General features: G+C 48.7%; 91 protein-coding genes and 6 pseudogenes (2 of these 97 only partly in view). 39 read left to right on the top strand and 58 right to left on the bottom strand.

From position 1 onward, the window contains the following. The 8 genes from S7335_RS22190 to S7335_RS22155 form a co-directional block, all read right to left on the bottom strand. Positions 1-3,472: the 5' portion of a hypothetical protein gene (locus S7335_RS22190; protein ID WP_006458065.1), read on the bottom strand. 1,598 nt of this gene lie to the left of the window's left edge; only the first 3,472 of its 5,070 coding nucleotides appear in the window; it begins with the start codon at positions 3,470-3,472; the stop codon falls past the left edge of the window. Between the two features lie 3 nt (positions 3,473-3,475). Next, the gene (locus S7335_RS22185) at positions 3,476-4,018 is read right to left on the bottom strand and encodes a phage tail protein (RefSeq protein WP_006457789.1); all 543 of its coding nucleotides are present in this window, start codon (positions 4,016-4,018) and stop codon (positions 3,476-3,478) included. A gap of 70 nt (positions 4,019-4,088) precedes the next feature. Continuing rightward, positions 4,089-4,379 carry a hypothetical protein gene (locus tag S7335_RS22180; protein ID WP_157620639.1) on the bottom strand — a complete coding sequence of 97 codons (291 nt, stop codon included), beginning with the start codon at positions 4,377-4,379 and terminating at the stop codon, positions 4,089-4,091. Positions 4,380-4,415: 36 nt separating this feature from the next. Further along, positions 4,416-4,802 (bottom strand): hypothetical protein, encoded by a 387-nt coding sequence (locus S7335_RS28580; RefSeq protein WP_227500094.1) that lies wholly within the window; start codon positions 4,800-4,802, stop codon positions 4,416-4,418. 99 nt (positions 4,803-4,901) lie between these two features. Next, positions 4,902-5,387 carry a phage tail protein gene (locus S7335_RS22170; protein ID WP_006457890.1) on the bottom strand — a complete coding sequence of 162 codons (486 nt, stop codon included), beginning with the start codon at positions 5,385-5,387 and terminating at the stop codon, positions 4,902-4,904. Between the two features lie 5 nt (positions 5,388-5,392). Beyond that, complete coding sequence (locus tag S7335_RS22165) at positions 5,393-5,875, bottom strand: phage tail protein (RefSeq protein WP_006458218.1); 483 nt, start codon at positions 5,873-5,875, stop codon at positions 5,393-5,395. A 47-nt stretch (positions 5,876-5,922) separates the two neighbouring features. Continuing rightward, positions 5,923-6,417, bottom strand: coding sequence for a phage tail protein (locus tag S7335_RS22160; RefSeq protein WP_006458314.1), 495 nt, complete (start codon positions 6,415-6,417; stop codon positions 5,923-5,925). Between the two features lie 115 nt (positions 6,418-6,532). Then, the gene (locus tag S7335_RS22155; protein WP_006457961.1) at positions 6,533-8,245 is read right to left on the bottom strand and encodes a phage tail sheath C-terminal domain-containing protein; all 1,713 of its coding nucleotides are present in this window, start codon (positions 8,243-8,245) and stop codon (positions 6,533-6,535) included. 926 nt (positions 8,246-9,171) lie between these two features. Between S7335_RS22155 and S7335_RS22150 the strand changes: the two genes are divergently transcribed. After that, the gene (locus S7335_RS22150; protein ID WP_050766036.1) at positions 9,172-9,462 is read left to right on the top strand and encodes a hypothetical protein; all 291 of its coding nucleotides are present in this window, start codon (positions 9,172-9,174) and stop codon (positions 9,460-9,462) included. An 18-nt stretch (positions 9,463-9,480) separates the two neighbouring features. Here the strand turns inward: S7335_RS22150 and S7335_RS22145 are convergent, their stop codons facing one another. The 4 genes from S7335_RS22145 to S7335_RS22130 all read right to left on the bottom strand — a co-directional run bounded on the left by S7335_RS22145 (position 9,481) and on the right by S7335_RS22130 (position 12,958). After that, on the bottom strand, positions 9,481-10,941 hold the full coding sequence (locus tag S7335_RS22145; RefSeq protein WP_006458377.1) for an ATP-binding protein: 1,461 nt from the start codon (positions 10,939-10,941) through the stop codon (positions 9,481-9,483). 77 nt (positions 10,942-11,018) lie between these two features. Beyond that, positions 11,019-11,579, bottom strand: a complete 561-nt coding sequence (locus S7335_RS22140) for a Uma2 family endonuclease (protein WP_006457759.1) — start codon at positions 11,577-11,579, stop codon at positions 11,019-11,021. A gap of 112 nt (positions 11,580-11,691) precedes the next feature. Continuing rightward, positions 11,692-12,219, bottom strand: coding sequence for a DUF4157 domain-containing protein (locus S7335_RS22135; RefSeq protein ID WP_006458300.1), 528 nt, complete (start codon positions 12,217-12,219; stop codon positions 11,692-11,694). Positions 12,220-12,484: 265 nt separating this feature from the next. Further along, positions 12,485-12,958, bottom strand: a complete 474-nt coding sequence (locus tag S7335_RS22130) for a hypothetical protein (protein WP_038019478.1) — start codon at positions 12,956-12,958, stop codon at positions 12,485-12,487. Positions 12,959-13,139: 181 nt separating this feature from the next. Here S7335_RS22130 and S7335_RS22125 point away from each other — a divergent pair, with 181 nt between their 5' ends. Further along, complete coding sequence (locus S7335_RS22125) at positions 13,140-13,961, top strand: reverse transcriptase/maturase family protein (RefSeq protein WP_038019476.1); 822 nt, start codon at positions 13,140-13,142, stop codon at positions 13,959-13,961. A gap of 26 nt (positions 13,962-13,987) precedes the next feature. Beyond that, the gene (locus tag S7335_RS28110; RefSeq protein ID WP_157620637.1) at positions 13,988-14,149 is read left to right on the top strand and encodes a hypothetical protein; all 162 of its coding nucleotides are present in this window, start codon (positions 13,988-13,990) and stop codon (positions 14,147-14,149) included. A 102-nt stretch (positions 14,150-14,251) separates the two neighbouring features. Here the strand turns inward: S7335_RS28110 and S7335_RS22120 are convergent, their stop codons facing one another. From S7335_RS22120 to S7335_RS22105, 5 genes are all read right to left on the bottom strand, one after another. After that, complete coding sequence (locus tag S7335_RS22120; RefSeq protein WP_157620635.1) at positions 14,252-15,205, bottom strand: hypothetical protein; 954 nt, start codon at positions 15,203-15,205, stop codon at positions 14,252-14,254. A 380-nt stretch (positions 15,206-15,585) separates the two neighbouring features. Beyond that, entirely contained in the window at positions 15,586-17,784 is a 2,199-nt protein-coding gene (locus S7335_RS22115; protein WP_006458332.1) for an ATP-binding protein, read from the bottom strand. Continuing rightward, a complete protein-coding gene (locus tag S7335_RS22110) occupies positions 17,781-19,028 on the bottom strand; it encodes a DUF4255 domain-containing protein (RefSeq protein WP_038019473.1) in 1,248 nt (415 codons plus the stop codon). The genes S7335_RS22115 and S7335_RS22110 overlap by 4 nt, the downstream gene beginning before the upstream one ends. Before the next feature lie 222 nt (positions 19,029-19,250). Then, positions 19,251-19,481, bottom strand: coding sequence for a hypothetical protein (locus tag S7335_RS28105; protein ID WP_157620633.1), 231 nt, complete (start codon positions 19,479-19,481; stop codon positions 19,251-19,253). 163 nt (positions 19,482-19,644) lie between these two features. Then, a complete protein-coding gene (locus S7335_RS22105; RefSeq protein ID WP_006458208.1) occupies positions 19,645-19,854 on the bottom strand; it encodes a Nif11-like leader peptide family natural product precursor in 210 nt (69 codons plus the stop codon). 862 nt (positions 19,855-20,716) lie between these two features. Between S7335_RS22105 and S7335_RS22100 the strand changes: the two genes are divergently transcribed. From S7335_RS22100 to S7335_RS22065, 8 genes are all read left to right on the top strand, one after another. Next, complete coding sequence (locus S7335_RS22100) at positions 20,717-21,064, top strand: GPW/gp25 family protein (protein WP_050766035.1); 348 nt, start codon at positions 20,717-20,719, stop codon at positions 21,062-21,064. A 114-nt stretch (positions 21,065-21,178) separates the two neighbouring features. Continuing rightward, positions 21,179-23,404 carry a putative baseplate assembly protein gene (locus S7335_RS22095; RefSeq protein ID WP_006458067.1) on the top strand — a complete coding sequence of 742 codons (2,226 nt, stop codon included), beginning with the start codon at positions 21,179-21,181 and terminating at the stop codon, positions 23,402-23,404. 11 nt (positions 23,405-23,415) lie between these two features. Then, positions 23,416-24,489, top strand: coding sequence for a phage tail protein (locus S7335_RS22090; protein ID WP_006458123.1), 1,074 nt, complete (start codon positions 23,416-23,418; stop codon positions 24,487-24,489). Positions 24,490-24,548: 59 nt separating this feature from the next. Next, positions 24,549-25,823 (top strand): hypothetical protein, encoded by a 1,275-nt coding sequence (locus tag S7335_RS22085; RefSeq protein WP_157620631.1) that lies wholly within the window; start codon positions 24,549-24,551, stop codon positions 25,821-25,823. A gap of 82 nt (positions 25,824-25,905) precedes the next feature. Further along, complete coding sequence (locus S7335_RS22080) at positions 25,906-28,116, top strand: hypothetical protein (RefSeq protein ID WP_006458071.1); 2,211 nt, start codon at positions 25,906-25,908, stop codon at positions 28,114-28,116. A gap of 110 nt (positions 28,117-28,226) precedes the next feature. Further along, positions 28,227-30,812 carry a hypothetical protein gene (locus S7335_RS22075; protein WP_006458336.1) on the top strand — a complete coding sequence of 862 codons (2,586 nt, stop codon included), beginning with the start codon at positions 28,227-28,229 and terminating at the stop codon, positions 30,810-30,812. A 100-nt stretch (positions 30,813-30,912) separates the two neighbouring features. After that, positions 30,913-32,382: a cache domain-containing protein gene (locus S7335_RS22070; protein ID WP_006458035.1), complete on the top strand. Its 1,470-nt coding sequence runs from the start codon at positions 30,913-30,915 to the stop codon at positions 32,380-32,382. A 12-nt stretch (positions 32,383-32,394) separates the two neighbouring features. Continuing rightward, entirely contained in the window at positions 32,395-34,110 is a 1,716-nt protein-coding gene (locus S7335_RS22065) for a tetratricopeptide repeat protein (RefSeq protein WP_006458307.1), read from the top strand. Between the two features lie 88 nt (positions 34,111-34,198). On the opposite strand, the gene S7335_RS22060 is transcribed toward S7335_RS22065, so the two are convergent. Continuing rightward, the gene (locus tag S7335_RS22060; protein WP_006458200.1) at positions 34,199-35,461 is read right to left on the bottom strand and encodes a hypothetical protein; all 1,263 of its coding nucleotides are present in this window, start codon (positions 35,459-35,461) and stop codon (positions 34,199-34,201) included. A 536-nt stretch (positions 35,462-35,997) separates the two neighbouring features. On the opposite strand from S7335_RS22060, the gene S7335_RS22055 reads away from it, so the two are divergent. Then, a complete protein-coding gene (locus S7335_RS22055; protein WP_157620629.1) occupies positions 35,998-38,316 on the top strand; it encodes a hypothetical protein in 2,319 nt (772 codons plus the stop codon). A gap of 206 nt (positions 38,317-38,522) precedes the next feature. Here S7335_RS22055 and S7335_RS22050 read toward each other — a convergent pair whose 3' ends face one another. Both S7335_RS22050 and S7335_RS22045 read right to left on the bottom strand, forming a co-directional pair. Next, entirely contained in the window at positions 38,523-38,966 is a 444-nt protein-coding gene (locus tag S7335_RS22050; RefSeq protein ID WP_006457921.1) for a DDE-type integrase/transposase/recombinase, read from the bottom strand. A 41-nt stretch (positions 38,967-39,007) separates the two neighbouring features. Continuing rightward, complete coding sequence (locus S7335_RS22045; RefSeq protein WP_006457764.1) at positions 39,008-39,757, bottom strand: IS6 family transposase; 750 nt, start codon at positions 39,755-39,757, stop codon at positions 39,008-39,010. 12 nt (positions 39,758-39,769) lie between these two features. Between S7335_RS22045 and S7335_RS28575 the strand changes: the two genes are divergently transcribed. Next, positions 39,770-39,967 (top strand): hypothetical protein, encoded by a 198-nt coding sequence (locus S7335_RS28575; RefSeq protein WP_198011489.1) that lies wholly within the window; start codon positions 39,770-39,772, stop codon positions 39,965-39,967. A gap of 186 nt (positions 39,968-40,153) precedes the next feature. On the opposite strand, the gene S7335_RS22040 is transcribed toward S7335_RS28575, so the two are convergent. Next, positions 40,154-40,867 (bottom strand): hypothetical protein, encoded by a 714-nt coding sequence (locus tag S7335_RS22040; RefSeq protein WP_006457987.1) that lies wholly within the window; start codon positions 40,865-40,867, stop codon positions 40,154-40,156. Between the two features lie 380 nt (positions 40,868-41,247). Then, positions 41,248-42,009, bottom strand: a complete 762-nt coding sequence (locus S7335_RS26405; RefSeq protein WP_006458292.1) for an alpha/beta fold hydrolase — start codon at positions 42,007-42,009, stop codon at positions 41,248-41,250. A gap of 389 nt (positions 42,010-42,398) precedes the next feature. On the opposite strand from S7335_RS26405, the gene S7335_RS22030 reads away from it, so the two are divergent. Continuing rightward, positions 42,399-42,731 carry a hypothetical protein gene (locus tag S7335_RS22030; RefSeq protein WP_038019463.1) on the top strand — a complete coding sequence of 111 codons (333 nt, stop codon included), beginning with the start codon at positions 42,399-42,401 and terminating at the stop codon, positions 42,729-42,731. 249 nt (positions 42,732-42,980) lie between these two features. On the opposite strand, the gene S7335_RS22025 is transcribed toward S7335_RS22030, so the two are convergent. After that, the gene (locus S7335_RS22025) at positions 42,981-43,229 is read right to left on the bottom strand and encodes a hypothetical protein (protein WP_157620627.1); all 249 of its coding nucleotides are present in this window, start codon (positions 43,227-43,229) and stop codon (positions 42,981-42,983) included. 137 nt (positions 43,230-43,366) lie between these two features. On the opposite strand from S7335_RS22025, the gene S7335_RS29305 reads away from it, so the two are divergent. The 3 genes from S7335_RS29305 to S7335_RS22015 all read left to right on the top strand — a co-directional run bounded on the left by S7335_RS29305 (position 43,367) and on the right by S7335_RS22015 (position 46,793). After that, complete coding sequence (locus S7335_RS29305) at positions 43,367-43,498, top strand: hypothetical protein (protein ID WP_255346494.1); 132 nt, start codon at positions 43,367-43,369, stop codon at positions 43,496-43,498. After that, positions 43,491-43,817: a tetratricopeptide repeat protein gene (locus S7335_RS22020; RefSeq protein WP_006458407.1), complete on the top strand. Its 327-nt coding sequence runs from the start codon at positions 43,491-43,493 to the stop codon at positions 43,815-43,817. The genes S7335_RS29305 and S7335_RS22020 overlap by 8 nt, the downstream gene beginning before the upstream one ends. Before the next feature lie 201 nt (positions 43,818-44,018). Next, a complete protein-coding gene (locus tag S7335_RS22015; protein WP_006457794.1) occupies positions 44,019-46,793 on the top strand; it encodes a helicase-related protein in 2,775 nt (924 codons plus the stop codon). Between the two features lie 472 nt (positions 46,794-47,265). Here S7335_RS22015 and S7335_RS22010 read toward each other — a convergent pair whose 3' ends face one another. The 3 genes from S7335_RS22010 to S7335_RS22000 form a co-directional block, all read right to left on the bottom strand. Beyond that, entirely contained in the window at positions 47,266-47,934 is a 669-nt protein-coding gene (locus S7335_RS22010; protein WP_038019460.1) for a hypothetical protein, read from the bottom strand. Positions 47,935-48,747: 813 nt separating this feature from the next. Further along, complete coding sequence (locus tag S7335_RS22005; protein WP_006458453.1) at positions 48,748-49,164, bottom strand: type II toxin-antitoxin system VapC family toxin; 417 nt, start codon at positions 49,162-49,164, stop codon at positions 48,748-48,750. After that, positions 49,164-49,424, bottom strand: a complete 261-nt coding sequence (locus S7335_RS22000) for a type II toxin-antitoxin system Phd/YefM family antitoxin (protein ID WP_006457806.1) — start codon at positions 49,422-49,424, stop codon at positions 49,164-49,166. Before S7335_RS22000 ends, S7335_RS22005 begins: the two co-directional genes overlap by 1 nt. A gap of 341 nt (positions 49,425-49,765) precedes the next feature. Here S7335_RS22000 and S7335_RS21995 point away from each other — a divergent pair, with 341 nt between their 5' ends. Next, a complete protein-coding gene (locus S7335_RS21995; RefSeq protein WP_006458132.1) occupies positions 49,766-50,014 on the top strand; it encodes a hypothetical protein in 249 nt (82 codons plus the stop codon). 267 nt (positions 50,015-50,281) lie between these two features. Here the strand turns inward: S7335_RS21995 and S7335_RS21990 are convergent, their stop codons facing one another. Continuing rightward, positions 50,282-50,578 (bottom strand): hypothetical protein, encoded by a 297-nt coding sequence (locus tag S7335_RS21990; RefSeq protein ID WP_227500093.1) that lies wholly within the window; start codon positions 50,576-50,578, stop codon positions 50,282-50,284. 123 nt (positions 50,579-50,701) lie between these two features. Between S7335_RS21990 and S7335_RS21985 the strand changes: the two genes are divergently transcribed. Then, complete coding sequence (locus tag S7335_RS21985; RefSeq protein WP_006457772.1) at positions 50,702-51,637, top strand: HNH endonuclease; 936 nt, start codon at positions 50,702-50,704, stop codon at positions 51,635-51,637. A gap of 544 nt (positions 51,638-52,181) precedes the next feature. On the opposite strand, the gene S7335_RS21980 is transcribed toward S7335_RS21985, so the two are convergent. The 6 genes and pseudogenes from S7335_RS21980 to S7335_RS21965 all read right to left on the bottom strand — a co-directional run bounded on the left by S7335_RS21980 (position 52,182) and on the right by S7335_RS21965 (position 54,986). After that, a complete protein-coding gene (locus S7335_RS21980; protein ID WP_006457948.1) occupies positions 52,182-53,063 on the bottom strand; it encodes an RNA polymerase sigma-70 factor in 882 nt (293 codons plus the stop codon). Positions 53,064-53,066: 3 nt separating this feature from the next. Further along, entirely contained in the window at positions 53,067-53,408 is a 342-nt protein-coding gene (locus tag S7335_RS29020; protein ID WP_006458351.1) for an FMN-dependent NADH-azoreductase, read from the bottom strand. A gap of 44 nt (positions 53,409-53,452) precedes the next feature. Beyond that, positions 53,453-53,698: a hypothetical protein gene (locus tag S7335_RS29015; RefSeq protein ID WP_006458095.1), complete on the bottom strand. Its 246-nt coding sequence runs from the start codon at positions 53,696-53,698 to the stop codon at positions 53,453-53,455. Between the two features lie 105 nt (positions 53,699-53,803). Beyond that, entirely contained in the window at positions 53,804-54,031 is a 228-nt protein-coding gene (locus S7335_RS29300) for a helix-turn-helix domain-containing protein (RefSeq protein ID WP_369791695.1), read from the bottom strand. After that, positions 54,005-54,342, bottom strand: a pseudogene (locus S7335_RS29600) (recombinase family protein); the annotation flags it as partial. The gene S7335_RS29300 and the pseudogene S7335_RS29600, both read right to left, overlap by 27 nt. 281 nt (positions 54,343-54,623) lie before the next feature. Continuing rightward, positions 54,624-54,986: a helix-turn-helix domain-containing protein gene (locus tag S7335_RS21965; protein ID WP_006457955.1), complete on the bottom strand. Its 363-nt coding sequence runs from the start codon at positions 54,984-54,986 to the stop codon at positions 54,624-54,626. 129 nt (positions 54,987-55,115) lie between these two features. Here S7335_RS21965 and S7335_RS21960 point away from each other — a divergent pair, with 129 nt between their 5' ends. Next, complete coding sequence (locus S7335_RS21960; RefSeq protein ID WP_006457819.1) at positions 55,116-56,003, top strand: NAD-dependent epimerase/dehydratase family protein; 888 nt, start codon at positions 55,116-55,118, stop codon at positions 56,001-56,003. A 444-nt stretch (positions 56,004-56,447) separates the two neighbouring features. Here S7335_RS21960 and S7335_RS28570 read toward each other — a convergent pair whose 3' ends face one another. Beyond that, positions 56,448-58,235, bottom strand: coding sequence for a VCBS repeat-containing protein (locus S7335_RS28570; RefSeq protein WP_006458379.1), 1,788 nt, complete (start codon positions 58,233-58,235; stop codon positions 56,448-56,450). A gap of 1,200 nt (positions 58,236-59,435) precedes the next feature. On the opposite strand from S7335_RS28570, the gene S7335_RS21950 reads away from it, so the two are divergent. Then, the gene (locus S7335_RS21950) at positions 59,436-60,137 is read left to right on the top strand and encodes an IS6 family transposase (RefSeq protein ID WP_006458158.1); all 702 of its coding nucleotides are present in this window, start codon (positions 59,436-59,438) and stop codon (positions 60,135-60,137) included. Between the two features lie 384 nt (positions 60,138-60,521). Here the strand turns inward: S7335_RS21950 and S7335_RS21945 are convergent, their stop codons facing one another. The 4 genes from S7335_RS21945 to S7335_RS27100 are packed head-to-tail and all read right to left on the bottom strand — an operon-like array spanning position 60,522 to position 71,985. Continuing rightward, positions 60,522-62,825 (bottom strand): CHAT domain-containing protein, encoded by a 2,304-nt coding sequence (locus S7335_RS21945; protein WP_006458447.1) that lies wholly within the window; start codon positions 62,823-62,825, stop codon positions 60,522-60,524. A 1-nt stretch (position 62,826) separates the two neighbouring features. After that, positions 62,827-66,834: a filamentous hemagglutinin N-terminal domain-containing protein gene (locus S7335_RS21940; RefSeq protein WP_006458003.1), complete on the bottom strand. Its 4,008-nt coding sequence runs from the start codon at positions 66,832-66,834 to the stop codon at positions 62,827-62,829. Then, on the bottom strand, positions 66,834-67,535 hold the full coding sequence (locus S7335_RS21935; RefSeq protein WP_006457826.1) for a pentapeptide repeat-containing protein: 702 nt from the start codon (positions 67,533-67,535) through the stop codon (positions 66,834-66,836). The genes S7335_RS21940 and S7335_RS21935 overlap by 1 nt, the downstream gene beginning before the upstream one ends. 43 nt (positions 67,536-67,578) lie before the next feature. Next, the gene (locus S7335_RS27100; RefSeq protein WP_006458277.1) at positions 67,579-71,985 is read right to left on the bottom strand and encodes a nitric oxide synthase oxygenase; all 4,407 of its coding nucleotides are present in this window, start codon (positions 71,983-71,985) and stop codon (positions 67,579-67,581) included. Positions 71,986-72,389: 404 nt separating this feature from the next. On the opposite strand from S7335_RS27100, the gene S7335_RS21925 reads away from it, so the two are divergent. From S7335_RS21925 to S7335_RS21890, 10 genes are all read left to right on the top strand, one after another. Continuing rightward, complete coding sequence (locus tag S7335_RS21925) at positions 72,390-73,802, top strand: hypothetical protein (protein ID WP_227500091.1); 1,413 nt, start codon at positions 72,390-72,392, stop codon at positions 73,800-73,802. Positions 73,803-73,884: 82 nt separating this feature from the next. Next, positions 73,885-74,013 (top strand): hypothetical protein, encoded by a 129-nt coding sequence (locus S7335_RS29290; RefSeq protein WP_006458163.1) that lies wholly within the window; start codon positions 73,885-73,887, stop codon positions 74,011-74,013. A 32-nt stretch (positions 74,014-74,045) separates the two neighbouring features. After that, positions 74,046-74,210 (top strand): hypothetical protein, encoded by a 165-nt coding sequence (locus tag S7335_RS28095; protein WP_157620625.1) that lies wholly within the window; start codon positions 74,046-74,048, stop codon positions 74,208-74,210. Beyond that, complete coding sequence (locus S7335_RS21920) at positions 74,207-75,313, top strand: TRAP transporter substrate-binding protein (protein WP_006457918.1); 1,107 nt, start codon at positions 74,207-74,209, stop codon at positions 75,311-75,313. Before S7335_RS28095 ends, S7335_RS21920 begins: the two co-directional genes overlap by 4 nt. A gap of 3 nt (positions 75,314-75,316) precedes the next feature. Further along, the gene (locus S7335_RS21915) at positions 75,317-76,495 is read left to right on the top strand and encodes a TRAP transporter substrate-binding protein (RefSeq protein ID WP_006458350.1); all 1,179 of its coding nucleotides are present in this window, start codon (positions 75,317-75,319) and stop codon (positions 76,493-76,495) included. Positions 76,496-76,520: 25 nt separating this feature from the next. Next, positions 76,521-78,605 carry a SpoIIE family protein phosphatase gene (locus tag S7335_RS21910; RefSeq protein WP_006457991.1) on the top strand — a complete coding sequence of 695 codons (2,085 nt, stop codon included), beginning with the start codon at positions 76,521-76,523 and terminating at the stop codon, positions 78,603-78,605. A gap of 34 nt (positions 78,606-78,639) precedes the next feature. Next, the gene (locus S7335_RS21905; protein WP_006458126.1) at positions 78,640-80,763 is read left to right on the top strand and encodes a SpoIIE family protein phosphatase; all 2,124 of its coding nucleotides are present in this window, start codon (positions 78,640-78,642) and stop codon (positions 80,761-80,763) included. A gap of 41 nt (positions 80,764-80,804) precedes the next feature. Next, positions 80,805-81,407 carry a DUF6272 family protein gene (locus S7335_RS21900; protein ID WP_006458216.1) on the top strand — a complete coding sequence of 201 codons (603 nt, stop codon included), beginning with the start codon at positions 80,805-80,807 and terminating at the stop codon, positions 81,405-81,407. 95 nt (positions 81,408-81,502) lie between these two features. Further along, entirely contained in the window at positions 81,503-81,856 is a 354-nt protein-coding gene (locus S7335_RS21895) for a hypothetical protein (protein ID WP_006458080.1), read from the top strand. A gap of 9 nt (positions 81,857-81,865) precedes the next feature. Then, a complete protein-coding gene (locus S7335_RS21890; protein WP_006458133.1) occupies positions 81,866-83,497 on the top strand; it encodes a mechanosensitive ion channel family protein in 1,632 nt (543 codons plus the stop codon). A 119-nt stretch (positions 83,498-83,616) separates the two neighbouring features. Here the strand turns inward: S7335_RS21890 and S7335_RS21885 are convergent, their stop codons facing one another. The 6 genes from S7335_RS21885 to S7335_RS21860 form a co-directional block, all read right to left on the bottom strand. After that, positions 83,617-84,474, bottom strand: a complete 858-nt coding sequence (locus S7335_RS21885; protein ID WP_006458014.1) for an alpha/beta fold hydrolase — start codon at positions 84,472-84,474, stop codon at positions 83,617-83,619. A gap of 94 nt (positions 84,475-84,568) precedes the next feature. Next, positions 84,569-86,029: a cytochrome P450 gene (locus S7335_RS21880; RefSeq protein WP_006458446.1), complete on the bottom strand. Its 1,461-nt coding sequence runs from the start codon at positions 86,027-86,029 to the stop codon at positions 84,569-84,571. 88 nt (positions 86,030-86,117) lie between these two features. Beyond that, positions 86,118-88,364 (bottom strand): lipoxygenase family protein, encoded by a 2,247-nt coding sequence (locus S7335_RS26395; RefSeq protein ID WP_006458210.1) that lies wholly within the window; start codon positions 88,362-88,364, stop codon positions 86,118-86,120. A gap of 464 nt (positions 88,365-88,828) precedes the next feature. Continuing rightward, positions 88,829-89,911 (bottom strand): substrate-binding domain-containing protein, encoded by a 1,083-nt coding sequence (locus S7335_RS21870; protein WP_006457904.1) that lies wholly within the window; start codon positions 89,909-89,911, stop codon positions 88,829-88,831. Between the two features lie 70 nt (positions 89,912-89,981). Then, on the bottom strand, positions 89,982-91,457 hold the full coding sequence (locus tag S7335_RS21865; protein WP_006458136.1) for a mechanosensitive ion channel family protein: 1,476 nt from the start codon (positions 91,455-91,457) through the stop codon (positions 89,982-89,984). A gap of 4 nt (positions 91,458-91,461) precedes the next feature. Then, on the bottom strand, positions 91,462-94,092 hold the full coding sequence (locus S7335_RS21860; protein ID WP_006458143.1) for an adenylate/guanylate cyclase domain-containing protein: 2,631 nt from the start codon (positions 94,090-94,092) through the stop codon (positions 91,462-91,464). A 276-nt stretch (positions 94,093-94,368) separates the two neighbouring features. Here S7335_RS21860 and S7335_RS21855 point away from each other — a divergent pair, with 276 nt between their 5' ends. Further along, positions 94,369-94,674, top strand: coding sequence for a hypothetical protein (locus S7335_RS21855; protein ID WP_006458115.1), 306 nt, complete (start codon positions 94,369-94,371; stop codon positions 94,672-94,674). 434 nt (positions 94,675-95,108) lie between these two features. Here S7335_RS21855 and S7335_RS21850 read toward each other — a convergent pair whose 3' ends face one another. Next, positions 95,109-98,495 carry a peptidoglycan-binding protein gene (locus S7335_RS21850; RefSeq protein ID WP_006458402.1) on the bottom strand — a complete coding sequence of 1,129 codons (3,387 nt, stop codon included), beginning with the start codon at positions 98,493-98,495 and terminating at the stop codon, positions 95,109-95,111. A 557-nt stretch (positions 98,496-99,052) separates the two neighbouring features. On the opposite strand from S7335_RS21850, the gene S7335_RS28090 reads away from it, so the two are divergent. The 6 genes and pseudogenes from S7335_RS28090 (at position 99,053) to S7335_RS29595 (ending at position 103,734) form a co-directional block, all read left to right on the top strand. After that, on the top strand, positions 99,053-99,208 hold the full coding sequence (locus S7335_RS28090; protein WP_006458176.1) for a hypothetical protein: 156 nt from the start codon (positions 99,053-99,055) through the stop codon (positions 99,206-99,208). A gap of 18 nt (positions 99,209-99,226) precedes the next feature. After that, a pseudogene (locus S7335_RS27095) lies at positions 99,227-99,514 on the top strand (IS1 family transposase); the annotation flags it as partial. A 324-nt stretch (positions 99,515-99,838) separates the two neighbouring features. Continuing rightward, the gene (locus S7335_RS21845) at positions 99,839-100,594 is read left to right on the top strand and encodes an HAD family phosphatase (protein ID WP_006457984.1); all 756 of its coding nucleotides are present in this window, start codon (positions 99,839-99,841) and stop codon (positions 100,592-100,594) included. Between the two features lie 48 nt (positions 100,595-100,642). After that, positions 100,643-103,033, top strand: a complete 2,391-nt coding sequence (locus tag S7335_RS21840) for a glycoside hydrolase family 65 protein (protein ID WP_006458145.1) — start codon at positions 100,643-100,645, stop codon at positions 103,031-103,033. 213 nt (positions 103,034-103,246) lie between these two features. Next, positions 103,247-103,372: pseudogene (locus tag S7335_RS27085) on the top strand (transposase); the annotation flags it as partial. Positions 103,373-103,500: 128 nt separating this feature from the next. Further along, complete coding sequence (locus S7335_RS29595; protein ID WP_227500104.1) at positions 103,501-103,734, top strand: type II toxin-antitoxin system PemK/MazF family toxin; 234 nt, start codon at positions 103,501-103,503, stop codon at positions 103,732-103,734. 73 nt (positions 103,735-103,807) lie between these two features. On the opposite strand, the gene S7335_RS21830 is transcribed toward S7335_RS29595, so the two are convergent. The 7 genes and pseudogenes from S7335_RS21830 to S7335_RS21800 all read right to left on the bottom strand — a co-directional run bounded on the left by S7335_RS21830 (position 103,808) and on the right by S7335_RS21800 (position 110,592). Continuing rightward, positions 103,808-105,310, bottom strand: a complete 1,503-nt coding sequence (locus S7335_RS21830; RefSeq protein WP_006457798.1) for an efflux RND transporter periplasmic adaptor subunit — start codon at positions 105,308-105,310, stop codon at positions 103,808-103,810. 35 nt (positions 105,311-105,345) lie between these two features. Next, entirely contained in the window at positions 105,346-107,754 is a 2,409-nt protein-coding gene (locus tag S7335_RS21825) for an ABC transporter permease (RefSeq protein ID WP_006457832.1), read from the bottom strand. Between the two features lie 4 nt (positions 107,755-107,758). After that, positions 107,759-108,505, bottom strand: a complete 747-nt coding sequence (locus S7335_RS21820; RefSeq protein WP_006458061.1) for an ABC transporter ATP-binding protein — start codon at positions 108,503-108,505, stop codon at positions 107,759-107,761. Between the two features lie 321 nt (positions 108,506-108,826). Beyond that, positions 108,827-109,006 (bottom strand): annotated as a pseudogene (locus S7335_RS21815) (ISKra4 family transposase); the annotation flags it as partial. 60 nt (positions 109,007-109,066) lie between these two features. Further along, positions 109,067-109,776: pseudogene (locus tag S7335_RS21810) on the bottom strand (IS6 family transposase). Between the two features lie 43 nt (positions 109,777-109,819). Next, complete coding sequence (locus tag S7335_RS21805) at positions 109,820-110,074, bottom strand: hypothetical protein (RefSeq protein WP_157620623.1); 255 nt, start codon at positions 110,072-110,074, stop codon at positions 109,820-109,822. Positions 110,075-110,364: 290 nt separating this feature from the next. Next, entirely contained in the window at positions 110,365-110,592 is a 228-nt protein-coding gene (locus S7335_RS21800) for a hypothetical protein (protein WP_038019440.1), read from the bottom strand. On the opposite strand from S7335_RS21800, the gene S7335_RS21795 reads away from it, so the two are divergent. Beyond that, on the top strand, positions 110,576-111,037 hold the full coding sequence (locus tag S7335_RS21795) for a hypothetical protein (protein ID WP_006458183.1): 462 nt from the start codon (positions 110,576-110,578) through the stop codon (positions 111,035-111,037). The genes S7335_RS21800 and S7335_RS21795 overlap by 17 nt on opposite strands. A 328-nt stretch (positions 111,038-111,365) precedes the next feature. Here the strand turns inward: S7335_RS21795 and S7335_RS21790 are convergent. The 6 genes and pseudogenes from S7335_RS21790 to S7335_RS26390 form a co-directional block, all read right to left on the bottom strand. Then, positions 111,366-112,474 (bottom strand): annotated as a pseudogene (locus S7335_RS21790) (ISKra4 family transposase). A 52-nt stretch (positions 112,475-112,526) separates the two neighbouring features. Beyond that, positions 112,527-112,649, bottom strand: coding sequence for an AAA family ATPase (locus S7335_RS29590; protein WP_157620621.1), 123 nt, complete (start codon positions 112,647-112,649; stop codon positions 112,527-112,529). 292 nt (positions 112,650-112,941) lie between these two features. Continuing rightward, positions 112,942-113,259, bottom strand: a complete 318-nt coding sequence (locus S7335_RS21780; RefSeq protein ID WP_006458030.1) for a hypothetical protein — start codon at positions 113,257-113,259, stop codon at positions 112,942-112,944. Between the two features lie 18 nt (positions 113,260-113,277). After that, entirely contained in the window at positions 113,278-113,676 is a 399-nt protein-coding gene (locus tag S7335_RS21775; protein WP_006458363.1) for a hypothetical protein, read from the bottom strand. Positions 113,677-114,044: 368 nt separating this feature from the next. After that, positions 114,045-114,272, bottom strand: a complete 228-nt coding sequence (locus S7335_RS21770) for a hypothetical protein (protein WP_006458390.1) — start codon at positions 114,270-114,272, stop codon at positions 114,045-114,047. Positions 114,273-114,559: 287 nt separating this feature from the next. Beyond that, on the bottom strand, positions 114,560-115,343 hold the 3' portion of the coding sequence (locus S7335_RS26390; RefSeq protein WP_006458240.1) for a sensor histidine kinase KdpD. 446 nt of this gene lie beyond the right edge of the window; only the last 784 of its 1,230 coding nucleotides appear in the window; its start codon lies off the right edge, out of view; it ends in the stop codon at positions 114,560-114,562.

The raw sequence follows: 115,343 nt of genomic DNA, 5'->3' as shown, positions 1-115,343 counted from the left end.
CAGTGGTCTGACCAGACTCAATGAATACTTGATTTGATAACTTCTCCCTGTTCTGGTTTCCCTTATTCTGACTGCCCTCATGATGATTGTGTTCATTTGGAAGAGGGCCCGGTAATTGTGGCGTCCGTTGAATGGGTGTATTGGCAGAATTATTGGGTGCTTCGCTTACTTTATTGGTTAGCGAAACCGGTGGAGGCGTGAGGGGGTAAGCAAATTGTACTAATTCTACAGGTGAGATATTAGGGCTTTGGGCAAGGGGTGAAATTTCCTCAGCAGTAGTCGATTGATTGGGATACTGGGCGGCGTGATGGCTCGAGGCTGTAACTGAGGCTTGGGAGAATGGTGTAACTGGGGTAATAAACTCAGGGGACTGAGGTGCTCGCTGAATCGGTTCTGTATCTAAGGTTTGCGGGGGAGGGAGCATCGGAGTAATTGACTCCGATGGAGAAGCTGCGGAGGGTTGCTCTGCCGTTGGCTGTAGAGGTCGTGGGTCAGGTTCTGTTGACTCTATGGGAGTGAGTTGTAATGGGGTGACCTCCCCAGTTTCCTTCATGGCCTGAATGGTGGCTGTCTGGTGGGGCTCAAAAAACTGATTGGTCAGATTGGCTGTGCGCTGAACAATAGTAGGGGCGTCTGTTTGAAGGGATTGTTGGTTTTTCAGGTTTGGTCCGGAGAGGGTAACCCCAGGCGAATTTAGTATTTTGGTTTGCTCAGAAGAGGCTGAGGATGGAGGTGTACCTGACTGGTTGCTAGATTGACTCTGAGAATCGATACCTGTGTTGATCTGGTTTGTATTCTCTTCGATTGAAACCGATAGCTGTGTTACTGACTGAGCTGTTTCTACAGAAAGCTGTTGAGGTGTCTCAGACTGTTGGATAGAGGCTTCGGAACGTTGAATGATTGCTTCAGCGCCGGGCATATCGCCATTGGATAATTGATCACGTGACACCTGATAGCTAGTGGGACTCGCCCGTTGAATGGATGGTTGATTGGTTGGAGATAAAGCTGATGCTGCTTGCTCGCTGGCTATCCTGTCATTCTTACCCAGAGGATGAGTCCCTGGAGAATGACTTGCAAGGGATATATCGTCAGCGGCCAAAGAGTGGACCTCGGATGCTGACGGGTGGAAACTGTGATGTTGTGGTTGGCTCGCTATGGGAGATGCAATATCTTCGGAAGTATTAGAACTATTTGCTGAGCGCTGGCTCGCTTCTAAAGATGGATGTGTAGAAGTGTCTGTAATAGTGGCTTCTAACTCAGAATCTAAGGATTGACGGACTAGTTGAGTCTTAGGTGAGCTAGACTCCACAACTGGTGGTATAGGCGCTTGGGCCTTACGTTGTACAGATTCAGCAGACGGTGTTGCTGAGGGTAAAACCGTACCTGATGGTTCTAGCAGTTTAGCGGTGGCGGGATTTTGGTGGCTCGGCTGTTGAGATTCACTCTGGAAGCTAGAGACATCAGACTGGGAGGGGGCCTCTATGGCCAATTGACTTACTGGGACTGATGGAGAAACATGTGCCGCTTTTGGTGATGGCGAGTGTTGAATCGGTTTGAAGGGTCCCAAAGCTTGATTTCCCTGGGGGCTCTTTGATGATTGTGGTGGGGTGCCAGATGGAGCGCCCAAGTTCTTGTCTAAGGGGGTATTATTCAGTCTCTGAATCGGTTCAGAAGCTTCTACTGGACTAGATGTTTGGGTATTAGGCTCTTTAATAGGGTTAGCTGTGTTATTGGGTTGTTCCTGATTTGTAGAGAGCTGAGCTGGGCTGACGGGGGGCTGGGAAACGTCAGGCTTTTGTTGGCCGATGGAAGAAGGAGCTGGGGCTGCTTCTGATGCTAGAGGAGAGATATCAGTTGAGTTATTAAAGCTGGTAGCAGTAGCGTCTATTAATGATGACGTTGGAATAGGCTTAGAAACAGTTTGATGGACATTGCTTGTCTCATCATCCGACTTAGCAACAGCCGGTTGACCGATCTGTTGGCTGTCGGTTGACAGTGCATTTTTACGTTGAATCAATGGAGGCGGTGCAGGATTTGGCCCTGTTTCCAATGCTGGAGGAAATGCACTAGTTAATTGAGCTTCCTTGTTAGGGGTCGCTATGTTATCAGGTCGGCTCTGATTGGTAGAAAGTTGGCTGACTGAGGATGGCGGAATGTCAGTTTTTTGTTGGATGATAGAAACATGAGCAGGCTGTGCCGCCGATGCTGGAGGAGATAAGTCAGTTGAGTTCTTTGAGGGGGCAGCGTCTATTAATGACGACGTCGGACTAGGCTTAGAAACAGTTTGATGGACATTGCTTGCCTCATCAACCGACCTAGCAACAGACGGTTGGCCGATAGGTTGGCTGTCGATTGACGGTGCATTTTTGCGTTGAATCGATGGAGCAGGCTTGTTTCCTGTTCCCAATGTTGGTGGGGGTGTGCTCGTGGATTGCTCGCCTATGGATGGGGGGGCTGTGTCATCGGATCGGTCCTGATTGGTAGAAAGCTGAGCTGGACTGGATGAGGACTGGGAAACGTCAGGTTTTTGTTGGATAACGCTAGGCGGATCAAGCGCTGTTTCTGATGCTGGAAGGGATATCTCAGTTGAGCTCTTTGAGCTGGTGGCAGCAGTGTCCATAAATGACGAAAGGGGACCAGGACTGGCAACAGTTTGATGGGGAGCGTTCACCTTATCTGCTGATCCAAACACAGAGGGATGGTCCGTTTTTTTGCCATCAACTGATGGTGCATGTTGACGTTGAATAGCAGCAGTGGGATTCGGCGCTGCTGCGCTCTCTATTTGTTTGACAGGTTGTTTAGCGGGTTCAACAGGTGCAACGGGCTCAATGGATTTGACTGGTTGAATAGTTGGCGGCGAGAGTGATTCCGGCTGACTGGTTGTTGGAAATGTCTCTACTGAAGCAGGGATTCCATTTGCAGGGACTTGGTTCGTTGGAACTTCGTTTGTGGTGGCGAAGGCTGCTGTTGGGGGCTGCTGTTGGGGTGCTCCCATGAAGTAACTCTGTAGGTTAGCCCGAAATGATTTGGGTTGAGTTACGCTGCCTTCAGTCCCTGAGTTGGGCCCTGATTTGAGCAGGGGGGATAGGGAGGCTTGGGCGAGGTTCAGGAATGCTGAGTCAGGTTTAGTGATGCGCTTAACCACTGAATCTGCTGGTATATTTGCCGTTATCTCTGTCGCTATCTCTGGTCTTGACTGATGTGATGCCAATTGGGCCGTAGTTGTCCCACTGTTGGTCCTACTGTTGGTTCCACTGTTGCCCTGCTCGCCTTGATTGGCTGAACGTGTTTCCCCTGGTTCTATCGTGGGAAAGCCAGGGGAAAAGCCAGAGGGAAAGCCGTGAGGATAAAAGGTCTTGAGATCTAGAAATGATAGTGACGGCGTGCCCAGGTGGCAGTGTTGTCCCCATCCAATTGCACCTAAGGGACGTGATAAACCTAATGGGGAGCGATGGCCCAGCTGCTTTGCCATAGGTTAGTTGCTCACAAAAAAGCCAGTTTTGGAACGATTGTCCAGTATGATCGCGCCGCCGCCGCCATTGCCAAAGGTGACATTTAGGCCTTCATAGGCTAAGGTAAGTTCCTCAATGGCCACAGTACTACCATCGGCTTGAAGCGATGGTGCCTGCCAACCGATAGGAACCGCACCGATCAAGGTCCAACATTGTTGAATGTTTCCAGCTTGGTTAAAGACCAAAATGTTAATGTTTCGGCGATGTTCTTTAATTCCTGTTCCTTCGTCTCGTGGTGCAAACAAGGCGCTGAGCCAATCCCAAAATACTTGATTGCCACTGAGACCCCGTTTAAGAGTGACGTCTGAAAAGTCTGGCTTGCCTAATAGAATGCGTTGTTGATCGTTTAAGCCACCTTCTTCCACGGTCTCTTTTTTAACTTGCACGCCTAACCCAGTACATTCTGTAAAAGAGGCGGTGATCTTGCTTTCGATTTCAACGTAGAAGCGATTAGTGGTTACGTAGTCTGCAACACTTGATACGGCAGATTGGTTGCCGTTCGCCATTCTGATCACCTCCTGTCGATCATTAATTTTGATGGTGGTTTACTCTGTTTAAACGCTATTAGCATAGATGCTAATAGCGTTTGCTATGGCGATGGGCGCGTTCATGCTGAGATCGCACATCCTCAGAGAGCAACTGATAAATCCGATCGCAAAATAGTTGCATGGCCATGGGGTCATGGGCTAGCCTAACGGCCACCTTTGCCATCATTCGCCTAACTGCTAACGGCTGATGGCTTTGTAAAATAGCGGGCGCAACAAAACCGACTGGATTGGCCACCGAGCTAAAGGGGGGAAGAAAGGTCGCATTTTCAGCCCCGGTCATGGGATTTTCTCGGCTGTGACTTCGGCTGTGACTGTTCATGGGTGAACCTTTTCTCTAGGTTATTAGACGATGATTTTAGTCTTCAAGGCGATTAATTTTGCGGTAGAAATTTTGTAAGTAATTAAGATCCCCGGCAAACATATTTTCAATCACCACCGGACTCACCTCTGGTAAAGTCCCTAGGGATAAAATTACCTGGGCCAGAATAATCACCGTGGCATAGGCTGGATTTGCCTGTACCCGTGGATCGGACATGGGGGAAATTTCATCGACTGTGCGGGCCAACCGCATGATGCCCTGACGATGAGATTGACCCATGGCATCCATATAACCAATGGGCAACTCAAAGCTAAACTCTGTTTGTGTCCCAGATTGGAAGGGGCTCTGCGCCTCGACATCTTCTAAGGATGAACTTGTGATGGACGAGGCTGGAGCCTGGGGTTCTGACGATGATGGAACCACAGGTTCTATAGGTTTGAGGGAAGGGCGTGCCTTGGGGGGGGCTAACCCAAGATCGTTTCCTAATTGAATCGCTGTCATAACCTACCTTTCCTTATAAAGTTAAACTTTTAACCGTTTGAGGGATTCCACCGCAATTTCGACTTCTTCTATATTGTGTTCGGCACCATTAACATCCAGATCAGAGATTTTATAGGTGACGGGCCAAGCCCCTGTGAATTCAAATCGAAATTGTTCTTTTCCGGATTGGCCATAGAGACACAATGCGCCATTACGCCGCTGATCGTTCCAGTTTCCCATGCTAATAGTATCCATCCAATCCCAAAAGGCTGTGGAAATGGTGAGACCGCGCTTCAGGGTAATGTTGGTATAAGAACTGTTACCTGGAATTTTGGATTGCACCACATGGCCACTACTGCGACCATCTTTACCCCAAACTTGGGGTGTTACTTCAGAAATTTCGATCACATCTTGTGACCGCTGAAATCCAGAACATTCCATAAAGTAACCATCGGTGGAATCAACGCTACCGTCTAGTCTTAGTTCTAAGTAGAATCGGGCTTTTGTTAAAATTTCAGGAAAGACCATCCGCCTTATGCAACTCGAACAACTTGAGTAAAAAAGAGTTCTAAAGTATCTTCAGCTAAGCTACCGCCACTATCAACCGCTAAGCTACCGATTTGTTTTTTAGTGCCAGGAAATAAGTCGGTAAAGTTATATCGCATTGCCTCCTTTGCATTAGGATTATAAATCACCAGGGAACCTGTTTTACGGCTATCCATGGCCTTAGAGGCCCCGCCAGAGAAAGCATCTGGGTGACAATCGTTGTACCAGTCGGATAACTTCTGGTGATCGCTTTCATTCCCAGCTACATAGGTCAAGGTGATGGTACTGTTGTATTTCACGTTCCCAATCGTTGCCTGGGTTTGGGTTTTGGCATCTTTAGTCACACCAATGGCCGCGTCTCCTCCAGCGACCTCCATTTCAATTTCTGGGCCACTACAGGTTTTCAATGCTAATGATGTCACGCCATCAATTTCAAAGTAAAACTTTGAATTGGTAAGATATTGAACCATTTTTTCTCTTGCTAAATTACTGGACCTAAATTACGGGCTCTCAATTACTAGGTACGGTTAAATTTTTCGCAGGTAATGGTGTAGGTTTCTTCGATGTAAGCATCGGCTGTGACATCGAGATCGGCACACTTATATTTGGATGGCCAAGCCTCCGCAAACTGCCACTTAGCAACTTCTTCACCATCCGTGTTATAGGCGGTAATACTGCCGTCGACTTTGTTGTCGGTCCAGGTACTTTTACCGCCATTCGAGGCTGGCAAACATTTTTCAAACCACTCATAGAGCTTTTTGCTGGTGCTATCACTGTCACCACTGGCAATACAAACACAGTCAAAGGTGAACAGTCCTTCAAAACCGGCTGAATTGACTTGCCAAACTGTTTTACCGCCTTTGGTGGTACCTACAGCTTGTTGTCCGCCCTGAACCTTGGGGGAATAGTCGGGGATGTTAACACTCTTGAATACGGATTTTTCGCCTTCACAGACCCCTGCTAATTCTAGGTAAAAACTACTGGGGGCAATTGGCTTAGTTAGCTCAGCCATGATATGACTCTTTACTCCTTGGTCATAGACGAGATGGATTCAGGTGGCTACCGATAGAACAGAACTCTGTTTTATTACTAGCCAATAAGACTATATAAACATTGTCGATTAAACACTATTGATTAGGTGCCCACTGGCTAATTCGGAAAATAACGAATTCTGCTGGACGTACGGGGCATACGCCAATTTCGACGTAGAGGCGTCCTAACTTGATGGTTTCTTCGGTGTTGAGTTCGGCATCGCACTTGACATAAAACGACTCTGACGGAGAGCTACCAAATAACGCCCCATCACGCCATAGTCTTTCTAAAAAGTTACTAGCTGTGCGACTCACCCGCGCCCATAGGTCTGAATCGTTGGGTTCAAAAACAACCCACTGGGTGCCCATTTCGATGGACTTTTCAATGTAGCTTAAGAGCCTGCGGACGCTGATATAGCGCCACTGCACATTGTCAGGCTCGACTAAGGTGCGAGCCCCCCAAACTTTGAGACCCCGGTTGTAGCTAGCAAAGTTTCGGATACAGTTGATGCCCAATGGATTGAGTAACTCTTGCTCCCGCATGTTTGTCTCATAGGCTAACCCAATCACCCCGCGCGGTGTTTCATTGGCGGGTGCTTTGAAGACACCACGGTCTTGGTCCGTACGACACCAAATCCCCATCATGTGCCCTGAAGGTGGGACTAACTTTGGTTTTCCGCCGTCACGGGGATTGGGCACCTTAACCCAGGGATAATAGGTAGCTCCAAACATGGAGCGACGGTTAAACAACTTTAGCCACGTGGCGACATCTGCCGGGCGTTGCCGACTTGGAGCGACTGGCTCCATGCCTTTACTAGGTTTTATGGGGGGCGGATCAATCACGGCCATGCGGTAGGCTGGACCTGGAAATGAGTTTTCACACATGCTGAGCATCATTTCCATGACCCCATGGACTTGGTCTAGGTTAATTAGCCGGTTTTCGTAGGCCAATAACAGATCAGGGCAAGCTACCATCGCGACTTCATCAATTTCATAAAGTCCTTGAATGCCTGTGCGCTCATCTCGATTGCCTTGTAGGTCACGATTGAAGCGATCTGGAGAGCTTACATATGGCGGTGGAGAAATTTCATAGACACCATTGGCCGGACGCCGTGAAAGGGCTTGTCCTACCTGGGAGGTATCTTCGAAGTTGAGCACGGGTGAGTCTTCGAGAGCAGTAACAGCATAGTCGGCGATTGTTGTTTCTACCTCTGAATTCATGGTGAGGTGCTCATAAGTCTGGAGAGTCTCACTCCCACTTTTCACCTCAATGGTGAAATATTCACCATTATTGAGTGGTGGTTCGGCATTTTCATCGGCATCGTCGGACAATGGCTTGGGTTCGCTATTTTTAACGACAACCGTCAGGCGGCCACTGCTGGCGGGGAGGGCTAATGAGGCACCTTCGGATGCTTCTGAGTCCTTGAGATAACAGGATATGGAGGGCTTGCCATTGGAGGTGGGCATTTTCGTAGCTGTTTCAGCGGCGGTGGGTTGTGGTGAACCGGGTAGCTGGGTGCCGATGCTAACGACCCAGCAGCGCCCGCCGCCATTCATAAACCAGCCTTGTACTGCAAAGGGTAAATAAGCCCCAAAGTCGGTGAATCCGTCGGAGCCAGGTTTAGCGAAAAATTCGAGATACTGCCCCCAGGTGGTAATCATCATGGGTTCAAACAGTTCGGCATCGCTCCGAACATCTTCTGTAAACCCCACAAACCCGGCGACACTCAGGCTAACGCCATCGATCGGACGACTGCCCCGGTCTACTTCTTCAACGTAAACACCTGGTGCAAAGTAGTCTAAAGCCATGCTGGTGATTCTCCTTTCGGATGTATTGTTGTGGCTTCTATCGCAACATCAAAAACTCAGTTGACGGAAGGCACTGTTACTTTAGTTAGTAGTATTGCTTCAATCAAAACGTTCGCGAACAGTAACTATAGTTAACGGGTCAACAACGTTTTAGAAGATTGCCATGAGCTAACCTCCTAAACAACAAACTAGGTCTTTTATAAAAAGCTAAGCGAAATAACTCCGGTTATGCAGGCCTTTTAGATCTGATAGAATAGACCGTTAGTCGGGCTATCAAGCCCTCAAAAGGCTTTCCCAATTATTGTTTCACTTAGAATACGAGTATCTTCTCAAAGTCTTCTAAAAGACGAAAGCTTAGAGATAGGATCACTTGCAATTGGGAGCCGAGCGGCTCCTAATTGCATTTAGCATTTAATTTATACCATCTTTTTCCAGTTAACGATACTTCTCTGTTTCTGGCGCTATAAATTCATAACGCTTTACAAAATACCGCGAATTTCAATTTCCCCATGGGAATAATGAGGATTCCATCTTGCCAAAAGAAATAACGGATTTGAAATGGGGGTATTAGTAATTTCTCGCGAAGCAGCTGAGCAACGAACTTTTTGGTAACAAAAGAAATATATTTTTCTTTATGAGTTGTTGTTGCTGAGAGGCCTTTGTTCTGCTGTGTATTGGTGTGCCTTAGGTATGGCAGGCACTGCTCTCTTTAGATAAGGTCTGTGGCGATAAGATGGAGCTAGGCACGTCAGAGGGCTAGGCCTGAAGGGTAAAATCGGATACATGTAACAACTTTGTGGTGTTGCGGAGGGGGTTCAGTAGATGGCGCGTTAACGAGAGTGTCGCAGGTCCGTGCGTAATGCCTCATTCGCTCCGCATTAAATTTGGTTACTATATTTCCTAGCGTCGTTATTTTATAGTTCTCTATGAATCATGATGGTGACCAATCGAATGAGCAAAATGATCAGTCGTCTGGTGAGTTCAATTCACCAGGGTTAGATACTCTCAAAAATAGAATGAATTTGGAACTGGATACCATTAGTGCGAACCAACTGTACGCACTGGCGACTGAGGCTATGGAAAAGAAATTAATTTCAGCGCATGGGTATCGAAGTGGGCAGTATGAGCTGCTGTGTCAGGGCGAATTTATCTTACTCTCGCCACAGGAAGCGCTTCAGTACCTTCAGAGGCTTGTGGAACAAGCTACTGATTCTTAATGAGTGCCTTTTCACCTTCTATTTGCCATATGAGTCAAACCATAGCGGTTGTTCTACAGGGCGATGACTATTTCCTTTGGTGATTGTTGGTAGGCTATCTCGAAAGGTGTTTCTTGCTCTTCGACTGAGATTGCCTTCTTTTTGTAGCTCGCGCTGAATACCGTTGAGCACATCGTCTTTGCAGACTTTTTGTGGTTTACGGCTAACAGCTTTAATACAGGCGTAGTGCAGGATATTAATAATATTGCCGCCTGTTAGCTCGTGCTCATTGGCTAAACCTTTAAAGTCTACATCCTTAGCCACTTGGAAGGGCTTGTTCATAAAGGTATCTAGCCATAGTCGCAATCGTTGCTCGGCATTGGGTTTAGGAAACCGGATCATGGATTGAAACCGGCGGGCAAAGGCATTGTCTAAGTGGGACTGTAAATTTGTAGCTAGAATAACAAGACCAGAATAGTCTTCAATCCGTTGTAACAGATACGAAACCTGTTGGTTGGCAGCTCGGTCATTAGATGTTTGGGACTCTATGCGTTTACCAAATAGGGAGTCGGCTTCGTCAAAAAATAAGATCCAATCGTGATACTGTGCCTGATCAAACAGCATGGCCAGGTTCTTTTCGGTTTCTCCGATGTATTTTGACAGGACTTTTGATAGCTCGACTCGGAAAACGGGTAAACCTGCTTTTTTTCCAAGTAAACAGGCCGTTAGGGTTTTGCCGGTACCCGGAGGACCATAGAAAAGACTGCGATAGCCTGGCTTGACTCGCTGTTTTAGCTGCCAGTGTTCCATCAGGAGGTCCTTGTTTTGAATCCAGGTGAGAATATGGTCAATCTCCTGGCGGGTGGCAGGATCGAGCACAAGATCATCCCAGACTAATGCGGTAGTGATTTCTTGGGCTGGGAATTCGTTACTAAAGCTGGGGGTGTAGGGCTTTCCTGTGATGAGCAGTTGGCGATATTCAGGGCTTAGGTTAATGGCGGCAGATAGAGGGGGTTCGTTGAAGTGTTGATAGTCGAGAGTGAGGATGCCCAGGGTGAATAGGATATGCTTAGGCTGGAAAATGCTGTCGTATCGGATGCGGGCGGAGAGGTTGTCACCGGCGAGTAAAAATATGGCCGTTTCACAGGTAGGGAGAAAACCGCTGTGAGAATTGCCGGTGAGGCCACCGAATTCGGTATAGCCGCGATCGAGGTTTTGGTTATGGATAAAAAATGTGTCGAGGAGGTAGGGCTTGAGGTGGGGGATCAGGCACAGGCAGAGGACTAGGCGTTCTGATGGCTGTAGTTGCAGGTGATGCACAATTGTGGCGTAGGGTGCATCGGTTTGGGACAGCTTCGGTGGTGGGATCAGTGCAAGCAGATTGTCTGGTGGTGGTTCGCCTTCAAAATATAGTTTGATGCGATGTTCTAAGAAGGTGTTGAACCAGGTGAGTTCGCGATCAATGCAGGTTGCATTTTGAGACAATTGAGCTGGGTTCATGCCGTCACCGGTTAAGGGGCATTGGGTACGGGAGCCTTATATGAACTGTTGAATTATATCGATCTCGTGATCAATCGTTACCCCATTTTTAACCAGGAAAATATCTGAGGAACGGTAAGGGTTAATTCCACCTTAGGCAAAACAGGAAGGTGCTGTTCAGGTTGCCATAAAATAGGCTGTTGCTTTGATTGAAATACTAGAATGCTACGGTCATCAGGATCAATAAACCAACCCAGATGACTGCCATGCTCTAAACAATGAAGGATATTTCCTAATACCTTATTGGGTCGTTGGTCTGGAGAAAGAATTTCGATTGTCCAATCAGGAGGTAGGTCAAAGCTATCGGGGACTTCGTCGGTTGACGTAAACGGAATCCGGTCGCAACCAAAAACTGCTACATCTGGAACAATGGATCGCCCACCAAAGCTACATCTCAATTCTGGGAAAGCGTAGGCTAGTTTAGATTCCTCTGCGACTTGATTGATAGTGGCACAAAGCTTTCCTTGTAGGCGGCTATGGCGTCCCTTTGGCATCGGCTTTTGAATAATTTTTCCATCAATATATTCACTGGCAGGTTTGGTTTCTGGTAGCTGCAGAAATTCCTGTAATGTCAGTGATTTGGAAGCCGCTTGTACCATAAGGATCACCAGGAAATGACCGATGATTCATTGTAGCCAAAACCATGCGAAAAAGGTTGTGGGGCATTGTAAAGGGAAGCTGTGCTATCTAGAAGCTACTTTACTATCACAATTATCCGCGAGCGGCTTTTGCTCCCATGCGATCAGCTTCTCGTTCTAGGGCGACATCATCGTTGATGTCTACACCGTGAGCTTGCATAGTGGGTTTCACTCGTCCTTGCATTTGTTGTACGATGTGCCAGCTTTCGTGGGGGAGATGTTTTTCTTGGCCAGGGGCGAGGTGGATAGACTGTCCTTGAGCGTAGGCATGGGCGTTGAGTTGGGCTGGTTTGGGGGAGTTATAGCGGACGCGGACGTTGGAGAGATCGTAGCCGGAGAGGTTTTCTAGACCAGACTTTAGACGATCGGGCATGCCGGTGCGGTTTTCGTTTGTTTGATCAGCGCTTTGTCGTTGAACAGCGGTGTCTTGCTCTGATGCTACTTTGTCTAGCATGGCATCCACGTCGTAGTACATTGCGGCCTGCCGCTGCATCGGAGTCGAGCTAACATCTTGCTGTTGCCACGCGGGCAGCCAATAGTTATCTGCTTCGGATTTCGTTTGAGTCTGCTTGTCTCGTTTACGCTGTGTGGATTCAAACATGGGTCCGGATCTCCTCAAACATATTGCCTATGGCATCGCGCGGGTCAAAAGCGGCTGATAACAGATAATTCTATCGGAATCGTAACAAGAAAAATGTAATACACAAATCATCGCAGATGGTGATGGAAACCGGTAGGGTATGTTAGCGAAGCGTAACGCACCTTTTTTATTTGTACGGTCCTGGCAGAAAGTTTTATTTGGGTATGGAAATAATTGATCGTGTGGCGGTATGGGATGGAATCTGTGCGACGAGGCCAGGCTAGGCTTAACGGCCTACCAGCTCGCTAATGTTATTACGAATAAAGCTCTGCACTGCTGAAGGAAGAGCTGAAAATTTATTACTCGTACCTTTTCTTCCTTTCATATCTTTGGGTGCAACAGCGTCTTCAATCACGCCTGCTCGCCAAGTAAAGAAATAATGTTTTTTAGGATTGTAATCTTCGCTCGTGACGTGGTAGACATCGCCCTCGCCTAATGCCCAGTTAATGTGCCATTTACCATCTCTTTCCCATGATGTGTATCCGCGTGTTAGATCAACTGTCGTTCCATCAACGTCTTTCTTTATTCTTTGAATTACGTTTTGTTGATTTTTGAGATATGTTTCCTGAGCCTCGCGTGATGTCATAGGGGGTAGCAAAGCAGGAAGCTTACTTACTATATTCTTGCCTTGTTCGCCTATCTTTTTCTTTTGTGATATTGCTCTGCTTTTCTTTTCCAGCCCGCATTTTCGTATATACATATCACAAACCTTCTGTGCTTTCTGTATTTTGATCTCTTAGTGCTATGGGGTGCTTTGATTCTTACTATGTCTTGGTTATCAATTCTTCTTTGAGCATTTACGTAGTGTCGTTCTCCAAAGCATTATATCAATTGGAAGTGTTGCGACGCGGAACAACCGATGTGGGGGTTCTTTTAAGGGTATGTCAGGGTTGATTGGGCGAATTGCGTCAGATGAGGTGATTGATCGGGCCTATGCGTGGTTAAGCAATGCCCGCAAGGATTATCACCACAATAATGATGATGTGTGGCAGGTGCGGCGGTGGTGGACTCAAAAGAAACCGATCTTGCAGGCGCAGTTGCTGGCAGGGACGTATCGATTTCAGGAGCAGCGATTGATTCGGGGGAAGGAACGCATCGTTGAGTTGTGGTGTGCGATGGATGCGTTGGTGTTGAAAGCGATGGCGATTGTGTTGGGAGAGGTGTTGCGGCCGCATTTGTCGGAGCGGGTATTTCATCTGGCAGGGAGTGGAGGGATGAAGGCGGCGGTGCGGGAGGTAGCACGGAATGTCGCTAAGAATGTGTTTGTGTTTCGGACGGATGTGAAGGGATATTACGCCTGTATTGATCAGGGGATATTGTATGGGCAGGTGGCGGGGTATGTGGATGATGAAAAGGTTTTGGGGTTGGTGGGGCAGTATTTGGCGCGGTTTGTGTCGGATGGGGGGGAGTATGTGGATATTTCCCAGGGGATCTCCTTGGGGTGTCCGTTGTCGCCGTTGATGGGGGCGCTTTATTTGAAGCCGTTGGATGATGCGATGGCGAAATTGGGGTGCTTTTATGTGCGGTTTATGGATGATTGGGTGGTTTTGTCGCGGACGCGGTGGAGGTTGCGGCGGGCGATTCGGGTGGTGAATGGGGTGATGAATGTGCTCCGGGTGGTGAAGCATCCGGAGAAGACGTTTATTGGTCGGGTCGCGCGGGGGTTTGAGTTTTTGGGGTATTGGTTTTCGGGCGAAGGTTAAGGATTGCGCGGAAATCGGTTGCGCGGATGGTGGAGAAGGTGAATCGGCTTTATGAGCAAGGTGCGGATTTGGGGCGCATTGATTTTTATCTTTGCCATTGGCGACGGTGGGTGCGGAGTGGGGTGGGGGATTTGGTGATGCAATTCTGTACGCTGACGGGGAAATCGGTCGTGGGGCCGATTGGGTGAGCATGGCCGCCACTTCGCTCTTGTGTGCGGAGGCGGCGTCCTTCAGGTCGAGATTGATGTGGTCTACTGCTTTCGTAAACCGTGCACGTATTCGGCCGTGGGTCACTTCGGGTCTGTCGTCCATTTTTCGCCAGCGCGTCGGCCTTTTGTCGCCGCGAAACTGTAATGCGGATTCGCTCTGTTGAATACTTCCGTCATCCTGTCTGCTCTCTCCACTTTCGTCGCCGTCGCCTTTAGCTCCTTGAGATATCCCCTTATCGTCCGCTTTGCGTCACATGCCATCACACATGCCGCAAATAACTCGTATTCGTCCTCCGGCTCTGTCTCCCCCGTCGCCATCCCAATTAGTGCCTTGACGTACTCTTCGGGGGGCCGGTCCCCACGTCTCGCCTCTAGTCCCTGTCCTATCTCATCCCAGTCCAGGACCGTCCCTCTTCGCCTAATCACGCCTCCCTCTTCGTCCACTAGCACTGCCACTACGTCCGCCCGGCCTCTGTCTTCGAATAATATGCTATTGCCGCGCATCCTTAGTAAGAACCTGAAGGCCTTTTCTTTGTAACTCTTCCTCTCCTCCCAGAACGCTCGGATCAATATGCAGGCTTTTCGCATTCCCGTTACCACTGGTATGCCTTCGGTCGCTTCCGTTCCCCTTCCCCCCAGCTTCGTCTGCTCCGCCTCTTCCATTTCCGTGCTTAACGCTAGTTCTCTGGCCTTTTGTGAGTCTTCCTGCTCTAGGGGTTCCGTCCCCGTGGGGAACGTTCCTTCCTTTTTCATATCATTCGGTAGTCGGAGTATCTGGCGCTGTTTTCTTCTCGTTCTTCCTTTTCCTGTGACTCTCTTCTGCCTTCTTCCTGGCTTCATCCACGCTTCGTGGAACGCCCTCCGTTTCGCGACGTCAATTGTGATGTCGTCAATATATGCTTGCGCGTCTTCTTTGCTCACCCTCCCACCCTTCATTCCGGCCCGGTCCCGGACCCACTGCCTATCATATTTCTTTAACCATTGCCACGCATTATGGGCCAGCCGTTGCACCACCTCCGGCTTTTGGCTCTGCACGGTATTGTTCCCCCGTTCCGTCCTTTCCTTCCTTCCCTGCTTCCCTCCCGCCGACAGTGCGCCGGGCTCGGGACTCGCACCTCGCCGACACCGAGCCGCGGCTCGTGCCTCCGCCACTCTAGCTCTGGTGCCCCCCGCTGCCCTGCGCTCGCCTGCGCCTCTCGGGCCTCGTCGCGCCCATCCTCCAGCGCTCTCCCGTACTTTGCCATGTTCCTTGCACGGCGCCGCCGCCCTTTTTCTTGCGCGCTGGCGCGTCTCCTTCTCCGTTCCCATTACCCTTCCTCCTCTTTCTACACTCTTCTCTGTCCCTTAGCCGCTTGGGCACTCCACCCCCGCTTCTCGTCTTCCGCCTGCGCTCACACGTTGCCCGCCACGCCCTCTCAGCGCTCCCAGCTCTGTGCGCGTGCGTTCGCCTGCCTCCCTGTGATTTGTTCTGCATTGACACCGCCAGTCGGTCGCCGTTGCCAGCCACTTGTGCTCTCCCACGCTTCCTCTGCCCTCGCCTCTGCTTCGTTCTTAAATTCGACATCGTGTACTGGCCGCCCCTGCTTCCTATACTCGTCCCTCATCGCCTCCAACATCGAGTTCATCGTTATCCCCCCCCCGTTCGCTACCGACATAAATGCCGCATTTATCGCCACCGATTGGATTGTCCCGCCCGTGACATTAAAGCGCCCTAGCCGTTTATCATCGAGCGCCTCGTGCGTCATCCCCTCCGGAAACACCTTCCGCCACATTTCCTGCCGTTTCTCTTTCGTCGGAAACGGAAACTCCACCAAAAACCTCAACCTTCTCAAAAACGCATTATCCAACGCCCCCCGCAAATTCGTCGCCAACACCGCCACCCCCCGATACGCTTCAATCCTCTGCAACAAATAATTAATCTCCACATTCGCATACCGATCATGACTATCCTTCACCTCACTCCGCTTCCCAAACAACGCATCCGCCTCATCAAAAAACAAAATCGCCCCACCTTCCTCCGCAGCATCAAACAACCTGCGCAAATTCTTCTCCGTCTCGCCAATGTACTTACTCACCACCGACGACAAATCAATTCTATAGAGGTGTAAATTCAACTCATTCGCAATCACCTCCGCCGCCATCGTCTTCCCCGTCCCACTCGGCCCCGCAAACATCGCACTCACCCCCAGCCCCCGATTCATCCGCTCCCGAAAGCCCCAGTCATCGTAAACCTTCGATCGCAACCGCACCTGATCTACAATCTGCCGTAGTACACCCATCGCCTCGTCGGGGAGTACCAGCTGATCCCAGGTCGCTTTCACATCAATTCGCTGCGCCAGCGATTCCAAACGAGGGCGAGTACGGTTGAGACAGGCATTCCAAAGAATAGGGAAAGGGGGAAGGGGAAAGAGGGAAGGGGGGACGCTGCCAGATCTATCTTCCCTTTTTCCTTTTCCCTTTTTCCCTTTTTCCTCCATCTCGTTACTTGCTATTTTTAACGCGTTACTTTCTTCCTCTTCCTTGTGAATTTTTACTTTCGCATTCTGAATTCCTATCTCCTCTATCTCAGATAAATTCAAACAAAACTGACAACTTAAAACCGCCGCCTGCGCTGCCTCTTCCTTACCCAACACCTCTATCCAAGCCTCTCGCTGTTCCAGTGGCGTCGGTTTCGCCACCTCTCTCGTAATCGCCTGCCGATGGGACGGCAACCGCACCTCCCGACTGTCCACAAACACCAACCCACTACACTGACTCAAAAACCGCCGCAACGACACCTTACTTTGCGCCTCCGCCTCCAGCTCCTGAGTATCAATAAACAACCCCACCCGCGACAAATACGTCTCCCGCTCCCATAGCCGCAGAAACTGAGAAAAGTCACTATTCCCCGTCGGAATCAACTCCCCCATCAATCCGTATAGCTGCGCCCCAAACTGACCCGCCACCACCTGAGCTACCAAAGACTTCGTTTCCTCACTAGTCCCCAACAACTGCACAATCGGCAATGCCCCCTTCGCACGCGCCAACGACTCACACAACTCCGACACAACTACTTGCTGCGACTCCGAAATCCTCAGCTTCTCCTGTCCTGCCCCCATTAAAGGCATCAACAGTGATTCCAGTCGATGATCCAACCGACCCGAACCCATAATATGATTTACGATCCGCTCATCCGCCTTCAGCATCGTCTGCGGTAACGGCTGCGGCTGAGCCCCATGGAGTTCCACCAATCGCCAATAGCGTAACGGCGCATCCACCGTCATCACATCCCACCGCACCTCTTCAAATAACTGAAACCCCAACGCAAACGTGGGAAACGCCCAACCCCGGTCCCCCTGCGCCCGATCGCATAGCTCCGGCAACAGCGGGTCCACCTCCATCGCCACGCACAACAACAAAATCTCTTTTTCCAGCTCAGAGAGATTAAACCGATAGCTCACATCAATCGCCGCTGGTGGTGGCTCCACCCCCGCTGCTTCGGTAATCGCCGCTTCCGCCTCAGCAATCATCTCAGCCGTCACCGCCTCATCGCCTACCAACCGACGCAACCGCAGCCGCAAGCCCTGGCAAACCGCTAACAAATAAGCCCGATTATTCTCTTCCCAGCTACTCATGGCACCGTAATCCTCACCTGCTGCAACGGGTCAATCCGTAGGGGTACCGCTGCCATATCCACCGGCATACTATCCACCCCATCCACCCGTAGCCGCACCGGATACACCCCCGGCGTCATCTCACGAATCCGAAACGTCAGACGAGATGCCCCCGGCTGATCATCCGGAGTAGACATCTCATACACCGCAATGGTGCGCGCTCCCCAAATCAACATCACCCGCTGCTCCTCACGCACCGCAGGCACACAAGTCAACGACAGACTCAAATTCCCCGCAGCTTCCTCCAGCGGTTCCAACGCTGAAATAATCGGAGCGATCGCCAGCGGATACTCATTGCTCACCCGCATCGAACCCGAGGCGTGTAACACCCCCACCGCCACCGTCCAAAATCCTGCTATCCAAGGATAATCATTAGAACCATCAGCAGGGGGTAAAACAACCTCCACCGCTGTGCCCGTAGGAGTCCCTTGAGGAGCCAAATCAATCGACTCATCCAACAACAGATGACGCAACTGAACGGTTACCCGCTCACCCGCCAAATGCTCAGCGCGAATCAACATCCGATCACCCAGACGAGCACTGGGTTGGCGATTGGGCAACGTTACCCCCGTAATCATCGGCGGTAACCCCGATACAACAAAAGGAGCACCATCCACACCACTACGAGTCAACACCGGCATCGCTGTACTTTCTCGACTGCCAGTGTCAATCATAATCACCGAAACTTTGTAGACCACACTGGGTCGATAGGGTTGTTGTAGCACCTGCCACACCTTCGATATTTCATCAAAGTCAAGTGCTACAGGCGTAATTTGTATCGTTTCAATTTGGCGATGTAAGTCACTCTCGGGCAGTTCTCTCGCCGTCGCCATCTCAATTTCTGTCGAATTCAGAACAAGCCCATCCGCCAAAAACTGAATCACCCGCCCTAATAAAAGATGACTTTTTGCCTCACTCCCATTTTCCCCATAGGCCGCCACCAGATAATACAGATCTACTGCAACAGATGTTTTATGCGGTGTCCTGATTTTTCCACGGGGATGGAGCGACTGTTGATGTCCGAGTTCTAGTTTGGGCATCGCATGATACATCAACAGATTAATCCGGTTGCTATCACTATTAGCCTGAGATTTTTCCAACGTCAGCGCCGTGACAGTGGCACTATCAATAACACTGCGAATCCCTTGGTTAATCAGGGACTGCAATGTAGTAGTGACCGCAGCAATGGCCAACGAGTTACTCATAACAAAACAGAATACATAAAAAGGTATACGCAGCGAGTTCTCACAGCTCAGCCCAACTCAGGTCAAATTGTTAGCAACTGCGAAGTCCGCTCACTTCACACTTCATCTCTTCATAAAAAAGATGCGTATTGAAATTAGTTTTTGATTCTGAAGCCAAAAGGGGTAGACAAAAACAATCTACCGAGCATATTAAACGTATAAGTCCAAGAGACTTAAAAACGGCTATATGCCTAAGTTACCGACCCACCCCGTCGCTGCGCCCCATCCCTGTCTTGGTGGACATTTCCTAGCGCCGCAAAGCGACGCGGGCTTCCAACGCTCTACTGGGAGGGGATTTACTTCAGGATAGGGACATAAAGGCTGCTGGACCGCCTTTAGATAGACAGCCGGGACAAATCTCCTCTTGGAAGGAGTGCCCGCAGGGCGAGGTGGGTCTCGATGAGTACGCCACACAGCAAAACCCCTCCGTGCAGTTCCCTTTACTAAGGGTAACCAAATGCTCGGCGTTGCTAAAGAGACTTAGATGCTCGGATTTGAGCCCAAGCGCTGAAGAAGACTCGGGTGTTTTACACAACAGTTTTTATAAGCATTGCATACTCAATACCTATCAACGGCTTCAAATCCCCGGAATCTCAGAGACCTTACACTCCAACTCTTCCACTGAAAATCGCATCATATCTCGCCATTCATTCAGCGAAAAAACAAACCCTCGTTGATTCGCCATAGTCACAAAAGATTCTATATTGGGAGCCGTATTAAGCACATCTCGCAAACCAGGATTTGCCTGAGCCTCACGATACAACTTCATTACTTGTTCTTTAGCCATGATTTTAGCGACTCCTGTAAATACATAAAGAGACTAGTCAATATTGAGATTAGTCAACGCCAAGCTAGGACAGCTAATTAAATGATTGAGGGAAAAGATATGTAGGCAATATTGTTAGCAAGGTTTTCTGATGAGACGATCAATATAAAGCTGTCAAATACCCGATCCAGCCCATTCTAAAAATCATCAACAGAAAATGCACCTTCCCTGTAATGCATCTTAACCTTAACCACAAAGGCTTAAACCTTGATCAAAAAATTTAAAGTGCACAAAATAGATTGTTCCTTCGATAAACTACCACCTCTTGAATAGATCGAGTTCGGTCCAGAAAATTTATCCATGAAATACTTTTATGGATATTATTCTTCGACTTAGAGATTGTTCAGAGAACACTTTGAATCATATTTTATACCGTTATACTTCAGTAATTAGAACAACAGAATGAGGATTTAAGGCATTTCCCCAATAGGGATAGTGCTCTTTTATACTCGTAATATCTCCTTATAAATCAATTTCTTCCTCGAAGATGTTTGCTTGTCGTTGATAATGCTTACCTTTTGTGACGCTTTCTTCTCAAGGAGAGATCATTCGCTACCATCAATATTATTGAGTGATGTTCACTCATATACAATGTATCTACCGATACAAAATTGACTGAACTTGACTATCGTTGGCGATAGTCAAGTTGGCATCCGCATTTCTATCATTTTTCTCATCCATCTATCCTTTCTAGTTTTAAGGGGCTGCGAACGAACAGTTTGCAGGCATAATTACTGTGCAACCACAATCCTTAACGACAACTCAGAAACAATCTCAGGAAAAACACAAGCAATTAGGTGAAGGCTGGAGTTTTCCTGTGCGAATGACCGTGCAAGGCGGATTCCAGCGAAGTAACAAGTACCGAAATCTTGATGAATCAATTGTTATCATCCTAGGCACACGGTTGGGAGAACGGGTCTATCGTCCCGAATTCGGCTCGCGGCTACATGAACTCGTCTTCGCACCCTTAAACGATGAAACAATGTTGCTCGCCCAAATTTATGCCCGTGAAGCGTTGCAACAATGGGAGCCTCGCATCACTGTTGAAGCCGTCGCCGCAACCCCTCTGCCGGATGCCGCGAGTCTTCGCATTGCGGTTAATTACCGTATCCGAGGAACCCACCATCGGCGCAGCTTAGTTTATCCGTTTTATCTCACACCGTCTGCTTGAGCCCGCTTTTCGCTACCACTTTTGTTGCTGAACGCTTTTATATTTTGCACATTTCAGTTTTGCACAAGCTTTTAGTGCTGAACAAATACAATGCCTCACAATAGGGTCTAACCCATGGAATTTGACTTTTTGTCTAGGCTTCCAAACTCTAATTTAGACGACCGTCAGTTTAAAGATTTGGTCGAAGAATGTTTGTTGCGCATTCCCCGGTATTGTCCTGAATGGACCAACCATAACCCCAGCGATCCTGGCATCACCCTGGTGGAATTGTTCGGCTGGCTCACCGATCAAATGATGATGCGGTTTAACCAAGTGCCGCGTCGTAATTATGTGGCATTTTTAGAGCTGCTTGGTATCCGGTTACAGCCACCGGCTCCGGCCCACACCGCCCTGACCTTTTATCTATCGGCCAGTTTGCCCGACCCCTACACCATTCCTGCTGCGGTAGAAGTCGCCACTGAACGCACCGAAACAGAAGAGGCGATTGTGTTTAGTACGGACCAAGCCCTTACCATTGGGATTCCTCATATTATTCATCTGCTGACAGCAGAGACGACAGAGCATCAGCCTGGTGCCCTGCGTGATCGATTGTCTGTGCGGTGGACTCGTCGCCCTGATGGGCAATGGACCGGTGCAGAACAGGAGATCTTTGAGGCCACGCCTCAGCCTGGTAATTGTTTTTATCTGGTGCTCGATCCAGAACAATCGTTAGAAGGGAATGTGATTGCGCTACATTTCGCCGGTGAAACGGCCACCCCCACCGGCATTCGACCAGAAGCGCCCCCCAGGCGATGGGAGGCCTGGAATGGTCAAACCTGGGTATCGGATGTGCTGATGCAAGAAAGTGATGATGACACCCACGGGTTTAGTTTTTATGATTCTGGCAGTAACAGCGATATTCAGCAGGGGGAGGTTGTTTTACATTTGCCCCCCCGCTTTCCCATCACCGAATTTGCCAGCTATCGAGGCCGCTGGGTTCGGTGTGTGTGTACAGAGACAACGCTGGGGGCACCGTATACTCGTTCCCCTCGGTTGCTCAGTGTGGCGGCTCGCTCTCTAGGGGGAACGGTGGCCGCTCGCCAATGTTCCACCATTCACAATGAATTGCTAGGAGAGAGTAACGGTCAGGCAGGCCAGACCTTCCAATTGCACAGTACGCCCATCTTGCCGCGACAAGCATCTGAAACCTTAGTGGTCATGCTGCCCGATGGCCATCAGCAAGTGTGGCAAGAGGTCAATGATTTTGCCGACTCAGGGGCAGAAGATCTCCATTACACGCTGGATTCTCTGACGGGGCTGATCCAGTTGGGTCCTCTAATTCGAGAACCGTCCCAACTCAGAACAGCCACTCGCTTGCGTTTTGAGCAACAATCTCGCCAACACTCTTACCCAAATGGCCGTTACCCAAACAGCCGTTTTCCTACCGGTGAAACCGCTGTTCTTCCCATGGCTCCCCAACTATTAGAACGGCAATATGGTGCGGTGCCACCACAGGGCGCGATACTGACCATGCGAGCCTATCGTACTGGTGGTGGCCAACAGGGAAATGTTCAATCCCAAACGTTGCGGGTGATTAAGTCGGCGGTTCCCTATGTGGCCTCCGTGACCAATCATCAAGCAGCTGACCTAGGAGCCGATGCTGAGTCCCTAGACTTGGCAGTATTGAGAGTCCCCAAGTTGTTGCGCACTCGCGATCGCGCGGTCACGCCTGAAGATTTTGAAACCCTGACGATAGAAGCGGGCGCAGGTACTGTTGCCCGTAGCCTTTGTCCCCGTCAGCTCAACACTCAGCCAGGGGTCATCACCGTAATGGTGGTACCCAAAAACAATCTTGGTGACATTGAAGCCGGATTGGGTATTTCACCCCAGGCCCTGAGCCTTACCCCTCAACTCAGCCAGCCCGTGCTCCAATATTTGGATGAACGGCGACCCCTGGGTCTACAGGTCAAGCTCGCCTCTCCCAGCTATGTGGGGGTGAGTGTCACCACGGAGGTGGCGATTGATCCGAGCTATGGTTCGCCAGAAGCCAAACAAGCCATCCAACAAGATCTTCAGGTTGCCCTATATCGGTTTTTAAACCCCTTGACGGGGGGTGCCGATGGCCGTGGCTGGCCCTTTGGCACCCCCGTATATCCCTCTGACATCATTACCCTATTGCAAAGCATGGCCGGTGTTCGGTATTTGGGCACGGTGATGCTGTATGAAATACGGCAGCAGGGAACAGAATGGGTGAGACGACTAGCCCCGGCTAATGTGGTGACACCGGCCCCCCTAGGCTTAGTGTGCTCTTGGGCCGATGCCCAATTGCGCTCGGGCCATACTGTTAATTTAATCGGTTAGGGGAGAGCACCATGGCACAACTCCGAGCCGGACAGATGGTCGCTATTGAACTGGTGCCTTTACAAGAGCCAGCACCTGCCTCTGGCTCAGCAATTACCTTTTCCCCCTCGGATAGGCTATCCCCAATAACAGCAATTCAGCCCCCCGCCTTGTCCACGCGCCTAAGTCTGCATCCTGGAGAAGCGAGTGAGTTAGTTGTCCGGATCAAAAATCAAGGGGACCATCCGCTCCAACTCCAATTCGCCGTGTCTGGGGAGATGCCCCGAGACTGGTGGCGGCTACGGACAGAGGGCTCCACATTGCCCACACGCCACCAAATGGAGGTTGTGCTGTACTTTGCGATCTCGTCTAATTTTTTTGAACGTCCGCTGTCGCCAGAACAACTACCCCTACAGCTGGATTACAAAGGACAACTCAAAATAATCGCGACTGCGCCACGGGGTGATAGCGAAACTCACATCAACCCGTTTAACCTGTTAGTGCGCCCGCCCAGTTTATACCTGGACTTTTTACCCGACATTTATCGTCGCATTGACATCGTGGGCCGATTTCTCAAAATTTTTGAGACCACCTTTGAACCCACCGTAGATATTCTCGACCACCTCTGGGCTTACTTAGACCCCCTAATCGCACCCCAAGCCATGCTGCCATTTTTGGCCCATTGGGTGGGGTGGTCATTTGAAGGGCCCCTTAGTTTGGAGCAACAACGCACCCTCATTCGCTACGCCATGGAGATTTACCGTTGGCGTGGTACCCGACGAGGGTTGAGATTTTATTTGCATTTGGCCAGCGGACTGCCCCTAGATGATCATTTGCCCGTTGAGGCGCAAAAATCCATTGGCATCCACGAAAACTTTAGTCCTGGACATGTGCTGGGCCAAACCGTACTGGGTGCCTCTACCCTGCTGGGTGGCACTCGTCCTTGTCACTTTTCTGTTCAATTGCGGCCCCCTGCCAATTACCCCCTCGATGAAGCCTTGATTCGGACCATTATCGATCAAGAAACCTCCGCATTTTGTAGCTACGACCTCTTTATCGAAACGCCTCCAGGCACTAGCCCAGATACTGGCTCAGATACTAGTTAAAAGAATGACTGTGAACATCAATTCTCTTTTTGCGGTCCTTCTTACCCTTCCCGATGCCCATGTCTCTGCAACCCCTGCAACGTTTAGATGTCAACGACGGCTTGCTGATTACGGCAAACCATTGGCAAATTGCCCATAGCTATCACCAAAATCGCCAGTCCATTCACTATCAATCGCTCCACCGGGGTGGCATTGTAGATGGCCTAGGTATTTGTGTTGCTGCCATTCCTGATGCGGCGCCCAGTCGGTATCGATATCACCGCTGGCTGACAATTCAACCGGGATTAGCGATTGATGGTCAGGGGAACCCCATTGTGGTCTCCCAGCCCGAGAGTTGTTATCTCTCGGCCCAACTCTCTGAAGAAGCCACGATTTATATTGTGCTTAAGCACTCTGAGCAGACCTCCCAAACAGACACGGAAATTGTGCAAGGTGCTTTCCAAATCATTGAAAAAGATGTCCCTGCCGAAGCCGATGAAGTGGAGCTGTGTCGGGTGCGGTTAGGCCCAGGGATAACAGCCCTCAATGCCCCAAACAATGTTTTTTCACCTGGGGTCAATCAGCTCGATTTACGATATCGTCAACCGGTACAGGGCCGGTCCTCCTTACACTGCCGTGTGGCAACGTTAGAATTTTCTCCGACCTATGGAGTCCAGTTTCAGGCTCTATTCGAGGCCTTGCCCGGACTGTATCCTAGCCTTCAGGGCACTCTGGTAGACGCCTTCCTAGAAGGAGACCTCAACACGGTGTCCTACGATGATTTTTGTCATTTGGACCGTGCCACCCAACATCAAGTAGCCCAATATCTACAGCAGGGGAGTGTCCTGCTGATTCATGCCGATGTGGAGACGTTATTGGGGCTATATCAAGCTGAGTTAGAACTTCAACAGGCCATGGCCGCTAACCCTCCACGGGGAGGGCAAGCATTGCGGGAAAAAGCTCAGGTGGAATTACGTGAAACCCAAGCCTGTATTATTGATGCGATCGTCAGGCTCGCGGCCCCAATACACACCTTTTTGGACACCGAGGGACTCTCAGAATTGCAGAGTACGATGTCGCTGACAGCTGAGGATAGGGTCCGCGAGGGCGCATTTTCTCTGGGGCGAGCCCATCCTTTTCGCTTTAGTCACTGGCCCACGATACAGCAGCGCCCCATTGGGATTTATCGCTGGGGAGGTGTGCTGTTGTTAGTGGGTCCATTACTTCAGGCCTGGGGTGCAAACGATGAGCTATCTCTTGACCGTGAGGAGATTCGCGCGGCCCAGGAATTGGGCATTAATCTTCTCACGTTTGCCACTCGCCATCATCAGCTACACCAGTGGTTGATGTCCTGACACTAGCTTAATGAATCAAGACATCAACCCTAACCTAATTTAGCAAGACCATTTAACAGTCCTATCCAACATGATTTAGTCAATGGCTAAACAGATTTTGACTCAGTTATCTACCCAGTCTCTTCAGGTCGGCACCGGTCGCGATCAGTTTGAAGTGGTGGTCAATAATCTTAGCGATCGCTTTGCCACCTTTATCCTAGAGTTATCTGCCCCTGGCATCGCCCGTGACGCTAGTCAGGATTGGTATCACCTCACTCCAGATATCTCTGCCAAAATTCCGGCGGGAGATCAGGCAAACTTTGTCGTTAATCTTCTGGCTTTGCCACCGGTTGCGGGTGACTTTACCGGAAAAATGAACCTTAATGTCAATGTCACTTGTTTGGAGATAGGCGAAAAAGATCGACAGATTATGAACCTGGTAGTCAAGGGTTCGGGGGGGGTGGCTCCACAAATCTCGATGGCTACCACTCACTTTCAAGGGAAACCAGGAGACCTTATAGAAATTCCCCTGCTGATTCAAAACTATCAGCGCAATACGGCCAATATTCAGGTTGAGATCAAGGGATTACCAGAGGCTTGGCTGATTGATGGCCATAAACACCGATTGTCGCTGCCACCTCGGGGACACTCTGAGGTGTTATTTATCTGTCAACTGCCGTCCTTGAGTGAAGCGTGCAGCCAAGTACATTCCTTTCAAGTTGAGGTCAGCCAAATTCAAACCCAGCCCGTGAGGCAGGCAGCAACGCTAGAGGTATTGCCAGTGGGGGCTCTGTTGTTTAACTGTGACCTGGCAGCGGCTGATCTGGAAGGTGATGACGCCTATGAACAAGCTTTTGATGAACAAACCTATGATGAACACGCTTCTGATAATAGAGAAACCACCCACTATACGCTGACCTTCAACAATGCTAGCAACGTGGCACAGTCTGCAAGAGTCGTGTTAAACCGCATTGATGTGCCCTGGTATAAGCAACTATGGGCAATTTTACAAAGAGACGCCCCTACCCCTGCTCGCACCACCCGCCATTGCTTACATATCAGCCCCTCTCAGGTTAATTTGCAACCAGGAGATATTTCCACGATGGCGGTGGCGGTAATGCCTAAGCCTCCCTGGTGGGGGTGGCGACGGCGACAACAGTTTCAGCTGCGTTCTCAATTGCAGAAAACCCGCCTAGAACCCTCAGAACAGCGGATTGAGCTGGTGGTCTCACCCAGAATTCCGTTTTGGCTTCAGTGTTTGGCCCTGTTCTGCCTGAGCGTGGGCTTAGGGCTCATCGTAAATCATTGGACGAACCACCGAAGGCCCGTTAATAGCATCCAATTTGATGGTCAAGCCAGTAGGGTAATTAGCGGCGCCAATGACAATACCATCAGCCGTTGGCAGGTATCTCGTCGTCTGAGAAAGATCGATCAGAAAACCATCAATAAGGCGGTGCGGGTGGTTCGCTACCGTCCCCACAACAATAATATGCTGGCGGCCGGCTTAGAAAATGGTGAAATCCAGCTCTGGGATCTTCTCTTGGAGAAACCTTTGCCCACCCTCACCTTTAGAAAAGACGATCGTGTTTTTGATCTGCAATTTAGCCAAGATTCCCGTAGTTTGTTTAGTGCCCATGGCAGTGGATTGGTGCTCCATTGGCAACTGCAAGTTCCAGGGAGCGCTGGCCAACCGCCGCCCCCATCCGAAAAACAGTTTAACTTCGCGATTCAGACAATGGTTGCTATTTGGCCCGCCCCTAGCGAGCAAGGAGATAACGGGACTGGTAATGTCACGACAGTTTTAGCCGTTGGCGGGCAACGTAATCAGCTCAAATTATGGAATACCGAGACCAAGCAGGAACAGTCTATCCCCTACCCTACAGGCAACGGTACAGACTACATCACCAGTTTGGATACCGCCAACACTCAGTTAGCTCTACTCGCCGTCGCTGACAACCAGGGGCGTATCAGTCTCTGGGATACCAGCCAATGCTGGTCTAACAGTATTGATAGTACAAAATGTTCATCCACCGACCAATGGACGGATGGACATCATGGAGGCCCCGTTAACGCGGTTGCCTTAACTAGGGATGGCTGTTATTTGGTCAGCGGCGGCGACGATGGTCGGGTGATGCTGTGGTCCCTCAATCGAGCCGGTCAAGTTATGGAACAAAAACAAATCGCTAAATTTTCGAAATCCATCAACGCTGTTGATATTGCCAAAAAGGAGAATAGACTAGCCATCGTCAGTGGCGGCGATAATCACCAAGTCAGACTCCATCATATCAAGGCCAACCGCTCAGTCTGCCAATAAATGATGCCGATAAATGATGGTTAAATGGCCGTCAGTTGAATGGCCGTCATGATTAATTCTCTCCTGGTCATTGTTCTTTTTTACAGCCTACCTTACCCCTGGTTTCCACCATGACTCGCTATTCTGTGCCAATGGAAGCATTACCCCAAGTTTCCCTTAACCATGGCTTGGCAACTGATCCCATTGGTGTCATGATCTCATCATCAGGACAGGAGCAAGTCTTCCCAGGGGACTCTCTAGAACTCAGCATCACTGTTAAGAATAAAGGCGATAAAGGTGCTGTTATCGATATCTTTCTCGATGAGTTGCCCGTTGCCATCCAACCCTGGAGTGAAGCCACTCAAACCCACCTTGCCTTAGATCCAGACCAAGGAGAAGATGTCACTTTTCGCTTTGACATTCCAGTGACCGCACTTCCAGGAACCTATCACTATTGGTTGGTTGTGGATTCTCCCAATCACTATCCTGATAGTATCCCTCAGCGATCTGAGCACATCTTAAAGGTGTTACCACCACCCCAGGCCGTATTACGGGAAAATGATCCCACTTTTGCGGTAGAACCGGTCACAACCCACACCAAACCGATTAAAACCCTACCCGGTAATCCACTTCAATTTCAAGTCTATGTTTATAATCGATCTGACCGAGTCGATAGCTTTTGTCTAGATTGCACGGATTTGCCAGAGGAGTGGGTCACGATCACCTATCCCCAAGGATTTCGAGCGCCTGGATTAGCGATCGTGGAAACAGAATTAGAGCTCAATCCAGATATGGAAGGTGTCATTTTATTGACCCTGACCCCACCTCTCGATGCCCTGTCGCAAACTATGCTGGTCTCACTCCAGCTCAATTCTAAAAGTAATCCTGACCTCAAGTTACTGGATGTTCTTTACATCCATATTCAGCCGGTTTATCAAATCACAATGCGATTTCGCACCCTTGTTAGCCGCATTCAATCCCAACCAGGGATCTACAGTATTCAGGCCAGTAATCAAGGTAATACCAACAGAACATTAGACCTCCAAATTGTGGGCCTAGAAGGGAGCGATCTCTGCAATTATGAGATTCGACCTGACTCATTAACGTTAGCACCCCAACAAACATTGATCAGTGAAGTCACTGTGCAACCCAAACATCCATGGCAACGACCTTTGTTTGGTGGCGGGCGGTTGATTCAGTTTGAGGTGGTGGCAACGGACCCCGTTAAAAATCCATTGCCAGAGAATCCGATGCAGGGACTGCTCACGTGGGAGGCTCGTCCCTGGTGGCAAATTTTGCCCTTTATATGGTTATTCGTAGGGTCTTTCCTAGGTTTACTCTGGCTGGCCTGGTGGTTGTTTCTTTTTCCCAGACCTCCTGCCACCGTTTTACGCTTCGCACCCGAAAGTCCGGCCTATGAGGCCAGTCAAGGCGATACCGTTTTTGTTGGCTTTAAAATTAGCAATCCCCGTCGCATTCAACAGCTCGAAATTATTGGGCAGTCAGTGGAGGGTGCCCGATTAAGTGGCCCCTTGACATTTGATCTTAGCAAAGAAGAATTACCGCCAGAACTCGAACCTGTTTGTATCGAGCGGCGGCAGCATCTCACCTGTCGCAACGTTCGCACAGATGCCAAACGAGCCGGGGAGTATCAGTTTATTCTCAAGGTTATTCCTAAGCCTGGGCGTAATGCGATTCCGACTCAGGCCGAGACCTCCCTTATTTCAATTGCACCAATCCCTCCAAGACCGTTACCCAGCATTTTAGAACTAGCCTTTTCTGAGACATCTTATTTAGAGTCATCCGAGGCTCCCTCAGGCCACGACAATCTCTGTTCATCACCACCAGAAACCGAACCCCAAAATAATCATGAGGTTTGCCTCAACTGGAGCATCAGCCATCCTGAGCAACTTAGTGCTATTCAACTCGTTGTGCGAGATGCTGAGCAGGCTATTGTAGCTAGGTCTGCAAAATATGAATTTAAAGAAGTTCCCGAGGATCCGAATAAGTTAGAGGAGATAATTCCCGAAAAGTTGGGCTCTACAGCAGATTGCAGTATTGATAAAGAGCAGATTTTAGAGTGTTCTAAGGTCCCAACAGGACTGCGCCAAGCAGGCACTTATACGATTGATGTGATTGTTACTCCTCGGGAACAATCTCTAGAGCAATCCATTATAGCCACGAGCGATCCAATAGAAGTGCATCCTCGTCCACCCGAAATACTATCGCTTAAGTACGAGGGGGCACAACTCATCTCTTCCACTTCTGAGTCACCCGAATATTCAGGTAAATTTTTCGTAGCCGTTGATAATGAGCCTTCACGAGAGGTGAGCTTGGAGTGGGAGGTGAAAGATAATCCAGGTACTCAGGTAATGCTCCTACCGGCTCCAGGCCATGTAAAACCAAAAGGTTCGTTATCCATTCCACTCAGGTTTGACTCGGGAGAAGTTTTCCTCACATTACAGGTGACCAATTCAGTAGGGGAAATGCAGACAAGATCCCTGAGCATTACCCCCTACGATCCTACACCCGAAAAACCACCAGAGATCGTGGCTAATACGGGCAACAGTGAACAATCAGCTGGAGCAGCTGGGAGCAATGGTGAGTCGAATGGAGAAGGCAATCCTGAAAGCTCTGTTCAAGGACCACCCGTCACCTCTAAACCTGGTCAAGTCTCCCCAGTGGAACTACCTCCTCTACCTGCTCTCTTGGAGTAATGCATTAGGCGGTGGAGTAACGTGCTAGGAAGAATAACCCTTCTGGGCTAAAAAACTGAGTTCATTTACCTTATTAATATTTTTTATAAGAGCCCTCGCTATGTCAGAACCATTGCCTGTTGAGGCCTATGTAGAGACCTCACCAACTCGCCCTCAAAAAAGACGGATTATTTCTATTCGTTGGACGTTGCCATTGTTTGTTGTCACACCAGTTGTCATCGGCATCGCGCTAACCAGTTCATTAGCCTATATCAGCGGAAAGCGGGCCATTGATGATTCAATTGATACTATCGGCAAGGAAGTCGCCAAGAATATTGAAAATGAAGTGCTTCGCTATTTAGAGGCACCTATTTCTCTCTCTGAAAGTGCTTTGGCTGGTGCGAATAGTGGCGTTCTCAATCTTCAGGATATGCGCGCGCTGAGCAATAATTTTTGGCGAATTACACAGTCAAAGCAGTTGCCCAAAATTTTTTTCTATGGCAACCGCTTAGGTCACATAGCTTACAGCGAACGAACAAAGGAAGAACACATCATCAAGATCAAGGATGTAGCAACCCAGGATCAATACATCACCTATCTGGCAGATAATGATGGAAACCCTGTGACGATCAAAGCCACAGATGCTCAATACAACCCCAAAGCTCAGGACTGGTATAAGAATGCGAAAAAGCATCAACAACCTATTTGGAGCCAGGTCTATGTTGCCCAGGATGGTACTAACCTTGTGCTTACTCGTGCTACACCCTTTTTCAATGCCTCGGGGCAACTTGAGGGCGTTTTTGGTAGTGATATTTCTCTACTAGAATTAAATAAGTTTCTCGATGACTTAACCGAAAGCTCAAAAGGAGAAGCTTTCATTTTAGAAAAGACAGGTGCTCTGATTGCAGCATCCAATGATGCCAATCTATTTAGTGGTGAGGGAGATACTTTTACACGTGTCAAAGCAGAAGAAAGTAGCAACCCATTGCTCAAAGCAATGATTAGCCAACTATCACAAAAAAATAGTGGTCATAACGGAATCGCAGACCATACATCGAGCAATATGATTTCTGATGGCTTTTCCTTTAACTATGGAGGGCAAGCACAACTCGCCTATGTTTATAATCTCGACGTAAATAGTAATCTCGATAGCAGTTTTAGCGATTGGCTCATTGTGGTCACGATTCCTAAGAATACTTATACCAAGACATTCAACAAGAACACTCGTCAAACACTTTTCTGGGGAGGTGTGACTACGGTTGTTGCCTCACTTTTGGCGTTTGCTGCTGCACGCTATATGTTACAGCCGATTGAAAAGCTAAACCAGGCTGCCGATGACATTAAACAACATCAGTTTAATCCAGCCACCTTAGCAGATGTGATGCAACGTCCTGATGAGTTTAGCGTTTTGGCGGATGTGTTTGATGATATGGCCACGGTGGTGGTGAGTCGAGAGCAAACCTTGGCGGATCAGGTTAAACAACTGGAGCAAGAGAAGCTACAGTATGGCACCCGAGGTAGCGATCGCTATGCCTTGGATGCTGCCATACGCCATGCGAAGCAGGCTCGCAATCAGTACCTTAAGCATTGAGGAAAAAGAGCAATGTTGAGTAGGGTGACGGTAAGTGGAACGATGATGCTCCGGAGCATCTGGCATTGTGCCATTCCGGTAATGCTTTTCCTTTTAATGCCATCTGTAACCTGGGCGCAAACATCTCTCCTGGGAGAGGGGATCGAAGATTTTGAGTATTGGGAGAATTTGTGCAAACTCCATATCAGTGCTGCAAAAGAGGCCACTGCCGAAGAAAAAGAAGAAGAGTATTCACAAGCACTTGTAGCCTGTGAGCATGCGATCGCTCTAAGGCCAAAAGATGTAAATATTTGGGTAGAGCACAGCGGAATCTTACTCAATACAGAGCAATATTCAGAGGCGATCGCATCGGCTAATCAAGCCTTACGTTTTGAAGCGGCTCATTCGTTAGCAATGACCTACCAATGCATTGCCTATGGCGCCCTCAACCAAGCCGAAGCGGCTCTAGAACGTTGTAATGAGGCCCTGAGAGTCAATGATAACTGGGGGGAGAGGAATCCCTCATTAGCCTGGGTTTACCGTGGCATCATTTTGGCCCAAGAAGAATATTATGTTCAGGCAGTACAGGCCTATGACCTTGCTCTGTCTGTAGAGCCCCAGTATGCGTTTGCCCTCACCAAAAAATGTGAGGCTCATTTGATGTTGTTATTGACCTCTCAAGCGAATCAATCCTGTGAGAGAGCATTGGCAGCTAATCAGCTATGGGGCGAGGCGAGCCCGGCAATCGCTTGGACTCTCTTAGGTACAATTCACACTCAGGAAGAGAAACCTGACGAAGCGATTTCTGCCTATGATCGAGTGCTGGGTCTGGATCCGACGAATGCATTCATTTGGGCTGCCCAGGGACAGGTGTTAGAGAATCTTGATCATAACCTCGCTCATAACCTTGAGCATAACGAAGAGGCATTAGTCTCGTACGAACAGGCCGTGATATTTAAGCCAGATTTTGCTAGAGCACTACTGGGTAAATGCCGAGTTTTGAATCGGTTGAGCAGGTATAAGGATGCCTTGACGGCCTGTGATGCAGCGTTATCAGGAGATGGTGATTGGGGTGATGATACCCTGGCCAATGCGTGGCATGAGCGCAGCATTGCATTAACGGGAAAAGGTGAGTATGAGGAGGCTCTGGCATCAAGTAATCGGGCGGTGGGATTAGCGTCAAACTATGCAGCGGCTTTCAATCAGCGGAGCATTATTTATTGGTATTTAAAACAGTACGATGAAGCAATAGATGCGAATACGCAGGCATTGGTGATAGATGATTCTTCCGACGATGTGTGGTTTACACGCGGGTTAATTTTTCGGGCGCGAACTGAATATCCCCGGGCATTGGCGGCCTATGATCGAGGACTAGGATTAAATCCCTATAATCATTGGGCTTGGACCAATCGTAGTATGGTGTTGTGGGAGATGGGAGATTATGGCGAAGCACTCGTGTCGGTAGAAGAGGCGATCCGGATAAATGATTCGTCGGTGCAGGTTTGGTATAACAAGGGGGCAGCTCAGTCGGCGTTGGGAGATTATGAGGGTGCGATTGAAACCTACGGCCATGTGTTAGTGCTAGATGAGAGATACGCGGCTGCGTTGACGGGACGCGGGATAGCGCGGTTTTATTTAGGTGAGGATGAAGCCGCGATGGAGGATTTGCGGGCAGCGTTGGTGTTGAATCCAGAGGATGAGTTGGCAAAGGAGACTTTGGAGACGTTGACTACAGCTATGGAAGAATAAAGAGAGAATCAAAACATCCAATCTTTGCACGGATAAATCCGCACAAAGGTAGCGGTAATAGATACTCATATGCATCCCCTCTAAAAAACTAACCCTCTAACTTCTCTGTTCTTAAAATGTCAAAAACATCCGAAACCTCTACCATCTCAGCTACTTGAATCTTCTCCCCCCCAAATGTCTGCCCCTGCCTTGATTGATCCTGCCCACTCTCCTCAGGTAGCAACGCACAAGCCGTAATCACCGTCGCACTCCCTAACAACAATGGCCAAAATATCAACCTCGGGTGCACATTATCATCCTTATGGATCCAATACAGGAGCCGATTATTTCCATTGTCCGGCAACGCAAATAAATAAGAATTGACCGAAACCCCCAACAGCGATAAATACATTAACGGATAAAGATACTCAATATAAACAATATCAGACCCTGCAAACTGCTCCCGAATCTGGACCTGCGACAACAGCACAATAAAAAATAAACCAGAGCAAACGCCAATCACACCGCTAGTATTCATACCCAAACTAGACTCCTTATTAGGATCCTTCGTAATCATCATTAAGGTCGCAAATATTAAGCAGGCAATAATCGCTAGTGGTAAAATGTAGACAACAAAAGAATTTAAGAAACGCCGCTTGAGCACAACGTTAAAATAAAGCTCGGGGTGAGCGTTTAGCTCATCGTCTTCAAAAATGCCAAAGTTAGAATTATAAGATTTCTCTTTATAGTCAAAGAAAGTTTCTAAAAGCTGCCAATCACCTAAGACGATATCTGTATCATAGCCAAAAGCTTTCTCGAGATCAGTGGATTCATATCCATCGAAATCGGGTACCAAAACCTTGTTCGGCTTAAAATCATTACTCCACAACCGAACCCAGACATTCTTATGATCAAAAGGATATTTTGAATATTCAAATTTCTGCTTTAAGGTCGCCTCAAAATACCAGCCAATAACCTCCTTATTACCTTTCACCTTTCTGTATGCAAACTTGGGAGCTCCATTGCTTTCACTTTCAACAGCCTCAGGCAGAACAAAGCCAACTGGAATATCTTCCGGATTCTTATACTTTGCAGTGTAGGCCCTATCATAGGTTTGCCAAATATAGCCTGTAAAGTTAACCTCTGTTGAATTGTTAAACTTAAGTGATTGGATAAAGACGCCAGTGGGTACCTCGTCATTTTCTCGATCGGATAAGAATTCAGACAAATAGGCATCAACCTCTGTCTTTTTCGTTAGTTGGTCTTGATTCGGGCTGTAGCTGTGGGTAGCATAAACCCACATTCCCCCAATTAGTATCAAGAATAAGAGAGAAATAGAATTAGAAATTCCCCACCACTTTTTTATATTCATAGTAGTTACTACACTAATTACACTAATTTAGTTATTTAGAGAAAACTATTTTAAGCGAGCTGTTTTCTCATAAGGTAAAACGTATCTTTTAGAAGCGATGTCTATCGCGACTGTTAGTTTTTTGCTAATCACCTAGTCTCCTGGTCTTTTTAGCTTCATCTAATTGACGCACCCTTTAGCACCCTTATACTACAAACTCCCACACAATATCGATTAATTCTGTCGTTGTCAGAAACATTATGTAATAAATACTCTCAAATAATATTTACTAAGGCCTTTGAAGTATTCTTTTCGCTTAATTGTGATATTAAGTAATCAGACCTTATCGAGAGATGTTTTTCAGTAAAATTAGAAAATATATTCTGATAAATATCTCAAGAGAACCGCTGATGTCAGAGAGTCTCTGACATCTGGATAAATACTTTTTATTTCCTGAGGACGGCTACATGATTCTAGAGCCCTTAACGACTAGTTTTCTTCGACGTCACTTGCTCAAGTTGCCACTACCTCAGCGGATTTCACGATATCAATCTCTTATGAGAGTAGACTGGTTTCAAGCAGCTTTAGAAAAAATTAAGCTAGAAGTGCTGCCAGACGAAAATCTCCCTTCCAATTCAAAGACAGTAGAGAATAAAGCCGTGGAGAAGCAAGATGTCATTCAACCCCTCCATCCTTATTACCGCCAATACTACTGCACTCATAACGACCCCCTCACCTGCCAAGAACATATCAGTACGCCTGGTGAACCTACCAGCCTTATATGCCAATCTTGTTATTTCCCTGCCTGGCTCACCCCAGAACAACAACTCACTGGTAAACATGGCCAGTACAAAATTAGTCAGCCGCTGGGTCGCCGAGGTCTTAGCCGCCTCTACGACGGCATTTGCCTGAGGTCCGGAGACTCTATCATTATTCAAGAATATCTCCTTCCTTCGCGATACTTTAACTTAGACGAACAGCGACGCTATCAAGAACAATTCATCGGGCTCGCTGGTATTGTCCTCGCCGATGGACGCGCCCAAGATATCCGCATGGTTGTTCCCTTAGATGCCATCACCGATCCCACTGGAGAGCGATGTTTTTTAATTACTTCTGATTTGAGCCGTGCACCTACCCTCAATCAGTTTTGTGCTCACCACGGTCCTTTTACCAACTCAATGGTACGAGACCTGCTCGACCAATCCCTTCAAACCCTCATCTTTTTACACCAACAACGCTTCACCGTACCCACCGGTCAAGTGCGGCAGGGTGTCATTCATGGCAACCTGAATCTCAATAGTTTGTTATGGGCAGCCAATGCCAGCGATAGCTCTCCTCAAGGATTTGTCTATGTTACGGACTTTCTTCTTTGGAACACCCTCTTTGATCCCGCTATTATCGAGCGAAGTGATCTAAGAGCACAAGATGAGCTCAGTTTTCAGGATGATTTGAGTGCTCTTGGACAGGTAGCTTTTTGGGTGCTTAATGGCATGACCGTAGATGAACACGGTTTTTCTCTCAACCCTTACCTTGACGCTCATTGGCCCAAAACAACAGATAAAGCCCTACAACAATTTATCCGTCAACTCATTGCCCCTGACGCTACCTTTAATAGTGCTGAATCAGCCCGTAATAGATTACGCCAACTACCACCTGAGCCCGTCACTAGCCAGTTGGAAAAGCGGAACGCGAAAACACACTTTCTTGAAAAAACATGGTACCGACAGATAATTCCCTTTGTCGCCGTTGGTACCCTAGTGTTGGGAGCCTTGGGTGGCCTGCTGTGGATAGTCTGGCGATCCCAACAAACACAAGCACAGATAGTCTTGGCCCCCTGCTGCATCGAAGATGTGGATGGCATTCCTTCAGGCGAGTATACCTACGCCATACCCAATTCGGCCTATTGGCAACCGCTATTTCAACCCCTACTAGAATCTACGAGTCGCAGCAATATTGTTACCCCAAGCTCTGACCTTTTAGAACCGGCCGCAGCGCTTCAACCCGACTTATCTTTTAATCAGTGGTGTCATGTCAATGATCAATCCCATATCTGTGAGGATACATCAATGGCGGCTACGATTACGGCCGTGCAATCTGGCCAGGCCGACTTTGCCATTCTGCCCCTGATCGGGCCATTGCCCCTCGATGTAACAGCTACCATCATTGCCTATGATAGCCTAGTGCCGGTGGTGGCCTTTAGCTACGCGAAGAGAGACAGCAGCTTGCCAACAGCTCTTAATGGCAAGATAACGATGACTGTTCTAAAAAAATTGTATGCTAACAAAATCACAAACTGGGAGCAGTTAAGCCCGATTAACCTACCGGTGCGGCGCTACTGGTCTGACGATGAAACCAATCGAGAGATTTTTCTACAGCTGACTATTTCAGAGACTACCTTTGGCTCATCAGCAAGTTCCTTAATTACCAATGGACAGCCTCTAGTAGAACAACCTCAGCCAATTCTGCCAATGTTCCGTCAGATTTTGCAGGATTTTGAAAGTCGCAACGAGGGTAGTATTGCCATTGCTCCCCTGAGTCAGGCACTTGGCCAATGTTCCGTATATCCGTTAGCCTTAGCAGATGGCCGTCAGACCATATCACCGCTGGTTTTTGATTCGGGGAAGGTGGTAACGCCAGAAAGTGACCTGTGTGTTCGTAAAGGCAGTTATTCTCCTCATGCAGACGTCATTCGCTCAGGTGACTATGCCTTAGCCTATCCGCTCGCCATTATTTATCCTTTGGACAATACCCGAGCCACTATTGGAAAGGGCTTAGCACAGGCTCTGTTAACTAAGGAAAGTCAGGCCCATTTAATGGCATTCGGGATGGTATCTGTCTATCCCCCCCCTGCTTCAAAAACATGGGTGTTTAGATGACCAACTTGCGCAAGGTTAACGGAAAAGTCAGTGTAAAACCAACAGCAGAAAATACTAAGGAGAAGAGTATTTCAGTATTTGGTTTCTGTTTTGATTTGTAAACTGTTTGTAGCGATCGGTTGTTAAATTCCAGGTAGGCATCGACAAGTTACTCTTAACTGGCCAAATTTAGAACAGATTTATTGATTTAGTGTTATCAGCTCGGCCTATGCGATCACGCCGACCCCTGCGATCAATCTCCAACTGTCGATCTGCTGGCGCATCGTTTTTCTATATTCTGAAGCCGTCTGTTTGTGCTGATGGGGATGGAAATGACCACGTATCGGTTCCAAGGCTGACAGAAAGCGCTGTGCTTGACCCACCGATTTGAATCGGCCCATTCGCCTCTCCCTAACTCGAGTCTGTCTATGCGAGTTCTCAGCTCGATTGTTCAAGTCTTTGTGCTGTCTGTGTTCTACGCTTTTCAATAATTCCTTCTTCGCTGCCCCGTAGCTTTTAAGCTTATCGGTAACGATGACTCTAGGGGCAAAGCCTGCTAGCTTAAGCAGTTTTCGGAAAACCTTCTTCGCGGCTGCTTTATTGCGGCATCGCTGCATCAGGATATCGAGCACTACACCAGAATTTGTCAGGACTGAGTAGCCACAATTCACCTGCTCATCAGTAGTGTGATCGCACCTACCCCTATTTCTGTTTAGGAAGCTTGGAACAGATCTTCCAATTCTTCAACTCCCTTCAGTAACTGCGCTCTGCGATCGCCAAGGCACACGAATTCTGCCATTCGGCTACGAGGCCTCAGGAAGTTGCCAACTTCATCGACTGCTCTGCAAAATCTCTGCGCAGCCTCAAACTCACCGAACCCCAGGGTTGGATAATAGCGGCGTTTGATGCGCCGATGACTTTGTTCAACTGGATTGGCTGTGCAGGGGCGGACTTCATGCTGAACTTTCTCACCTAAGTCTTCTTCAATCGCCCGTGGGTAAGATGCTAAGCCATCGGTCGCGACCTTGTCAGGAGCGTCCTCGTGCAGATCGATGGCTTGAGCAAAGAAGGCTTTGGTGCCAGCCATGTCGCGAGTTTTGCTAAGGCGAACGTCTACCAGATTGCCATCTTCATCAATGCCTCGGTAGAGGTAGCACCACTGCCCACAGACTTTCACGTAAGTCTCGTCAATCATCCATAATTTGCCGACTTTGCCCTTTCGCTTTGTTCTAATCTGCTCTGTAAAATGAGGTAGGAAACGTTCCTCCCAATCCCTTGCAGTTTCGTGGGTAAACTGAAAGCCTCTAAGCAAAAAGAACTCAGCCACATCCCGATAGCTGAGCTTATAGCGGACGCGGCAGAGCAACACCTGGAAGATAATGTCTGTTGGGACTTCCACAAAATTAAATGGCGTATCTGTGCGCTGATTGAACGTCCGGCGACAGCGTTTGCAGCGAAACATGGTATAGCCTAGATGGGTTTTGCGCTGGAGCTGCGAGATATGAGGCGAGTGGCAATGCGGACAATCCATGAGGTAGAGGTAGAGCTGATCGCACCTAGCCTATCAGCTGGCCGAATCCTTTATTTTGGCTACTCAGGGCTGACAGTATCAAGTTGGGTGATGGTTCACGAGCATGTCTCAGCTCCTATTGGAACAGGTAGCGCTCAATAGAAAGAGCCGACCTACTTGTTGAGAGTATCTAGGGATGTCCCAATAGTATCGTCTAAGACTTTGTAAGCAAGCTATTGTGAGACATCGACTAAGACATGCTTTTTCTATGGTCCGAAAGGTCTGAATTACGATACTTGTTCTCTGTGTCAATAGATAGGACTTCATTCCAAGTCTATCGATTCAGTCTCAGTAGTTAGCTTCCCACTCTGCTTTTACCTCTTCAAGCATCTCAGCCAGTTCCCAACTGGGAACATCTGAATGATTTGCAAAGAGGTACTGATAGGAAGCATAGCCATTGTCTTCTAAAACCTCGTAGTAGCCTTCGCTTGTGTTAGGACGACTTTGACGAGAAGAGAAGCCAATATGCATCTTTTCTGGCTCATCTGGAGTTGAACGTTGATGTCTACCTCGGGAGATCTTGGCTACGGGAATGAACCCACGGACAAGTTTGCTATCTGGTACCGTTGGCATAACTGTGCCATTGTCGAAGTCGTTTTCTGTGATGTATATGTTCAAAGCAGAGCCTGTTGCGTCTGCTGTTATACATCCATTCAAGAATCGTTCTGGTGGAGAAGGAAATGGTAGGTCTGGTGCGACTGGACTTTCTTCGTTGTAGGCAATGAAGTCTTGCCAAGTTGCACATTGTTTGATGTCTTCTGCCCAGTTAGAAGAAGTAGACTCAGAAGATATCTCTTCTTCAGCGCTTTGATTCGGTGCTGGTTGAAAGGAGGCGATTTCTTCTCTGCTTACCTCTTCTTGAGTCGTTTGCGTTTGTGGCGCTTCCTTTGAAGGAGCTGGTCCATCTGCAGAGTCATTAGTTGAAGTACAGCTAACACCGAGAAGCAAACAGGTGACTCCGCTTAGGACAGTGAGAGGCAAACGAACGGACAAAGACGACATCGAATTTTCCCCCAACTTGGTAACGACTAATCAGTTGAATTTTAATAACGTCTAATCAACCGAGTATATGTATGTCTTAGCGCAGAGTAGATATTCAATTCTAGGTTAAGTTGCTCCTGCATTGGCGTTTATAAAAGCAGCTTATACAGCAGGAGTAACAGTAATCTATGGCGTGTGTGAAGGTAGTGTGGGGTAAAAGAAGGGCCTAACTTCTACGCAGTTTCGAGTACTACTGACGAACTACACCCAGTATGTATGATTGTTCTAAACTCCTTTCTAGAGATAGTACGTATAATCATTCTAAAACTCATAGCTAATGAGACGTCTTGACGCGACTGCTTTTATCAAGGTGGCGAACTCTTCAACTCTCATGCACCCAATTATGTGCAGGCTAGGAACTCTTGTACGACAGGAAGCACGATTTTCTTCTCCGTGACAGCTTGAAAGTGGTCTAACCCTTCGATGAAGCATAGCTTCGCGCCGCTACTTTGTATGTCGTCCGATTGTCTTTTCAAGATGGAATAAGTTGGTTCATCGCTAGTGCCAGCATATATCAGTAGTGGTGATCGCAGCATCGTCGGCTCTATTCGTGGCCAATCTACCATCGCTTTCGATATGGCTAAAGCGATGTCAAGGTCTGCGTTGTCTACAAAGAAGCGTTCTTCTGCTGAAAGTGTAGATAAGTCTAACCGGTTCTGCGCTCGTGCTTCGACCGCTGCTTCTAAGCTAGGAATATTGCGCTTACCGTACTCTATCAAGTCCTGTCCAAAGAACGAAGCTGCTGCTACACCGCCTAATAGTTCTCTATTGACTGCTGTATGTAAACAGATAGAAGCACCCAAAGAGAACCCCCAAACGAAGCAGTGATCAACCTTGGCGTCTTCAGCGACTGCGTCTATATCTTCTAAGAGTCGCTCGACAGCATAGGCTTGCTTCGCTTTTGGCTTATCGCTCTCGCCATGTCCCCTGATATCGACCGTGATGACTGTGTATTGTTGTTGTAATTCTTGAACGTATGAGAGATCTGTCCAAACTCCTCGACTCTGTGTGAATCCTCCGTGTATCAACAACAGTGCTGAACCGTTGCCCTGTTTATCGTATGCAATTCTACAGCCGTCCTTGGATTCGACAAATCTTGTCATACGGGTTCGACTCCCGGTTGGATAAGAGAAGTTGCTTACACAGAGTACCGAAGTTGGCAAACAGGAACTTAAGCCTAGACTAGAGCACTGAATGCTAAGCGCGAAACGCCTATATCCTATGTATCAAAATCAGCGATTGCTTATAGTTTTGAAACATAGCCTGTAGGCAAAAAGTCAGGATATGCCTCTACTTTACAACTTAAGACTGACGGCAGAGTCAATGTGCTAAAAGTCTTCATTGTTGAGATGGTAAAAGCGCTCTATTGAACGTACTCATCTATTGATGTTATCCGTATTAGCGGCAGCCGAGTTTGTAGTAATGGGTGTACTCCTTATGCTTTGCTAATTGCGTGGTGTCAGGACCGACAAACGGCAAAGAATTCTCCCAAATGAAGAAGTCTCGTGTCATCATCTCCTTGTTGTCACTTAGCTTAGTTGGCTCCAATCTGTGGTGGGCATATCAATCACTTGATATGGGAATTACGCTGACATACTTGCGAGAGTCGTTTGGGGGCAAATCGGTCATGCTCAATCAAACGCTTTCTATGCTGCCGGTTGCCGCAGACCCAGAAGCATCTCAGGCAGAGGTGATTGCTGCCGCTCAACTGCTCGATCATCACAAGTCCTTCCATGAGAAAGAAGGCTTTATCTGGGTGGGTGAGCTTGGGCTTCAGTTCAACGATGAAGGACGGCTAATCAAGGCTGTAGATGACCCTCAATGACACGGACGAACACTTTGTCTGATGGTTGCAAAGTCGGTTCTCATGTACTGTATAGCTTGTTGACAGCACCGTTTTTGACTTCCTTGTATCTAGTGAACGCACAGTAGCGCACAGACTCTGCTTCAGTAGCTAGACGGCCACCCAAAGCCTAAATATATGCGGTTATCTAAGGTCAAGTGATTGCATAAACCTGTCATAGGCAATCACACGGCGCACCATAAGCGTCATCTGTCGCAAACCGATAACTACTCACAACAGTCCTTCAGCAATAACCAGCGCCTCCAGTTCAGCGAAACTAGGCCTGTCAGGATGCATCATCTCCTCTATCCCGACAACTAAGTCTAGGCGCGGCTGCATAGGCTTGAAGACTAGGCTATCCTGCCTAGCAGGAATGTCCACGACCGCCCTACGCTCAGCACGAATCGGCACAACAGGCGGCGTCAATACTGATGGTACAGGTCTAGGCTTCAGAGCAGGCTTGTAAACTTCAACCGTCATAGCATAGTAAGTAGAAACCAGCGGCATTCAGTATAATCACAACTGCAAGCGCTATCACCTCGTCATACAGAAAGCGCGCTAAGTTTAAGCGCAGCTATTCATACAGACCCCTACTGCTGAAAGCTATCGTTTCAAATATGACTTTTACCCCCATCGCTGACAACAGCTCGCGACAAGCCTGGTCAGAGGTGATCGCGTCGAACCTACCGGCAGAGACAACAAAAGCGATGAACTGGCCAACTGAGGTCAAGGATGGAGTGAATGAGTGAAGCTAGGTTTCCAGGCTATCTCGAATATCAGCAGCAAGATTTTGAGGCGGCGTGGCCGAAAGTGATTCGAGCGGCTGAAGCAGGCAATGCAGAAGCGCAGTGCATGGTAGGGACTTTGTATCAGTTGGGTTTAGGCGCGAAAATAGATAGTGATAAAGCGATTGAGTGGTACGAGCGCTCCTCAGCGCAGGGCTATAGCGTAGCGACCAACAACTTAGCAGGGATGCTAGCGATTAGAGGAGAGCATGAGAGGTCGAGGCAGCTGTACAGGTTATCTCGGCAGCAGGGTTTTGAGCATAGTCCAACAATAAGCGGCTAACCGATAGGCTCATCGAACCCTAGCTAAGACAAGCGTGGAGGAAGGCATTTCAAGGCTGAGATCAGGGCATGTCGGCCCGGGGCTACGCATTCTTTACAATGGAATCGTCTCAACAAAGTTGTTAAAGACCCTACCGCTTTAGAATAGATTCTCTATGAAGTATGCTTGTACTAATTCATAGAGAAAGCAGGTATGTAGGCCGTGTCATCTGATAAATCAGAAAGTTTAGCCATTGCTAAAAACCCTATTCCGACTCAGTTATCAGATCTCCCGCTCACCTGGTTTGAAGAAGGCACGGCTTTGAGAGTAATTAAGCTTTGTTTTCAATCAGGGCGTAGCAAAATTCGTATAGCTTCTGGTTTTTTTACCATCAAAGGCTGGAACTATATTCGACCACATACAAAGGGCAAGCCGGTGGCTTTGCTGGTAGGGGTCGAAGAGCCTGGAGAAGAGCGTGCTCGGATGGCTTTAATTCAGGAAATTATGAGAGCCTTGAGAACAGGTTGTGATCGCCAACGTCGCCAAGCCGTCGCTGACCTGATTGAAAGAATCGAGAACGATCAATTTTTGCTTCTAGATGCCAGAGCCCTTAGCCACCATGCAAAAATCTATTTAGTCGATGAGGCTATTGCCATTATCGGGTCGTCTAATACGACAGGTCGGGGGTTGCTAGAACAGATTGAGTCAGGTAGTTTAGTCACGAGTCTTTCAGAAGTTAGAAAGTTGATCGCGAACTTTGAAGATTACTTCGCCAGGGCTCAAGACTTGACTCAAGAACTGCTGGAGGCGCTGCGTCGATGGCTACAATTGGCAACGCCTTGGGATGTCTATCTTAAAACGATGCTGGCTTTAGAAGATCTTCAGCCATTAAAAATGACATATCCGAAGCAGCCAGTCAGCTATCAGACTGATATGATTGCACAGACGCTGCGACAGATTCGAGAGTACGGCGGCTCTATGTTGGTGGCTTCGACAGGCTTAGGAAAAACAGTTGTTGCGATTCACGTTGCGTTGCATCTTAAAGATGAAGATCTCATTGACAATATTATCGTCGTTGGCCCCAAAGCTGTCAGACGTAGCTGGAAACAGGAGTGCCGTTTTGCTGCTCTGCCTCATGAATATTTCGTACTTAGAGTCTTAGATATGACTGACGAGCGTATAGAAGCGCTTTCCGACTTTGAAGACATTGCTAATGCTGGAAGTAGTCGGCGCTGGCTAATCATCATCGATGAGAGCCATGAGTTAAGGAATCGCTATACCAACCGGTTGAGCAGCAAGCAAACGCCCGAGAACGAACGCCGTGCTTTTAAGCGGTTATCCTCTTTGATAGGGCAAGGAAATTCAAAAGTATTGTTATTAACAGGTTCCCCATATGCCACTAACACGGACAACTTGAACAATCAGCTCAGCTTGCTGCCTCCAACAGGAGAAAACCGAGCTCTTTTCTCAGAACCAGAATTTTCCGAATGTAGCTGGCGGATCGAAGATACTGACGAATTTATTAGTCTACCAGTAGCCTCACAGCTGACTACTCCTCACGTTGCGATGTACTACGGGATCAAAGATGATCGAGGGACATACATTCAATATGGTACAGAAGAGCGTCGCTACATTCCAAAGGTTCGATTGTATAGCTTAGAATTTCCGCTCGACCTAGAGACAGAACTATCCTCTCTAATCTCTGAGGGCTGCTTTGATTTAAACACTAAGGGGCTTTTCAGAAAGAATATAGAGCGGTTAGTCAGAGTTGCCTGGACTAGCTCGCCCCTTGCGCTCAAAGGCGTTCTCCAAAGAGTGCTAGAAACGCCCGGCGGCAAGAATGCCTTTGACTTTTCTAAACAAGGAAAAGTTGCCTTTAGGGTGAGCAAAAGACGACGTCGGGAGGCGCTAGAGCCCATTCTAGCCAAGCTTGAGCAGCAGACAGAGGCCGCCGATACGAAACTCAGGGCATTAGTTGAACGATTGAACCTTCATCGGGCCAATCGCGAGAAGGTAATTATCTTCTGCGAGCGCAGAGCAACGGTTGTTTATTTGAGCAATGCTCTGTCCGAGCTAATGCATAATCTATCAGTGGCGGCGACTATTGAGAAACAGGCAGACTCATTCGAGATGAAAGAGTCTCATGAAATTGAGAAATTAATTGAGGCGTTTGCGCCAGAAGCCAATCAAGCGGATGCTAGCCTGAAAAGCTACGATGTTTTCATTTCCACTGATGCCCATGGTGTTGGTGTCAATATGCAAGATGCTGCTGTTGTCATCAACTACGACATTGATTGGACACCTATCGGCCCCATTCAACGAGCAGGCCGTATCCTCCGTTTCTGGTCAGAAGCTCGCACGGTGCACGTATATACCTTTGTGCCTACCTTAAGCGTTGACAATCCGCTCGCTAGCGACCTAAAGGCTATTCAACGTCGCTGGCACCAACTGATAGACCGTCATGACGAATCAGCTAGGATTATCGACTTGCCGGTTTTAACAGAGAGTCAGGTACAGGATGTTGCCATGTCAGATCTAGCTTCTAATGTGACTTTGCTAGCGGGCGATATAGATATCGAGCAGTTGTCCAACTTGGATATCTCCCCTTATTATCAGCACACGGCGCAGTTACAGTTGCATCGCGACTACGCGCTCAAACTGACTAATGATTTGGTTAGTGCAAAAATCTATGCGGAGAAGCACCCAGCTATCTATGTCCTGCTGCAATACCAAGATCAGTATCATGGATTAATCTACACTCCTCACAATCAGGAAATTCGCAGGCCCGAGACTGTGAAGCTCCTCGATATTCTACAGTGCGATCCCTTGACCGCCACGGCAGTTACCGATCCGAATGAGATTGAGTTGTTGGCAGATGAATGTATTCGGGTTTGGTGCGCTCACAACCAGATTCGACCTGAGAAAATTCTGCGCGAATGTACAATGTATCTTTTGCCTGAAGAGGCATCGCAAGACTTAAAATCAATCATATCCTGAGGTACCCTCACCTTGTTACCGACTCGTATCTGATAAATGTCGATGCTTTCCCATAGAGTGATCGCTAGCCCTTCACCTTCCAGAGCGAACGCCTGCGTCTGCGTTACTGCTGGTTTTCTGGTTTTCTGGATATTGTGAAAGAAGTGGTCGCCTATTCAACTTCAGATTCCGTATAGGATTTAAAAACAGAGAGAGCAAGATACCGAGTGTAATTGGATTGTAGAGGGAGATAGAGTCAAACTGTTAGCGGCGGTAAAGTAGCGAGATCGCTCCACTGCACAACAGGACTGAAGGAGATAGCCACTAGGAAATCGATTAGGCGGGTATAGATATTACTAGTTCAATACAGGCGCGGGCTTTGCGCTCGCGCCTGTAAGTCTTATCATTAAGACTCCTCGCCTAGCGCAGGCTGGCTAATTTAGAATTAGGCTAGACAGAGAAAGCATCTCTTACTAGAATCGCGATTGACGGATTAATCGGCGAATCCCGTGCTCAAGAGTAATACTATGAAAGACCAGTAGCTTACAAACCCAACACAGAGGCCGCTAGTTACTAACACAATCATTCTAGGTACATAGTATCCTTTTGAAGAATTGAGGGGCTTAGTGCGAACCCAAACAAAACAAGCAACGATGATACTGAATGCGATCGCTAGACCAGTCCCAATATTTACGAGCCGTACTTCTCCAGTATCCAGCAGCGTATTAAGTCCCCAGTACCTTCTGCGCACGGCTTTGAGCTGCTGAGTATCTAGCTCAATGTCTCGAATTTGAAAGGCTCTCTGGATCATGGCCCCGAGGCCAAAGTCGTTGTTGTAGCAGCCAACAGGTTGCCCACCGTAGGTTGCTCGACAGCTACTAACGAACCCATTGGATTCGTTAGGTGTCAGTGTTAAGACTAATGGACGGCCTAGAATCTCGGCTCGGCACTGATCTTGCGAATCGACCTTTGTGCAGGTAAAACTGCGTCCGGGAATGGCCACCTCGTTGACCGAACTGGTCGCTTCGAGAGAGACTTCTACGATCGGGCTATCAGCATTGATGCTACGGGTCTCGAAGATAATGAGAGAGAGATAGCTGCTAAACAATACTATCCATAACCCAAGTAAGAATTTTGATAGGAACAACTTCCACTGACGCATAAACTTATGACTTCGTTGGGATACTAGTCCCTAATATTCATCTGACTAACTACTTAAGTGAACGCAACTAATCAAAGGGATAACGTCAGATGTTCCAATTTCCTATCTGGTCAGAACCTGCTTTCATGGTTAGAAGCTACCTGTGGATGCGAGAGTGGCTCAATAGCTAAGACATGTTCATTAGACCGCCCAGGAACGAGCGTTCCGTACACGAAGAGTTGATGAGTCATTGAGCTAACAGAGGCATTGACTACCGATGGACAAAGCAACGCCGATTGTTGAAAGACAACTAATAGTTTATTTGATAGAACTGGTGGTGCGCCAGAAACGTGTAAGGATGCTTAAGCTCTAACATTGTGATCGCTATTGCCCCATCTCTGTTTCTTATCTTCCAGCAGTCATTCGTGTTACTTAAACTGTCCTAATAAAAATGACACGAATGAATTGTTTGAGGTGTGAGAGCGCCTTGTTTAGGTTAGATGACAGTATAGTGAGTGCTGAATTGCTGGTCTGGTCAAAGTCAAAGGACACTAGATCTAGGCACTCTTCGTCAATGTGCGCGATTAAAGAGCGATTGCCTGACTATGAGTACCTCGGTTCTGACTGATCTATTGGTGTCAGTGGTGTTGAGGATGACGCTAGCGAGTAGCGGTAGCTTCTAGGATGCGTTCGATTCTGTCTAAGTTGGTCTGTAGCACGCAATCACTTCATGGCAGTAGTGGCGACTTCCTTTCCGCCAGTCCTGCGTCTGCTACTTCTCTAGCTGGTACTCCATACTTCCTCATTCACTCCACCCCTAGGCGATCACGAGCATCAAAGCCAAGGATTGAGTAACTTCACGCCTGTCTTTTCAAAATCTTTTGTGTTGCGAGTAACTACAATCAGGCTGTTCTCTAAAGCTGTTGCGGCAATCATCGCATCGTAGTCTGACTGAGGGTCCGGTACATGAAGCGAAGCACAGCGTTGAGCAATTTTGGTATCGAACGGAATAATACGATTAGCATAGTTAGCAAGAACGCCATCATTCAGCCACTGGCGAAGCGCCTTGCCCTGTTCATAGTCTCGCCGCTCTATTTGCAGTACACCTCGCTCTAGTTCAAAGATAGTAATAGCTGATAAAAACGTCTGTTCTCCTGGCGTAGCGATGGCCCATCTGGTTACTTGAGGATTAGCCCTACCCGCTCCGACTTTACGCAGCTCGGAAACCACGTTGGTATCTAGCAAAAACATTATGACAAATCTACTGTTCGCGCAGTGACTTGAGAAGAGCGCACTGGATCGAAGTCAATCTCAGCGTCGTGATTGGTCTCTAGCATAGAAAGTAAGTCAGCAACGCTATGAGTATTGCCAACTAGCTTGTGATAGTCTTCCACGGTTAGCAATACATAGGCAGGAGTGCCCCTATTGGTTATGAAGACCGGCCCTTGTTCTGTTGCCCGCTTAGCTTTACTAACATCTTGATTGAACTCTCGACTTGAAATGCTATACATGGTAGCCTCTAAACAATATGTAGCAACGTAGCTACATGCTAGCATTGAATCAGTGCTTAGTTAGTATCAGCACCTGACTTTCACGATTTCCTTTAGCCTTGTCTACCGAGGTGATCGCCATCACTGACGCATTCTCCTGGTGAAAATGATTGGCAACTATACAAATGGCTCCAATGGCTGAAAGCTGGTTAGATATGCATCAAGCTTATGACCTTTAGCAAACTGAACAGAAGTGAGACTGTACGAGGGTTCAAGAGCTGATAACGACTTAATAGAAGCAGTGGCCCTGGTCAATATTCGACATCTGCTGTAGAAGGGAGTGGTTGGTGACTCATTTAGGCATGCCTATCTCAATACGCAGACCAACCTATATACCAGTTACCCTACCGCCGACAGCAACTCGCGTAGGTAAAACGACAGCGCCCTACTCTCAGCTAGCTCTTAGCCGCACAGGGCAGCCTGGTAAGTCTCGGCTGGATAACCCGAACTGGAAGCCCTATCGCAATAGCCAAGAATTAGCGCTGAAGGTCTACGAGATGACGCACCCAGAACAACCTAGTGTTTACGACAATGGTGTGGGGCTATCCTAGTCGAATGGGAAGAAAGCAAAGCCCCAGCGCTAGACTGTTGTGCTGCGCGATCGCCTCAGCCTCTAGATAGGCAGAGTGATCGCCCTAATCCAAAGCAATTTCCTTACCAACGATGCCGTGAGCGACATAGATGGGGCAACTCCCTGTCTGACTGCTCCATTTGTGTCACTGGTGTCAATGATGTGTCTGTTACCTTCCAGTTGATGTGATGAGGTGATATCACGTTCATGTAGAGTTGTGCTCTGACTGTAGAGCAGAGCGATTGCATTAGCGTTCGTTTGCCCCTATAGATGTCGGGTGATTCTTATGGTTGCCGTTCTTGGTCTTGCTATTGATCCGAGAGAGAGTTGCTAGCTGCTGCTGGCTCATATGATTAGGATGCCAAAGATCTCGATGACGATAGAGCGTTTGCCCTGAGACACGATAGTTAGAAAGTAAAACAAAGCGTGCGGTAATGCCTTCAGGGAAAGCGTTTTGCTTGCAAAGCTCGGTAACGCACTGCGAAATATACGCTCTAGCCTTAGCTGCCTGCTGCTCATTCCAAGTAGATTTCTGTTTTCCCACCATTGCTATCCCGCTTGCATAGGGTAAGTATCGCTACTTTGACTTCATTCAGCAACCCAATCCTACGCAGTCGCAGCGATAAGTTTGTGTGGGCATTCTGGGCTATGAGCAAAGGAAGCAGCGATGACAGGCGACGAAGAACCAAGAGGGGTAGGGTTTCTCAAAGATGCGCTGGCTGAACGTCTAGGCCGACCCGCCGCTAGCCGAGCAGCCAGAGGCAATTTATTCGAATGGTACATTATCGATCCGTGTTTCTCCGTGATTCAGCGCGTTGGCAGTCGTAGAAGCGGCTATCGGTCTGGGATACAAGTGAGGGACGGAGACATCTCCTTCTACAACGTCCATTCGCGTACGCCAGCCAAGCAGCTCAAAAAGAACCTCAAGCAGCGGCCTGAAGCCATCATTAGTGCGGCAGAGGGGTGCCTTCATCTGAGAGATTATCACTACCTGCACTTTTGTTCTCGTCAGGTAAGCCGTCAGACTGGAGCTAGAAGGTGGGCAGATACTGTCAGAGTGATCAAGTCACCAGAATGGGAAGAGTTCAAAGCAGAGATTGAGAAAGATCTAAACAGTTTAGTCAAAGACTTGTTTCCTGAGTTGGGAAGTACAGGCCATGTCGGCACTGGTGAGGCCATGCGCGGAAGTGACTTTAGTCTTTTCTTAGCCGACTACCAGCAGATAGAATTTGCTGTAACTGACAGCTTGGCCGCAGAACGAGCTGCCGCAGTCATTGATGCCGCCTGGCATCTCTTCTCGTGCCTTTATACGTGGGAACCTGTGAGAAGGCGCGATGCCTCTCTTCGCCGCGCCATGCTTTCTAGTCCGGGACTATGTGATTGCGAGTACGAGCGGATTGCCGGTGTAGCGAAGACAGCGTGTGATGGCAGTGCTGTAGAAGCAGCCCATATCATTCCCTATGCCAGAGGTGGAAGTGATCGGGCCTGGAATGGAGTATGGCTATGCTCGAAGCATCATCGTGCGACAGAAGGAAAGCTATCGGGTCGTCGTACAGGCCCAGCTCTTTCAGAGGTACAGGTAAGGTTTACAGCTAGTAAGTGATAGCGTGATGACCCGCTGAGGTGATGAGGTGTTATCGCGTTCTAGTTGAGTCATCTTTTGTCGAGAGGAGTGATTGCTTCAATCTTTTCTTGTCAGAGTGATCACCTCAATTTTGTAGACACTACTAGTGTCAATGATGTCGATGGTGCTGTCTACTCCACCATCGAGAGCGATCACCTTAGTTCTGACTGTCAATGGTGTCAGTGGAGCTAGAGCAGGCTTTGGTCTTTAGCAAAGCATAGAGCAGCGACTAGGAGAGCGAAGAAGAGAGTGCCCCCGAGTACATCGTGACCGTGGATGACACAGCCCACTACTTCAGTGTGCCAATAGCTGATACCAAAGAGCGATCGCCTTGGTCGTGCGTGATGGTGTGATGACACGTTGACAAACAGACGGCTTCAGACTATCGAGAAACGATGTGCCAGCGGATGGAAAGTTGGCGAGCGCTCACGAGGGTAAGGCTGATCGCATAGGTTCCTCGGATGACACTTACTGAATAAAACTGTTCTGAAACCAGTTTATTGGGCTCAACTTGACAATGCCATTATGAGACACCGAAGTGAGAACGCATACTATCGAGCTTCTCCGGGTTGGCCACTGCAAAGATAGTCTGAATGCGACACTCCTTGAACTCAAAACTGAAAACGCTCTGAGGATTGTCTTCCACACTGTTAACTATGCCAGGTTGTTCATTGACGTAAGCAAACTGAGAAGTCATTGGCGGAATGAGGCGACTGCGTCGGAGCGCGAGCAGAAAACGGGCTACTTTCTGAGAACCTTTTAGCGGATAGCGCGCAGCTGTCACCTTACCACCGCCATCCGAAACGAAGACAGTATCTTCTGTCATTATTGAGATCAGCTCACTGAGATTGCCTTGCTGCCAGCACTCTAAGAAGCTCTCCACTACCTTTGCTTTCTGCTGAGGTGTAGATTCTATACGAGGTTTGTGACTTCTCAGATGCTGTTTCGCCCTATGCACTACTTGACGACAATTCGATGTGCTTTTACCCACTGTTATAGCGATGTCTTCGTAGCTGTAGTCAAATACTTCTCTCAGCAGAAAAACAGCACGCTCTGTCGGGGAAAGATATTCGAGTAGCTTCAAGAAAGCAAACGATAGCGATTCTGCTAAGGTCGCATGTTCTTCAGGATTCTGGATAGAAGCGATTGCTAGCGGTTCTGGTAGCCAGGTGCCCACGTATCGCTCGCGCCGAACTCGCGCCGACCGTAGGTAGTCGATACAGAGCCGGGTAACAATCTGTGAGAGATAAGGTTTAGGCGTCTCAACAGATGTTGTTGTTGACTGCCAACGAATCCAAGCCTCTTGCAGTACGTCTTCTGCTTCAGTTGCACTGCTTAGCATTCGATAGGCGATCGCAAACAGTAGTGCTCGGTGCTGGTTGAATGTGGCTAGCTTATCCATCATGCCCTACCACTGCTCAGCCAGCTGCACCAGCTCTTTTCTAGCTGCTTGCGTACTTTGCTCTCTCGCATCGTCTGCCATGAACTGATTGGGTGCAGCCACTACGACCACATCGTGAATACCGATGAAGCCCAATACTGACTTCAGATAAGTGTCGCAATAGTTCATGTCCGCCAACGGTGTTCCTGGAGTGAAGTCTCCGGCACTAGGCGTAATAATCAGCGCTTTCTTATTCCCTGCTAGCCCTTTAAATTCATGAGTAGAAGGATCAAAGCTGAATGTCCGGTTGATACGGATAACATTGTCTAGATACGCTTTGAGTGGACTAGGCACGCTGAAGTTGTACATCGGCACACCGAGAATAAGATAATCGGCCCATAGCAATTCTTCGATCAGTTTTCAGACACGGATAGCGCGTTAGTCATCTCGGGTGATCGCGCCTCGGGTGGGGTGTAGTTTGCCTGCGTCCAGAGCGCATTTGGATGAGCCGGTGGTTTAGTGCCTACGTCCCGTTGACGGTGCTGAATTTGAGCGCCTGCTGTTCGGCAGCTTTGACATGATTGAACGAATTCGTTGCTAAGTGCTCGGGAGACTGATCCGTCTTGCCGAACGCTTGATTGAATCTCAAGTAGCTTCATGGTGGTAAAAACCTCAGAATCGCCTATACCCATAAGACGAGGTAAGCTGCGTATCTGTGACAAAGCCATCATCATTCAGGTTATGGAGTAAGACACTTTTTCGGTTTAGCCAACGAGCCGATAGTAGCTAGCGCGGCTAATGCCAACTTTCTCACAGATATCTGTAATACTCATTTCACCCTCATCGGCAAGACGCTTAGCTTCCAACTTCTGCCCTTCGGTAATACTCTTCTTTCTGCCACCTCTACGGCCTCTGGCTCTAGCTGTTGCTAGTCCTGTCAGTGTGCGCTCACGAATGATGTCTCGCTCTAGTTCTGCAATCGAGGCCGTCATCCGAAAGAAGAACTTGCCCATCGCTGAAGCAGTATCGATCTGCTCTTTCAGGCTTCCTAGCTCCACGCCTCGATTCTCTAACGCTCCGGCTAATTCAATCAGATGCTTGGTCCTCGGTCTAGCTTCCAGATAACAAGCGCGTCTCCTTTACGCAAATGGTCGAGACAGTTGTCCCATTCTGGACGACTGTCTTTAGCCCCACTCTCGCCCTGGTCGCAAAAGATGCGATCACACCCCTCCTTCTCCAGCGCATCAAGCTGCAAATCTAGATCTTGCTCAAAAGTAGACACCCGAGCATAGCCAACCTTCATGTTTCCGTCTCGCAACTCGTCTATATCACTCAATAATGATACATAGATAATGAAACAAGTTATGAGACATCTCAAACGGACAGAACTCGTTCACTGCTTTGGCTTCCAAAACTGTCTTACAAACGGTCATTTTCGAGACTATAGTACAGAGTGAATCAAACGAACTTCTTTGGGCTAGTAAAAACCATAGCTGGTTATAAAGCGACAACTCAGAAACCAGTGGGTTTCTGAGCGGATATTTGCGCTAACCGTCTAGACAAAGAAAGTTCGGCATCAACACTCTACTTTTTGGGTTGAGTGCTTCTTGAGTACTTAGTCACCTCAACATAGTTGACTCCCCATTTCTCTAAAGAGCGTAGCGTCGGTTCCAAGGACATGCCTAACTCTGTTAGAGAATACTCAACCTTCGGGGGTATTTCTGGATAGACCTTTCTACTGATGATCTCGTTGTCTTCCAATTCCCTCAGCTGCTTTGTCAAAATCCTCTGCGATAGCTCAGGGAAAAGGCGTTTTAGCTCGTTGAATCGCTTTGTTCCATTCAAGAGGTGATACAAAATCACCCCCTTCCACTTGCCCGAGATAACTTCCAAAGCTGCTTCTATGTAGCAGCCACTCGCACCGTCGTAAGATTCGTGTCTTGTCATTTTCTCGTTTTCATAGCAGTAGATAGGAACAAATTTGTTACTAAGTCACAGAAAAATCCGTTCTTACATAATTCTAAGTAGTTTTGCATAATTGGCTCACAGCAAAAGGAGCAACAAATGAGAATTTTTATGACAGGGACATCGGGTTATATTGGTGGCTCAATCGCGACGGCGTTAGTAGCAGCCGGCTATGTTGTAGATGGGTTGTGTCGGTCAGAAAAAAAGTCGAAGCTGCTCAAACAATCGGGGATTAATCCGGTCATGGGTTCTCTGAGTGACGAAAAGATACTTACACAGGCAGCTCAATCCGCCGATGCCGTTATCAACGCTGCTGATGCTGACGATCCGTTTGCCGTTGAAGTGTTGCTTCAAGCACTTGAAGGGTCAGGTAAAAAACTAATTCACAACAGTGGATCGAGCATTGTGGGTGATCGCGCTGCCGGTGAATACAGTTCTCGTGTTTTTCAAGAAGACATTCCTCGACCGATTTGTTTTGAGAAGATTGGTAGAGTGGCCGTCGATACTCACGTCATTAAGGGCAGTACAAGGGGGGTACATTCTATTGTCATGTGTCCCTGTCTGGTTTACGGCTACGGGACGGGCCTACACGCTGACAGTATTCAAATTCCTCTAATGGTTGCTACAGCTAATAAGTATCAACAGGCACGATACATCGGACAAGGTGAGAATGTTTGGTCAACCGTCCATGTTGAAGACCTTGTAGACGCATACTTACTGGCACTGGAGAAAGCGTCTGCCGGATCGTTTTTCTTCTTAGAAAGCGGTGAAGCGACCTTCAAAGAGATTGCTGAAACAATTCACTGTGAACTTGGGCTTAGTGAAACAGCTCAATCCTGGACAATTGAGGAAGCCGTTCAAGAATGGGGGCAAGAAGCGGCTCACTTTGCTTTTGGTTCCAACAGTCGCGTTCGTTCAGGCAAAGCGAAGAGCCTGCTCGGTTGGACACCGAAGCATTCGTCAGTGCTCAATTGGTTGAGAACAGCGTCAGATCTATAAACCGTGAATGTTCAGACAGAGATTCGAGAAGCCATAGGGTGATTCTTCACAAAATCGTACTATCTTGCATGTTTGACATTGAGAAAAGCTCTATATCTCGCGTCTCAAAAGATCTAAGACTTTAAAGGAAACCTATATCGAGACATCAATTGGAACACGCTTTTCCTTACGCCTCGAAAGGTATAGGTTTTGAGTAGGCAAAACGTACTAATTAAGGGAGTGCGATCACAACTCGAAAAGATAAAGCAGAGAGGGTTTTCCAAGTCCTAGAGTTTAGATAAGTTCATTTATACTGCTTTAGGCCTTTAGTAGCAGTGATACATATCGTTTGGCTAGAAAATCTCAAATTTCTATTCTGTTCACCGCACTATCTATAAATAGCCAGAAGACTATGCATCTATTCTTTTCATAGCCTGTCAAACAGTGTTCGACAAGCTATGAACGCTAATCCAAAGCAAAGTCAAAATTGTCTGCGGTTTCATGTAGCGCAGTTCCTGTTTGTAAAATGAACTGCTGAAAGTTACTAGCGCCTGAAAGAATATGGACTTCCGTTGCACCACTACCTGTTCCACTCTTTTTGATCGCGGCTAAATCTGACTTTCCATCCCTATCCCAATCAACAAAACCGAAGTCAAAATTGTCTGCGGTTTCATGTAGCGCAGTTCCTGTTTGTAAAATGAACTGCTGAAAGTTACTAGCGCCTGAAAGAATATGGACTTCCGTTGCACCACTACCTGTTCCACTCTTTTTGATCGCGGCTAAATCTGACTTTCCATCCCTATCCCAATCAACAAAACCGAAGTCAAAATTGTCTGCGGTTTCATGTAGCGCAGTTCCTGTTTGTAAAATGAACTGCTGAAAGTTACTAGCGCCTGAAAGAATATGGACTTCCGTTGTACCACTACCTGTTCCACTCTTTTTAATCGCGACTAGGTCTAGTTGTCCATCTCTGTCCCAATCAGCCATTCCAAAGTCAAAATCGTCTGCGGTTTCATGTAGCGCAGTTCCTGTTTGTAAAATGAACTGCTGAAAGTTACTAGCGCCTGAAAGAATATGGACTTCCGTTGTACCACTACCTGTTCCACTCTTTTTAATCGCGACTAGGTCTGACTCTCCATCCCTATCCCAATCAGTTAGACCATGATCGAAATTGTCTGCGGTTTCATGTAGCGCAGTTCCTGTTTGCAAAATGAACTGCTGAAAGTTACTAGCGCCTGAAAGAATATGGACTTCCGTTGCACCACTACCCGTTCCGCTCTTCTTAATTGTCATTAGGTCGTTAGACCTATCTTGAGGTGACGTGGCGAAAGATACAATCTCCTCCTGTGGGAGAGAGTGTTCTTCTATAATCTGCGAAACTCTAGCGCTTAGCCCAGGAGGTGTAACTATGATATAGGGCTGGTGGGTGTTTGGTGTTACAAGTACTCCCAAAGGACTTCTTTCTCCACGGCTATAAGTTAAGATTCCAAAACGTACGTCCACAGTGGATAAATCTATATCTAACGATATATCAGGGACTTTTCCAGTGCTCGCATAGCTTGCTAAAGCGGTTGCAATATAGTTAGGGGTAAGAGCATCTTCTATCTTTTTCAATTCTGATGCATACTCCCCTCGCATACTCTCTGGAGCTTTCTCAAGAGCACTGTTGAGATTTAGCAGCATCTCATTGTAACTACGGAAAGCTAAATCTTCAAAATAGTGGATCAGAGGAGAAGGGTTTTCTACGACTACAGAGGCTGCCGCAGCACTTGTAGCAAGATAGTATTCGTCATGATCTATCTCAAGACCATAGACAACTATTCCTTGATCTTCAAGACCTTGTCGTAACTCCCACTTGTTAGTAACGTGTCCGAAGTTTCGACTAATCGCCCCGTTCAGTGTCGTATCCGCAACGTTGGCCAGCTCCCCCCAGAGTACTCTATAGATAGAACTTGGATCATTATAAAATTTAGCAACGTCTTGCCATCTCACGCTGTCAATTATCTCACGGGTTTCTTCTATGCGGTCAGTTATACTTTGAACAACTTCTGAATTGCTCGGATCGCAGCCTCCGCTGAAGCAATTGTCTAGTTCGTCAAGAATGTCAAAAGCCTGAGCTTGAGGTGCGGACAATAGCAATGCTGTAGCAAGAACGGCCATGGCAGTTCTTTGTCGAAAGAGATGAACTTGATTGGAGTGGTTAGTGCTAACTAGACTGGAAAGCCGACGAAATACCAGATGATTTTTGTTCATGATTGGCACTCTCCAAAATAAAAGATGTTGTTATACGATTGAACTTTTGGAAAACTACAGATATCTCTCTATGAAATATCCGATAAAACTCTTGTTTGATAAACCTTATAAACAATCTATTATCCGTAGTCTTTAGTTGCTTATCAAAGCCTAAACCATATTATTACAGTTCAGTTTTTGAGAATTTTCTCTTGCTCCAGTAGATAAGTAGAAGATCCGAAAATTAGAGTTTATATCTCAATAGTTCTAACACGGATATACTCAGGCTTTATGGCCGGACTAATGACTGCGGCAACACAAACTAAGGCTAAAGCCATATCAGGAATAAAGGTCTCAGATTCCCTACCTCCAACGACTTCAAAGCTATGTCCCTATCTTGACAACTGTCTCACTAATTTCTTGGCCATTAGCCGTTAATCCTAAATCATTAGTAGTACATAGAGATAAAGGTGAAAACCTAAGCAAGATATTGAGCATATTTTGTCTTCATCAAAAACAAATGGAGCAGATAATTTAATTCTTATCACTTACTCAATGAATATTGAAACAACAGTTTCTAGATAGCCTTTCTATAGACTTACTCTTTCACTTTGATGACCCATGACTCAACTCTCTCTCAAATTGGCTTCTGTCTAGCATTTATTTGGAATTATTTACAATATTCTTCCTCTACAACTCCATTCATCGGTCATGTTTCCTATCCAATTGTTGCTGACTCTGACTTAGCAGCTTTTTACCAAAGTCATCTTTGTTTACTACGCGCATCGTCAGCATGATGTGCGCGTGGGGCCGGTGCTCTGGAAAAACTTAGTACCACCGCCAACCCGACTACAAACACAAAAAAGCGGTTATATACCAGCAGAGAATCAGATAGGTTAGGACAAAGGACAACGAATCCTTTATCCCTACCGCCTTAATGACCGAAAGGTAACCGCGCGATGGAGGTAGAGAGACTACTCAATACGCCGTCCCTACCTTCTCATCCGGTCAGCATCACTGGACTGTCGCCATCAGCTTTTGCATCCAGGCTTCTCGGCCATAAATACCTGCTAATAGATCCGAGACCTGAAAGGCTTGACCTAGCTCGTCCCACAAAATGTAGCGTCCCCCGCCATATACCTGTACGTCTGATAGCTCACGGTGGCATTGTCAAGTTGGCTAGAGTTGACTCCGGTCTACTGCCTCTGAGAAGCTTCAGCCATGAATAATCCTTACCGTGGCCACCGCTTCCCAGCCGACATTATCAGCTATTGCGTCTGGCTGTATTACACCTTCCCACTAAGCTTCCGTGACATTGAGAAAATGATGCTCTATCGGGGCATCACGGTCACCTACGAAGCGATCAGAGGATGGTGTCTAAAGTTTGCTCAGAGCTATGCCAATCAGATTCGCAAACAGCGGCCAAAGCCCGGTGATAAGTGGCATCTCGACGAAGTCGTCATCAAGATTAAAGGTGAACAGTTTTACTTGTGGCGGGCTGTTGACCAGCATGGTGTAGTGCTCGATATCCTGATGCAGCGATGCCGCAACAAAGCGGCAGCCAAGAAGTTCTTCCGAAAACTACTCAAACCAGCCGGCTTTGCCCCTAGAGTCATCATCACCGACAGACTCAAGAGTTATGGCGCTGCTAAGAAGGACATCTTGAGGAATGTAGAACATAGGCAGCATAAAGGATTGAACAATCGAGCTGAGAACTCACATAGACAGACCCGAGTTAGGGAGAGGCGAATGGGCCGATTCAAATCGGTGGGTCAGGCACAGCGCTTTCTGTCAGCCTTTGAACCGATACGTGGTCATTTCCATCCCCATCAGCACAAACAGACGGCTTCAGAATATAGAAAAACGATGCGCCAGCAGATCGACAGTTGGAGATTGATCGCAGGGGTCGGCGTGATCGCATAGGCCGAGCTGATAGCACTAGCTCAATAAATCTGTTCTAAATTTGCCTAGTTAAGATTAACTTGACGATGCCACTCTACGACTCCATTCTATCTCGTCTATTCAACCGCCGGAGTAATATCTACATTCGACTATCTCCTATAATCTTTCAATTAATTCAACTGCTGGAGTGTTAAAGTTATTTATGTTGACGACCATGACAATACAATCTAAGAATCGTGACATAAAACATTAGCTCAGCAGCTAGCTTGTAAGGAAAACTATACGCAAGCTATAGAAGACAACGTCTTTCACCCTTCTTCCAGGAGCCGGCTTCACCTTTAATAACTGAAAGGGTGAAAGGCGATCAAAATGATTGTGTTGATTACGCTACTGTCAAACCTAACCCTACAGCCAGCTTCCGATTAGTACAAACGGAGCCCAATAGTAAGGATGGGCGTAATCAGGGGTGTTTAGGAGGGATAGCTGGGCCTGCCTTAGCGCTTCTGTGCGCGAAGTTTGAGTTTGATTGAGTTCTTGATACAACCGACTCATCAGCTCAGCAGTAGAGCGGTCCTGGACGGACCAGAGGGAGGCAATGGTGCTTCTAGCGCCGGAGCGAACGGCTATGCCCGCCATACCTAGTGCGGCGCGATTATCTCCTTTTGCTGTTTGACAAGCGCTCAGGACCAACAGTTCAACTGGCGTCTGTAGTTCGCGCTGCTGTAGCAACCGCTCTAGTTCTCTGATCTGAAGCTGATTGTTCCAAGTGAGGATGAAGGTGTCCTCAGCTTTTGAGCTGAACTGGCCATGAGTAGCTAGATGCACAACAGAAAAGGGAACGTCTTCAATCTCTTTTGCAATATTTGGATTGGTGAAGTCCGCGTTGAGTAGGACTTGTGATGGAAACTGAGCGCGAATTTCAGCAACTTCTGCATCGACTGCGGGTAGAGCGCCGAACCCTTGCTGAGCGGCTGTTATACCGCCCGCCAAAACTTTCAACTGTTGACTATTAAGTTTGCTAGGTTCGAATAGCTGCAGCCCAGGAGTAAGGGCAACGCCATACTTTTCGATCAAGAACTGACTACCGTCGTGTAGAACAGACATCGGCACGCTACGCAAATAGTCATCTGGAACGAAGACCAGCCTTTCGATCGACTGCTCGGTGAGAATCGTTTCCGCTGGGCGAATCAGCCAGTCGTAGATCTGTTGGGCTGGAGCTAGAATTTCGGTGGCAGGAAAGGCTGGGTTAAGTGCCTGACGCAAAGCTTGAAAGGTGGCAAGCTGGTCAGGAAGGAAATTACCGTAGTGCTGTAGGGGCTGACCAGGTAGGGTAAGAATGACTTCTAGGCGATCGCCCAGCACAATCGGATAGATTACCGCTGCGTGCGAGTCGATCTCATCAATTGGACGTGGTTCATAGGTGAGGCAGGCTTCACGAAAAAAGTTTTCTAGTTCTGCGAGCTGAAGTGACTCGATCACATCTCTAGATTTGATTAGCCGCTGTTGTTGTTTATTTGCTGGCAGCTGGTCTACACCGTCGAGTAGCAGCGCCACTAGCTCTCGATAAACGGGCTCCACGCGCTGCTGAAAAGAGAACTGCGCTTCTGAGCCAGGCGCAACGAGGTCTTGATCTAGAGATTCGAGTAGGATAACGGCTTGGCTATACGCGGCGATCGCCTTTTCTTTTTCTCCTTGAGCGTTAAGAATCCTTCCCCGCTGCCACTGCCAGCTAGCGATCATCTCATTAGCCTGAAGCTGCTGGGCTTGTTGCAGAGCCTGCTCTGTGAGCAAAAGGGCATCTGACCACTGCTTAGCGTGTTCGTAAAATTTACCTAGTTGGCCCAAGACATAGGACTCGGCTCGCCGATCTTTGAGCGATCGCGATTGCGAAAGTGCGTTTGTCAGCACTTCGATGCCGCTTGGCTCTTCGCCAGGAAAAGATAAAAGCGTTTCAGCCAAGTTAATCTGAGCGTAAATTGTCCAGCGGCTAGGCGATAGGTCTGCTAGGCGTGATCGAACCTCTTCAATTAAAGGGCTAGCTAAAGACAGCGCTGCTTCTTCCGGCTGTTGAACCAAGAGACGACTTTGGTTCAAGGCAATCTCTAACCAAATACGCGAATCTGGATCTGCGCTCGCCAGCGCTTGCTGGTAAAAGTGCTGAGCAGTCTCTATTTCAAGCTCTGTACCAAAATTATCGGCTGCTTGAGCGGTATTGCCAAGCTGGAAGTAGGCACTGGCTATGGTGTTGGTGTCATTGAACTGCTGAGCAATTACCAAACTCTTAGAAAAAGCCGCTCTAGCCGCTTCTAACTGTCCTAACGATATAAAAGAGATACCTACTGTCTGTAAACTCTGAGCCTTGAGTAGAGAATCAGGGAGAGCAGAAAGGGTCTGTTGAATATCTACAACAATCTGCTGACTTTGTGAATAGTAGCCAAGCGATCGCAGCGCCTGAATCTGATTAACTTTGCTGAGCAAAACGCCATCGGTATCACCTTGACGCTCATAGTCTTGTTCGGCGGCCTGCCAGCTAGACAGCGCGGCTTCTACCGATCCGCTGCGAAACTGCTGAACACCTGTACGAATAAGCGATCGCGCTGAGGGAATGTCGGTTGCTGAGACTGAACTGCTTCCTGTTGAGATCGCCGTCAGCATGATTAGGCCGCAGGTGAGAATCAACAGAATTGCGTAGCGCAGTTTTCTCTTCATATCAGCTCGCCTGCTCACCTAGGGTAGAACACTGTGACGCTGTGTGAAGGGCTGTTTCTAATGATCGCGCTGCTGTTAGCTGTACGCGTCCTAGCTCGTCAAAACGCCAGCTTTGTGCTTCTACTAGATCGGGCTCACTAACTGAATCGGTTATTGGCCTATCTAACCCTACAGCGTTCGAGAACCGCAGATCTTCTAGAACCGTTTCTCCTTGAATGAGCTGCCTAGGATCAGTAGGCAGGCCGCCGCGCCCGGTCACGACTAGCGTATTTGATTCATTTTCTGGCGCTGTACAGCGAACAACAACTTGGTCAGTGGCTGTGGGCTGTTCGGGCAGCTCTACTTGTGTCGGCTCTAGCGGAGGATTGATCAGCTTAATATCAACCTCGCCGTCTATACCCACATCGGAGCTAGCAGTAATGTCGCTATTTGAAGTGAGGCGATCGCGAAATTCAATTCCAAACAAACCGCGACTGGTAATGGCAATATTGCCACCGCGTCCTTCAAAGGCATTAGCGGAGATATCGCTATTCTCTGCTGGGACGGCTAAGATGAAGCCATCGCTAAAGATAATATTGCCGCCGTTGCCAGTAGAGCCTACTTGTCCAGCGGTTGTGGAAATCGTGCTCCCATTACGCAGCACGGCCGTATCTTCGATCCGTAGAAGAATGCTGCCCCCTTCTCCAGAGGCGCTAGTCGCCGTAATCGAACCTCGATCTAGCAATAGCGATCTAGCGCTAACGTCAATATTGCCAGCATCGCCTTCCCCCTCTCCGCTGACAGACACCGTAGCGCCATCGATGATACGAAGCTCTCTAGTGTTTACTAGAATATCGCCCCCTGTTCCCGCTGCCGTCTCAAACGAAGAAGCCAGTAAGCCACTAGCAATTCCTGTTGCTGTTGGATCGATTAGATCAACAGACTCCGAAGCGGTCACTGTCAGATTCCCAGCTTTGCCAGGACCGAACGTGGTCGTGATTGCCTGAGCCCCGCCACTAGCTCGCAGTCTGCTAGTGTTTAGCCTGATATCGCCCGCCGCTGCTTGGGCAAAGGTAGCCGTCGATAGTAGCGTGCTTTCTAGCTGCAAATCATCTGTAGCTGTGATATCAATATCGCCGCCGCTACCGCCATCTAACGTACTGGTGGTAATTAGCGCTCCATTACGAGCTGCAAACTGAGACGTTTCGATCAGAACAGAGCCAGCATTGCCATCGCCTCCAGTGACTGTCAGGATACCTTCGTCAAAGTCTTCTATCTCTAAGGTACCGTTGATAGCAGGCTCTATGATCTTTTGACTTAGGCTGTCAAAGCCGCTGCCGGAGACTTCTATTGAGTCGCTAGCTCGAATGTGAATATTTCCGCCGTCTTCTGCGGTGGCAGTAGAGGCGTTGATTTGGGCTGCGCTCAGCCGTAGGGTGCCAGCATCTATATCGATATCTGCGCCCGCGCCGCTGTCCGTGGTGGCCGTGACGATAGCGCCGCGATCGCTCACAATCAGCCTATCAGTATCGATGCTCAGCGGTCCGGCACTGCCCGCCCCAGAAGAATCAGAAGAAATAGCACTAAAAACGCTGCCGTCGCTAATCGTGCCAAACACCTCCACTAGCTCATCTGCTTGAATGCTTAACCTGCCGCCATCGCCAGAGGCAAACGCGCTAGCGCCCACAGTGCTCCCCCCTTCAACGCTCAGCTGGCGAGCTGTTACAGAAAGTTCGCCAGAGTCTGCCGGACCGAAAGAAGCAGTCGAGATCACCGCGCCATCAGTCAGTCTAATGTTGTTGGCTTCTACAGTAAGAGCGCCTGAGTTTCCGCCGACTGCGCCTGTGCCTGTAGACAGTAGGGCAAACCCCTGCAAGTTAATGTCGTCAGCGACTACCGAGAGATTACCGCCTTCGTCAAATACCGCAGAAGTCAATAGTCCCGCGCCATCTCGAATTGTTAGCTGGCCCGTATTCAAGCTGATGTCTCCAGCTTTTCCTCCGCCAAACGCAGTAGTAAATATCGAAGTCCCTTCTGTTACCAATTCAGTAAAAACGGCCTCAGCCGCCGCTGGACTCTCGCTTCTAATAAATTCACCAGGAGACTTACCCACAATCTCGACTGACTCAGTCGCTGTGATAGTCACGTTACCGCCATCACCCGTACTACTATCGTCTCCGTAGGCAAAAATGCCAAAAGCGCTGCTAAACGGAAAAACAAAGTCAGAATTGTTGAGAATATGTAGTCGTCCGGTGGTGACTTCTACATTACCTGCATCCGCAGAGCCATAGTCAGAGGCAACGAAGGCATTACTATTTTGCATAACGATATCCGTTGCGGATTCTAACGTTAGGTTGCCGGTAATGGCATCTTGCTCGAACCCCAAAAAGGCTTGAGACTCATCACGCGTTCTCAAAGCAACAGACGTTTGATTGAACGTAATTGAATCCGCAGAGAAAGTGACGTCGCCGCCAGTTCCATCTCCGACAATTCGACTAGTCAGACGAATATCTTCTGCTGTGAGCGCACCGCCGCTAGCAAAAGAGATGCGCCCCGAGAGCATGCCCTGAGAGCTGATGTCAGCGGGCATAGAGACAACCGGACCTGGAGAGCGAATCTCAAGGTCACCGCCTGCACTGACGGTGATATCTCCAGCTTGGCCAAATGTCTCTGTACTGAGTCTGCCATCGATGGCGATCGCCCCTTCTGTCCCTAGCTCAATATTGCCCCCTTGCCCAGCGCCATCTGCTAGCAAGTTATCGTTAGTAGCAATTGTCCCAGTTGCGCTGGTAAGTGTGATATTTCCACCAGCGCCTACCTCACTACGACTATCCAACAACCCTGCTGAAATATTGTCCAAAGCTGATAGCGTGATCGCACCGCCGCTAGTTGTCCGACTTCCAGTCACAATCGCAGCGTTGGCCGCATCTATCCCACTGGTTTCCCCGAAAGTGCCTGAGGTGATACTTGTTCTCCCTCCGTTGGTAAGAATCTGAGCGCCTGATCCCATAGAGAATTGAGCCGTACCTGGGTCGCGATCGCCGGGATTAACAGGCTGGTCGTTAATCCGAGCAGCGAAATCTCCTCCGTTTAGGAGAATGCTTTGGTTAGGTCCGATAGTGAGCGATCGCCCGGTTGAAAATGTCAGATCATTCTCAGTAGCAGTCGCGATATCATCTGCTATCGTGATGTCATTATCAGCTTGCAATGTGACGTTGTTCGTAAGAAGTGCAAAGCTGACGTCGTCGCCGCTGAGCGGTTCACCGTCTCGAATCACAATGTTTTTTGGATCAATTAGGAGGATACCGGTTTGGCCGTTATGCGATCGCGTATCCACTACTCCCGCTAGCTCAATCATATCTCCAGAAAGATCAACATATCCGCCTGGTGAAAGTATTTCTCCTAGCTGTCGAACCGTTCCTCCCTGTAGCGTCAGACTTTGTTGTTCACGAATACTCAGACTCGCTTGATTCTCGACTACGCTGTTTGGGCGACTGGCTCCATACTGAAGTCCTGGAGACAAACTAACGCTCAATAATGGTAGCGCTTTGGGTCGCACCGCACTAAACTCAGTCCCTTCTATCCAAAGTTGTTCTGCTGTTGTCGCTGCAAATGATCCAGATAGATCAAGCTGTGCGTTCTCTCCGAACAAGACACCATTGGGATTCATCAAGAACAAATTAGCCGACCCCTCGACGCCCAGTGTTCCTAGAATATTAGATGCCTGAGTGCCTGTTACTCTAGTCAAAATGTTCGCAATTCCATCAGATCCAACAAAGTAGATCCGCTGCCCTTCCCCTACGTTGAAGTCTAGGAAGCTGTGGAATAGAGCACTACCTCTTTCTGCTCCCCCTTCAACTCGAATGCGATCAAGGGTGTCTATCAGTCTAGACTGCTCTGCGCCAAGCGTTTGATCGGGGGTGATAGCGGTTTCTATCAATGGCGTAGCAGATGTCTTTAAAGTCGGGCCAAAACAGATTGCTGAGATGGCAGGAACTAAGACTAAAACAAACTTTAAGAGACTTTTCATCAAGCGATTAGGGTATCTTCATACCCTCGATCTGAAAAAATTGTACGAGTCAGGTGAGCGTGTGTAAAGTCCGTATCTGTAAGATCGCTCATAGACAGATTGGCCCCTCTTAGATTGGCCCCTTTCAAGCTTGTACCCCGAAGATTCGCACCGCTGAGGTTGGCATCTCTCAAGTTGACATTCTCTAGATTTGCACCGCTCAGATCGGCGCTGCTCAAGTCTGTGGCGACAAACTGAGCGGCCTGAAAATTTGCTGTGGACAGCGTTGTTTCTTTCATGCAGGCCCCGCTAAAATCAACCTGTGACGCCCCCACGCCCCAGAGGTTTGCAGCCTGAAAGCAAGCCTGTCGTGCACAAGCACCAGTCATTTGTGCACCGGAGAGTTTGGCTGCTGTAAAGTCTGCCCTGCTTAGATCCGCCGACTGGATATTTGCACAGCTAAAGTCAACGCCACTAAGGTTAGCGCCGCTGAAATCTGTCCAGAGTCCCTGCATCCAGATAGCTACGCTGCGACGCAGGTCTGCACCTTCAAAGCTGGCGCCGCTGATGTCGGCCCATATCAAATCAGCAAAAGCCAAGTTACTCTGACTAAAATCGAATCCACTCAAATTTGCCTGATAGAAATCGGCATGAGGCAGATCAATACGAGAAAAGTGACGCTGCGATTCTCTATACTTTTCCCAGAACTGTTGAAGGTGCATAGGGGTTGTGCGGATACGTAGTGAATGAAGAGAAAAGAGATTGCTACAAGTTGGCTAGCCATTTTTCGGCGCGAGCGTAGTTGTCTTTCTCCACTTGTTTGATGGCCTGTTTGAAGTTGAGAGTAACGCCCCAAACATCTGTTGAGAAACGTTTTTCGCTCTTCATGCGATTGAAGAAATCAACCGCTTCTAAGTGAGTCAATCCTCCTTCTGTCTTAGCAATTTGCATAAATACCTCAAACACATTGTCGGCCATCTTGGCGTCGCCGCAAACATAATAGTGACATTGTGAATGTGAAAGCTGTTGCCAGAGTGATCGCGCATTGTCTTGCATCAGATTCTGTACATACACCTTTTGCGCCGTTAGCCGCGAGAAAGCGACCTGCAAGTCGGTGAGAGTGCCCTGTTCTAGCCAAACTCTGAGCTGGTCTTCATACAAAAAGTCGTCGTGGTTACGACAGCCTGTATATAACGTGGCTTTACCGAGCGGTATCCCCTGACTGTTTAAATATTCCCTGTGCTGTAAGAAGGCAATTAGCGGCGAGATTCCAGTTCCAGGCCCAACCATCAGCAAAGGCGCGCTTGGATCGTTTGGTGGGCGAAAATCAGAGGTGTGAGTTTCTATGCGAACTAAATCACCTTCGCTCAATCCGGCTAGATAGTTGGAGCATAATCCCTGACGCGTTTTGCCAGCATCGGTTTGAATCTGCAACACGCCGACTGTAATCTGTAGCTTGCCCGGCTGTAGCTGCGGGCAAGAAGAGATAGAGTATAGCCTTGGCTTTTCTTTGGGTAGCACCTCTAGCAGCATCTCCAACGTGATTTGAGCAGAGGGAAACTCATCAAAGAGATCGGCGACGCTCATGAAGTTATCGCGCAGCATTTTGCGCAGAGCCGCGTTCTCTTCATGGCCGTCTTCAAGTGCTAGAATCTCCAACCAGGTCTCCAAACGAATCTTCTCTTCGGTGTTCTCAGCAGCCTGGTGCAAAACATTCAACAGTTCGCCAAAGGGTTCTTTAAAGGCTAGATCTAGATCTTCAGTCAATGCCTGCCCCACGGTTGTCGGCACGGCGATCGGCGGCTCGTCTTCTAGCTGCCTGCCATCAGGTAGGACGTACTTGGCGCTAAAGGCAGTGTCGGGGGAGAGACTAAGGCGATCGCATACTCTTAAGACCAGTTCCTCAGGGTTGTGAGGATGAACAGAGACGTGATCGCCTGTTTCATAAGCAATTTCTGTCTTTGCGGTATCGAACAGTAAATAGCGAGTGGAGCGGCTGCCAGGAGTGACTGCTTTGAGGAGTTCTTGGTTTGTAAGCACAGGGACTCGGCTGTGGCTGTGCTCAGCTTCCAAATTAAGGAGAGCGTGAGATTCAGAGTCAGCGAGATAGGTGACTTTTAGTTTGGAGGTAGTAGGGGTGGTGCTAGTGCTGTCGGCTCCGAGAATGCGAGAGATTAGGCTAAGCCATCGCTTGAAGGTGTCGGCTTGTCCTTTGATTTCGTCGCCTTTATGTAGGGGAACCACTGAGTTTGCGCCTGCTTTGGCTAAGGCCTTATCAAGGGTGATGCCAGCGGCGCAGAAGTGTTCATAGACGGTGCTGCCGATCCCTAGTACGGAATAGTTGAGGCCATTGAGCGTATCTGAGGGCTGTTGCTTTAGCCACTGAGTGAACTGTTGAGCGTTGCCCGGAACTTCTCCATTGCCGAAGGTAGAAGTAACCACTAACAACAGCTTTTCTTCGTCAAGAGTGTTGACGTTGTAGTCGTCTAAGGCCATCACCTTGGGATGATAGGCGCTAAGCTGACGAGCAGCGCGTCTAGCAAAGCCTTCGGCGGTTCCTGTCTCGGAGCCAAAGAGAATGAGAATGCGATCGCGCTGGTGGTCACTTTCATGCGTGGTTTGAACAAACTGTTCTAGATCGATATCGGCTTCAACGGCCCAACGGTCAGCGGCGTGGTGGTAGGCAGGCTCTAAGTAGAAGTCTCGCATCTGGTGATGCCATACAGGACAGGCGCTACCGCCAGCGGGCGGCACGACCCAGCCGTAGTCGGCAGGACATTCGCGGCCCGCTCTTTTCTCTCTTAGATCGTGGGCTAGAAACTGCTGGGCGGCTGACTGATGATCCACCATCGTCACTTTTGCTTTTTGGAATGAGTGCAGAACGGCGATGTTCATCTCTAGGGCAACGCGATCGCGCCAAAGCGTTTGCTCCGAGCTGGTATTTAGACCTAGCAGATTAGCGATCGCCTTCATCTTGCCGTAGCGCCCGCCTTCTAAAAAGTCACGAGCAATTTCGGTGCCCATATACCAGCCATTAAAAGGTAAACAGGCGTAGGTCACCCCGCCAATATCCATCCGAAAGTTGCTGATCGCCGGCACCGCATACCAGCGCAGTCCCAGCGTCTTGAAGTCTGGAATAGTCGGATGCTCAATTTCAACTTCGAGAATCTCTTCTGGCGCAAAGCTGTAGAGCCTGGGTTCGTGGCGAGGCACTTCGATCACCAGCGGCAAAATGTCGTAAGGACTGCGCGGCTCTGGCGGCTGCCAACCCATTTTTTCAATAATTTGATGGGTGAGTTCTAGATTGGCCGCATCGCCCATAATGCTGCCGTCTGGCATTTCGTAAGCGGCGTAGCGAATTAGCTGCGGATTCCAAATGCGCGGCCCCCAGCGCTCTTTGGGTAGCTTGGGCCGAAATACGGTCATAACAATCTGAATGTTGCCGCCGTTGGTGCCTAGGCGCAGATGTTCTTCTAATTCTTGGAACATTTCGTCTGGGTCGGTGACGTGGCGGCGATCGCGCACCACCATATTGCTCCACTGAATGCGGCCAATACACTTGGAGGTGTTGCGCCAGGCTAGCTGTGCGCCATAGGCCAGTTCTTCATAGGTATGGGTATAGGTGCCAGTCGCCTGGACTTCGGCCTTGATCTCTTGCCAGCGGCGCTCGCGATCGCTCTCCTCCCATGCCTGCTCATTTGCGATCACATCTAGATACTCACGCGCTTTCTTCAGCAGCCGTTCTTCGTTAAGCTTGGGTAGCTTAATCACGTTGCTAACCCGCGCAATTAGCACCTGCCACGCCTCCTTAAGTTGCTCGTCAAAGCCGGGTACGTACTTCTCAAACATCGAAATCATGACTTCTGAGATAGCCCCATAGGCAAAAGAAGGCACACCCGCATTTCCATGTAGTCGACCTAGATGTCGTAGCTCTTTCATCAGCCGCTCAGTGCTACCCTCTGCCAAGCAAAGAAAGATAAACTCTAGAGACTGAAATAGATGAGTAGATAGATAGTCCATATCGGCTCGACCGAAGATCGGCAGCACTTGCGGATATCTTTCAAATAAAGTTTGGTAGAACTCTACACCCATCTCATTCTTTCGAGGCGCAAAGTACTGCCAAGAATCGGCCATCTTCTGAACCAAGGCTGGCGGTAAGGCAGAGTCGTAACGATCACGTGCCGCCACCATTCCACCAATCACATGCGTATTAAAAAACTTGCACAGCGCAGACTTGTTACCTTTGGCTAGATCCTCGCGGTCGTATTCTTCTAGATAGGGAATTTGCGGCAGCATCCACATCCACACTTGCCGCGCCCTTAGCCAATGCTGAGGCTGCATACCAATATCGGCAAAGAGTGCGCCGTAGTCAGCGACTGTATCGAAAGCGTCCCCCTTCTCAGGCGGCACCCCCATCATTGGTTCCCAAACCACGTTTTCGGTATGCGGACACAGCTCACGCACACAGCAGTCAAACATCTCAAAAAAGTAGTCTGGTATGCTTTCAAAGGCTTCACCGAATATATAGTCCAGCTCGGGTACTTCAAGTAGCAGCCGCTTGAAAAAAGTCTCCATCTGTAGCTCTTTCCAAGCTCTGAGCTTGTTCCATACGTCCTTTACGATGACGGCTTCTGAGTAGGTCAGCGGGATGGCTTCTGGCAGTTCTATAGAATCATCACTCACTAGCGCCAAAGAAGTAGGTCTACGACTAGCGTTGGCTCGCGTCCCAGCTAAGCTGAGCGAAACAGCTTCACCGGATTGCGAAGTGTGATCGCTACAGGTGAACCTTGCGTTTAGCATCAGCTCAGGTGCTGCTGGCCAAGTCGCAACTGGCCGTGAGATCTCAACGCTACGCTGCTTGTCAAACAAATCCGCTGTTGTCACCTTAATGCTGCCTGCTTCATGCCAGGGCTGACCTAGCCCACCCTGACGATAGAACAGAGTAACCGTGAATAAACAATTACTAGGATGAGCAATATCGACTAACCAGCTTGGCTGTAAACGAGTCATTAGCTGCGTATTGGACTGTTCAGTGCCAGAGCAGGTGACGCGAACGTTAGCTTTGTACTTAAATTCATTGTTGCTAGGAATCCCACTAGCACAAAGTTCTACTAAACGGACAACAGAAAGAACGTGCGCTTCTACGGTAGGACGAGAGTCGTTGACAAGCATAGAAACGAAAAAGGATAGAAGAGCAAGCTGTAAGCGCTACTGTAGTGCTTTCTTCATGGTAGTTGCCAGCCTCTAAAGATTTCCACTATGCATATAAAAAGTAAGGACAGTAGATATATAAAACTACACCTAAATAAGTCACTTTCAGCACTAATTGTAAGCGCCAGTTGAAGAAAAGTAATAATACTTTTTACCTTCTTTTAGTTAGCTTTTGATGCACTTGAAACCAGCAAATATCTTTAGTACGAACAATAGGCTCTAACGGATGCAAGTCGTCAAAATCATTTCCAGTATCTTTAGCAAACATCGTCAATAATTCATAGCACTTTTCGCACTTTTTCGTTTTTTAACAGCACTTTTACACCTTTTCTCAAGCGTTATTTGGGGATACTATTCGCGCTACTATGGCCAAACCCTCCTTTCCTGAAATTTCTCCGATGCTATCCGAATCTTTTGACCAGCTTGTGCCGCAGTGGCGATCGCGCCCAGGCTATCTGAGCGCAGGTGGGTCGGAGTTTGAATCAATTCATATTCTGTTGGGCCGATTTCTAGCCGATCGCCATTCGCCTAATCCACTGGCAGAGCGGTCTGTGCTAGAACACAATTCGGCGTTTGAATGGGGGCAGGGTCAACCTCTAGAAAAGGTGATTGACTCGGCAGAGGTGTTAGAGGTTTTGCTGGCGCAGCCGCAGCTTTTTCGCAATGCGATCGCTATCGTCGAACCCTGGGAGCATGTTGGCCACAATCCGCTAGGTGAGCCCGTTCGCGCCTCGCTTAACGCCGCCTACATCACCCAAAAAGTTGCCGACTGCGACTCTGTTTTGTTTCCGCTGTGGGCTTCGGGATTACCAAAGCTGTCAAAGCTGGTACCGCTGATCAGCTCAGGCATTGCCATCATCGTCGAGGGTGGCAATGCTTCTGTGCGCGACGCCCCGAGCTTCGACAGTGCGAACTGCTCACACCATGAGCTGCTGCTGCTAACAGAAGAGATTTTGCTGGCTAGAAGCCCGACGAGTGCACCAGCTCTGTTCATCTGTTTGGGCCATCAGCTAGCTGCCCAAGCGCATATTCAATTAATTCGCCGGGCCGTTCGCGAGATTTTAGAAACAAAGGCGCTGTCCCAGGACAAGAACAATCAAGCACTGCAATCACTTTGGAGGATTGCTCAGAAGATTCAGTCGGTGGGTCAGTCGCTAGAAATTCGTAAGCGCAATGGTCGTGTTGTCGCCAATGGCTGGGCTGATACTGAGTTTGCGGTGGCTGAAAACGAATCCAAGGAAGTTGGCGATCGCCAGCTACTAAGCTACGGATCACCAGAGCTAGCCTCCGGCATTCCCGAAGAACTCATCGCCGCTCACGAGATTACCGCCGACGAGCACGAAGGGGTGATCGACACCTCAATTAAATACGAGCATGAGCTAAACATTGCCATGTTCCACTCGGATGAAGTCAACGAAGAAGCGATTCTGTTTGCAAACTGGGCCTATCGGCTAATTCACAATGTGCTGATTCCCTGTCGCCACATCGTTGCCAATAGTCCGCTCTCTTGGCTAATTCGGCTACCGGACGCAGTTGAAATTTTGTGTTCAACCGCTGAAGCAGGCAACATTGTGACTGAATGCTCAGCCACCTGTATCAACTATAAAGACTTTGAAACCAAGAAAGTTCGGCGCTCGTTTACCTGTCAGTTTCACCCAGAGCTGCTGTCGGATCTGCGAGCCATTGGACGGCGAGAGCCCCCTTCCTATGCTGAGCTAAAGCAAGACGACGGCGCAAGGCTATTTACCCGCCTGCTGTACGCCGGAATGCAGGAATAACTTGCAGGAAAACCAAGGTGGTCCTCTCGATTGGAAGATGGCTAGAGAAAGCGTAGATACCTCGATGAAGTGAGCATTTCGAATGTCAACAACAACTTTTTCACCGCAGCAAAGTGAATTCGAGCGGATCTATGCGCTGTTCGATGCTGATGGCAGCGACCATTCGTTTGAAGAATTTGTTCCTTTTCGGCTGGCACGATCACCGGGATAAAGCAAGCGTTTCCACTCGGCGACTAGGCTTGGATGTGGATTGATGCGCATGCGGATATTCACTTTCCTTACATAACCTCTTCTGACAATATGCATGTCATGCTGCTGGCGATCGCCACAAGTCACAACAACTTACCCAAACAAATCGACCTGGAATCACTCTATCGAACGGCTGCTGCTCACCTAAAAAATATATGAAACGACGAACGCTACTAAAAACCTCCGCCGTTAGTCTAGCTAGTACCGCCGCTGCCTGTAGTTCTCGCCAGCCGATGACGGTAGCGCCTGTCGCCGATCAGCCCGTTGTCAACTGGCGCATGGCAACGAGCTGGCCTAGATTCCTCAACGTGTTTGCCGGGGTTGATATCTTGTGTCAGCAGGTCAGCGATATGACCTTCGGCCGCTTCACGATTACCCCGTACGAAGGTGGAGAGCTAGCCCCGCCGCTAGAGGTGTTTGACGCTGTGTCAGATGATCGCGTGGAGTGCTGTCACACTGCGCTCTACTATTTTCTAGATAAAAGTCCGGCGCTAGCTTTAGGAACGTCTGTTCCTTTTGGGCTCAGCGCACAGCAGCAGAACGCCTGGCTCTATAGCGGTAGCGGCATAGAAGCGATTCAAAAGATCCTAACGCCTTTTGATCTAGTCTGGTTTCCAGCGGGCAATACCACTGGGCAGATGGGAGGCTGGTTTCGTCAGCAGATAGAATCTGTGGCCGAATTTGAAGGGCTAAAGATGCGGGTACCGGGGTTAGGGGGTAGGGTACTCAGCCGATTAGGCGCAGACATCAAGAGTCTGTCTGCTCAAGATATCGTTCCTTCCCTATTAGAAGGTGCCATCGATGCGGTGGAGTGGATTGGACCAAGTGATGATCGCACGCTCGGACTGCAAAAAGCAGCGCCCTACTATTACTATCCTGGCTGGTGGGAGCCGGGGACAAGCTTTGCGACGCTAGTCAACAGAAAACGGTGGGATGCGCTGCCGCTAGCCTATCAAGCCATCTTCAAAACGGCAGCAGCGGAGGCCAATTTAGCGACGCTAGCGCTCTACAATGCTAACAACGGAGAAGCCCTAGAGCGCTTTCGACTTGGCGGAACGCAGACGCTACCGTTTAGCCAAGAGATTTTAGAAACCTGTCGCCGGACTGCCTTTGAAATGTATGCAGAGATTGCCGCAGACGATCAAAAGTTTAGTGAGGTCTACGCAGGCTGGCAGACGTTTAGAGATCGGCTATACGCTTGGAATCGAGTGAGTTCTTTGAGCTTTAGTCAGTTTGCGTTTCAAACGACAGAGGACGCTTAGGCTATGCGGCGTAGAAAGCTAATCAAAAAAGCGGCGCTAGGGGCAGTGGGCTCAGCCACAGCAGGCTCGGTGGTTCAGACTCAGACGGCTAACCAAACGGCTGATCGAACGGCTAATCAAACGGCTGATCAAACGACTTCGCCCAATTCGACAGCAAAAATAGCAGCGACTCAGCCTGCGATCGAATGGCGGATGGCGACGAGCTGGCCAGAGGGGCAGGGCATCACGTTTCGCTCAGCGGTGGACTTTTGCGATCGCGTAGCTGCTATGACCGATGGCCAGTTCATCATTACCCCTTATGCTTCTGGAGCGATCGCCCCCGCCCTAGAAGTCTTTGAAGCGGTACGCTCTGGTGAAGTGGAGTGTGGCCACACCAGCAGCTTGTACTACATAGACAAAAATCCGGCCCTCGTCTTTGGCACTACTGTTCCTTTTGGGCTGACGCCCTATCAACAGTACGCCTGGTTCTATTACGGTGGCGGCGAGGCAGCGATGACCAAGCTACATGATCCCTTCGATGTTGTCGTCTTTCCGGCGGGCAGCGCGGGTATCCAGATGGGTAGCTGGACGAATAAAGAGGTAGAAACAGTCGCTGATCTAGCAGGCCTCAAGATGCGGATAACTGGCTTTGGGGCAAAGGTAATGCAGCGGTTAGGCGTAGAGACAGTGGCGCTAGCAGGCGATCAGATTTACGCAGCCCTAGAAGCGGGCACAGTAGATGCGGCCGAGTGGCAAAGTCCTCAAACTGACGAGCAGCTAAAGCTATATGAAGTCGCGCAGTACTGCTATTACCCAGGCTGGTGGGAGCCTGGGTCAACCTACAAACTAGTGATCAATCAGGCGCAGTGGCAGCAGCTACCCAAAGCCTATCAGAGCATCTTACGCTCGGCAGCAGCAGCGGCCAATCTCACCACGCTGGCAGATTTTGACGCAGCGAGCGGCGAAGCGCTACAGCGACTGGTTGATCGAGGGGTGAAACTAAAGCCCTACAGTATAGAGATCATGGAAGCCGCCCAGAGGACAACCTTTGAGCTGCTAGAAGAGAGTGCCCGTACGGATCCTACGTTCAAGGCGCTCTACGATCAGTGGCGACAGTTTCGCCGTCAAATTTTTCAATGGAACCAGATAAATGAGCTGAGTTTTGAACAGTTTTCGCTGCAAAGTCAATCTGCGAGCCTATAGTTTTCGTGTAGTGAGTGCCTTTCTTATGAATACCAATTCTTCCTCACTCAGGAAATATCTCAAACTTTCTCGGTTCGAGACTTCTCTACGAAACCTCAGAATTCGTCGTAAGTTGACCCTAGGATTTGGTTCGCTAGTGGCAATTACCCTATTGGTTGTGATCCTCAGCTTTATCGCGGGTCAGGTCGCGTCAACTAGTATCCAAAGAACGCAGCAGCTGCGGGTACCTACAGTGGTTGCTTCGGCGAGTGCTCAGGAGAATTTACTGAAGATGCTCTCAAACATGCGGGCGTATCTAGCCACGGGCGAACCAAAGTATCGCTATCGCTATCAGGAGACTCGGCATCAGTTTGAGGCGGATATTTCTCAGCTTGATCGGCTGTTTGGCGATCGCACGGCTTCTAAAACCTCTCAAGGCTCACTAGATCAGCTCGCTGCGCTAGAGGAGAACTACAGCCGCTGGCTAGAACTACCCGATCGGCTAATCGCGCTAAGAGATAACCTGTTAGACAATCAGCCAGCTCTAAAGCTACTCGACACCGAAGGGCAAAGAAGCATTATCATCATTCAACGCGAAATTACCCGCATGGTGGATGAGCAAGAGGGGCGATCGCCGTCTCGTACCAATACCATTTTGCTGCGAGACATGGCGGACTTTCAAAGTACGTTTTCGCTGTCGATATCGGCGCTGCAGAGCTATCTAGTGACGCGATCGCCCACCTTTCGCTTCGACTACAACACGACTGCCAAAGAAAATCAGCTGGCCCTACAGCAGCTCACCGCTAACCAGAGCGCACTGAGCGCGGCTCAGTTAGAAAGTCTAGGTGAGATTGTTCAACAAAGAGAAACTCTGTTTGCACTGCCTACCCGCATGTTTGAGATTGTGGAGAGCGACAGCTACCGCCAGGATCTACAGCTATTTCAAGATGAGGCAGAGCCAATCGCAGAGGTCATGTTAGAACAGCTAGGCAGCATCGTCGCCGATCAGCAAAATGTGCTCGCTAGCGAACTGCAAGCGGGTAGCCGTAGCCTTAGCTTAGCCCAATGGCAGACATTTCTAGGCGGATTCCTGGCACTAGGCGTAGGCATCTTCATGGTGCGGCTGCTGCAAAAGCAGATTGCCGATCCGATTAAACGACTAACAGAAGTAACCAATCGGATTCAAGGGGGCGATTTAAACGCGAAAGCCCCCGAAACTTCTGCTGATGAAGTCGGAGAGCTGGCCTATTCATTCAACAGTATGGCCAGACAGCTCAAAACTTTTCTAGATACGCTAGAAGATAAAGTTGCTGAACGAACTGCTGAGCTAGCGAGCGCCAACGACCAAATCACTGCTCTAAATGACAAACTCAAAGCAGAAAACCTGCGTATGGGGGCTGAGCTGGATGTTGCCAAGCAGATCCAACAGATGATCCTACCCAAAGCAGAAGAACTAGATCAGGTTGAAGGGTTAGATATCTCTGGCTTTATGGAGCCAGCAGATGAGGTCGGTGGCGATTATTACGACGTGCTGCAAACCGATGACATTGTCACCCTGGGCATTGGCGATGTGACTGGCCACGGGCTAGAAAGTGGACTGCTGATGCTGATGACCCAGACAGCGGTGCGAACCCTACAAGAAATTAGAGAATTAGACCCGGTAAAGTTTTTAGATACGCTCAACCGGACGCTCTATCACAACGTGCAGCGGATGAACTCTGATAGAAATCTAACCTTGGCTATCCTCAACTATGTAGAAGGCAAAGTCAGCATTAGCGGCCAGCACGAGGAAACGCTAATCGTGAGAGCTGATGGCAGCATAGAGCGGATCGATACGATGGACTTAGGTCTGCCGATTGGCCTAGATGACGACATTGTTGATTTTATTGATCATATCACCGTAGAGCTAGCGCCAGGAGACGGCGTGATTCTATATACCGATGGCATTCCAGAAGCCTATAACATGGCCAAAAAACAGTATGGTATGGACCGTCTATGTGAGGTGATTACTCAGAACTGGCAAGGATCTGCCGCTGCTGTCAGGCAAGCAATTGTTGGAGATGTAAGAAGTTTTATTGGAGAGCAAAAAGTTTTTGACGATATCACGCTATTAGTTCTTAAACAGAGATAATGCTTAATCAAGGCCAGAAGATCAGGCGCTCCACATGAAACAGTTGTTCAGTTCACATTCCAAGAATTTTCATGTGCCGCTGCGCCGGGTACTGATCGTGCCGTTTGTCTTGCAGCTTTGTGCGACGGTTGGCGTGGTAGGGTACCTCTCTTTTCGAACCGGACAGCGGGCTGTGCAAACGCTCACTTCACAGCTGCGTACTGAGGTATCAGCGCGAATTCAAAGCGAGTTAGAAGGCTATTTTGAGATTCCCCATGAGATTAATCGGCTAAACGCAGCGGCATTGTTAGAAGGGACTCTAGATATTGCCAACGGTAGCACTGGAGAATCTCAGATGTATCAGCAGATGCGGATATCGCCGAATATTGCCTTTGTCTATTGTGGCAATCGAGAGGGTGACTTTTTTGGGGTATTGCGATCGCCCGATGACGGATCTTTGCAGCTATCGTATAGCAACCTTTCTACACTGAGGCGCCGGCAGTATTACGCTATGAATGTACTAGGCAAGCGTACGAGCTTCTTGCGCGAAATAGATGCCTACTTCAACGCTAGGCGGCGCCCCTGGTATCAGGACGCGCTTAGAGCTGAGCGGCCAACTTGGACTGATGTCTATCTGGCTTTTACCACTGGCCTACCCAATATCACAGCGAGTACGCCTGTCTACAACCGACAAGGGCGCTCTTTAATTGGGGTGTGTGCGACAGATGTGGTCTTGCCAGAAGAGTTTCGTAGCTTTCTACAAACCTTAGAAATTGGTAAGTCGGGTCAGGCATTTGTCGTCGATAGGCAAGGCCGTCTAGTTTCTAGCTCGGTAGAAGAATCGGCAACGGTCACCAAGGTTACTGGCGACGCCGATCTGTTGAGCGCGGCAGATAGCAGCAACGCGCTAGTACGCGGCACCACTGAGTACATTGCAGAGCGGTTTGGCGGATTTGGAGAGATCAGGCGATCGCAGCAGCTCACTTTCAGACTGAACGGACAGCGTCAGTTTGTTCAGGTGCTCCCTTTTAGCGACGATAAAGGGCTAGATTGGCTGATTGTCGTTACCATTCCAGAAGCCGACTTCATGGGCCAGATCTATAGCAACATTCGCAACACTTTTGGTTTAGCGATTCTTGCGTTAGGGATTGCGGTTGGCGTTGGTGTTCTGACCACGCGCTGGCTCACACAGCCGGTTCTACGTCTAACTGAGGCCTCCAGAGAGATTGCCGATGGCAAGCTTAGTCAGCAAGTTGATGAGTCTATTCGCGTCAACGAGTTGCGAACGCTAGCTCATTCATTCAACCGCATGACTAGCCAGCTTAAGACCTCATTCGAGACATTAGAAGATAAAGTCAAAGAGCGAACAGCTGATCTCGCCGGGGCTAATCAACAGATTACTCGGCTAAACGAAAAGCTAAAGAATGAGAATCTACGCATGAGCGCCGAGCTAGATGCGGTTAGACAGATTCAGCAGCTGATTTTGCCTAGGACCGAAGAGCTAGATAGCGTCGATGGACTAGATATCGCAGGCTTTATGGAGCCCGCTGATGAAGTGGGCGGTGACTACTACGATGTCTTGCAAGCTAACGGGTTAGTGACTATTGGCATTGGCGATGTGACCGGTCATGGTCTAGAAAGCGGCATGCTGATGTTGATGACTCAAACAGTAGTGCGCACCTTACAGCAGATCCAAGAAGACGATCCAGTGAAGTTCTTAGATACGCTAAACCGCACTATCTATAGTAATATTCAGCGAATGGGCACTGATAAAAACCTGACGCTGGCTGTGCTCAACTACGAGAAAGGAAATGTGAGAATTAGCGGGCAGCACGAGGAAACGTTGGTAGTCCGCGCGGATGGTAGGATTGAGCCCATCGACACGATGGATTTAGGGCTTCCCATCGGCTTAGATGCTGATATTTCTGACTTCATCGACTCTACTGTTGTTCGGCTCTATCCGGGTGATGGCCTTGTTCTTTATACAGATGGTATCCCAGAAGCCTATAGCCCCCAAAAAGAGCAGTATGGTATGGAGCGCTTTTGCAAAGTGATCTTGCGCTGCTGGCCGCAGAGCGCTGAAGCAATCAAGCAGGGAATTATCAGTGACGTTAGAGCGTTTATTGGTGAGCAAAAAGTTTTTGATGATATCACGCTGCTAGTAATTAAGCAGCAGTAAGCCAGCAGGCTTTTTACGACAGTTCTCAAGGGACGAACTCTATGCACAAAACATTTGGTAGCTTTATTGAAGACTTTCCACCTGATCGTGATTCTTTAGAGCTGAGCTTTACGCCTACTTCTGAGCGGATCAGACACCGCTGGCGATCGCAGCGCCTATCCTCCCATTTTGTAGCTGACTACTTTATCAACTTTCTACCCCTAGACGAAGGTGATCCCGAGGCAGAAAAGAGAATAAAAGAAACAAAAGGGGCTATCAGCTATGTCACTAACGAGCTATTAGAGAATGCCATGAAGTTTAATCTAACTGGAAGTGATCATCGCTTCAAATCGAAGGTGAAGTTTGGCATTCACTTTCTAGATGAGACTGAGATAGTGGCCGTGATGTTTGCTTCTAATAACGTCAGCCGGGCCGGGGCCGAAAAGTTTCAGATGTTTATTAGAAAACTGTTGAGCGCTGATCCTGAGGAGATGTATATGCAGCAAGTAGAAGCTAGCGCCGAAGATGAGAATGCAGAAATATCTGGACTGGGCTTTCTCACCATGCTAAATGACTATCAAGCCAAGCTAGGCTGGCAGTTTACACCGCTGACTTCTAGAGATGATTTTTTTCTGGTGACGACGATGGCTCAAATCCGGGTATAGGGATTATGGTATTGAGCCAGTAGTAAAAAACCCTAGTAGGGCGCAATCGCGTAAAGTAGTATTCATCACGATAAGGCAAGTTGGAATAGCTACATATGACAGTTCAAGAGGTGAAAGGCGAAGACTATGTCGTGGAATATGATTCTGATTCTACGACGGTTAAATTCAGAGGTGAGCTGGCTCTAGGTGGCCCTAAAGAGTATGCACCTATCAATGCGCTACTCGCTGAAGCGATCGGCAGTAGCCCTGATGTGATGACAATTGATCTTAGAGAGCTGGCCTTTTTGAATAGCTCAGGCATTAGTATGCTCTCTAAGTTTGTCTTGGGCTTGCGCAAGCAAAAGGGAACCCAGCTAGTGATTTTAGGCTCAAACGATATGCCCTGGCAGGGAAAGTCTTTGAAGAATCTTCAGAAGTTCTTGCCCAGCCTTAAGCTAGAGATCGAATAGACAAGCTTTATGCTAGAACAACTGCTTCCATTTACAGCAGGTACACGCGCATTTGTGATCAGTGGACTGCTAGCGTCCGGGTTAGGAACGGCGCTGCTTTACTTTTTGCTGTTTAGCGGGTTGCGATCGCTCTTTCGTCGATTCGAGAGCGATCTAGCCCTAGTCACACTTAACGTCTCTGCCTACCCAGCACTGATTAGCTTTGTGATAATCAGTTTAAAACTCACCTTCTCAAAGCTGCTATCCGTTGATGGGGTGGATGATTTTGTAGACGACTTTGAGCGGCTGCTAAGCGCTGGGCTAATTGTCTCTTGTAGCTACTGGATAGTTCAGCTATTTAATCAAGTTGTTGTTTATTATCTAAAAGGCTATACACAGCAGTCAGAGGTAATGTGGGACGACGTACTGTTGCCATTACTAGAAGCTGTTGTCCCTGTGATTGCTACAGTCTTGGGCGCAGCGCTAGTGCTCAGCTCTTTTGGCGTTGATCTTACAGGGATTTGGGTAACGCTTGGCGGTGCAACTTTTATCATCGGTTTTGCGGTAAAAGATATTCTGGCTAATTTCTTTAGTGGTGTGGTGCTGTTGATCGATACGCCTTTTCAGTTTGGTGATGTGCTCAAGCTAGAAGATGGTTCGATTGGTATGCTGCGCCGTATTGGTGTTCGAGTCACGCAGCTATACATGTTTGAAAATCACTGCGACATGTACATTCCTAACAGCGTGCTGCAAGGGCAAAACATCACTAATCTAAGCAGGCCGACTGCCTACTACCACTATGTCACTACCGTCGAAGCACCGATGAGCTGTGATCTAGAAGGACTAAAGCAGGTGATGAATCAGGTGATGCTCGCTCATCCCGATACGCTAGGCGATCTTGATAACAAGCTAGCGCTTGTAGATTCCTATTTTCAAGCCTCTGAGACGGAACCTTTGCTAGCCAGACAGCAGTCAGTAGGGCGATCGCGACTGCTAGCAGAAAACGAAGTGAACTTGAAACTAGAAGAAATTGATTTAGCGCTAAGCTCTATTGTGGTGACTTTACAGTTTGCCGAAAAGGGAGGATTGACTAGCGACGAGATCGAAAACATTCAGATGGAATATCAAAGTGTTCTACGCTTGATTGGCATCGCAGTTAGCGCTGAAGAAGTGGGTAAGCGCCTCGCCTATCGCTACGAAGAAACCTCAGAAGACGATAGCCTGATTGAGCTAATTCGCACCTGGTATCGCGTGACCATTCGCGATCCTCACCTATTAGACGAGGATGAAGATCTCATTCCAGAAGAGTGGGAACGACGGATCAATCTTCTAAAGCGACGCGTTCAGCGACTGCATCAAAAGATAGAGCGACCCGAACGCGAAGAGACCCGGCTAGATGACTATGTGCTTGACCTGCGACAGTGGCTAAAAGATCGCTTCAAAACCCCTCGCAGGAAGTGGCAAGAGCCTAAGGTGCTAATGAAGGCGCTAAAGCATAACGATGAAGGCACTGCCTATTTGGATTTTACGCTGAGCTTTTTTGTAGATGATATTAAGCTAGAGAATGGTAAGAGAGGCGATCGCATCAGCAGCCAAATCTATCAAGAAGTCGTTCGCTATCTAAAGCAAACGACTCAGCCAGTGATGGCATTGTCAAGTTAGCTAGATTTGAATGAGGTTCTGTTGCAAGAAGTAGCTGAAGATAGAACAACTCCATCATTGCCCCCAATTATACAGCGACCCCGAAGGTTTTGTTGCTGAAGATCTGTTTTTGGCTTAGGTCAACCATACCCCAGATACTGGCGCACATGCTGATTTACAACATCAGGCCGATCTAGCTGAACCCAGTGAGCCGCCTGAGACACATAATGGAGCTGTAAATCTTTCACATAGGCATCCGTATCATAGGTTAGCTCTTTGCTAAACGCTTGATCATCTTCCCCCCAAATCATGCAGGTGGGCACATTCAATTGGCCCCATTGGTTCTTAAAAATAGGGCCTTGAAATAAATTACGATAGTAATTCAGCATGGCCTTTATGGCCCCTTTTCTGGCAGCAGCTTCTCGAAAACGATTGATATCAGAAGTTGTAAATTCCGGGTTATATTGATTGATGTCACTAAACGTAGCAGCAATTCCCTCGTAATTGTTAGCAGATAATAGTATTTCCGGTAGTAGTGGCAACTGAAAAAACAAAATGTAGGCGCTTTTGAGAAGCTGCTGTGGAGTCCGTAATCCAGCAGCGAACTTAGCAGGATGAGGAAAGTTCATCACAACGAGTTTCTCAATCAGTTGGGGATGGGCATAGCTCACAGACCAAGCCAAGGCCCCACCCCAATCATGTCCAACTAGGATGCAGCGGTCATAACCCAGCGCGGCGATCGCCCCTCGAATATCAGCAACCAGTGCTTCAAGCCGATAGGCACTCGTCTGCTTAGGCCTATCGCTATTGTTATATCCGCGCAGATCTAACGCCACAACTTTGTAGTGCTGGGCAAATTCGGGTATCTGATACTTCCATGAATACCAAAAGGCAGGAAAGCCATGTAGCATCAGCATCAGAGGCCCTTCACCTTGGGTAACGTAATGAAGTTTAATACCATTGGTATCCAAATAGTCGTGATGCCAGGACTCAGTCATGAGTATTTATCCAATCAAGTAAGTTTGGAGATGAGATTGCCTTGATAAAGGAAAGAACAGAAGAAAAGGAGGGGACTTAACGATACGCTGAACGTCAGCTTGCGTTTGCACTCTCAGATGACCGACGCACCTGTCCCACGGAGATTAGAACATCAACCAACATTTCGAGTGCTAGGTCTTTCCCTGGACAAATACGCCCAGCATTGCGTTCACCCACAGAATGAAACCCCATGTGATAGGGACAAAGGTTCTCGCGCTGAGCGTCAAACTCGTAGGTTGTGGGTCCCCAAAAGCTGCTGTCGAGTAGCCCCAAACTCATCGGGATGAGAACTAGAGTGCCGGCAGGAAAGGTCTGCTCTTTGCCAGCAATCACTGCAGAGAATGGCTCAGTCGCAATGCGGTGAGTGGCAGATACAGGCGCCCAAAGACGCGCGCATTCAAGCACAAACCGTCGCACGGACTCTCGATCTTCCAATTCCAAGCTGTCCCAATGATGCGTTGGATCGATCTCAGCGGTCCGCTGTCCTTTATAAGCGGGCAACGGGCGGAATCCCATTGCCGTGTACCCAAGATGCAGCGGCCCTTGCAGACCGGCAATACTGAGAATGGCAGTTAGTAATTTTGCCAATTCTCGTCGAGTCATCGCCCCAGCCTCTTCCGGCATTTCGGGGAAATCGACCAAAGCTGGCGACTGCTCGTAGATTGTTGCAGCCTGCTCAATAAGCTCGGAAACCTGGCCGTGACCATTGATGTTCAGACTCTGAAACACCTTTCCCAAACCAGAGAAATAATGCACCGTACCCTGCCTAGTGTAATGCAGGTCAGTTAGCATCTCCACTGTTGATGTATCAGTCGGGTCGATTCCTAGCATCACATAGTGAATGTATCGCACCAGAAATCCCATCCACCCACGTTGGTCATCAGTGAAAAAGGCTTCTCCCGGACCATGGGGCATTTCAGCATAGTCCGCTGCTAAGCGCTCTAGCAGTAGTTGAGCAGTTGCATCCTGCTGTCTCTTTTTAGAGGCTGCACTGAAAACACATTTCTCTAACATCTGCCTGAAAAATTCGTGGTCGCCCGCCCCCCCCGCATCAGCATCAGACAACGACAGTAAAAAAACGTTGCGCCCTCCCGTATCCAAATCAGGAGAGGCATGAGAATCCAATGGCGATGTTCCTAGCCGCCAAGTACGCGCTTGGGGAGAGGTTAGAGCAGTTTCAAGCGTACTAAATTCGCCCATCACCACCTGCCCTGCACAACAGAAGTTAGAGCCGAACACGAGTCGTTTTGCATCGAGATATGTGGGCATATTAGCCACCCCTCCTTCAACAACGCTGATGATCGGCAGCATAGATCGGCTCAAGAGGTTTTTAGGATTTTGCAACGCCCAAATCTGGAACCCGTTCAACAACCGTTCAAATATCGAAGCCCGACTCTCGGACTCTCCACGTTGAAAAATTTGAGAGAGCAACAATCCTACAATTACGACTCCACCAAACCAACTTAATAGCATTAAGGGTGATGCTGACAAAAAACTATGCAGACTGACACTCATTGAATTTAATCTCCCTACACATTTTTCAACTACGAACAATCGCCTAAAACAGCACTATTTATAGCCTAGGATTGATACAGGAACGCAATTAGATATTGATACTTTGAGGAATATTGTATGACTTGAGATAAGTGTAATTGAACTTGCTAGGAAACTCATGATTTCTCTTGTCAATTCGACTATCTATTTCTTCTAGTGCTTGTTGAAAAGCCTGTTGAGCACCTTTGACATCAGCACCAAAAGAATTGGAAGGATAGTCACCTAACTGAGTATGGTAAACGCCACCTAGAATTTGGAGAATCAGGAACTGCCGTCGAGCCATGTCTTTAGGGGGAAGCAACTGACAATATTTCGCTTCAGAATCAATTCCTGGAATTTGGTCAGCAGGTAAGTATCCTGCTGTCGGCATAGCAGGGGCGAAGCTCATAATCCCTCGTTGAGGAAAATTTACCGCAGCATGTTGAACACTACTAGTGAAAACAATCAGAGTAAGGGCATCGACAAGATACTCTAGGCTGGTGATTGCTCCATTCCCATCATTGCCAAAGTCTCTAACACGACCACCATCAAACGAGACAAGCTCAGCTCCCCAATTTTGCAGAGCCTCATCAGAGGCAACTGCATTATCAGATTCATAGTAAGTGCGAATATAACTATCCACCCACTCATGAATTGCATTCCATAAAGCTAAACCATCATCACGATAGGGATAAATTGGTAGTGCTTTACAATCTCCAACACCTCTATCATCAATGCGTTTAGGCAGCATCTCATCGTTAAATCCTCGCATGTATAACCCCTGAACAGCAAGAGTTCGAGACTGATCAATTGTTGCGGACAATAAAGCATTCACCCCATGCCCAGGAGCCACCAAGATTTTCCAGGCCCCAAAATTAATCAAGATCGTCCCTTCAAAATGATGAGACAGTAAGCGATGCACCTTATGAGCTTCTGGAAGTTGGCGGTGAGTTGCTACAATAAAGGGCTCGATCAACAAATGAGTACGCGCAAGATGAGTAATGGCTTCGTGGATGTTGGCGTCAGCAATTTGCACTGCTGTTTTAGCGGCTAACCAGGCATACCGACCAGATGCCGGAGTAAGAATCGGGTGAGTCGTTGGATCCTGCCCACATTGAATAGCAATGGGTCTGAGAAACTGTTCTTCGGATTGACTAATATCTGGAACAGCGAACAATGCCATAGCAGCATAGAGATACTTTTGCTGTTCAGGCTGCTCAGGGGTAGAATCAACGAAAGTCCCCCCTTCTATAACACTCTCTAACAACGCATAATCTACCGCGTACAGTCGGCCTTCGGTAATTGCCCTTTCAAGATCATCTTTAGTCCCCATGACTGCTTGGTATTGTTCATCAGTAACTGGAAACTTAGTCAAAATAGGATCGTTTTTACATACGCGCTCTAGCCAAACGGGATTAGGTCCCGCCACGCGCATGTAGGCAAACATCTCATCATCTTCTAAGTTTTCAGCAATTGCAGGCAGTGGGAAGTTTTTAACATTCTCAGGCTGGTTCTGGTCGGGGAACAATTCTAAAAACTCATTAAGCTGCGTAAAGTAGTACTCAGGCAAATGAGAAAGGGACGGTCCATCCTTAAATCGCTTACTTGCTTCCTTTTGAGCTTCTTCATTTTCATGCTCAATGGCCTCAAGACTAAGGACTCGCATACTTCTCTGCTGGGCTTCTTGCTTCAATTTCTTCAGCTCTGCTCGATCCTGCATCGCTGTAAAATTATCGAATGTCTCACCGATGCCAAGGACACCTTGCTCGAGAAACTCTTTATACAAAGCTTCTAGTAAAGGGGTTCTAAGAATTTTTTCGAGGTCATCTACTGTCGGAGGAGCCCCTTTCCACTCAAACAAAATAAGGAAAGTTATCTTTAGGATTGAAGGAATATTGAACAGAGCAATCCTGATCAACTCCAGGAATTGCCAAGTTCCAAAGACCCTACTTAGAGTATTAACAATTACGGAGCCTAGAAAAAGTAACTCAAACTTACTTCTAAAGGGTTTAACAGTTTTTCTAATTCCAAGCTCCCCAAAACTATTTGCCCTACCTAGGATTTTTTTCCTGTTATCCTCCACCTTTCCAGATTGAAAGCTATCATTCAAAGCCTGTGCGTCAGCCTCTCTAGATTTCTGATCAGCACTTAAAATCAGAGCATATCCTACCTTGAGAGCCTTAACGACCCATTCATCCGATGGCAATTCTAGATCGATTAGCTCATCCTGCATCCCGATAGGTTCAATATGATTGTAGTTATACTGATACAATTCTCTCGCCTGCTTCAGCGATATGGGTCGTTTTTTATCAGTCATGACAGCTTCCATAAAAAGAGTGATGTCGAACTTTCAAAATGTCAACAGAACCTTACTTACTACTCAGCCTTCGCTATTCCTCATAGATTTTGAGGTGGGAACCAAGCAGAATGCAAAGCAACGTGGTTCAATCGAGGACTATATTTTCGGTTAGATCTCAAACCCTCAAAGTTCAATCAGATATACGTTCAGTCAGATATCTTAGTCTAAAAAAGCTTATGTAAATCGAACAGTACCCTCGAGGGTACTATCGTTAATTCGAGACCGCCTAATTATGTTCTAGATGGAAAATAGATGGGAAAATTCTACTTAATTACTTTGAATAACAGATTAGGTAGAAATATGGGCCGTGTTGCAAAAAGGTGCTGAAGTGACGGTATTCCTGCCAATCTGGCTGTGTTTCAAAAACCCGCGCAGCCTTTCCTTGGTATTCTGAGATGCCCTGCTCGCACCCTCAGAATGCCTTACTTTGTTGTACCGTCTAAAAGAGAAAGGAAAGCTTTTTTTGTCTCATCTAGCTGTTTTTGAGGCAAAGAGAAGTAGCCTAACGGCGACATCTGTTCATTAACGTGGGTGAGAAAAAAGTTGAGGAAGATGGAGACTGGTGAAGAGGAGCGAAGCGTATTTGCGTCTACGTAGAGAAAGAGAGTTTGGATAAATGGATAGTCGCCTCTAGTCGGACTGTTGCCGTTAATTGAGACGAGCCTAAGCTGATCGCGATTAGTTTCATAGTAGGTATAGCTGATAAAGGCGATCGCGTCTGGATCGACTGCCAAAGACTGCGCTAGAAAATCTTCATCTTCGCTGAAAAAGTCACTGTTTGAGCTTTTCAATAGTGGCTCTAGATCGCCATCAAATACTTTATTGACAAATAGCTGTAGTGCGCTAGAGTCAGGATCGGGTAGAGTTCGGCGAATTGTTCTTTCTGGCCATTCGGGGCGCACATCTGACCAAAATTGAGCCGTAAGTATCTGTGCTAATTCCGCTTGAGTAATCACTGTCAAAAAATCATTATCCGTGCCGACAACAATCGCTAGAGCGTCACTTCCTACAGCTAGTGCCACAGGCCGTCGATTGATCGCAGCACAATCTTGACGCTCGCTTGCGCCAATGGCTCTACTCACGATTACGATATCGGCTTTCCCCTCCTTGCAAAAAACGCTGAACCCTTCTTCAAAGCTGATTCTTTCAACCGTCAAGTCGCCTGAAAACCCTTCATCGATAAAGCGTTCGGCTACAGCTTCAACCAATGGTGCCATTGCATCACTGCCAGCAATGATGAGATCGCCTCGCACCCCTAAAGGCGCAACCGCTGGTAGGATATTGTCTTCTCTAACGCTTGTCGTGCTTAGCGCAGTTGGAGTATCGATTTGAGCAGTTAAGAGTGGGGGCCTACTTTGTGCTGCTTCTGAGCGAGTAGGCACAGTGTCAGTAGAGGGGGATGGCTGACAGCCGCTCAACGTCCATGAGGCCATTGCCCCAAAGATTGTTGCACTAAAGATCTTTGCACTGGGGCCTATTTGAAAAAGACGCTTTAGCTTGCTCATTTGTTCTATTTGGTATTCTCTGTTTTACCTGGCGTTCTCATATAGTTTGTTCATAGGCTGCTACGACCTATTAGCTAGCAAGTAGCTTGTTCAGATATCCTTGGGTCTTATCTTTACTCGTCTGGGTAGCGATGCGTACTTCTCTGACCCGCTCATCGATGAGCTGATTGATATCGCGGGCGAACTTAGCGTTTCTCTCGGCAATGTTCGCCATCATCCAAGGTGAGATTCGTACGGCCTTTAGATCTTCAACAACGCTGACTGTGACTAAGCTAGGTTCAGTTCGAAGCAAAACTCGCTCACCAAAGCAATCTCCTGCTTGGAGCCTAGTCACCTCTTGGCTCTCTCCTTGGTCGCTCATAGCTGATAACGATACGCTGCCATATTGAATAATAAAAAAGCCAGGAGCAAGATCTCCGGCTGCTACAATCTGTTCGCCCCGACCATAGGTTTCTAGCTCAGATTCTTGGGCGAGCTGGCTGAGTTGATCTGGGCTGATAGAAGAGAAATAGGTGAGACCTTTTAGAATATTCAAGATGGGTTCAACAGTTTCTGGTGGCGCTAGGGCGGCTCCTTCTAGCTGATACTCTAGGGCAATTGGATAGGGTATGGTCAAGCCCTGACGTCTAGCCATGTAGTAGATATGTGATCTCAGCTCACTAGCAATGTCGTCTTTGCCCTGGTAGTCGGTTAAGAAAAACTTGACATTATAGTCAACACTAAAGTCTCCATAGTTTACAACGCGAACAACCGGCGCCGGAGAAGCCATCGCGCCTTCTGTGGCTGCGACTGCTTTTAGCAAAACTGGTTTGACGACGTTAGGGGGATCATCGTAGGAAAAGCCAACCGTTATCGTTTCGGCATGGGCAAGATCAAGCAGCGTGTAGTTGCAGATGGTGGCTTTACCCAGCTCGCCATTCGGGATGATGATGATGTCGCGATCGCGGTTGCGCAGACGCACCGATCGCCAGTTGACCTCTAGCACTTCAGCTTCAACGTCGCCTAGCTGCAGCCAGTCCCCTTCGTTAAACGGGCGATCGAGTAGCAGCAAAAAACCAGAAACTAGGTTACTCAAGGTATCTTGGAGCGCTAGGGCAACTACTAGTGAACCGACGCCGAGCGCTGAGGTAATGCGAGCAAGATCAATCTGCCAGATGTTGGCAAGGATATAGATCGCACAGAGCACCACGACCAAAATTCGCCCGGCCATTAGATACAGGCTAGGCACCTGAATCTTGCCTTTGATCCGTCGGCTGCTAGGGGTAAATAGTGTGCTCAATAGGTGCAGTCCGTTAATCAAGAACGATAGCCACAAAGCGGTTTGCAAGACTCTTAGTGGCTGGCTATTGGCTGTGAGCTGAAAGACGTATTGCAAAATCAGCACAGCTGAAAGTAGCGGCAGCGTCACATTACGAAAGCCCCTAAGGGCATCAGCTAGCGGAACTTTGCGACGCCTTAGTCGCTCGATGATCTCACTTAGAGCGATCGCTGCTAGCGGTATGCCTACAATTAATCCCCAGCCCATTGGCCCAATTGCCAGGTCCATTGCTCTATACCTCTATGCCCTTTAGTTCAATTTCTAGCTCAGTTGTTGGCTCAGTTTCCAACTCAGTTCCTGCCTGAGTATCCGACTCAATCTGAGCAGCCGCATTGATCATAATTTTGCTTAAAAACTGGAAGGCAACTTCCCAAGCTCGCTTCACTTCTGGCGTAAAATCATCGCCTAGTTTCTCTTTTAATGTCCACAGTAACGTTGCACCGATAGCCTCATAGTCTTCTGCTTTGACCCCATAGCCTTGATGTGATCGCCCTAACGCTTGTACCTTGCTAATAATCTCCTCAGGATGGCGTAACCCTTCGACCGCTGTGGCGAGCGTCATCATCAGCTTGCGCTGCTGAGTCTCCATATCGGTTGAACTGAATAAAGGCTTAAAGTCTGGGCGCGTTTCAAACAGATGCTCATAGAACAACTTGCCAACTTGCTCACTGATAGGCTCCACCTTGGCAAATGATCTCTGCACTAGTTCTACCTGACGAACGGCTAGCTTCTCGCGAGTTGCCAGTATCCAAGTTTCTACCCGGCCAAACTTCTCAATAGCGACAGCGCCTGCTGCTACGCAGGTGTAGGTTTCGGCAATTTGCTGGTAGGCAGCTTCAGTGAGTACAACGCTATTAAGCGCAGCATGGGCATAGAGCCGCGTTACTAGGTAGATAGATTCTCCCCAGACGCTATAGCCAAACCGCTTGGTGCCAACAACGCCAGCGGTTACGGGTCCAGTATGCACCGCCAGCCGTAACCCTAGAGCAAACGACTGACCAAATTCAGGGAGATTAATGATCTTTAGCATCTCTAGAGCAAAATCAACCGTGCGCTTGGTGTGATCGAGCCGGGCAGTCGTCAAACCACAAATAGCCATATAATCGACGCTAGGAGTATTTTGCCGCTCCATTCCGTGCTGTTCGCCGACATCATCAAACGCCTGCATCAGCTTAGTGAGCAGTGCGGTAACCTCTTCTGGCGATAGGGTTTGGCTTAGTTCAGAGATACCGACGATATTGGCATATATCACCGTGATCTGCCTGATCTGGTCGGCGATTATAGTTTCTCCCCGTTTGAGGCGTTTGGCGATCGCAGGGGGAACTAGGTTCGTCAGCAGCACCTCATTTTGCGCCATCTTTTGATCGAGCGTAGCCACCTGATGACTCAGGCTAGTTACCATGATCTGCAACGTGTCAGTGAGCTGGCCAATCTCATCTTCTAGATCTAAATCAATCTCTGCTTCAAAGTCACCGTCTACAACTCTATCGGCCCACTCGTTTAGCTGCCGGACCGGTTGAATGGTCATCGTGGCAGCGGCCATTGCCAAAAATGTGAAAGCTGTTATCAGTAAGATACTCGCGACTAGGATAGCTAGCTCTAGATGGGTGAGTGTCGCAAAGGCCTCAGCCGTATCGATTTGGCTGATCACAGCCCAGTCTAGTCCTTCGATCTCTAGAGGGGCATAGGCGCTAAGCACCGAGACGCCACGATAGTCTTGCAGCCTTTCTGTATCGGTCGCTCCCCCGATTGCGGATTGAGCAGCCGCTGCTTTGACTGGCTGCAGCAGAACGGGCGATTCTAACCGCGTAATCGCCGCTAGCGTTTCATCAGAAACCCCTTGCCTACGCAATCGACGAGTGTAGCTTTGTATATCATCTTTAGAGAGACTATCTCTAAAAAACTGAGGCTCTGAGCGCAAGCTACCGTCTGCGCCAACGAGATAGCTATCAAGCGAGGTGCTTGGAGTGTCCTCGGTTAGTGTCTCAGTCATTAGCTGGCTGATCTGATCGGTCTCTAGTCGAATTGCTAGAATTCCAACCACATAAGGCCCGTTGTAGATAGGGCTAGCAATAAACAGAGACGGCACACCGCTAGCGGGTTCGTAGGGTGCAAAGTCTGCGATCGCCACTTCTCCCCGTGCTGAACTTTCCCGAACGGTAGCCACCAAATCTGCCAAACTGCTGTCTCGGTAAGCGCCTGTTTCTAAGTTCGTGCCGTAGTCGGGTCGCTTGTTCACCGAGTAGACAATATCGCCCGTCTTCTGATTGATCAAATACAAATCAGCGTAGCCAAACTGCTGAGCAATATCATTCAACAAAGGATGAAACTCGCTATGGTAGCGACTGTATTCGCTGTCATCATCCGCCGTGATTAGCTGATTTTTCTCAGCGTCCAGATAGTCATTTTGCGAAAGATAATAGTGCTGTAGATAGCGGGCCGCCTGGCCGGACGGTCGATAGCTCCCAAAGCGCGGTTCACTACCCGTAATGTCAGATAGCCGAGGAAAATAGTTTGCCTCATAGTAGCGCTTCAACGGCTCATCCCATTCGGTAGGAATAAATTGACGATCGAGCCGACGAAATTCTTTGTTGAACTCTACCATTGCCACCACAATCGCACGATTAGCCGACAAAGTAAGCGTATGACTTTGTAGTTGCTGAAAATAGTTCTGAACCTGCTCAGCTTGCTCTGAGCGCAGGACGTTCAGTTGACTAAAGGCCGCTTGGCGTAGCCCCCGTCGACTTAGCCCGATGCTGAGGATCGCGATCACAATAACCGAGCTAATGCTAGCAAAGAGGGTTAAAAGAATCAGCTTGGACTTGAACGTAAGCTGATGAATGAGTGGTATTTGAACCTTCATAGGTTGTCAGAAGCCATCTGCTAAGACATTCTCGTAGAGTTGCATCCCCAAACTGTACACTAGCCTATCAAAGTGTGCTTTCCTAAAAAGACCAAAAGATAAAAGACCCCAAAAAGCGATCACACTCACTGTTTAGACCACGTAAAACACCTTTTAAAGACTCGCCCACTTGATACAAAACACGCTTGCCACTAAAAGCACTTTTACACCGTGAAAAAGTGGTGTATAAAACAGAACTAAAGCTATATAACCAAACCTACCTAGGCAGGATCTTCTATGTCATCAAACCAGTCGGCTGTTATCAATGCGATCGCTGTATTGCTATCTACTACGCCAGAGCATCCGCTTGGAAAGCTTTTGAATGTGTGTTTGATGGCCAAAGTAGACGGCGATGTCAAAGCAAAGGCAACAGAGTTTTTTGATGATCCAACTAGGGTTGCCTACTGGGTTCAAGAAGTCATTGGCAGTGATGAAAAGTATACACCTGAAGAATGTATGGCTTTAGGGAACATGGAGCTAATGGATGTAGATGGGTTTGCCAGCGAGCTAATGAAAGAGATTGAAACACTCAGTCTAGAGTGAACCTATAGCTTTCGCCGCTTAGCTCTACTCAGATTTTGCACCAGTCTCATTAGGCTGAAATGGCTCGTGATCTAAGAACAATCTCAAACCCAAACTGAGCAGCTATAGCTTTGGTGACTTAGCTTACGGCATGGTCATTGGCTATAACCCTTGTGCTTCAACAGGCTAAGTGACTCGCAAGGTGCGAATGCATCCGCACCTTGCTATATGTCAGCGCTACGTCTGTCTTGCTTGATCAGACGCCCTTTTTCCAGGTTTGGCCAGTGACACAACCCGTACTGAGATTGGTGCAAGAGCTTAGTCACTCCTTTTAGTGATCTGCCGATGGAATTTCTTAAGTGTTTGCTACCTGATACTGGTCAGTTATCGCCAGACACTGAGTACAAACAAGTTAAAGCTAAGGCCCGATGTACGGTTTTTCAAAAGAGAGCTAGCTATGGAAGCAGGTCATGATGAGTATACGCTTTCCCCGACGGCTTCCCTTGCAAGTCTAGAGGCTGTTCTCCATTACCCTTTCTATCTATCGCACCTTCCCAACCGCCTGCGGGGCCATTATATACCCTTGCCTTAGGCTTTCCTCCTTTTGGCGTTCGAATGCGTACGCTTTCACTAAGGTCTGGGCTAGTCCAAATCACAGACCCTTTACCTTGGTAGCCTGACATCCGCACCCAGCCGGAATTATTTAAATCTCTTTCTAGATCTATTTCGGTTACACCTATTCTAAGTCGATCTAGAACATCTTTTGCGTCAAGGATTTGTCCTTTTGTTCCTTTAGTAGGTTCAATACTACTTTTATCACCAGTTTCATCTGCGAAATTGCTTCTTCTATTAACATTGTCTCCTTCGCCAATATTATTTCTTCTAGAAGTAAGTCCTTTACGCAACAAACCAGTGACAACACCTATTCCAGCTATTGTAATCGCTTCTGCGAGCTGTTCTCCAGCAGCATCTAAATCAGATTCTGTTTTGGCATTTAGAGTGCCACTCGCAAAGTTATAAAAACCTTTGGCTGCATCAATGGCTTCAAGACCGCTGCTCAAAACACCCATGCCTATCAAAGCCCCATCGACTAGCCAGCCTGCCGGAGTCACGTGGGACGCTGCCCAGAGCGCTGTTGTACCCGCCATAATAGCGATGTTCTCAGGTGTCAGAAATGCTTCAAATTCCTCTTTAATTTCGTCATCTAGCTGAGAAGCTGCACGTTTAAGAGATTCCGTAAATCTTTGATTGGTATCCATTTCGGAAATAGAGTTTGGCGAATTATCACGTTCGCCAAGAGCATTTATACTGCTCCAGCCTTCTTTTGCATCAGCCTGACGCGGATTGCTTGGCCTAGGAAAATTGCTTGGCTTAGATTGATTATCTTTTATATTTGTCCAGCCTTCTTTCGCATCAGCTTGACGAGGATTGCTTGGCTTAGGTCGATTATCTTTTATATTTGTCCAGCCTTCTTTCGCATCAGCTTGACGCGGATTACTTGGTTTAGAGCGAAGGCTAGCAGCCCAGGTCTTTGGCCCCACGATGCCGTCCGTATCCAGTCCTTTTTTTCGCTGAAACTGGCGAGCAACTGATTGGCTTTGAGGACCATAGATGCCATCAACAGCTATGTCATAGCCCTGCCGCCTCATGGCTCTTTGCCACTGCTTCACCCGATTACCAGAAATCATTTCCGCGCCTGGTCTATAGGTCAAGAGCCCTTTATCGCTGCGAGGATTGGTAGGTTTAGACCGGCTTGTCCAGCCTTCTTTCGCATCAGCTTGACGAGGATTGCTTGGCTTAGGTCGATTATCTTTTATATTTGTCCAGCCTTCTTTTGCATCAGCTTGACGCGGATTACTTGGTTTAGAGCGAAGGCTAGCAGCCCAGGTCTTTGGCCCCACGATGCCGTCCGTATCCAGTCCTTTTTTTCGCTGAAACTGGCGAGCAACTGATTGGCTTTGAGGACCATAGATGCCATCAACAGCTATGTCATAGCCCTGCCGCCTCATGGCTCTTTGCCACTGCTTCACCCGATTACCAGAAATCATTTCCGCGCCTGGTCTATAGGTCAAGAGCCCTTTATCGCTGCGAGGATTGGTAGGTTTAGACCGGCTTGTCCAGCCTTCTTTCGCATCAGCTTGACGGGGATTGCTTGGCTTAGGTCGATTATCTTTTATATTTGTCCAGCCCGCTTTTGCATCAGCTTGACGCGGATTGCTTGGCTTAGATCGATTATTTTTTACATTTGTCCAGCCCGCTTTTGCATCAGCTTGACGCGGATTGAGATTTGGACGCTCGCCAGGAACTCTGCCGCTATTATCTGGTTGCCAAGTCGGTAGGTCTGGGGGGTCTGTAACAGGATTCGGTCTATCAGCCGTGATCGCCTGCGTCTGTATCTGCCGTGAACTGTTTGAAGGTGAGGCTGATGGCAGCGTAGAAGCCACGGTGACAAAGTCTAAGGCGGCTGAGGTATTGAGCTGGCCATGTCCAGTTTCGGGGTCCCAGCCAGGCTTCTCTAAATCAATCGCTGTAGATTCTAGCAATTGAACAACCTGACGGTAACTGAGCTGAGGTTGCTCGTTCCAAATTTTAGCAATGGCTCCAGTCGTCCGTGCAGCGGCGATGGAGGTGCCCTCCATCTTTTCTTTGCCTTGCCCGGAGGCTACTAGAGTCAAACCATGACCATAGCTAGAGTAGTCAGCTCTTCGACCATCCTTCGCAGCACCAACCGCAATCACATTATCAAAGGCTTGAGCAGCTCGACCGAGTGCAGACATTTTACCCGCTTGATTGCCGGAAGAGATTACGACTAGAACACTGTTTTCCTGGGCATACGCAAGGGCTTGCTTCTCTTCCTTTGTCAGCTCGAATCGAGTGGTTAGGTTGCCAGCTGAGTCTACTTCTGTGAGGTCGAAGCTGAGATTGACGATGGCATTTGTCCGACCGAAGACCTTGGCGGCGTCGACAAAATCAACGAGTGAGGTTGCCCAGTCTCCTGTTCCAACGCTTGCTGCTGTCCAGTCGGGAGGCTGTTGTCCAGCTTGCTGTATGACATCTGCGACTTGCCTGCCGTGAGCTTGAGAATTAAAGTCGTTATCGATAATGCCAACAAAGGGGACTTGGGCGCGTTGGTAAAGCCACTTTGAGGAAGTATCGTTGCCTGTAAGCGGCTCAGCTTCGGCAATGGCTGTATAACCGCTGACCTCTTCTAATCTATTCAAAAACCGCTCAAACCAGGGAGTAGTCTGCTCTCGGACAGCTTCTAATCGATCTCTAAATTGATCGACCACGCCGCTCTCTTGTACCTTTCGCACGATGTAGTTAATCTCGCTAGCAGCTTCTGCTACCTGACTAGTCATGGCTTGGCGCAGTGGATTATCGGGTGCTTTCCACCGAGCGATCACAGAATCCCAAGCGTTGCGAACAACTGATATGTCTTGAGCTGCCTGGTAGCCTAAAGGGGTCGCTAGTTCTGTGCCAGCTGCTGCCGCCCTGTCGAACCATTGTGCGCCCCGTTGAATGAACTGTGCTCCCACAGCAACAGGGGTATCGATGAAAGGAAGCTGAGTGACGAACTCATCCCCATGAAACGACGTTTGGGTAGTCGGTTTACCTGACCGCGCGACCACTCCTGCAGCTGACACTGAGCCAATAGCTGAAAGTAGGGCTTCAGAGCGCTCCTCTAGCTTAATCATCATTTGGGGTGGCTGGCTAAGCGGTTCCCCAAACAGATTTAGATGTGAAGACTGATCAAAGGGATTTGAAAATAAATCAAAAGTACCCTCTAATTCGTTTGGAGACTGGCTAACCATCGCGTTAGCTCCCAAAGCAACTTCAGACATTTTTTCGAACTTCTTGCAGACTACAACCCATTCAGGTGGTGCTGCCTAAAAAGTCGTCAGAAATTTAGTCTTGCTTTTAATACTGTGCGTATTTTCTCTACTGAGTTGAAGCTTGTCTCAAAAGTTAACTGTTTAATAATTCATCATTTTTGAGTTACAGCAACGCTATAACCAGCTATCGTGATTGAAAAAGTGACTGATAGAACTCGCTGATTCAACCTCTGTTTGTGCGCTGGTAAGCAGTGACCGTTCTTGTCCAGGAAGAGCCCTAGAACGGCTTTGAGACTGACTTTTAGATGCTAGGCATGAACAAGGCTATGTACTATGTCCGCACTCCTTTGGAAACAGATGATGGGTAGCGAGAGGGATCACTTTCTTTCGCTATCATCAACTATCTATATCTATACTCGTATTTTTATATACTTATAATAAATGTATATAATAGAATTAATCATGACAGTCAATATTGTCTTTGCCCAGACCAATTATATCGGCGGTTGAGGCGGCTAGCGTGGCCTCCAACAGAACACTTGTGAGCGCTTCTCTATACTCAGGGCATGAGTAATCGAGAAATTAACCGTGCCTATAGTCATGCGATTACTCTCGTCTACGGCACGGTGATGCGAAATCTTTCTATTGCATTGGCGATCGCCATGACCGCCTTCGGCAATGAACAAGGTTTCGAAATTGGGCGTTGCATAATAGAGATATGAATTGGTCTTTTCTGCTATATGCAATGTCCAGAATGTCAGTCCACCCACATTCGCAAAAACGGGAAGAAAAAAGGCAAACAGAACCATGTCTGCGTAGACTGCGCTCGTCAGTTTATCGACTAATATGACGAAGTCGGCTACTCAGACGAGTTCAAACGCGAATGCTTGAAGATGTCCGTCAACGGGATGGGCCCTCGAGCGATAGAACGAGTCAAAGGTGTCCACCATACAACCGTTATCACCTGGGTTAAGCAGGTCGGCGAACTATTGCCTGACGCCTACGACCCAGACCACATTCCGGATGTAATGGCATCATCCTTGGTTGTACAGCACGGTGCTAGGGAACGCGCACCAAGACATGGAGGGATCTCTTTGGGTAAGTCCTCCCAATTACAGTCATTTTTTTGCCAATAAAGCATGTCATCAATCAGCGCTCGGTAGCTTTAACTGACGGGCTTCGTCTTTATCTTTTGCGGTAATACCTCTGATAACAGCGGTTCCAGGATTTCCCATTCGGTGTCAGTTAGCCTACTGAAGTAGGCCATCATCGTTGAGATAGAAAGATTCAATTATTTTCACGGATTTGGAGAAGGGTCTCAAATAGGTTCTATACTTTGGACAAAAAAGACCATGAATTCCCCCCTTCTTGAAAAGAAATATGATGCGGTTCTGTTTGATCTAGATGGTGTGCTGACGCCAACGGCCGAAGTTCATGCAGCCTGTTGGGAACGCCTGTTTAATGACTTTTTAAGGCAGTATTCCAAAGACAAGGGTATACCCTATGAGCCTTTCGACATTCAAAGTGACTATAGAAGATACGTGGATGGCAAGCCTCGGTATGAGGGCGTAGAGAGTTTTTTAACGGCTCGCAACATTCGTCTACCCTACCAAGAAGATTCGGCTGAAAGCAAAACGACTGTTCGCTCGCTCGGCGATCGCAAAGATAACTACTTCGAAGAGATGCTCGCAGCAGACGGTATTGCGGCCTACGAGGGTGCTATCAAGCTAGTTCGATATCTTCGCAATCAAGGGATTAAGACTGCTGTTGTGTCTTCTAGCCGTAACTGTAACAAGGTTCTAAAAGCTGCCAACATTACTGATTTATTCGATGCTGTCATGGACGGGCGGGTCGCTGAGCAGCTTCACTTGGCTGGCAAACCTGAACCGGATACATTTCTTAAAGCTGCTGACCAGCTTGGCGTTGAGGCGAGTCGCAGCGTTGTGGTTGAAGATGCGATCGCAGGTGTCCAGGCCGGACGCAACGGCAACTTTGGCCTTGTCATTGGTGTTGCCCAATCGGAGAACGCTAGCAGTCTGACAGAAAATGGTGCAGATATTGTTGTTAGCGATCTCGGTAGGCTGTTGCCGCCAAGTCCACAGACTTAATTAACAGACTTAACCAATAAAATAAAACAATGTTTACAAAGTCCTAAAATGCTTCATCGTCATCCTGTTAACCTCCCTCAATACACCTATCCCTGTTGCCCCTGGCAGCTCATAGAGAAACAGTACGCCCCTCACTTCCTAGGGCAAACAGAGACACTCTACGCCCTGAGCAATGGCTATATAGGAATGCGGGGTTGCTTTGAAGAGGGCAATCCGGTTCACCATAGCGGTACCTTCATCAACGGATTTTATGAATCCTGGCCGATTGTCTATCCCGAAGAAGCTTACGGTTTCGCTAAGGTGGGCCAAACCATGCTGCATGTTCCAGATAGCACCATCATTAAGCTGTATGTGGATGACGAGGCTTTTTATCTACCTACTGCGAACTTGTTGCACTACGAGAGATTGCTAGATTTGCAGATTGGCACCTTAGATCGAGAAATTATTTGGGAAACCCCAGCAGGCAAACAAATTTCGATTAAATCTCAGCGATTAGTCTCCTTTAAGCACCGTCACCTAGCTGCTATTTCCTACGAAGTCACTGCTATCAACGCGGATGCACCTATAGAGATTGTTTCAAGAGTTCACTACGAACCAAAAGTTTCGGGTAATAGCCCATCGGCAAACTATGAAGATCCGCGTCGAACCAAAGAATTTGCTCAGCGAGTGCTTCTTCCTCGGGTGTGCAGCGCAGTAGAACGCCGAGTGATTCTCGTTCATAAAACCCGCAGTAGCAAGCTCACGCTAGCTTCTGGTATCGACCATACCTTTGTTAGCGAATGCCCCACCTCTATTGATAGTGAATGCATGGCAGACAGTGGTGAAGTTGTTTTTTCAGTAGCGGCTCAAGCCGGTGTGCCCATCCGACTCATCAAGTACATGACCTACCATACCTCCTCAAGGGCTTCAGCCCAAGAAATGGCTACTCGCGCAAAGCGCTCCCTCGACAGAGCTGTCGCAACAGGATTTGAAGACCTCGTACTCAGTCAGCGAAGTTATCTAGATGACTTCTGGGCACGTAGTGATATCCAAATAGAGTCAGAGCCCGATGTGGTCAGTCAAGCAGAAGCCGTGCAGCAGGCCGTTCGCTTTAGTCTGTTTCACGTTTTGCAAGCGACTAGCCGCGCAGATGGCCTAGGACTGCCCGCAAAGGGCCTCACCGGTCAGGGCTACGAAGGCCACTACTTTTGGGACACCGAAATCTACGTGCTGCCGTTTCTTACTTACACCAATCCTCGGCTGGCTCAAAACCTAATGAGGTTCCGATATAGTCTATTAGAGAAAGCTCGCGATCGCGCCAGAGCCGTCAGTCAAGCGGGGGCGCTCTTTCCCTGGCGAACCATCAATGGGGAAGAGGCTTCTGCCTATTACGCAGCTGGTACTGCCCAGTACCACATCAATGCTGACATCATGTTCGGCATGAAAAAGTACGTAGAGATCACCGGAGATAAAGCTTTTCTCTACGAAAAGGGTGCAGAAATGCTGGTTGAAACTGCCCGTTTATGGTACGACATGGGCTTTTTTTCCGACCGCGAGAACGGCCAGTTCTGCATCCACAGCGTCACAGGCCCCGACGAATACAACACCGTCGTCAACAATAATCTCTACACCAACGTCATGGCTCAAGAAAATTTACGCTATGCCGTGGAAACCCTCACCGATTTGCAGCATGATCGGCCGGAGCGCTTCAACGACTTAGCCATTAAAACTGGGCTAGCAACTTCAGAAATAACGGATTGGCATCGGGCTGCCACCCAGATGTATATTCCCTTTGATGAAAAGCTAGGAATTCACCTTCAGCACGACGGCTTTTTAGACGAACAGGTTTGGGATTTTGAAAACACCCCGGAAGACAAATATCCCCTGCTTTTACACTTTCATCCTTTATTCATCTACCGCCATCAGGTTATCAAGCAAGCAGATTTGGTGTTGGCAATGTTTTTGCTAGGCAACCGGTTCTCTCTAGAGCAGAAGCGAAAAAACTTCGACTATTACGACGCGCTTACCACCGGAGATTCTTCACTATCTGCCTGCATTCAGAGCATTGTGGCCTCCGAGGTAGGCCACCTTGAACTAGCCACAGAATATGCCTTCAACGCGATTGTCCTAGATCTAAGAGATTTATCGGGAAATTCTAAAGACGGCTGCCACATTGCTTCAATGGGCGGAGCCTGGATGTCAGCCGTTTACGGGTTTGGTGGTCTGCGAGATTACGATGGTGAAATATCGTTTAATCCTCGGCTACCCAAGCAGCTGAAGTGCCTGCGATTCTCTTTGACTATTCGAGAACAGCTTTTGGCCGTAGAAATTCGGCACGATCAGGCGACCTATCTGCTCAAAGAAGGATCCATACTGGAGATCAAGCACCAAAATAAAAGCATTAGCCTGATGGCTGGCTCGTCCGTATCTGCAAAGCTTGAGCCAACACCCAGCTTATAGGGAGTACTCCATTCGGTAGATTTCTCTAATTAAACGGTTCGGTCATTTAATATACTCTTGCAGGTAAGCCATCTAAACCATGTGACTGAACCGCTTGGTCATTATTAAGCTCAGCAATATTGCTCATGCGAGCGGGATTGCGGAAACGGTTAGTCATGATGAGAATCAATAGCTGTTTATGTAGCTATCAACCGGACAACTTAGGACGATATCCATCTGATGAAAGACCATGCGCATATGTGTATCAGTATTCCACCGAAGTATGCAGTATCGTCAGCGGTGGGATACATGAAAGGTAAAAGTGCGATAGTGATCGCTAGACAGTTTGAGGGGAAGCGCCTGACTTAACGCTCGACGAATTGCTTGAACAGATGACGGAGCCGCCTGAGCCGAAAATCGATTGGGGTAAACCAATGGGCGAGGAGATTTGGTAGGTGTACGTACCGAAACGGAGCGATTTCGTTTGACTGGAATTTGCTCTCCAGTCCGGTCACGAACAAATGTGTAAACGACCCGCTCTCCTCTTGAGTCCTGAAAGCTTTAACCGAAGGATAGGCTTCGCTTTTGTCTGTCCTATCAGCAATACTCAGCGGAAGAGTCCCTTCTACATAGATATAGCAAAGCGCGGATGCATACTCTTCGAGAAGGCAAAGCCTACGCACTTTGCTATGGCGCTTTGCATTATAGAAAAAGAGGTGTAGCTTTTCTAAGTGTAGTAAGCATAGTGCGGAAAGCTATAGCTTCAAGCTCTGCCAAACAACAGCTACTTCCACTCTACCGCTGGCTGATTCGACTGCCTGCTTCTATACGCTCGTTCGGGTGCAAAATTACCGATTCTCCGGGTGCTAGTCCAGCTAAGACCACTGCGTCAAAAGGATTGCGTTGACCAATATCAACCTGCTGCAGCTGGGCGTGATCGCCTTCTACAGTAAAGACGCACCAGACTTGCTGACAGCGAAACAGGGCGCTGACGGGCACCTGAACACTCTCCTCGCTCTCCCAAATGACAATTTCGGCCTCAACCCGATAGCCGTCTCCCAAGGGAATCTTGCTCGCATCAAACTGACCGATAATATTCACGCGCTGCTCTTCTACGCCCAGCGCCGAGACTTCAGTAAAGGCGGCAGGCTCCACGGCGCTGACGGTAGCCTCTAGCGTCTCCGGGCCGCCCCACTGCTGCACAATAATTTTGCTGTTCTGCTGTATTTTCACTGCGTCGGCAGAGAGCACGTCTATCACCAGCTCTAGGTCTTCGGCATTGCCGATTTCGACGAGCGAGTCGCCTGCTTGCACAAAGCGAGCGCTATCCTCAATCACTCGCAAAACGTCGCCAGCTTCTGGGGCAGTGATGGTAGTGCGACTCGCTTCATCAGCCAGATTCGCCAGCTCCGCTTCGACAGCGGCAATCTGCGCCTGATAGACCCCGATTAGATAGTCCGGATCGCGCTGCTGGTCTTGCAGTAGCGGAATGTCTTCGGCGGCGGCATTGACGGCCTGCTCGGACTGAGCGAGCTGCTGGCGAGCAGCTTCTAACTCGCGCTGGCGAGTGCTTTCTAGGGTTTGCGCCATTTCTAGGTCGCGACGAGAAACGGCTCCCTGGCTTTCTAGCTGGGCGGTGCGATCACGATCTCTTTTGGCCTGTTCCCACTGCGCCTCGGCCCTGGCCACCTCAGCCTCGTCGGCCCGCTGCTCTGCCCGCGCCGATTGCAGTCTGGCCTCCGCCTGAACCAGTTCTTGCGACTTGGGCCTCTGGGTCTCTACGCCGCTGATCTGAGCCTGTAGCTCTTGCAGCTTGGCCTGGGCGGCGCTGACCTGCGTGCCGAGCGGGAGCGGGTCAATTTGGGCAATGGTTTCTCCAGCGGTGACGCGATCGCCCACGTCTAGCGCAATTCTCTCTAGCCGGCCAGTCACTGGCGCAGCGACTACAAACCGTTCTTTTACCCTGGTTTTACCTTCAGCGGCAATGGTCACCTGCAGCGGGCCGCGTTCTACAACGGCGATGTCTACAGCGATGGGGGCGGGTCTGAAAGCTAGGGCGATCGCGCCAGCTACGCCCAAACCGGCTAGGCCATAGGGCCACCACCTAGGCAGTGATAGCGGCGGTAGCGGCAGTTTGGGTAAACGTGGCCTTCGTTTTTTGTGCTTAGGCTCAGGCTCAGCAGAGTTCTTTGGCGACGCCTGAAACGGCAGAGGTTCTGGATAGGCGGACGCTATGTTCTGTTGTTTCTCTGTTTCTAGTTCTGTTTCTTCTATGTTCTGATCGCTAGCCTGTTGCATGACAGCGCCCTCCTTACTCTTTCTTATTCTTTTTTTTACTCTCGGGTCTGTAGTACGGCGACTAAATCAAGTCGATCGAGCTGGCGGCGAATAATCCAGCCAGAGGCCAGCGCCGCCAGCGAAATCACGATAAAGGCAAAGGCATAGCTAGCGGGTGTGACCACTAGCGGAAAGCGAAACAGCTCCCAGTCGTAAATCTGCGTGAGCCAGACCACCATACCAAAGCCAATGCCAAAGCCTAACGGAATTGCCGCGCACAGCAGCACAAACTGTTCGCCTAGCAAAATGAACGCGATTTCACCTTGGGTAAAGCCGATAATTCGCAGCGTCGCCAGCTCTCGGTTCCGCTCCGAGAGCGCCATCCGGGTGGCGTTGTACACCACGCCAAAGGCAATCACCGAAGCGAATCCCACCAGCACCTGGTTAAATCCACCCATGCTCTGACCGATAATCTCTTCAAACTTTTGAATGACGGTTTCTCTGAGCGAAACGCTAGCTACTGCAGGCGTCTGTTTGAGCTGCTGATAAAGCGGTTGCTGCTGCCGCTGGTCGACCATTAGGTAAGCGCCGGATATCGTTGTCCCTTCACGCATTAGCCGATTAAGTGCGCCCATATCCATATAGGCAGACAGGCCAATCAGCTCATTAAAAATGCCGTTGACCTGTACCTGTCGCTTAGGTCTAGCGCCTTCTAAGACTTCTAGTGTTAGCAGCTCACCCGGCTGGATCTGTAGAATATCCGCTAGCTTTTCAGAAAGGGCGATGCCTTCGGGCGGTAGGCGTATCGGCTGGCGATCGCTATCTAACAACAGCCGCATTTCTCCTTCTGGCAGGACGCCCGTCACCCCGGTTAGGTGGGTGCGATGCTCAAACCGCAGCCGAGCAGGCACCACTCGAAAAGGTTCGGCTTGCAGGACACCCGGCAGACTATACAAATCGAACTGCGCCTGCGAAGACAGCGGCTGGTTGAACACCAGCGTCACGTCTTCTCTTTGGATAGTGCGAAACTGCACGTCAACAATCACCGCCATCGCGTCTTGAAAGTATCGACCTAGAACCAAAATCGCGACCGCGATCGCTATTCCAACAATCGAGAATCCCGCCTGCAAGGGGCGGCGCTCCAGATTACGCAAGATAATCCGATGCACCGGAGACACCCAGTGCTGAAGGCCCAGCTTTTCTATGAGCGTCGGTTTATAGACCGCCGGTGGCTCTGGTCGCATCGCCTCGGCAGGCGGTAGCTGCAACGCCCGGCGCACCGACAGTGCCGCTCCAAGGGTCGCTGCCCCCGCACTCACCAGACAGGCCACAATCACCACCCTCGTGCCAATCTCAAACTGCAGAATCGGAAAGCGATAAAATTCGGCATAGAGCCGGGTTAGGCTAGAGCCAAGCCACGCGCCTAGCCCCAAGCCCAGCACGGAGCCGATCGCCACAATCACCATCACCAGCTTGAGGTAGTGCCCGCCCACGGCAGCATTGCTATAGCCAAAGGCTTTCATCACCGCGATTTGGTCTCGCTGGGTGCTGACCAGTCGGGCCAGCAGCAGATTGAGTAAGAAAGCGGCCACGCCTAAGAAGATACTGGGCAGTAGCACAGCCTGGGCCGAGAGCTGGCGAATTTCATCGGAGATGAAGCGATGAGAGATTTGGTCTTCCCTAGCAAAAGCGCCAAGTCCGCCGTAGCGCGTCAAGAGATGGTCGAGCTGAAAGAGAACTTCGGCTTCGCTCGCGGTTGGCAGCAGCGTCAAGGAGAGATCGTTAAAGGCGCCTTTGAGATCGAATGCGGTTGCTAGGGTTTCGCGGGGCATCCACAGAATGCCAAAGCGCTGGTTGTCAGGCATCAGTTCGCTGCCGCGAATCTCGTAGATATATTCTGGCGAAAGGGCCACGCCTGAAATCTTGAGTGCTTGCCAGCGACCGTTGATCACTGCGCCAATGGTGTCGCCTTCGCTTAGTTGATTGGCAACCACAAAAGCTTCACTGGCTAGCACCTCTTCGGGCCGTTCAGGATAGTGGCCAGAGCGCAAAAAGAGATCGTTGAGCATCGCCGTCGGCTGTTCTGGAATAGAAACCAGGCGCACCGTGGCCGGTTCAGCTAGGTCTGGAACATCGGCAGTGACATCAACCACAACACGCGATCGTACCGTTTGCACGCCAGGAATCGCCGCGACCTGATCTAGCAAAGACACAGGCGCCCGCTTCATCTGCACAAACACCTCAGCAAATCGATAGCGATCGTAATAGGTCTGCTGCGTCAGCTTTAGCGAGCTATAGGCGCTCATCATCGTCACCAGCGAACCGATACCACAGGTCACAATCAGCACAATCGCTAAGATCTGACCGCGCATTTTCAACAGATCGCGCAGCAGCTTTCTATCTAGTGATTGAAGCCGGAATCCGCTAAGACCGAGACCGCTCAAATTTAGCCAACGCCAGCTCATAGACCTACCACTCCAGCGCATCGGGCGAGACTTTTTGCGCGTTCTGTTTGATCTCAGAGATATTGCCGCTACGCATGTACACCACCCGGTCGGCCATAGCGGCGATGCCCGCATTGTGCGTAATTACAGCGGTGGTCGTGCCGAACTCTCGGTTGACGCTAGCGAGCGTCTCCAGTACTCGCTTGCCCGTGTGAAAATCGAGTGCGCCAGTGGGCTCGTCGCATAGCAAGACTTCGGGGCGCTTGGCAACCGCCCGAGCGATCGCAACTCTTTGCTGCTCACCCCCAGAAAGCTGTGCCGGAAAATGGTTCATGCGATCGCCGAGTCCCACCATCGCCAAAGCGGCCTCAGGCTTCATTCCGTGCCTTGCAATATCGGTCACGAGCGCCACATTCTCTTTGGCCGTCAGACTAGGAATCAAATTGTAAAACTGAAACACAAATCCCACCGAGCGCCGCCGAAACTGAGTCAGCGCCGCATCGCTAGCCGCCGTAAGCTGATGATTGCGAAAGTACACTCGGCCACTAGAAGGCACATCTAGCCCACCCAAGATATTCAGCAGCGTCGATTTGCCACTGCCCGAAGGCCCTAGCAGCACCACAAACTCGCTTTCATATAAGTCAAGATCGACGCTGCCCAGCGCTTGCACAGAGACTTCGCCCATTTCATAGACCTTGCTCACCTGTTCTAAATGAAAAACAGCTGGCGTAGCCGTCAGCTTGGTAGCTGGCTGAGAGAGTAATGTATTCATCGGCTGTGGCGTCTATACGACTAATCTCGATCTCAAATGATAGCGAGCAGAGTTGAGAAAGTCATGAGGAAATATCGCTTTTTATGGCCTGTAAAATCAGGAGAAGATTCTGTACGGTTGCATCACTAAGAATTGAAGAGACTCTACGGCACAAGCGCCTTAGCTGGAATCTAAATGAAGATGCAGTTTAAAAAGAGAGCAAACTGCCAAAAGGTCAAATTAAAGGTGATGAAGGAGATGTCATGAAACATACCTCTTTCATCATTGAGATCTTTGGGGTGGCTGGATGGTTAAAGGGAGTTAGGTAGAGTATGGGCGCATCTAGCGGTTCGGGGAGACGATAGGAAGGACCAAAGCGTGTTGAGAAAACAACGGGTCAAAGCGTTGATTGACCCAAGCGACTCGCAACTGCAACAGATGGTTCAGTCCTGGCTCGCTCCAGCGCATACCAACGCCCTTAAAGCGTTGCTGAATCAGCCACTTACAGGCACTCTCGACCATTCGAGGGTTCTGTTGCAAAAAATTATCGAGGTCAGACGAGTCCCATCAACCTGTCGTTAATTATGTAGCCACACCAAAGATGTCGTTGATACATGAGATCTGTTCCATCACATCGTTTTTGTTCACTCCTGTGGGCTGACCCTTACGAATCATATTCATCGCCTCATACCCTTTGAGCGTGCGCCGAGCCGTGTTGAAGGAGCCAAATCCTAGCCCAGGATTGACACGCCGTTTGATGAAGCGATGGTCCTGCTCAACCGTATTATTCAAGTAATTGCTCTGCCTTGTTTTCGTCGCTTCTGGCAACACCTCATCGGCTTTCAACTCATTGATGGCAGGCGGATAAGCTGCATTTTTATCAACGGTGATCGCCCTCGGTTCAATCGTATGTGAAGCGTTGAGTACCTTTCGCAGGAAGCGCTTTGCGGCTTTTGCATCACGCTTCGCACTGAGCATGAAGTCTAAGGTATTTCCCGCCGAATCGACCGCTCGATAGAGATACTTCCAAACACCTTTGACTTTCACGTAGGTTTCGTCCACCCGCCATGAATCGTTGGTGGGTTTGAGATAGCGGCGACAGCGTTTATCCAACTCGGGGCTATAAGCCTGAACCCAGCGGTAGATTGTCGTGTGGTCACCTTGACACCGCGTTCGAGCATCATTTCCTCCAAGTCCCGGTAGCTCAGGCCATAGCGCAGATACCAGCGAACGTTTATCAGGATCAGCTCTGACTGGAAGTGACGCCATTTGAATGGCCGGGAGGATGACATATGGCTGGCTGGATTCGATGGCAGAGGGCTTCAGATTACCCGCTCAGAGAGGCGCTGCCCATTTTTGCAACACTGCCCCTTCGCCTATATCAGATGCACTTTTGTTGGCTACGTTCCTGTCTGTGTTGGTTTGAGCAATATGGTCTCCATGACTAGCGGTGCGTGAGTAGAAGCTACCTGGTTCACCAAAACTGTAGGCCAGTCCTGCGCCCAAGATGGCTATAGTAAGTCCGGCCAGGTTCATAAACACAGCGCGTCTGACCCACTTGCGTCGATTCCACTGTCTTACCAAAAACACTAGCGGAACCAGTAAAATGAAGCATAAGAAGCCCCACAGAACACTCTCTTGAAACCCTTGAGCAATGAAGATAGCGTCGCCAATTAGGGCTAGCAGCGCTCCACCTATAAACAGAGTAAGAAAGACAATGGGGGCTATGGATTTTCCTTGGCGACAGCTACAGCCAAAGCATACTACACGCCTCCGTTCTCAGTTATTTGCTTCCTGACTGCAGACAGTCGCTCGACTGGTAGTAATTCTGTCAGGAAGCTGGTTCAGGCTCTTCGTAATATGGATTGGCCTTATAGAGGTTAATAGGGACGAGCAATGGAGCCTTTAGTTTCCCAGCGATCGCAATGACCCGCATGATCTACAACACAGCCTGTCATTTCCAGGTGCAACCGTCTCTCAGCCCCGACGAGCCGAAGCACTTCCACATATTCAAGTTGCATAGTCATCTGTAGATGTAGGATTTTATCATCAATCTGGGCAGCCTGCAAGAGTCGCACGCTACCCAAACCATTGACAACTATTACCATCACCCGTCCACCCGCTGAGCCACTATTAACGAGCTGGCAGCGAATGCAACTAGTCCACCACGGCACTGACGTATTCCTACAAGAGCACCTATTCCGCTTTCAAGAAGAGACTAAGCTGCTGGCGATTCAATTCGCCGGCTTCTGGGCCTCGCCTGTAGGCTCGGGCACTGGTCTTAGAGATTGGAGCCGCGACAGCCGAGAACTAGCCTGTTCGTTCGAGTTTTCCATTGAGGGTAGGATCTTGTCAGTGTACGGCGAATCAGAGCTGCTGCAATTGCCGTGGCGACTGCCTATAAGCAATGCACTGCCGTTGTACAGACCCTTCCTCGAGCGACTCACCTTAGACGGCATTGACGCGCTGCACGTCTCGCTACCCTGCGAAAACGAGAGTGAGTATTGGGAATGCGAAAGTGTGCTGATTTTGAACCCAGATATCATTCAGTGAAGTCCGTTCAGTTGAAATTCCTGTTGCTTTGCACCTGTGATTGAGAGTCGTATCAAATCGACTGCTCTAGAGACTCTCATTACTGCTCTGCAACTCCGTGTGGTAGCGAGTGGTAGAGCTATTGATGGGGGAGCACGTCATCCTCTGTGTAGAGAAAAAGTAAGCTAGACCTATACGCTAGTCAAAGGGACAAGAGAATGACGCTAGAGAAACAAGCCCAAATGGATGCTCATGTCAGCGCTATTGCCGAGTTGCTCCATACAGATGCTACAGAAGAAGGGTACATCCCACTTTTGCAAAAGCTATGGGAACAGACGAGGCAGCGCGCTCAGGCTGAGGCAGCTTCAGGTGACCCAGTCACGGCCCTGAACTCACCGTTGAGATAAGCACATCGATGATTGAGCACCTGCGGTACGTTCTCTTCATTCCACTGCGCACCCGTCAGCTTCACTCGCGCGGCAATCTGTTTGATGCCCGATTCAATCTCTCCAGATCCAATCGTAATCCCTCGCCACCAGTCATCATCGTAGTTCACAATCCGGTGCTGGTTTTTTTCAAGTAGCCCATGAACTGCTGGGCATGGCCATCACAACAGCCTTCTAATTTCGCAATTGCCGCTGCCACTTTTCCTTCCCACAACAGCTCTTCAAGGTCAATCAACTGAGTACTCGAACTGTCTACTTTCGCTAAGTTCTCCATCAGGTGATACCAGTCAAGAACTTCTCGTCGCTGAGTACTTGTGCCAATTTCAGCAACGATGTTCCAGACACCATCATGGCCATCGCCCAGGCATCTTACGCGCTCAGCTAACGGTTGTTGATTCGTCCAATCCGTCAACGCTAGATTGTCTCGGAAACTAGCCGCGATCACTTGCTGATGTAACTTAATCGCTTTGTAGTCTCGCCACTCACACGCTTTTCCCTTAGCGCTTCTCAGTCGAATCTTGCTGCCATCCACACTCAGCTCTTCCACAGAACTATGAGCATTTGCCCGACCCAGCGACTGACGATGCACTAATCGCTGCTGAGTACTATGTCCAACCCGACGTCCAGTGAGCATTTCGATATCTTCCTCAGCTTTCTGATAAGACTCGTTCGCACTCAGCAGTAAGCAACACTTCTCTAACAGCGGACTGATGCGGCTATGGTCCTTAATTCTTAGCGCTTGCGCTTGGCTGCGCGTGAGCTGGATGTCACCGATGAGGCTTTTGAGGGTACGCTTTCGTCCAGGTTGCTGACCGCTTGCGCTTTGACAAAAAACTCCCCGATTTCAGGACCGACATGATCTATAAGATGACTGCGCACTGCTTGTTCAACCCCCTCGAAGTTTTCTAGCTGCTGAGGGTTCGCATGCTCAGTTTCTTCGTACATCTTCGTACAACAGTGCGGCGATGGCACGAGCATAGGCTTTGATTTGAGCAGCTCTAGAGGCATCCATACTGAGTTAGGCGCTAACGCTGTGATAGGACGTTTTTAGCATAGCGAAGATGTCAGCCCTTCATGCCTAAGCATTTACACTCAGTTGAAAAGGTGGGATTCACCCGAGCTAAAGATAGAGATACTGTGCTTTTCCCTACACCTCCCTTCGTGTTTGAGACTGCTATCCATTTCATACGTTTACAGGCTTATCTGAGACATAGAAACCATATAAACATATAGATAGGTAAAGATAGCAATATGTGTAAAAATTACGGGAAATCAAGCGGTCTAAGTGACAGTGTCTTGCATAAAAGCATATAAACATATAAATATAAATTTAGGTTTACATGGTTTCCGTAAGTTCGCTGCAGCAATCTATATCGTCTACTTTACGACGCACCTCAATCAGAGAAGTGTTTCCCTGAGGAGAAGTGCAATCACAAATAGCCGACGGTAGTTTGCTGATCAATTCGATAAGAAGTTCAGCTAGCTAGCCTGCTGCTCTATTCGGTCGCTCCGTCTTCCGTTGCCAATAATACCTGCTAGCTGAGTGCGAGATGCTTCTGCGAGGGCTTCTATTTGTGTAGCATTTTCGCGCTGTGCTGTTCTTAACTCTGCAATTAGCTCAGCATTGCGATCCTTCTTAACGGTAAGCTGTGCAATATTTGAGCTATTTTTAGCGACAAGCCGGCGTGTTTCCTCTAGTCGGGTATCGAACTGCTCTAGACGTTGAGTGATTGCTGTAATCGCTTCTGTATGCTGGGCTACCTGTTGTGCGTTCGCCTGCTGCTGCTGTGCGATCACTGCTATTTGCTGTGAATGTCAGTCTTGCCGAAAGCCAGACATCACTTCATCGTTTAGCTCACTTCTAAAGGTGGTGATGCTGCCGCTCTTCTCTTCTATCGAGAAGAAGAGGTAATCACGGCTCTCTAACATGGTTTTAAGAACGACTTGAACCAGCGGATTGCTCGGATTCATCAGGGCGTGGTACTGCTTAAATCTATAGAACTCAAAGGCAAAATGGACGACTTCAAACTGACTGCTACCGTACAGAGAGTGGTCGAAGTTGAAGCCTAAGCCCAAGCAGGCTTGAGGAATGATTTCGCCGGGGCGCATGGCGACAAATCCGCTCTTTTTCTTATCCAATTCGACCAGTCCGAGTCCACAGCAGGGTGCTTCTGCAGCTACCAGTGCCTGGATAAAGGAACGGTTCACTATCATGGGAGGCAGCATAAGCGGTGGCAGGGGCAGCACCTAAAGGACGATTTCATCGTATCCCAAATAGGAAAAAGCCCTCACAGCTCCTTTCAGAGGTGTTGTAATAAAAACAAAAATATTGGGACACCTCTGAAAGGAGCACATGACGATAACTGAAGAAGCTAACGGAGTGAAGGCAAGGTTCAGTTTTTCCTCGTCGTATGTGCTGGCTGTCATAGCGATCGCACGGTCTGCTCTGTCAACACCACTAAATTAACGTCCCTTTTTACGACAGTTCAAACACGCAGACTCAAGAACTGATAGGTGGTCGCAAACACGTAGTTGCAACAGCGCACATCCAAGCGCCACCAAAAGCTATCAGAATAGCAACTCTACGCCTTGGCTTCTGCAACAGAACAACTCTCTTCATCACAAGAAATACCGCTAGCCGCCGCATCTGCCGGAACGACCGTAAAGCCACCGACACGCACACCTTGGAAGCCAAACTGCTCTTGCAACACCTGGTTGAAGTGAGTCATAATCTCAGGCAACTGCTGCTCAAGATTTGTCCTTAGGTCATCAGCACTGGGGGGCGGATTACCAACGGTTTTGACGACCATAGAACAAGCACCTGATAAAAATAGCTCCTTTCATCGTAGAGTGAAACACAAGATTTAGACCATAGAGCAGCCATACTCAGTCAGCTATAATCGCGAGGTATGGCAGGCAACTGCTCGCTGCTGTTATCTCAAGGAACTGTAACTAAATAGCCTTGTTATCCCAATTGCTCGCATCTGTTGAGCAATACAATAAAACGTATAAAATCCCTTATCAATATCGAGACCCCACCTAAGTTTTAATAGGGGTCTCTTATTGTGAATAGCCAGCGATTACTGCCCCAAACCGCCTACGGCACAGCGTACACAGGTAACGTGAAGCATACCTGGCTACCCTGCTCCTGACCAGAAGACTCCGCCCAGATCGTACCCCCCATGCCCTCGACCAGCGAGCGACAAATCGTCAAGCCCAGCCCCAGTCCTCCTTTCGTCCGCTGAAGATAAGCTTCTTCCTGATAGAAGCAATCAAACACACGAGCTAACTTATCCGTTCCAATTCCCCGCCCGGTATCTGAAACGCAGACCTTCAGCATAGAAGCCGTTGAATCAGACGGAGAGTCAGTCTCAGCGTCCGCTGAGCTAACGACCTGAACGTCCACTTTGACTTCGCCGGTCGCCGTGAAGCGAAATGCATTCTCCAGCAGCCGTTTCACCACTTCCCCCATCCGGTCACCATAGACCCAAACAGAAGATAGCTGAGCAGCCCACTCGACCCGAAGCTTGGATAGCACTATCTCAGGCGTCTGCGTTAGAAAGCTGCTGAGCGCCACCTGTAACGTATCCCTCGGATCTAGCAATTCTGTTTGAAAGCAGATCTGTCCTGCCTTGAGACGACACAACAAATCAATATCACGCACCAACAAGCAAAGTCGGGCTAAATCCGTACAGGCAACTTCCAAAAGCGTCTGACGGTTCTCTATGGAGAGGTTATCCTCCTCTTTTAGCGATTCTAGGCAAACTTGCAACGTTGAGAACGGCGTCCGCAGTTCATGATTCACAATCGCTAACACCTGTCGCCGTTCTTGTTCTAACAGCGCCAGCTGCCGACTGCGCGCAAGACTCACAACACCGTTG

Origin of the sequence: Synechococcus sp. PCC 7335 (assembly GCF_000155595.1) — a bacterium.
Classification (GTDB): Bacteria; Cyanobacteriota; Cyanobacteriia; order Phormidesmidales; family Phormidesmidaceae; genus Phormidesmis.
Note: the sequence above shows the minus strand (reverse complement) of the source record. Positions and strands in the feature narration are given on the sequence as shown.

Excerpts from the sequence above, each read along its gene's own strand:
- S7335_RS29020 (WP_006458351.1), bottom strand. The coding sequence starts at position 53,408 with ATGTACAACTTCAGCGTGCCTAGTCCACTCAAAGCGTATCTAGACAAT.
- S7335_RS22155 (WP_006457961.1), bottom strand. The coding sequence starts at position 8,245 with ATGGCTTTAGACTACTTTGCACCAGGTGTTTACGTTGAAGAAGTAGAC.
- S7335_RS22030 (WP_038019463.1), top strand. The coding sequence starts at position 42,399 with ATGAAGAAGTCTCGTGTCATCATCTCCTTGTTGTCACTTAGCTTAGTT.
- S7335_RS21985 (WP_006457772.1), top strand. The coding sequence starts at position 50,702 with ATGACAGGCGACGAAGAACCAAGAGGGGTAGGGTTTCTCAAAGATGCG.
- S7335_RS22065 (WP_006458307.1), top strand. The coding sequence starts at position 32,395 with ATGTTGAGTAGGGTGACGGTAAGTGGAACGATGATGCTCCGGAGCATC.
- S7335_RS21980 (WP_006457948.1), bottom strand. The coding sequence starts at position 53,063 with ATGATGGATAAGCTAGCCACATTCAACCAGCACCGAGCACTACTGTTT.
- S7335_RS22130 (WP_038019478.1), bottom strand. The coding sequence starts at position 12,958 with ATGTATATACGAAAATGCGGGCTGGAAAAGAAAAGCAGAGCAATATCA.
- S7335_RS21885 (WP_006458014.1), bottom strand. The coding sequence starts at position 84,474 with ATGACTGAGTCCTGGCATCACGACTATTTGGATACCAATGGTATTAAA.
- S7335_RS21895 (WP_006458080.1), top strand. The coding sequence starts at position 81,503 with ATGACAGTTCAAGAGGTGAAAGGCGAAGACTATGTCGTGGAATATGAT.
- S7335_RS22055 (WP_157620629.1), top strand. The coding sequence starts at position 35,998 with ATGAGAGTAGACTGGTTTCAAGCAGCTTTAGAAAAAATTAAGCTAGAA.
- S7335_RS22090 (WP_006458123.1), top strand. The coding sequence starts at position 23,416 with ATGGCACAACTCCGAGCCGGACAGATGGTCGCTATTGAACTGGTGCCT.
- S7335_RS22045 (WP_006457764.1), bottom strand. The coding sequence starts at position 39,757 with ATGTTTCGCTGCAAACGCTGTCGCCGGACGTTCAATCAGCGCACAGAT.
- S7335_RS28095 (WP_157620625.1), top strand. The coding sequence starts at position 74,046 with ATGTGGATTGATGCGCATGCGGATATTCACTTTCCTTACATAACCTCT.
- S7335_RS21775 (WP_006458363.1), bottom strand. The coding sequence starts at position 113,676 with ATGATAGTGAACCGTTCCTTTATCCAGGCACTGGTAGCTGCAGAAGCA.
- S7335_RS28575 (WP_198011489.1), top strand. The coding sequence starts at position 39,770 with ATGGGTTTTGCGCTGGAGCTGCGAGATATGAGGCGAGTGGCAATGCGG.
- S7335_RS22020 (WP_006458407.1), top strand. The coding sequence starts at position 43,491 with ATGAGTGAAGCTAGGTTTCCAGGCTATCTCGAATATCAGCAGCAAGAT.
- S7335_RS22095 (WP_006458067.1), top strand. The coding sequence starts at position 21,179 with ATGGAATTTGACTTTTTGTCTAGGCTTCCAAACTCTAATTTAGACGAC.
- S7335_RS22085 (WP_157620631.1), top strand. The coding sequence starts at position 24,549 with ATGTCTCTGCAACCCCTGCAACGTTTAGATGTCAACGACGGCTTGCTG.
- S7335_RS22105 (WP_006458208.1), bottom strand. The coding sequence starts at position 19,854 with ATGGCTAAAGAACAAGTAATGAAGTTGTATCGTGAGGCTCAGGCAAAT.
- S7335_RS21840 (WP_006458145.1), top strand. The coding sequence starts at position 100,643 with ATGCTTCATCGTCATCCTGTTAACCTCCCTCAATACACCTATCCCTGT.
- S7335_RS29300 (WP_369791695.1), bottom strand. The coding sequence starts at position 54,031 with ATGACGGCCTCGATTGCAGAACTAGAGCGAGACATCATTCGTGAGCGC.
- S7335_RS22010 (WP_038019460.1), bottom strand. The coding sequence starts at position 47,934 with ATGCGTCAGTGGAAGTTGTTCCTATCAAAATTCTTACTTGGGTTATGG.
- S7335_RS22060 (WP_006458200.1), bottom strand. The coding sequence starts at position 35,461 with ATGAATATAAAAAAGTGGTGGGGAATTTCTAATTCTATTTCTCTCTTA.
- S7335_RS22150 (WP_050766036.1), top strand. The coding sequence starts at position 9,172 with ATGAATCATGATGGTGACCAATCGAATGAGCAAAATGATCAGTCGTCT.
- S7335_RS22135 (WP_006458300.1), bottom strand. The coding sequence starts at position 12,219 with ATGTTTGAATCCACACAGCGTAAACGAGACAAGCAGACTCAAACGAAA.
- S7335_RS22165 (WP_006458218.1), bottom strand. The coding sequence starts at position 5,875 with ATGGTTCAATATCTTACCAATTCAAAGTTTTACTTTGAAATTGATGGC.
- S7335_RS21915 (WP_006458350.1), top strand. The coding sequence starts at position 75,317 with ATGCGGCGTAGAAAGCTAATCAAAAAAGCGGCGCTAGGGGCAGTGGGC.
- S7335_RS22075 (WP_006458336.1), top strand. The coding sequence starts at position 28,227 with ATGACTCGCTATTCTGTGCCAATGGAAGCATTACCCCAAGTTTCCCTT.
- S7335_RS22005 (WP_006458453.1), bottom strand. The coding sequence starts at position 49,164 with ATGTTTTTGCTAGATACCAACGTGGTTTCCGAGCTGCGTAAAGTCGGA.
- S7335_RS21965 (WP_006457955.1), bottom strand. The coding sequence starts at position 54,986 with ATGACAAGACACGAATCTTACGACGGTGCGAGTGGCTGCTACATAGAA.
- S7335_RS21800 (WP_038019440.1), bottom strand. The coding sequence starts at position 110,592 with ATGGTAATAGTTGTCAATGGTTTGGGTAGCGTGCGACTCTTGCAGGCT.
- S7335_RS21830 (WP_006457798.1), bottom strand. The coding sequence starts at position 105,310 with ATGCAACAGGCTAGCGATCAGAACATAGAAGAAACAGAACTAGAAACA.
- S7335_RS21820 (WP_006458061.1), bottom strand. The coding sequence starts at position 108,505 with ATGAATACATTACTCTCTCAGCCAGCTACCAAGCTGACGGCTACGCCA.
- S7335_RS28090 (WP_006458176.1), top strand. The coding sequence starts at position 99,053 with ATGAGTAATCGAGAAATTAACCGTGCCTATAGTCATGCGATTACTCTC.
- S7335_RS22025 (WP_157620627.1), bottom strand. The coding sequence starts at position 43,229 with ATGACGGTTGAAGTTTACAAGCCTGCTCTGAAGCCTAGACCTGTACCA.
- S7335_RS22115 (WP_006458332.1), bottom strand. The coding sequence starts at position 17,784 with ATGAGTAGCTGGGAAGAGAATAATCGGGCTTATTTGTTAGCGGTTTGC.
- S7335_RS21995 (WP_006458132.1), top strand. The coding sequence starts at position 49,766 with ATGCCTATCTCAATACGCAGACCAACCTATATACCAGTTACCCTACCG.
- S7335_RS21855 (WP_006458115.1), top strand. The coding sequence starts at position 94,369 with ATGTCATCAAACCAGTCGGCTGTTATCAATGCGATCGCTGTATTGCTA.
- S7335_RS21940 (WP_006458003.1), bottom strand. The coding sequence starts at position 66,834 with ATGAAAAGTCTCTTAAAGTTTGTTTTAGTCTTAGTTCCTGCCATCTCA.
- S7335_RS22145 (WP_006458377.1), bottom strand. The coding sequence starts at position 10,941 with ATGAACCCAGCTCAATTGTCTCAAAATGCAACCTGCATTGATCGCGAA.
- S7335_RS21850 (WP_006458402.1), bottom strand. The coding sequence starts at position 98,495 with ATGTCTGAAGTTGCTTTGGGAGCTAACGCGATGGTTAGCCAGTCTCCA.
- S7335_RS21845 (WP_006457984.1), top strand. The coding sequence starts at position 99,839 with ATGAATTCCCCCCTTCTTGAAAAGAAATATGATGCGGTTCTGTTTGAT.
- S7335_RS21935 (WP_006457826.1), bottom strand. The coding sequence starts at position 67,535 with ATGCACCTTCAACAGTTCTGGGAAAAGTATAGAGAATCGCAGCGTCAC.
- S7335_RS22000 (WP_006457806.1), bottom strand. The coding sequence starts at position 49,424 with ATGTATAGCATTTCAAGTCGAGAGTTCAATCAAGATGTTAGTAAAGCT.
- S7335_RS22070 (WP_006458035.1), top strand. The coding sequence starts at position 30,913 with ATGTCAGAACCATTGCCTGTTGAGGCCTATGTAGAGACCTCACCAACT.
- S7335_RS22140 (WP_006457759.1), bottom strand. The coding sequence starts at position 11,579 with ATGGTACAAGCGGCTTCCAAATCACTGACATTACAGGAATTTCTGCAG.
- S7335_RS28110 (WP_157620637.1), top strand. The coding sequence starts at position 13,988 with ATGGTGGAGAAGGTGAATCGGCTTTATGAGCAAGGTGCGGATTTGGGG.
- S7335_RS21860 (WP_006458143.1), bottom strand. The coding sequence starts at position 94,092 with ATGAAGGTTCAAATACCACTCATTCATCAGCTTACGTTCAAGTCCAAG.
- S7335_RS26395 (WP_006458210.1), bottom strand. The coding sequence starts at position 88,364 with ATGACTGATAAAAAACGACCCATATCGCTGAAGCAGGCGAGAGAATTG.
- S7335_RS21960 (WP_006457819.1), top strand. The coding sequence starts at position 55,116 with ATGACAGGGACATCGGGTTATATTGGTGGCTCAATCGCGACGGCGTTA.
- S7335_RS21825 (WP_006457832.1), bottom strand. The coding sequence starts at position 107,754 with ATGAGCTGGCGTTGGCTAAATTTGAGCGGTCTCGGTCTTAGCGGATTC.
- S7335_RS21905 (WP_006458126.1), top strand. The coding sequence starts at position 78,640 with ATGAAACAGTTGTTCAGTTCACATTCCAAGAATTTTCATGTGCCGCTG.
- S7335_RS22160 (WP_006458314.1), bottom strand. The coding sequence starts at position 6,417 with ATGGCTGAGCTAACTAAGCCAATTGCCCCCAGTAGTTTTTACCTAGAA.
- S7335_RS22040 (WP_006457987.1), bottom strand. The coding sequence starts at position 40,867 with ATGTCGTCTTTGTCCGTTCGTTTGCCTCTCACTGTCCTAAGCGGAGTC.
- S7335_RS21920 (WP_006457918.1), top strand. The coding sequence starts at position 74,207 with ATGAAACGACGAACGCTACTAAAAACCTCCGCCGTTAGTCTAGCTAGT.
- S7335_RS28570 (WP_006458379.1), bottom strand. The coding sequence starts at position 58,235 with ATGAACAAAAATCATCTGGTATTTCGTCGGCTTTCCAGTCTAGTTAGC.
- S7335_RS21890 (WP_006458133.1), top strand. The coding sequence starts at position 81,866 with ATGCTAGAACAACTGCTTCCATTTACAGCAGGTACACGCGCATTTGTG.
- S7335_RS21945 (WP_006458447.1), bottom strand. The coding sequence starts at position 62,825 with ATGAAGAGAAAACTGCGCTACGCAATTCTGTTGATTCTCACCTGCGGC.
- S7335_RS22125 (WP_038019476.1), top strand. The coding sequence starts at position 13,140 with ATGTCAGGGTTGATTGGGCGAATTGCGTCAGATGAGGTGATTGATCGG.
- S7335_RS27100 (WP_006458277.1), bottom strand. The coding sequence starts at position 71,985 with ATGCTTGTCAACGACTCTCGTCCTACCGTAGAAGCGCACGTTCTTTCT.
- S7335_RS21910 (WP_006457991.1), top strand. The coding sequence starts at position 76,521 with ATGAATACCAATTCTTCCTCACTCAGGAAATATCTCAAACTTTCTCGG.
- S7335_RS21770 (WP_006458390.1), bottom strand. The coding sequence starts at position 114,272 with ATGGTCGTCAAAACCGTTGGTAATCCGCCCCCCAGTGCTGATGACCTA.
- S7335_RS21865 (WP_006458136.1), bottom strand. The coding sequence starts at position 91,457 with ATGGACCTGGCAATTGGGCCAATGGGCTGGGGATTAATTGTAGGCATA.
- S7335_RS21880 (WP_006458446.1), bottom strand. The coding sequence starts at position 86,029 with ATGAGTGTCAGTCTGCATAGTTTTTTGTCAGCATCACCCTTAATGCTA.
- S7335_RS29305 (WP_255346494.1), top strand. The coding sequence starts at position 43,367 with ATGACTTTTACCCCCATCGCTGACAACAGCTCGCGACAAGCCTGGTCA.
- S7335_RS21900 (WP_006458216.1), top strand. The coding sequence starts at position 80,805 with ATGCACAAAACATTTGGTAGCTTTATTGAAGACTTTCCACCTGATCGT.
- S7335_RS22180 (WP_157620639.1), bottom strand. The coding sequence starts at position 4,379 with ATGAACAGTCACAGCCGAAGTCACAGCCGAGAAAATCCCATGACCGGG.
- S7335_RS21950 (WP_006458158.1), top strand. The coding sequence starts at position 59,436 with ATGAATAATCCTTACCGTGGCCACCGCTTCCCAGCCGACATTATCAGC.
- S7335_RS29590 (WP_157620621.1), bottom strand. The coding sequence starts at position 112,649 with ATGAAATGGATAGCAGTCTCAAACACGAAGGGAGGTGTAGGGAAAAGC.
- S7335_RS29290 (WP_006458163.1), top strand. The coding sequence starts at position 73,885 with ATGTCAACAACAACTTTTTCACCGCAGCAAAGTGAATTCGAGCGGATC.
- S7335_RS22170 (WP_006457890.1), bottom strand. The coding sequence starts at position 5,387 with ATGGTCTTTCCTGAAATTTTAACAAAAGCCCGATTCTACTTAGAACTA.
- S7335_RS22110 (WP_038019473.1), bottom strand. The coding sequence starts at position 19,028 with ATGAGTAACTCGTTGGCCATTGCTGCGGTCACTACTACATTGCAGTCC.
- S7335_RS21870 (WP_006457904.1), bottom strand. The coding sequence starts at position 89,911 with ATGAGCAAGCTAAAGCGTCTTTTTCAAATAGGCCCCAGTGCAAAGATC.
- S7335_RS29015 (WP_006458095.1), bottom strand. The coding sequence starts at position 53,698 with ATGAAGCTACTTGAGATTCAATCAAGCGTTCGGCAAGACGGATCAGTC.
- S7335_RS22080 (WP_006458071.1), top strand. The coding sequence starts at position 25,906 with ATGGCTAAACAGATTTTGACTCAGTTATCTACCCAGTCTCTTCAGGTC.
- S7335_RS21925 (WP_227500091.1), top strand. The coding sequence starts at position 72,390 with ATGGCCAAACCCTCCTTTCCTGAAATTTCTCCGATGCTATCCGAATCT.
- S7335_RS22185 (WP_006457789.1), bottom strand. The coding sequence starts at position 4,018 with ATGGCGAACGGCAACCAATCTGCCGTATCAAGTGTTGCAGACTACGTA.
- S7335_RS22100 (WP_050766035.1), top strand. The coding sequence starts at position 20,717 with ATGACCGTGCAAGGCGGATTCCAGCGAAGTAACAAGTACCGAAATCTT.
- S7335_RS26405 (WP_006458292.1), bottom strand. The coding sequence starts at position 42,009 with ATGACAAGATTTGTCGAATCCAAGGACGGCTGTAGAATTGCATACGAT.